The 111,874-nt window shown below is 57.9% G+C and carries 110 protein-coding genes, 1 tRNA gene and 1 pseudogene (2 of these 112 running past the window's edge); 49 read left to right on the forward strand and 63 right to left on the reverse strand.

From position 1 onward, the window contains the following. The 13 genes from ACR0BF_RS08895 to trpS (ACR0BF_RS08955) form a co-directional block, all read right to left on the reverse strand. A protein-coding gene (locus ACR0BF_RS08895) for a sulfite exporter TauE/SafE family protein (RefSeq protein WP_480475128.1) crosses the window boundary here: on the reverse strand, positions 1-730 show its 5' portion. The gene continues 191 nt to the left of window position 1, outside the view; the window shows 730 of its 921 coding nt (coding positions 1-730); the start codon lies at positions 728-730; its stop codon lies beyond the left edge, outside the window. 91 nt (positions 731-821) lie between these two features. Next, positions 822-1,745: a sulfite exporter TauE/SafE family protein gene (locus ACR0BF_RS08900; protein ID WP_480624708.1), complete on the reverse strand. Its 924-nt coding sequence runs from the start codon at positions 1,743-1,745 to the stop codon at positions 822-824. 90 nt (positions 1,746-1,835) lie between these two features. Next, positions 1,836-2,804: an ABC transporter permease gene (locus tag ACR0BF_RS08905; RefSeq protein ID WP_480475132.1), complete on the reverse strand. Its 969-nt coding sequence runs from the start codon at positions 2,802-2,804 to the stop codon at positions 1,836-1,838. Next, entirely contained in the window at positions 2,804-3,898 is a 1,095-nt protein-coding gene (locus ACR0BF_RS08910; protein WP_480475134.1) for an ABC transporter permease, read from the reverse strand. The genes ACR0BF_RS08905 and ACR0BF_RS08910 overlap by 1 nt, the downstream gene beginning before the upstream one ends. Before the next feature lies 1 nt (position 3,899). Then, positions 3,900-5,429: an ABC transporter ATP-binding protein gene (locus tag ACR0BF_RS08915; protein ID WP_480475136.1), complete on the reverse strand. Its 1,530-nt coding sequence runs from the start codon at positions 5,427-5,429 to the stop codon at positions 3,900-3,902. Positions 5,430-5,524: 95 nt separating this feature from the next. Further along, positions 5,525-6,523, reverse strand: coding sequence for a BMP family lipoprotein (locus ACR0BF_RS08920; RefSeq protein WP_480486668.1), 999 nt, complete (start codon positions 6,521-6,523; stop codon positions 5,525-5,527). Between the two features lie 158 nt (positions 6,524-6,681). Further along, positions 6,682-7,095 (reverse strand): GNAT family N-acetyltransferase, encoded by a 414-nt coding sequence (locus ACR0BF_RS08925; RefSeq protein ID WP_480518479.1) that lies wholly within the window; start codon positions 7,093-7,095, stop codon positions 6,682-6,684. Beyond that, a complete protein-coding gene (tsaB, locus tag ACR0BF_RS08930; protein WP_480624709.1) occupies positions 7,092-7,682 on the reverse strand; it encodes a tRNA (adenosine(37)-N6)-threonylcarbamoyltransferase complex dimerization subunit type 1 TsaB in 591 nt (196 codons plus the stop codon). The genes ACR0BF_RS08925 and tsaB overlap by 4 nt, the downstream gene beginning before the upstream one ends. Then, positions 7,672-8,235 carry a NifU family protein gene (locus ACR0BF_RS08935; RefSeq protein ID WP_480475144.1) on the reverse strand — a complete coding sequence of 188 codons (564 nt, stop codon included), beginning with the start codon at positions 8,233-8,235 and terminating at the stop codon, positions 7,672-7,674. Before ACR0BF_RS08935 ends, tsaB begins: the two co-directional genes overlap by 11 nt. Positions 8,236-8,304: 69 nt before the next feature. Next, complete coding sequence (locus ACR0BF_RS08940) at positions 8,305-8,898, reverse strand: DsbA family protein (protein WP_480624710.1); 594 nt, start codon at positions 8,896-8,898, stop codon at positions 8,305-8,307. Between the two features lie 9 nt (positions 8,899-8,907). After that, positions 8,908-9,363, reverse strand: a complete 456-nt coding sequence (locus ACR0BF_RS08945; protein ID WP_267366250.1) for a universal stress protein — start codon at positions 9,361-9,363, stop codon at positions 8,908-8,910. Between the two features lie 76 nt (positions 9,364-9,439). After that, on the reverse strand, positions 9,440-10,303 hold the full coding sequence (locus tag ACR0BF_RS08950; protein WP_480624711.1) for a branched-chain amino acid aminotransferase: 864 nt from the start codon (positions 10,301-10,303) through the stop codon (positions 9,440-9,442). Between the two features lie 59 nt (positions 10,304-10,362). Beyond that, a complete protein-coding gene (gene trpS / locus ACR0BF_RS08955; RefSeq protein ID WP_480518485.1) occupies positions 10,363-11,391 on the reverse strand; it encodes a tryptophan--tRNA ligase in 1,029 nt (342 codons plus the stop codon). A gap of 86 nt (positions 11,392-11,477) precedes the next feature. On the opposite strand from trpS (ACR0BF_RS08955), the gene ACR0BF_RS08960 reads away from it, so the two are divergent. Beyond that, positions 11,478-12,164, forward strand: coding sequence for a rhomboid family intramembrane serine protease (locus ACR0BF_RS08960; protein WP_480604774.1), 687 nt, complete (start codon positions 11,478-11,480; stop codon positions 12,162-12,164). Here ACR0BF_RS08960 and murJ read toward each other — a convergent pair whose 3' ends face one another. The 3 genes from murJ to ACR0BF_RS08975 are packed head-to-tail and all read right to left on the reverse strand — an operon-like array spanning position 12,165 to position 17,654. Continuing rightward, positions 12,165-13,706 carry a murein biosynthesis integral membrane protein MurJ gene (murJ, locus tag ACR0BF_RS08965; protein WP_480624712.1) on the reverse strand — a complete coding sequence of 514 codons (1,542 nt, stop codon included), beginning with the start codon at positions 13,704-13,706 and terminating at the stop codon, positions 12,165-12,167. Next, on the reverse strand, positions 13,703-16,522 hold the full coding sequence (locus ACR0BF_RS08970; protein WP_480622904.1) for a [protein-PII] uridylyltransferase: 2,820 nt from the start codon (positions 16,520-16,522) through the stop codon (positions 13,703-13,705). Before ACR0BF_RS08970 ends, murJ begins: the two co-directional genes overlap by 4 nt. Next, entirely contained in the window at positions 16,482-17,654 is a 1,173-nt protein-coding gene (locus tag ACR0BF_RS08975) for a penicillin-binding protein activator (protein ID WP_480475158.1), read from the reverse strand. Before ACR0BF_RS08975 ends, ACR0BF_RS08970 begins: the two co-directional genes overlap by 41 nt. An 88-nt stretch (positions 17,655-17,742) precedes the next feature. On the opposite strand from ACR0BF_RS08975, the gene rsmI reads away from it, so the two are divergent. The 3 genes from rsmI (at position 17,743) to gshB (ending at position 19,967) form a co-directional block, all read left to right on the forward strand. Continuing rightward, positions 17,743-18,600, forward strand: a complete 858-nt coding sequence (rsmI, locus tag ACR0BF_RS08980) for a 16S rRNA (cytidine(1402)-2'-O)-methyltransferase (protein ID WP_480624713.1) — start codon at positions 17,743-17,745, stop codon at positions 18,598-18,600. Position 18,601: 1 nt separating this feature from the next. Further along, positions 18,602-18,973 (forward strand): YraN family protein, encoded by a 372-nt coding sequence (locus ACR0BF_RS08985; protein WP_480494278.1) that lies wholly within the window; start codon positions 18,602-18,604, stop codon positions 18,971-18,973. 61 nt (positions 18,974-19,034) lie between these two features. Continuing rightward, complete coding sequence (gene gshB, locus ACR0BF_RS08990) at positions 19,035-19,967, forward strand: glutathione synthase (protein ID WP_480624714.1); 933 nt, start codon at positions 19,035-19,037, stop codon at positions 19,965-19,967. Here gshB and ACR0BF_RS08995 read toward each other — a convergent pair. The 4 genes from ACR0BF_RS08995 to cobU are packed head-to-tail and all read right to left on the reverse strand — an operon-like array spanning position 19,964 to position 23,564. Then, positions 19,964-21,478 (reverse strand): YifB family Mg chelatase-like AAA ATPase, encoded by a 1,515-nt coding sequence (locus tag ACR0BF_RS08995; RefSeq protein ID WP_480494275.1) that lies wholly within the window; start codon positions 21,476-21,478, stop codon positions 19,964-19,966. The two genes, gshB and ACR0BF_RS08995, sit on opposite strands and share 4 nt — an antisense overlap. Positions 21,479-21,524: 46 nt before the next feature. Next, entirely contained in the window at positions 21,525-22,409 is an 885-nt protein-coding gene (locus tag ACR0BF_RS09000) for a glutathione S-transferase (RefSeq protein ID WP_480624715.1), read from the reverse strand. 58 nt (positions 22,410-22,467) lie between these two features. Continuing rightward, the gene (locus ACR0BF_RS09005; protein ID WP_480475170.1) at positions 22,468-23,046 is read right to left on the reverse strand and encodes a histidine phosphatase family protein; all 579 of its coding nucleotides are present in this window, start codon (positions 23,044-23,046) and stop codon (positions 22,468-22,470) included. Continuing rightward, positions 23,043-23,564, reverse strand: a complete 522-nt coding sequence (gene cobU / locus ACR0BF_RS09010; RefSeq protein ID WP_480624716.1) for a bifunctional adenosylcobinamide kinase/adenosylcobinamide-phosphate guanylyltransferase — start codon at positions 23,562-23,564, stop codon at positions 23,043-23,045. Before cobU ends, ACR0BF_RS09005 begins: the two co-directional genes overlap by 4 nt. 100 nt (positions 23,565-23,664) lie before the next feature. On the opposite strand from cobU, the gene ACR0BF_RS09015 reads away from it, so the two are divergent. The 6 genes from ACR0BF_RS09015 (at position 23,665) to ACR0BF_RS09040 (ending at position 30,235) form a co-directional block, all read left to right on the forward strand. Beyond that, positions 23,665-24,543 carry an RNA polymerase factor sigma-32 gene (locus ACR0BF_RS09015; protein WP_480624717.1) on the forward strand — a complete coding sequence of 293 codons (879 nt, stop codon included), beginning with the start codon at positions 23,665-23,667 and terminating at the stop codon, positions 24,541-24,543. After that, positions 24,540-25,364, forward strand: a complete 825-nt coding sequence (locus ACR0BF_RS09020; RefSeq protein ID WP_480624718.1) for a ChaN family lipoprotein — start codon at positions 24,540-24,542, stop codon at positions 25,362-25,364. Before ACR0BF_RS09015 ends, ACR0BF_RS09020 begins: the two co-directional genes overlap by 4 nt. Before the next feature lie 63 nt (positions 25,365-25,427). Further along, positions 25,428-26,624: a bifunctional phosphopantothenoylcysteine decarboxylase/phosphopantothenate--cysteine ligase CoaBC gene (gene coaBC / locus ACR0BF_RS09025; RefSeq protein WP_480624719.1), complete on the forward strand. Its 1,197-nt coding sequence runs from the start codon at positions 25,428-25,430 to the stop codon at positions 26,622-26,624. Positions 26,625-26,639: 15 nt separating this feature from the next. Continuing rightward, positions 26,640-27,095 carry a dUTP diphosphatase gene (dut, locus tag ACR0BF_RS09030; RefSeq protein WP_480624720.1) on the forward strand — a complete coding sequence of 152 codons (456 nt, stop codon included), beginning with the start codon at positions 26,640-26,642 and terminating at the stop codon, positions 27,093-27,095. Beyond that, on the forward strand, positions 27,095-28,144 hold the full coding sequence (locus ACR0BF_RS09035) for a HesA/MoeB/ThiF family protein (protein WP_480624721.1): 1,050 nt from the start codon (positions 27,095-27,097) through the stop codon (positions 28,142-28,144). Before dut ends, ACR0BF_RS09035 begins: the two co-directional genes overlap by 1 nt. A gap of 75 nt (positions 28,145-28,219) precedes the next feature. Then, positions 28,220-30,235: a M3 family metallopeptidase gene (locus ACR0BF_RS09040; RefSeq protein ID WP_480624722.1), complete on the forward strand. Its 2,016-nt coding sequence runs from the start codon at positions 28,220-28,222 to the stop codon at positions 30,233-30,235. A gap of 2 nt (positions 30,236-30,237) precedes the next feature. Here ACR0BF_RS09040 and ACR0BF_RS09045 read toward each other — a convergent pair whose 3' ends face one another. From ACR0BF_RS09045 to ACR0BF_RS09070, 6 genes are read right to left on the reverse strand one after another with little or no spacing between them, the layout of a single operon-like run. Next, positions 30,238-31,170 carry a 2-hydroxyacid dehydrogenase gene (locus tag ACR0BF_RS09045; protein ID WP_480624723.1) on the reverse strand — a complete coding sequence of 311 codons (933 nt, stop codon included), beginning with the start codon at positions 31,168-31,170 and terminating at the stop codon, positions 30,238-30,240. A gap of 15 nt (positions 31,171-31,185) precedes the next feature. Further along, on the reverse strand, positions 31,186-32,325 hold the full coding sequence (gene rodA / locus ACR0BF_RS09050) for a rod shape-determining protein RodA (protein ID WP_480475188.1): 1,140 nt from the start codon (positions 32,323-32,325) through the stop codon (positions 31,186-31,188). Next, positions 32,322-34,271, reverse strand: coding sequence for a penicillin-binding protein 2 (mrdA, locus tag ACR0BF_RS09055; RefSeq protein WP_480624724.1), 1,950 nt, complete (start codon positions 34,269-34,271; stop codon positions 32,322-32,324). The genes rodA and mrdA overlap by 4 nt, the downstream gene beginning before the upstream one ends. Further along, positions 34,268-34,804 carry a rod shape-determining protein MreD gene (locus ACR0BF_RS09060; protein ID WP_480624725.1) on the reverse strand — a complete coding sequence of 179 codons (537 nt, stop codon included), beginning with the start codon at positions 34,802-34,804 and terminating at the stop codon, positions 34,268-34,270. The genes mrdA and ACR0BF_RS09060 overlap by 4 nt, the downstream gene beginning before the upstream one ends. Next, positions 34,797-35,699 (reverse strand): rod shape-determining protein MreC, encoded by a 903-nt coding sequence (gene mreC, locus ACR0BF_RS09065; protein WP_480475194.1) that lies wholly within the window; start codon positions 35,697-35,699, stop codon positions 34,797-34,799. Before mreC ends, ACR0BF_RS09060 begins: the two co-directional genes overlap by 8 nt. A 58-nt stretch (positions 35,700-35,757) precedes the next feature. Continuing rightward, positions 35,758-36,804 (reverse strand): rod shape-determining protein, encoded by a 1,047-nt coding sequence (locus ACR0BF_RS09070; protein WP_480475196.1) that lies wholly within the window; start codon positions 36,802-36,804, stop codon positions 35,758-35,760. A gap of 155 nt (positions 36,805-36,959) precedes the next feature. On the opposite strand from ACR0BF_RS09070, the gene ACR0BF_RS09075 reads away from it, so the two are divergent. Then, positions 36,960-37,748, forward strand: coding sequence for a 23S rRNA (adenine(2030)-N(6))-methyltransferase RlmJ (locus ACR0BF_RS09075; RefSeq protein WP_480624726.1), 789 nt, complete (start codon positions 36,960-36,962; stop codon positions 37,746-37,748). A gap of 118 nt (positions 37,749-37,866) precedes the next feature. Continuing rightward, entirely contained in the window at positions 37,867-39,606 is a 1,740-nt protein-coding gene (locus ACR0BF_RS09080) for an adenylate/guanylate cyclase domain-containing protein (RefSeq protein ID WP_480624727.1), read from the forward strand. A gap of 48 nt (positions 39,607-39,654) precedes the next feature. Here ACR0BF_RS09080 and ACR0BF_RS09085 read toward each other — a convergent pair whose 3' ends face one another. Continuing rightward, complete coding sequence (locus ACR0BF_RS09085) at positions 39,655-41,223, reverse strand: 2-isopropylmalate synthase (protein ID WP_480475202.1); 1,569 nt, start codon at positions 41,221-41,223, stop codon at positions 39,655-39,657. Between the two features lie 289 nt (positions 41,224-41,512). Between ACR0BF_RS09085 and ACR0BF_RS09090 the strand changes: the two genes are divergently transcribed. Beyond that, a complete protein-coding gene (locus ACR0BF_RS09090) occupies positions 41,513-42,178 on the forward strand; it encodes an SDR family NAD(P)-dependent oxidoreductase (RefSeq protein WP_480624728.1) in 666 nt (221 codons plus the stop codon). 4 nt (positions 42,179-42,182) lie between these two features. On the opposite strand, the gene ACR0BF_RS09095 is transcribed toward ACR0BF_RS09090, so the two are convergent. Further along, positions 42,183-43,664, reverse strand: coding sequence for an MORN repeat-containing protein (locus ACR0BF_RS09095; RefSeq protein ID WP_480624729.1), 1,482 nt, complete (start codon positions 43,662-43,664; stop codon positions 42,183-42,185). A 153-nt stretch (positions 43,665-43,817) separates the two neighbouring features. On the opposite strand from ACR0BF_RS09095, the gene ACR0BF_RS09100 reads away from it, so the two are divergent. The 3 genes from ACR0BF_RS09100 (at position 43,818) to ACR0BF_RS09110 (ending at position 47,478) form a co-directional block, all read left to right on the forward strand. Continuing rightward, positions 43,818-45,476: an NAD+ synthase gene (locus ACR0BF_RS09100; RefSeq protein WP_480604801.1), complete on the forward strand. Its 1,659-nt coding sequence runs from the start codon at positions 43,818-43,820 to the stop codon at positions 45,474-45,476. Positions 45,477-45,784: 308 nt separating this feature from the next. After that, positions 45,785-46,009, forward strand: a complete 225-nt coding sequence (locus ACR0BF_RS09105) for a hypothetical protein (protein WP_480604802.1) — start codon at positions 45,785-45,787, stop codon at positions 46,007-46,009. Positions 46,010-46,146: 137 nt separating this feature from the next. Further along, the gene (locus ACR0BF_RS09110) at positions 46,147-47,478 is read left to right on the forward strand and encodes an NAD(P)/FAD-dependent oxidoreductase (protein WP_480604804.1); all 1,332 of its coding nucleotides are present in this window, start codon (positions 46,147-46,149) and stop codon (positions 47,476-47,478) included. A 4-nt stretch (positions 47,479-47,482) separates the two neighbouring features. On the opposite strand, the gene ACR0BF_RS09115 is transcribed toward ACR0BF_RS09110, so the two are convergent. Continuing rightward, positions 47,483-48,415 (reverse strand): MBL fold metallo-hydrolase, encoded by a 933-nt coding sequence (locus ACR0BF_RS09115; protein ID WP_480624730.1) that lies wholly within the window; start codon positions 48,413-48,415, stop codon positions 47,483-47,485. A 116-nt stretch (positions 48,416-48,531) separates the two neighbouring features. Between ACR0BF_RS09115 and ACR0BF_RS09120 the strand changes: the two genes are divergently transcribed. Both ACR0BF_RS09120 and gltX read left to right on the forward strand, forming a co-directional pair. Next, positions 48,532-48,966: a DUF1801 domain-containing protein gene (locus ACR0BF_RS09120; RefSeq protein ID WP_480554178.1), complete on the forward strand. Its 435-nt coding sequence runs from the start codon at positions 48,532-48,534 to the stop codon at positions 48,964-48,966. A gap of 75 nt (positions 48,967-49,041) precedes the next feature. Then, positions 49,042-50,367 carry a glutamate--tRNA ligase gene (gene gltX / locus ACR0BF_RS09125; protein WP_480622886.1) on the forward strand — a complete coding sequence of 442 codons (1,326 nt, stop codon included), beginning with the start codon at positions 49,042-49,044 and terminating at the stop codon, positions 50,365-50,367. Between the two features lie 52 nt (positions 50,368-50,419). Here gltX and ACR0BF_RS09130 read toward each other — a convergent pair whose 3' ends face one another. Then, on the reverse strand, positions 50,420-50,989 hold the full coding sequence (locus ACR0BF_RS09130; RefSeq protein WP_480624731.1) for a gamma-glutamylcyclotransferase family protein: 570 nt from the start codon (positions 50,987-50,989) through the stop codon (positions 50,420-50,422). 93 nt (positions 50,990-51,082) lie between these two features. Between ACR0BF_RS09130 and ACR0BF_RS09135 the strand changes: the two genes are divergently transcribed. Beyond that, positions 51,083-51,529 carry an RrF2 family transcriptional regulator gene (locus ACR0BF_RS09135; RefSeq protein ID WP_267366061.1) on the forward strand — a complete coding sequence of 149 codons (447 nt, stop codon included), beginning with the start codon at positions 51,083-51,085 and terminating at the stop codon, positions 51,527-51,529. Positions 51,530-51,531: 2 nt separating this feature from the next. On the opposite strand, the gene ACR0BF_RS09140 is transcribed toward ACR0BF_RS09135, so the two are convergent. Continuing rightward, positions 51,532-54,060, reverse strand: coding sequence for an ABC transporter permease (locus ACR0BF_RS09140; protein ID WP_480604809.1), 2,529 nt, complete (start codon positions 54,058-54,060; stop codon positions 51,532-51,534). After that, positions 54,057-54,752: an ABC transporter ATP-binding protein gene (locus ACR0BF_RS09145; protein ID WP_480554174.1), complete on the reverse strand. Its 696-nt coding sequence runs from the start codon at positions 54,750-54,752 to the stop codon at positions 54,057-54,059. Before ACR0BF_RS09145 ends, ACR0BF_RS09140 begins: the two co-directional genes overlap by 4 nt. 65 nt (positions 54,753-54,817) lie before the next feature. Here ACR0BF_RS09145 and ACR0BF_RS09150 point away from each other — a divergent pair, with 65 nt between their 5' ends. Next, on the forward strand, positions 54,818-55,444 hold the full coding sequence (locus ACR0BF_RS09150) for an arylesterase (protein WP_480604886.1): 627 nt from the start codon (positions 54,818-54,820) through the stop codon (positions 55,442-55,444). Positions 55,445-55,462: 18 nt separating this feature from the next. Here the strand turns inward: ACR0BF_RS09150 and ACR0BF_RS09155 are convergent, their stop codons facing one another. Together ACR0BF_RS09155 and ACR0BF_RS09160 are read right to left on the reverse strand one after the other, a co-directional pair. Beyond that, positions 55,463-56,017, reverse strand: a complete 555-nt coding sequence (locus ACR0BF_RS09155) for a L,D-transpeptidase (protein WP_209506382.1) — start codon at positions 56,015-56,017, stop codon at positions 55,463-55,465. A 169-nt stretch (positions 56,018-56,186) separates the two neighbouring features. After that, positions 56,187-56,393: a cold-shock protein gene (locus tag ACR0BF_RS09160; protein ID WP_209506380.1), complete on the reverse strand. Its 207-nt coding sequence runs from the start codon at positions 56,391-56,393 to the stop codon at positions 56,187-56,189. A gap of 533 nt (positions 56,394-56,926) precedes the next feature. Between ACR0BF_RS09160 and ACR0BF_RS09165 the strand changes: the two genes are divergently transcribed. Together ACR0BF_RS09165 and ACR0BF_RS09170 are read left to right on the forward strand one after the other, a co-directional pair. Further along, positions 56,927-57,364 (forward strand): hypothetical protein, encoded by a 438-nt coding sequence (locus ACR0BF_RS09165; protein WP_480624732.1) that lies wholly within the window; start codon positions 56,927-56,929, stop codon positions 57,362-57,364. A 134-nt stretch (positions 57,365-57,498) separates the two neighbouring features. Further along, complete coding sequence (locus ACR0BF_RS09170) at positions 57,499-57,690, forward strand: transposase (RefSeq protein ID WP_480604814.1); 192 nt, start codon at positions 57,499-57,501, stop codon at positions 57,688-57,690. Between the two features lie 1,196 nt (positions 57,691-58,886). Here the strand turns inward: ACR0BF_RS09170 and ettA are convergent. Next, complete coding sequence (gene ettA, locus ACR0BF_RS09175; RefSeq protein ID WP_480518551.1) at positions 58,887-60,554, reverse strand: energy-dependent translational throttle protein EttA; 1,668 nt, start codon at positions 60,552-60,554, stop codon at positions 58,887-58,889. A gap of 137 nt (positions 60,555-60,691) precedes the next feature. Here ettA and ACR0BF_RS09180 point away from each other — a divergent pair, with 137 nt between their 5' ends. The 3 genes from ACR0BF_RS09180 to dacB all read left to right on the forward strand — a co-directional run bounded on the left by ACR0BF_RS09180 (position 60,692) and on the right by dacB (position 63,360). Further along, the gene (locus ACR0BF_RS09180) at positions 60,692-61,162 is read left to right on the forward strand and encodes an MOSC domain-containing protein (RefSeq protein ID WP_480624733.1); all 471 of its coding nucleotides are present in this window, start codon (positions 60,692-60,694) and stop codon (positions 61,160-61,162) included. Positions 61,163-61,194: 32 nt separating this feature from the next. Then, positions 61,195-61,815 carry a nicotinate-nucleotide adenylyltransferase gene (locus tag ACR0BF_RS09185; RefSeq protein WP_480624734.1) on the forward strand — a complete coding sequence of 207 codons (621 nt, stop codon included), beginning with the start codon at positions 61,195-61,197 and terminating at the stop codon, positions 61,813-61,815. 66 nt (positions 61,816-61,881) lie between these two features. Next, entirely contained in the window at positions 61,882-63,360 is a 1,479-nt protein-coding gene (dacB, locus tag ACR0BF_RS09190) for a D-alanyl-D-alanine carboxypeptidase/D-alanyl-D-alanine endopeptidase (protein ID WP_480624735.1), read from the forward strand. A 26-nt stretch (positions 63,361-63,386) separates the two neighbouring features. On the opposite strand, the gene ACR0BF_RS09195 is transcribed toward dacB, so the two are convergent. The 3 genes from ACR0BF_RS09195 to ACR0BF_RS09205 all read right to left on the reverse strand — a co-directional run bounded on the left by ACR0BF_RS09195 (position 63,387) and on the right by ACR0BF_RS09205 (position 65,019). Then, entirely contained in the window at positions 63,387-63,809 is a 423-nt protein-coding gene (locus ACR0BF_RS09195) for a tellurite resistance TerB family protein (RefSeq protein ID WP_480518559.1), read from the reverse strand. 101 nt (positions 63,810-63,910) lie between these two features. Beyond that, entirely contained in the window at positions 63,911-64,285 is a 375-nt protein-coding gene (locus ACR0BF_RS09200) for an EamA family transporter (protein ID WP_480624736.1), read from the reverse strand. After that, the gene (locus ACR0BF_RS09205; RefSeq protein ID WP_480624737.1) at positions 64,282-65,019 is read right to left on the reverse strand and encodes a class I SAM-dependent methyltransferase; all 738 of its coding nucleotides are present in this window, start codon (positions 65,017-65,019) and stop codon (positions 64,282-64,284) included. The genes ACR0BF_RS09200 and ACR0BF_RS09205 overlap by 4 nt, the downstream gene beginning before the upstream one ends. A 390-nt stretch (positions 65,020-65,409) precedes the next feature. On the opposite strand from ACR0BF_RS09205, the gene ACR0BF_RS09210 reads away from it, so the two are divergent. The 6 genes from ACR0BF_RS09210 (at position 65,410) to ACR0BF_RS09235 (ending at position 71,361) form a co-directional block, all read left to right on the forward strand. Then, complete coding sequence (locus ACR0BF_RS09210) at positions 65,410-66,984, forward strand: lysine--tRNA ligase (protein WP_480624738.1); 1,575 nt, start codon at positions 65,410-65,412, stop codon at positions 66,982-66,984. A gap of 48 nt (positions 66,985-67,032) precedes the next feature. Further along, positions 67,033-67,434, forward strand: a complete 402-nt coding sequence (locus ACR0BF_RS09215; protein WP_480495505.1) for a DUF4864 domain-containing protein — start codon at positions 67,033-67,035, stop codon at positions 67,432-67,434. 138 nt (positions 67,435-67,572) lie between these two features. Next, positions 67,573-69,861, forward strand: a complete 2,289-nt coding sequence (locus ACR0BF_RS09220; protein WP_480624739.1) for a glycosyl hydrolase family 28-related protein — start codon at positions 67,573-67,575, stop codon at positions 69,859-69,861. A gap of 140 nt (positions 69,862-70,001) precedes the next feature. Further along, complete coding sequence (locus tag ACR0BF_RS09225) at positions 70,002-70,328, forward strand: antibiotic biosynthesis monooxygenase family protein (protein WP_480475254.1); 327 nt, start codon at positions 70,002-70,004, stop codon at positions 70,326-70,328. Positions 70,329-70,392: 64 nt separating this feature from the next. Then, positions 70,393-70,800, forward strand: coding sequence for a universal stress protein (locus tag ACR0BF_RS09230; RefSeq protein WP_480475256.1), 408 nt, complete (start codon positions 70,393-70,395; stop codon positions 70,798-70,800). A gap of 132 nt (positions 70,801-70,932) precedes the next feature. Next, the gene (locus tag ACR0BF_RS09235; RefSeq protein WP_480518567.1) at positions 70,933-71,361 is read left to right on the forward strand and encodes an excalibur calcium-binding domain-containing protein; all 429 of its coding nucleotides are present in this window, start codon (positions 70,933-70,935) and stop codon (positions 71,359-71,361) included. Between the two features lie 15 nt (positions 71,362-71,376). On the opposite strand, the gene ACR0BF_RS09240 is transcribed toward ACR0BF_RS09235, so the two are convergent. Together ACR0BF_RS09240 and ACR0BF_RS09245 are read right to left on the reverse strand one after the other, a co-directional pair. After that, the gene (locus ACR0BF_RS09240; protein ID WP_480604832.1) at positions 71,377-72,084 is read right to left on the reverse strand and encodes an ORF6N domain-containing protein; all 708 of its coding nucleotides are present in this window, start codon (positions 72,082-72,084) and stop codon (positions 71,377-71,379) included. Positions 72,085-72,194: 110 nt separating this feature from the next. Then, entirely contained in the window at positions 72,195-72,986 is a 792-nt protein-coding gene (locus tag ACR0BF_RS09245) for a formate/nitrite transporter family protein (protein WP_480624740.1), read from the reverse strand. A gap of 256 nt (positions 72,987-73,242) precedes the next feature. On the opposite strand from ACR0BF_RS09245, the gene ACR0BF_RS09250 reads away from it, so the two are divergent. Then, positions 73,243-73,533, forward strand: coding sequence for an antibiotic biosynthesis monooxygenase family protein (locus tag ACR0BF_RS09250; RefSeq protein ID WP_209507883.1), 291 nt, complete (start codon positions 73,243-73,245; stop codon positions 73,531-73,533). A gap of 176 nt (positions 73,534-73,709) precedes the next feature. Here ACR0BF_RS09250 and ACR0BF_RS09255 read toward each other — a convergent pair whose 3' ends face one another. Beyond that, entirely contained in the window at positions 73,710-74,360 is a 651-nt protein-coding gene (locus tag ACR0BF_RS09255) for a hypothetical protein (protein ID WP_480624741.1), read from the reverse strand. A 79-nt stretch (positions 74,361-74,439) separates the two neighbouring features. Continuing rightward, the gene (gene uvrB / locus ACR0BF_RS09260; RefSeq protein ID WP_480624742.1) at positions 74,440-76,626 is read right to left on the reverse strand and encodes an excinuclease ABC subunit UvrB; all 2,187 of its coding nucleotides are present in this window, start codon (positions 76,624-76,626) and stop codon (positions 74,440-74,442) included. A gap of 269 nt (positions 76,627-76,895) precedes the next feature. Here uvrB and ACR0BF_RS09265 point away from each other — a divergent pair, with 269 nt between their 5' ends. The 5 genes from ACR0BF_RS09265 to ACR0BF_RS09285 all read left to right on the forward strand — a co-directional run bounded on the left by ACR0BF_RS09265 (position 76,896) and on the right by ACR0BF_RS09285 (position 80,524). Beyond that, on the forward strand, positions 76,896-77,207 hold the full coding sequence (locus ACR0BF_RS09265; protein ID WP_480624743.1) for an ETC complex I subunit: 312 nt from the start codon (positions 76,896-76,898) through the stop codon (positions 77,205-77,207). Then, a complete protein-coding gene (locus ACR0BF_RS09270) occupies positions 77,208-77,684 on the forward strand; it encodes a GNAT family N-acetyltransferase (protein WP_480624744.1) in 477 nt (158 codons plus the stop codon). It abuts the gene before it with no gap. 21 nt (positions 77,685-77,705) lie between these two features. Continuing rightward, positions 77,706-77,782: transfer RNA gene (locus ACR0BF_RS09275), tRNA-Arg, on the forward strand. A 107-nt stretch (positions 77,783-77,889) separates the two neighbouring features. Further along, entirely contained in the window at positions 77,890-78,696 is an 807-nt protein-coding gene (locus ACR0BF_RS09280) for a hypothetical protein (RefSeq protein ID WP_480624745.1), read from the forward strand. Beyond that, on the forward strand, positions 78,671-80,524 hold the full coding sequence (locus tag ACR0BF_RS09285) for a 7-cyano-7-deazaguanine synthase (RefSeq protein WP_480624746.1): 1,854 nt from the start codon (positions 78,671-78,673) through the stop codon (positions 80,522-80,524). The genes ACR0BF_RS09280 and ACR0BF_RS09285 overlap by 26 nt, the downstream gene beginning before the upstream one ends. A 3-nt stretch (positions 80,525-80,527) precedes the next feature. Here the strand turns inward: ACR0BF_RS09285 and ACR0BF_RS09290 are convergent, their stop codons facing one another. The 5 genes from ACR0BF_RS09290 to ACR0BF_RS09310 all read right to left on the reverse strand — a co-directional run bounded on the left by ACR0BF_RS09290 (position 80,528) and on the right by ACR0BF_RS09310 (position 84,507). Continuing rightward, positions 80,528-81,586 (reverse strand): tyrosine-type recombinase/integrase, encoded by a 1,059-nt coding sequence (locus tag ACR0BF_RS09290; protein ID WP_480624747.1) that lies wholly within the window; start codon positions 81,584-81,586, stop codon positions 80,528-80,530. Continuing rightward, the gene (locus ACR0BF_RS09295; protein ID WP_058272706.1) at positions 81,564-82,070 is read right to left on the reverse strand and encodes a helix-turn-helix domain-containing protein; all 507 of its coding nucleotides are present in this window, start codon (positions 82,068-82,070) and stop codon (positions 81,564-81,566) included. Before ACR0BF_RS09295 ends, ACR0BF_RS09290 begins: the two co-directional genes overlap by 23 nt. After that, on the reverse strand, positions 82,070-82,273 hold the full coding sequence (locus tag ACR0BF_RS09300; protein WP_480624748.1) for a helix-turn-helix transcriptional regulator: 204 nt from the start codon (positions 82,271-82,273) through the stop codon (positions 82,070-82,072). The genes ACR0BF_RS09295 and ACR0BF_RS09300 overlap by 1 nt, the downstream gene beginning before the upstream one ends. A gap of 493 nt (positions 82,274-82,766) precedes the next feature. Then, positions 82,767-83,768: a tryptophan--tRNA ligase gene (gene trpS / locus ACR0BF_RS09305; RefSeq protein ID WP_480624749.1), complete on the reverse strand. Its 1,002-nt coding sequence runs from the start codon at positions 83,766-83,768 to the stop codon at positions 82,767-82,769. A 475-nt stretch (positions 83,769-84,243) separates the two neighbouring features. Then, positions 84,244-84,507, reverse strand: coding sequence for a DUF4242 domain-containing protein (locus tag ACR0BF_RS09310; RefSeq protein ID WP_209504391.1), 264 nt, complete (start codon positions 84,505-84,507; stop codon positions 84,244-84,246). A 163-nt stretch (positions 84,508-84,670) separates the two neighbouring features. On the opposite strand from ACR0BF_RS09310, the gene ACR0BF_RS09315 reads away from it, so the two are divergent. Further along, positions 84,671-85,549: a LysR family transcriptional regulator gene (locus ACR0BF_RS09315; RefSeq protein ID WP_480624750.1), complete on the forward strand. Its 879-nt coding sequence runs from the start codon at positions 84,671-84,673 to the stop codon at positions 85,547-85,549. 164 nt (positions 85,550-85,713) lie between these two features. Here the strand turns inward: ACR0BF_RS09315 and ACR0BF_RS09320 are convergent, their stop codons facing one another. The 10 genes from ACR0BF_RS09320 to ACR0BF_RS09365 form a co-directional block, all read right to left on the reverse strand. Then, positions 85,714-86,868 carry a Gfo/Idh/MocA family protein gene (locus tag ACR0BF_RS09320; RefSeq protein WP_209504393.1) on the reverse strand — a complete coding sequence of 385 codons (1,155 nt, stop codon included), beginning with the start codon at positions 86,866-86,868 and terminating at the stop codon, positions 85,714-85,716. Beyond that, positions 86,868-87,923 (reverse strand): sugar phosphate isomerase/epimerase family protein, encoded by a 1,056-nt coding sequence (locus tag ACR0BF_RS09325; RefSeq protein ID WP_209504394.1) that lies wholly within the window; start codon positions 87,921-87,923, stop codon positions 86,868-86,870. The genes ACR0BF_RS09320 and ACR0BF_RS09325 overlap by 1 nt, the downstream gene beginning before the upstream one ends. A 27-nt stretch (positions 87,924-87,950) precedes the next feature. Beyond that, on the reverse strand, positions 87,951-89,009 hold the full coding sequence (locus ACR0BF_RS09330; protein WP_209504395.1) for a LacI family DNA-binding transcriptional regulator: 1,059 nt from the start codon (positions 89,007-89,009) through the stop codon (positions 87,951-87,953). 7 nt (positions 89,010-89,016) lie between these two features. Continuing rightward, entirely contained in the window at positions 89,017-90,639 is a 1,623-nt protein-coding gene (locus tag ACR0BF_RS09335) for a dihydroxyacetone kinase subunit DhaK (protein WP_209504396.1), read from the reverse strand. An 11-nt stretch (positions 90,640-90,650) separates the two neighbouring features. After that, on the reverse strand, positions 90,651-91,643 hold the full coding sequence (locus tag ACR0BF_RS09340) for an ABC transporter ATP-binding protein (RefSeq protein WP_480624751.1): 993 nt from the start codon (positions 91,641-91,643) through the stop codon (positions 90,651-90,653). After that, complete coding sequence (locus ACR0BF_RS09345) at positions 91,636-92,733, reverse strand: ABC transporter ATP-binding protein (RefSeq protein ID WP_209597607.1); 1,098 nt, start codon at positions 92,731-92,733, stop codon at positions 91,636-91,638. Before ACR0BF_RS09345 ends, ACR0BF_RS09340 begins: the two co-directional genes overlap by 8 nt. A 2-nt stretch (positions 92,734-92,735) precedes the next feature. Then, complete coding sequence (locus ACR0BF_RS09350; protein ID WP_209504399.1) at positions 92,736-92,924, reverse strand: hypothetical protein; 189 nt, start codon at positions 92,922-92,924, stop codon at positions 92,736-92,738. Next, a complete protein-coding gene (locus ACR0BF_RS09355; protein ID WP_010442361.1) occupies positions 92,921-93,859 on the reverse strand; it encodes a carbohydrate ABC transporter permease in 939 nt (312 codons plus the stop codon). The genes ACR0BF_RS09350 and ACR0BF_RS09355 overlap by 4 nt, the downstream gene beginning before the upstream one ends. Continuing rightward, positions 93,856-94,803 (reverse strand): carbohydrate ABC transporter permease, encoded by a 948-nt coding sequence (locus ACR0BF_RS09360; RefSeq protein ID WP_480624752.1) that lies wholly within the window; start codon positions 94,801-94,803, stop codon positions 93,856-93,858. The genes ACR0BF_RS09355 and ACR0BF_RS09360 overlap by 4 nt, the downstream gene beginning before the upstream one ends. Before the next feature lie 79 nt (positions 94,804-94,882). Continuing rightward, the gene (locus ACR0BF_RS09365) at positions 94,883-96,202 is read right to left on the reverse strand and encodes an ABC transporter substrate-binding protein (RefSeq protein ID WP_480624753.1); all 1,320 of its coding nucleotides are present in this window, start codon (positions 96,200-96,202) and stop codon (positions 94,883-94,885) included. Between the two features lie 219 nt (positions 96,203-96,421). Between ACR0BF_RS09365 and ACR0BF_RS09370 the strand changes: the two are divergent. After that, a pseudogene (locus ACR0BF_RS09370) lies at positions 96,422-97,357 on the forward strand (IS5 family transposase). A gap of 129 nt (positions 97,358-97,486) precedes the next feature. Here the strand turns inward: ACR0BF_RS09370 and urtE are convergent. The 5 genes from urtE to urtA are packed head-to-tail and all read right to left on the reverse strand — an operon-like array spanning position 97,487 to position 103,449. After that, positions 97,487-98,182, reverse strand: a complete 696-nt coding sequence (urtE, locus tag ACR0BF_RS09375) for an urea ABC transporter ATP-binding subunit UrtE (protein ID WP_209504401.1) — start codon at positions 98,180-98,182, stop codon at positions 97,487-97,489. 3 nt (positions 98,183-98,185) lie between these two features. Further along, a complete protein-coding gene (gene urtD, locus ACR0BF_RS09380) occupies positions 98,186-98,926 on the reverse strand; it encodes an urea ABC transporter ATP-binding protein UrtD (RefSeq protein WP_209504402.1) in 741 nt (246 codons plus the stop codon). Then, positions 98,923-100,152 (reverse strand): urea ABC transporter permease subunit UrtC, encoded by a 1,230-nt coding sequence (gene urtC, locus ACR0BF_RS09385; RefSeq protein ID WP_209504403.1) that lies wholly within the window; start codon positions 100,150-100,152, stop codon positions 98,923-98,925. Before urtC ends, urtD begins: the two co-directional genes overlap by 4 nt. A 3-nt stretch (positions 100,153-100,155) precedes the next feature. Next, entirely contained in the window at positions 100,156-102,108 is a 1,953-nt protein-coding gene (gene urtB, locus ACR0BF_RS09390) for an urea ABC transporter permease subunit UrtB (RefSeq protein WP_480623722.1), read from the reverse strand. A gap of 60 nt (positions 102,109-102,168) precedes the next feature. After that, entirely contained in the window at positions 102,169-103,449 is a 1,281-nt protein-coding gene (urtA, locus tag ACR0BF_RS09395; protein ID WP_480624754.1) for an urea ABC transporter substrate-binding protein, read from the reverse strand. Between the two features lie 293 nt (positions 103,450-103,742). On the opposite strand from urtA, the gene ACR0BF_RS09400 reads away from it, so the two are divergent. From ACR0BF_RS09400 to ACR0BF_RS09440, 9 genes are all read left to right on the forward strand, one after another. Next, positions 103,743-104,666, forward strand: a complete 924-nt coding sequence (locus ACR0BF_RS09400; protein ID WP_480520396.1) for an urease accessory protein UreD — start codon at positions 103,743-103,745, stop codon at positions 104,664-104,666. A gap of 1 nt (position 104,667) precedes the next feature. Continuing rightward, positions 104,668-104,970, forward strand: a complete 303-nt coding sequence (locus tag ACR0BF_RS09405) for an urease subunit gamma (protein WP_209504406.1) — start codon at positions 104,668-104,670, stop codon at positions 104,968-104,970. A gap of 16 nt (positions 104,971-104,986) precedes the next feature. Continuing rightward, a complete protein-coding gene (locus ACR0BF_RS09410; RefSeq protein WP_209504407.1) occupies positions 104,987-105,148 on the forward strand; it encodes a peptidase M23 in 162 nt (53 codons plus the stop codon). Next, positions 105,145-105,450 (forward strand): urease subunit beta, encoded by a 306-nt coding sequence (locus ACR0BF_RS09415; RefSeq protein ID WP_209597619.1) that lies wholly within the window; start codon positions 105,145-105,147, stop codon positions 105,448-105,450. The genes ACR0BF_RS09410 and ACR0BF_RS09415 overlap by 4 nt, the downstream gene beginning before the upstream one ends. Next, entirely contained in the window at positions 105,450-107,159 is a 1,710-nt protein-coding gene (gene ureC / locus ACR0BF_RS09420; protein ID WP_209504409.1) for an urease subunit alpha, read from the forward strand. Before ACR0BF_RS09415 ends, ureC begins: the two co-directional genes overlap by 1 nt. 18 nt (positions 107,160-107,177) lie before the next feature. Further along, positions 107,178-107,630 carry an urease accessory protein UreE gene (gene ureE / locus ACR0BF_RS09425; protein ID WP_209504410.1) on the forward strand — a complete coding sequence of 151 codons (453 nt, stop codon included), beginning with the start codon at positions 107,178-107,180 and terminating at the stop codon, positions 107,628-107,630. Beyond that, positions 107,614-108,267 carry an urease accessory protein UreF gene (locus ACR0BF_RS09430; RefSeq protein ID WP_209504916.1) on the forward strand — a complete coding sequence of 218 codons (654 nt, stop codon included), beginning with the start codon at positions 107,614-107,616 and terminating at the stop codon, positions 108,265-108,267. The genes ureE and ACR0BF_RS09430 overlap by 17 nt, the downstream gene beginning before the upstream one ends. After that, entirely contained in the window at positions 108,264-108,914 is a 651-nt protein-coding gene (gene ureG / locus ACR0BF_RS09435) for an urease accessory protein UreG (protein WP_480520392.1), read from the forward strand. The genes ACR0BF_RS09430 and ureG overlap by 4 nt, the downstream gene beginning before the upstream one ends. Before the next feature lie 655 nt (positions 108,915-109,569). Then, complete coding sequence (locus ACR0BF_RS09440; RefSeq protein ID WP_480520390.1) at positions 109,570-110,151, forward strand: TMEM175 family protein; 582 nt, start codon at positions 109,570-109,572, stop codon at positions 110,149-110,151. 144 nt (positions 110,152-110,295) lie between these two features. Here ACR0BF_RS09440 and ACR0BF_RS09445 read toward each other — a convergent pair whose 3' ends face one another. Continuing rightward, entirely contained in the window at positions 110,296-111,621 is a 1,326-nt protein-coding gene (locus tag ACR0BF_RS09445; protein WP_480520388.1) for a metal-dependent hydrolase family protein, read from the reverse strand. Positions 111,622-111,871: 250 nt separating this feature from the next. Between ACR0BF_RS09445 and ACR0BF_RS09450 the strand changes: the two genes are divergently transcribed. Beyond that, on the forward strand, positions 111,872-111,874 hold the start of the coding sequence (locus ACR0BF_RS09450; protein ID WP_480520385.1) for a carbohydrate porin. Its footprint extends 1,212 nt past the window's final position; the window shows 3 of its 1,215 coding nt (coding positions 1-3); the start codon lies at positions 111,872-111,874; the stop codon falls past the right edge of the window.

The following is a 111,874-nucleotide window of genomic DNA, read 5'->3' on the forward strand; positions in this document are numbered from 1 at the left end:
GGACAATGTCCACTGTATAGTTGGTGGTCGCGTGCAGCATCGTGGTAAATGCGGTTACGAAGATGATCTGAAACAACGATGTGCCGACAACGACTTTCGTGGGCATTCCCAGCAGGTAAATCATCGCCGGGACCATGATGAAGCCGCCACCGACCCCCATAATCGCGGACAAGACCCCGACGCTTAGACCAACTACAACCGGTGGAATGACCGAGATATAAAGACCTGATGTGCGAAAGCGCATCTTGAAGGGCATCGAATGAACCCAGCCACGTTGGCGGCGCTTGGCTGGCGCTGCCCCGCCTTTCTTGGCTTTGCGCAGCGCCCTCAAGCTTTCGATGAACATCAGGCTACCAATGATACCAAGGAAGACCACGTAACAAAGGGTTACCAGAAGGTCGACCTGGCCTAGGCTTTTTAGATAGTTAAAGACAACAACGCCCAATGCAGCCCCGACTAGACCGCCTGTCAACAAAACCGTACCCATCTTGAGGTCAACGGTCTTTCGTCGAAAATGGGCCAGCACCCCGGAAAAGGACGATGCAACAATCTGATTGGCCTCTGTCGCAACCGCAACAGCCGGTGGTATGCCAATGAAAAACAGCAGCGGCGTCATGAGGAACCCGCCGCCGACCCCGAACATCCCCGACAGAATTCCAACCATTCCACCCAGACCAAGGAGTAGAAATGCATTTACCGAGACTTCGGCTATGGGCAGGTAAATATGCATGATACCGTCACTTTGCGCTGGGTCTTGGCTTGCCTTCTATCAAACTCGAATTCAAGAGCGGTTATTGTCGCGTGGTACGGAGAAAACAACATCATACCCCTCCAGGCTCTGCCAGAGAAAAGATCTCCAACGGCGGCAATAGAAGGTCAAATCCGATCTTTCCGGCAACGCCCATGACCAGCAACGCCAACAGAATGCGCAGCTGTTCGGCTTTCAGACGTGCACCGATCTGCGTCCCCAATTGCGCGCCCAGAACGCCGCCAAGCAACAAGAACAGGGCAAGCACTATGTCGACGCTGAAATTTGTCGACGCATGTATCATGGTTGTGAAACCGGCGACGAAAATGATCTGGAACTGGGATGTCCCGATAACCACTTTGGTCGGAATGCCAAGAACATAGATCATCGCGGGTACCATGATGAACCCGCCGCCGACACCCATGATCGCCGACAGGATGCCAACACCAAACCCGACCAGTGCAGGTGGTATGACCGAGATGTAAAGGCTTGATGCCCGAAACCGCATCTTGAAGGGCAGTGCGTGAACCCATGTACGCTGGCGTCGCTTGGGGGCAGGTTGATACCCGGACTTTCTGGCTTTTCGGATGGCGGCAAGGCTTTCAATGAACATCAGGGTTCCGATGGCCCCCAGAAACACGACATAGCAAATCTGTACAGCCAGATCGACCTGTCCGAGATGCTTGAGAAAATTGAAAACCACCATACCCAGGGCCGCGCCAAACAACCCTCCGGTCAGCAGAACGCTTCCCATTTTCAGGTCCACGGTCTTGCGCCTGAGATGCGCCAACAATCCCGAAATGGAAGAAGCGACAACCTGATTGGCTGATGTCGCAACGGCAACCGCCGGGGGAATGCCGATAAAAAACAGCAGCGGAGTGATCAAAAATCCTCCGCCGACCCCGAACATACCAGATAAAACACCGACGACCCCACCGATCCCCAACAGCAGGAATGGGCTGACAGAAACTTCGGCTATGGGAAGGTATACGTGCATACCCTCTTAGAACGGTTGCAGCATGCAAAATCAACTCTGCATGCCGCCTTGCAGCGAACAGGACCGAAACTCCATTCGGAACTGGCCTTATCAGCGCTCTTTGATGTAGGGCTCTCCGCCTGCCCGTGGTGGCACGGCCTTGCCGACAAAACCGGCCAGAATAACAACTGTCAGGATATAGGGCAGGGCGTCCATCACCTGGACCGGAATCACTACGCCACCAAGATCGATGTTTTGGAACCGAAGTGCTACCGCCTGAAGCAGGCCAAACAGCAAACAGGCCCACATGGCGTGCCACGGGCGCCATTTGGCAAAGATCAAGGCGGCCAGCGCAATAAAGCCACGACCAGCAGTCATTTCCTTGACGAACCCCGCCTGCAAAGCCGTCGCCAGATAAGCGCCTGCGATACCACAAAGTACGCCACAGATCGCGACGGCTGCGAAGCGCAGGCCAACCACGGATACGCCTGCCGTGTCGACGGCTGCCGGGTTTTCACCCACAGCCCGCAGGCGCAGGCCGAACCGTGTGCGGAAAAGCACCCACCACGTTGCTGGAACCATCAGGAATGCCACATAAACAAGGATCGAATGGCCCGAGAGCAGTTCGGAATAGATCGGGCCGACAATCGGAACCCCTCCAAGCGCATCGGCAAATGGAAAATTGATAGGCTCGAACCGGCCGCCACCAAAGAGCGAGGGCGTACGACCGCCCTGTTGGAACCAGCTTTGGGCGACAAGCACTGTCAGGCCCGAGGCGAGAAAGTTTATTGCAACACCCGAAATCAGCTGGTTGCCCCGGAAGGTTATCGATGCCAACCCGTGCAGCCCTGACAGCGCCAATGAGGATCCGATGCCAGCCAGCAAGCCCAGCCAGACTGAACCCGTAACCGCCGCGACAGCCGCAGAAAAGAACGCGGCCACCAGCATTTTGCCTTCCAGCCCGATGTCGAAGATGCCAGCCCGTTCCGAATACAGACCGGCCAAACAGGCCAGCAAAAGAGGCGTGGATAGGCGGATGGTCGAATCCAGAACCTGGATGAGGGTTACAAAGAAGTCCATTACTCTGCCCTCTTCCGCATACCAAGGAACAGTTTCTCAAGCGGCATCCGTACCATGTTGTCCAGCGCACCGGTGAACAGGATCACCAGCGCCTGAATGACCACGATCAGCTCGCGCGGGATCGATGCCCACAGTGCCAGCTCGGCCCCGCCCTGATACAGGAACCCGAACAAAAGCGCGGCCAGCAATACGCCGAAAGGATGTGAGCGCCCCATAAGGGCCACGGCAATCCCGATGAACCCAGCGCCTTCGGTCGAGTTCAGGACAAGGCGCTCCGCCTCGCCCATGACGTTATTGATGGCCATCAAACCTGCCAGCGCACCCGAGATCAGCATCGCAACAATAGTAATGCGAACCGGTGAGATACCGGCATAGACCGCGCCGGTTTCAGAGTGGCCATAAGCTCGGATTTCATAGCCCAGCCGGGTCCGCCAGATCAGCGCCCAGACGACGACACAGGCCAGCAACGCGATGAAGAATGTAATGTTTACCGGAGCCCCCCGGAACACCACGTTTTCTGCGGTCGAGAACATTGACTGGAAAGTTGGCAGATGGACGGTTTCGGGGAATCGCGCGGTTGCCGGGTCCTGCGACCCTTGCGGGCGCATGATGTTGACCAACATGTAGTTCAGAAAGGCAGCGGCAATGAAATTGAACATGATCGTGGTAATCACGATATGGCTGCCGCGCTTGGCCTGAAGGTAGGCTGGGATAGCGGCCCAAAACGCACCGAACAGCATTGATGCCGCGCAGGCCGCAAGCAATGCAATGCTCCAATGCGGCCAGTCGACGTAAAGGCAAACCATGGCCACCCCAAGACCGCCCAACATCGCCTGACCTTCGCCACCAATGTTGAACAAGCGGGCGTGGAATGCGACGGCGACCGCAAGGCCGGTAAACATGAAGTTTGTCGCGTAATAGAGCGTATAGCCCCAGCCATAGGTTGACCCCAACGCGCCTGTAACCATCAGCTTAACAGCTTCGACGGGGTTTTCTCCGATGGCGAGGATGACTAGCGCAGACAGGAAAGCGGCCAGCAACAGACTGATCAGCGGGATCAGAACGACATCGGCCCATTTAGGCATTTTTTCCATCCTACGCGGCCTCTCCTGCAACACCGGCCATCAGCAGGCCAAGTTCTTTTTCATCTGTTTCGCTGGGCAGGCGTTCGCCCATGATATGCCCGTCGAACATCACTGCGATCCGGTCGGACAGCGAGAAGATCTCTTCCAACTCAACCGAAACCAGCAGGATCGCCTTGCCTTGGTCGCGCAGGGCAACGATCTGCTTGTGAATGAACTCGATCGCACCAATATCAACGCCACGTGTCGGCTGGCCGACCAGCAGCAGGTCAGGGTTTCGCTCGATTTCGCGGGCAACGACGATTTTCTGCTGGTTCCCGCCCGAAAAGCTCTTGGCGGCAAGCCAAGGATCCGGTGGCCGAACATCGAATTTCTCGATCTTGGCTTCGGTATCAGCGCGCAGCGCGGAATTGTCCATGAACAGGCCTCGCTGATAAGCGGGGTCCCGGTGATAGCCAAAGGCCACGTTCTCCCACGCGTGGAAATCCATAATCAGGCCTTCGCGCTGACGGTCTTCGGGCACATGCGCGATGCGCTGTGCACGACGCGCCTGACCGTCTGATCCGGCACCGCTTAGTGCCAGCGGTTCGCCATTCAGCTTGATCGAGCCTTGTCCCGGACGCATCCCGCCCAGAACCTCCAGCAGTTCCGACTGCCCATTGCCCGCCACACCGGCAATGCCGACGATCTCACCGGCACGCACGGTCAGGTCGATGCCTTTGACCCGTTCAACACCGGCGGAATCGAAAACGCTCAGCTTTTCGATCTCAAGAATGGGTTTGCCCGGCGTCGCAGGCACCTTGTCGACTTGCAGCAAAACCTTACGGCCTACCATCAGTTCGGCCAGTTCTTCAGGGCTGGTGTCCGAAGTTTTCACCGTAGCCGTCATCTGCCCACGGCGCATGACCGAAACGGTATCGGTGTTTTCCATGATTTCGCGCAGCTTGTGGGTGATCACGATGATCGTTTTCCCTTCGGCCCGCAGACGATCCAGAATACGGAACAGTTGGTCAGCCTCTGCCGGGGTCAGAACGCCAGTCGGTTCATCCAGAATCAGAATCTCGGCCTTGCGATACAATGCCTTCAAAATTTCGACACGCTGCTGCATCCCCACACCGATCTCATCAATGCGTTTGTCGGGGTCAACGAACAGTTCGTATTCTTCTTCCAGTTCTTTCAGTTCTTTGCGGGCCTTGGCCAGAGACGGAGCCAGAAGGCCGCCATCTTCGGCACCCAGAACGATGTTTTCCAGAACAGTGAAATTCTCCACCAGCTTGAAGTGCTGAAACACCATCCCGATGCCCGAGGCGATAGCCGCCTGGCTGTCAGGGATTTCGGTCTTTGTCCCGTTGATCCAAATTTCACCTTTGTCGGCTTTGTAAAAGCCGTAGAGGATGCTCATCAGCGTGGATTTGCCCGCACCGTTTTCACCGATGATCCCATGGATCGTACCGGGGGCGACGCTGATTGAGATGTCTTTGTTGGCCTGAACCGGCCCAAAGGATTTGGAAATCCCTTTGAGCTCAATGGCGGGGACGGTCATGTCTTACCCTCAACTGCCGAAAAGCCCATCCGGCAGGTGGCACGGATGGCAGTGTGGATGGCGGGGCGGAAGGGTTCCTTCCGCCCCGCGCGATATCAGAACTGCAGTGCGGGGCAGCTGTCGTTCTCGTAATAGCTGACAACGGTGATATCGCCGTTGATGATGGCTTTGCGGGCTTCTTCCACCGCATCGTTCATTTGGACCGAAACAAGCTCTTTGTTGTTATCGTCCATGGCGACGCCTACACCTTCTTCGGCCAGTCCCATGGTGAACACGCCGGTTTCTACGGCGTCACCTGCTTTCATCGCGTCATACACCGCGACGTCCACACGTTTCAGCATCGACGTCAGGACCTTGCCCGGATGCAGGTGGTTCTGGTTGCTGTCCACGCCGATCGACAGGATGCCTTCGTCGGCTGCCGTTTGCAGAACGCCAACACCTGTACCGCCAGCCGCGGCATAGATCACGTCAGCACCCTGGCTGATCTGTGCTTTTGTAAGTTCCGAACCTTTTACCGGGTCGTTCCATGCCGCAGGGGTGGTGCCGGTCATGTTGGCGACAACATTGATGTCCGGGTTCACGGCTTTGGCGCCTTGTGCGTATCCGCAACCAAAGTGGCGGATCAGCGGAATGTCCATACCGCCGATAAAGCCAACGGTTCCCGATTTCGATGCCATCGCTGCCATCATGCCAACCAGGTACGATCCTTCATGCTCGGCAAAGCCGATCTGGCGGATGTTGGGGATGTCCAGCCAGTTCACGTCGACAGCCACGAATTTGGTTTCGGGATAATCGCCTGCAACGGCCGACAACGGATCGGCCATACCAAAGCCCATGGTGATGATCGGATTGGCACCTGATTCTGCGAAACGGCGCAGAGCCTGTTCGCGCTGTGCTTCCGACTGGATCTCGATCTCGCGGTACTCGCCGCCGGTCTCATCGGCCCAACGCTGCGCGCCATTATACGCGGCTTCGTTGAAAGATTTGTCGAACTTGCCGCCCAGGTCAAAGATCAGCGCCGGTTCGGCGAAAGTTGCACCTGCGGTCAGAGCGACAGCAGCGGCAGCACCCATCAAGGATTTCATCAGGGTCATTTAAGTCTCCCATTTTTTTTGTTGGCACGAGGTAAGATTAGCCCCGTTTACCCACTTTTAGCGAGCATAAGTGTTGTGATGGCGGGAATTAAGGACGTTTGCAACCGTGATGGTCAATTGATTTCTGACCAAATGGTCTAAAAAATCTTTGGTTGCCGTTAGGGCAGTCGGCGTTCCATCACGAGAGCATCGATATTTGGGCCTGTTTTTCTGGAATAATAACCCTTGCGCTGACCGCACTGGCGATACCCGCATCGCCAGTACAAAGCGATTGCTGCAACATTGTCGGCAGCGACGTCCAGAAAAGCGCGGTTTGCCTGCAAAGTGACTGCCCGGTCGTGCCAGTCGTGCATCGCCTGTGACCCGAGCCCTTGTCTTTGAAACGCGGGGTGAGTCGCAATCGTCAGCAACTCTGCCTCACCCGCGATCACCTGAAACAGGACAAAGCAACGGTCATCCCCGACGTAATCAGTGAACCGGTTCTCCAAAAGGCTGGCGAACTCATCGGCAGTCCATGGGCGTGACTGGGTGAACGCCGCTGCATGTGTCGCTGCCATCTCGTAAGGCGTCATTGGTCCAGCAACACAGGCGGCACATCTCGGGACGGGGCCGCGTCCGCAGGTCTGACATATAGCGGGGCTGGAGGCGCACTGACGCTGTGCCATCGTCCTGCGGCAAGTCTGGCAACGGCTTGTACCTGCAATGCGGGGTCGGGGCAGACATACAAAGGCCCATGCTGTTCGGCCTCGCCCAAAGGCAACAGGCAAGGGCCGGTTCCGGGAAGTTGTACATACACCTGTTCGCGCGGCGCAGGGATGGCTGGACGTTGGCTCTCTTCTGCCAGTTCAATCAGAGCATCGAATCCAGAAACACCCACCGCGGGGACGCCAAGGCCCAAGGCAAGGCCCCGGGCGGCAGAGACCGAGATGCGTATACCCGTGAAATTGCCGGGCCCAATCCCAACACCGATGGCGTCCAGATCGGCCCATACGCAACCGGCTTCGGTCAGTAATTCTTGCAACAAGGGCATCAACCGTTCGGCCTGGCCGCGTGCCATGTCTTCGACACGGGATACTGCGATCACACCGCCACGCAACAAAGCGGCCGCGCAATGCGCGGCCGATGTATCAAATGCCAGGATCGTCGGGTCAGACGGCAACTGGTCGAACCTCGGTCACTTCAGGGATGTAGTGGCGCAGCAGATTTTCGATACCCATCTTCAGTGTCAGGGTCGATGACGGGCACCCCGCGCAGGCACCTTGCATGTGCAGATAGACCACGCCGCGATCAAAGCCATGAAAGGTAATGTCGCCACCATCCTGTGCCACGGCCGGGCGCACGCGGCTGTCCAGCAGATCTTTGATCTGATTGACGATTTCCGCATCTTCTCCGGTATGTTCGGCATGACCCGAGGCCGCTGCCGCGTCGGCACCCATGACGGGTTGGCCGGATTGATAATGCTCCATCACTGCGCCAAGAATTGCAGGTTTGATGTGATCCCACTGAACTTCGTCGGATTTGGTCACAGTGACAAAGTCGTTTCCAAAAAACACACCGGTCACACCGTTTACCGCAAAGATTCGTTTGGCCAGTGGGGACTTATCACCAGCCTCGGCTGTCGGGAAATCCGCGGTTCCAGCCTCAAGCACCGTTTGGCCGGGCAGAAATTTCAATGTGGCCGGGTTTGGGGTGGATTCGGTCTGGATGAACATGAGGCAGCTCCGTCTGAGGTGTTTCTGATATGCGCTCAGGGGTCGGAGAAGTCAATATTTGGAACGATTCTAAATCGTGAGCGAGTAACGAATCGCCTCATCCAGCCGGTCATCTCCCCAAAACAGCTCTGCCCCCGCCACAAAACTCGGTGCGCCGAACAGGCCAAGTGCTTTTGCGCGCGCGGATTGCTCGAACAGCGCAGCTTTGATGCTCGCATCTTTTCGGCGATTCATCACTGCCGCAGGCAGATCTGCCATCTTCAGGCAATCCTCAAGCACGTCTTCGTCGGAGATGTCCCGTCCGTCCCCGAATTCAGCGCTGAAGACAGCCTTTGCGAAGGCAACCCGTTCCTCACCATGCGCAAGGGCCAAAGTCAGGCGCGCTGCGGTGAGGGAGTTTTGCGGGAACGGGTCAGGCCGAACTAACGGCAGCCCGCGTGCGCTGCAAAGACGTTCCATGTCACGCCACATATAGCGCCCTTTGGCCGGATACAGGTTGAACGGCGATGTGCGCCATCCCTGATCCGCGAAAATCGGCCCCAATAGAAAAGGTTGCCAGTCGACCGAGACACCTGTGCCCCGTGCGGCCTGTTCGATTCGCATCGCGCTGAGATAGGAATAGGTCGAGGCGAAGTCGAACCAGAACTGCAACGTCTTCGCCACGTTCGATCCTCAGGTGATTTCTTCCAGCTTTTCCTTGCTCAGATCACCGGGAACAATCGTGATCGGGATCGGCAGGCTGCCAGAGTTCTTTGTGAGCTGGGTCACTAGCGGGCCGGGGCCTTTCTTGTCAGTTCCCGCCCCAAGAACGAGAACGCCGATCTCAGGGTCAGACTGAACGTGTTCGATGATCTGCGGCACCGGATCGCCTTCGCGAATGGCCAGTTCAGGTTCTACATTCTGTTTGTCGCGCATCCATTTGGCGAAGACTTCGAAATGGGCATGGATACGTTCCCGGGCTTCTTCGCGCATGGTTTCGGCAACACCGATCCAGTGATTGAACTCGTCCGGCGGAATAACCGACAAGATCGTCACGCCGCCACCTGTATGCGCCGCACGCATCGCGGCGAACCGCATTGCGTTCAGGCATTCACGGCTGTCATCCAGAACAACTAAGAACTTACGCATGGGTGTCCTCTTCAATTTTAAGAGATCATGCCCGAGCGTTTGCGTGCTGGCAACTCGGACACGTTCATGTCGATTACTAGCGTTCGCTTGCAGCCCAGTCCCAGTAAAGTGCGCGGGCACGGCGGGCAATTGGACCAACCTGAAACTGTGTGTCTTCCAGCGCAGTCACCGGTGTGATCTTGCTCATATTGCCGGACATGAAAACCTCGTCCGCCTGGTGAAAATCCTCGAAAGCCAAGACCGTTTCATGAACTGTAACACCATCCTCGCGCAGATTCTTGATATGTCGCGCCCGCGTGATCCCTGCCAAAAATGTGCCGTTGGGGATCGGGGTAAAGACCTCGCCATCCTTGACCATGAAGATGTTGGCTGTTGCCGTTTCGGCCACATTGCCCATCGCGTCAGCGACCAGTGCGTTCGAGAACCCTTTGGAGCGCGCCTCTTGCAACATGCGCGCATTGTTGGGGTAAAGGCACCCGGCCTTGGCGTTGACCACTGCTGATTCCAGTACCGGGCGACGGAACCGCGTGGTCGACAGCGTGGCTGAAGCCGTTTCCGGTGCCATCGGGATTTCTTCCAGACAGATGGCAAACCCTGTGCTGTTTTCCTGCGGAACGATTGCCGTGCTGTCGCCATCAATGCCCCAATACATCGGGCGGATATAAACAGCTGTGTCAGGGCTGTAGGCTTGCAACCCTTCATGCACCAATTCGACCATCTGTTCGGCTGTCATGGTTGGTGTCAGCATCAGGGCTTCAGCGGACCGGTTCACCCGGGCGCAATGGGCGTGCAGATCAGGGGCCAACCCGTCGAAATAGCGGGCACCATCGAATACGGATGATCCAAGCCAGGCCCCATGATCCGCTGCGCGCATGATAGGAGTATCCCCGTCATGCCACTGGCCCTGAAAGTAGGTCCGGATGTTTTTGCCGGTTGCCATGACGCCCTCCTGTGGTTCAGGCAGACCCTAGGTGGGCGTCAGGCGAAGGTCCAGTGCATTCAGCGTGATGCCGATCCGACCATACCGACGATTTCATAGGTCTTTTGCAGGATCGGAGCAGCGATCTGGCGGGCGCGTTCGGCCCCGTGAGCCAGAATCCGGTCAATCTCGGCCTGTTCTCCCATAAGGCGCGACATCTCAGTCGAGATTGGGGCCAGCTTGGCGACCGCCAGATCAGCCAGCATCGGTTTGAAATCACCGAACTGCTTGCCGCCAACTTCGGCCAGAACCTGCTCGATGCTTTGTTCGCTGAGTGCTGCGTAGATATTGACCAGATTACGCGCTTCGGGGCGGCCCTCCAGACCTTCGACATCCGACGGCAAAGCGTCAGGGTCGGTCTTGGCCTTGCGGATTTTCTTTGCGATCGCATCTGCATCGTCGGTCAGGTTGATCCGACTCATGTCCGAGGGATCGGACTTTGACATCTTCTTGGACCCATCCCGCAAGCTCATGACCCTTGTCGCTGACCCTTCGATCACCGGTTCGGTGATGGGAAAGAAATCGACGCCAAAATCGTTGTTGAATTTTATGGCGATGTCGCGGGTCAACTCCAGATGCTGTTTCTGGTCTTCGCCAACTGGCACATGGGTTGCGTGATAGATCAGAATATCGGCTGCCATCAGAGCAGGGTAGGCAAACAGGCCAAGCGAAGCGTTCTGCTGGTTTTTGCCAGCCTTGTCCTTCCACTGGGTCATGCGCTGCATCCATCCCATGCGCGCGACACAGTTGAATATCCAGGCCAGTTGCGCGTGTTCCGGCACCTGACTTTGGTTGAACAAGATTGATTTTTCCGGGTTTAGACCGGAAGCGATGTAACCGGCACAAAGCTCCCGCGTTGCATGCTGCAACTCGGTTGGGTCTTGCCAGACGGTGATCGCGTGCAGATCGACCATGCAATAGATAGTCTCAAACTCCTCGCTCTGCATTCTCACCCAGTTCCGAAGCGCCCCGAGATAGTTGCCGAGGTGTAGATTGCCCGAAGGCTGCGCACCAGAAAACACGCGCGGCGTGAATTGGGACTCAGTCATCAAAGGGAACTCCTGTCTGGAAAAATCAGCCCCCGTCGCTTACCCATGAGGCAAAGGGACGTCAACAGCCGCGAAAGGCCAGCCCAATGAGCAGTGAACATTACACACCGCCTGTGAACCCCCTGCCACCTGCCGTGGTGGCGCTGGTTCTGTTCATCATCGGGATAGAAATTGCCTTCACGCTGGGATCACGCGGGCTGGTTGGAGGACCAGCAGCGGTGGGCTGGCGGCTGGATGCGATCCAGCATTATGCGTTCTCGGCGGATATTTTCGACTGGATGGTACTGAACGGGCGCTGGCCATTCGAACATGTCATCCGCTTCGTGACCTACCCCTTCGTGTCCGCAAATTTCACGCAGGCGATTTTCGTCTGTGTTTTCGTGCTGGCGATGGGCAAAATGGTTGGCGAAGTGTTCGGCGGTTTCTCGATGCTGCTGATTTTTATCGTATCAGGCATTGGCGGCGCGCTTGCCTACGCTGTGTTACTGGACCCACGCTATCCGCTGATTGGAGGGTTCCCGCCGGTGTATGGCCTGATCGGCGCATTCACGTGGCTGTTGTGGCGCAAACTGTCACTTGTAGGTGCAAACCAAGCACGGGCATTTCAATTGATTGCAGTCCTTATGGGCATACAGTTTCTTTTCGGCCTGATCTTTGGTGGCAACTGGGAATGGGTTGCCGATCTGGGTGGGTTTGCCACCGGTTTTGGCTTGTCTTTTCTTGTTGCACCGGGCGCGTGGTCCCGGATCGTCGGACGCATTCGCCGGGATTGATCAGGACCGGCGCAGAGTGTGTTTGAACTCCGACAGTTTGAAGGCGCCGAAGATATGACCCAGAAGGAAATATGAGACGGCAGCGACCATGATCAGGATCAGCAGTGCCAGATAACGCCAGCCGGGAACTTCCAACGCCCACCCGAACAGGTAGAGCGCGGCGTATAAGATCGCGCCCATCCCAAGCGAAGCGGCCACAATCCTGCTCGCGCACTTTTTGAACCGGTCATCGAAGCGTGCCTCTTCACCCATACGTCGTGAGCCCAAGGCCAGTAGCACAACCATCGCCCACCCGGCAGTCGATGCAGCAATTGCCGGTGCGATCCAGCCCACCAGTGGAAACAGACCAAACGCCAGAGCTGCGTTCACGATCATCGCAACAACCGCGTAGTGAAACGGGGAACGTGTATCCTCGCGCGCAAAAAACAGCGGTTGCAGCAATTTTTGCAACATGAAAGCCGGAAGCCCTACCCCGTAGATGGCAACCGCAAGGGCCGTGGCGGCCGTATCCTCGGGGCCGAACTGGCCGCGTTCGAACAGCACGGATACGAGGGGGGTTGGCATAACCACGAGGGCGACAGTCGAAGGCAGCGTCAGCAGCAGTGTGAACTCACCGGCCCGGGAAAAGGCATTGCGTGCGCCCTCTTTGTCATCCGCGCGCAAGCGGCGGGACAGGTCCGGCAACAAGACTATGCCGACAGCAATGCCTACCACACCCAAAGGCAACTGGTAGAGCCTGTCTGCGGCAAAAAGCCAGCTGACGGCATTTGCGGTTTTCGATGCAACCAATTGCCCGACAACCAAATTGACCTGCGTGACCCCCATCGCCAGCGCGGCCGGGACTGCGATACGTACCATCCGTCGCATTTCAGGCGTCAGGCGCGGCATGCTGGGGCGGATGCGGATGTCGGCGCGTTCGGTAGCAACCCAGACCAGCGCCAGTTGCGCGACACCGGCCACCGGAATGACCGGGATCAACCACCGGATCACTTCGCCGCCGGACATGGCTCCGGCGATCAGGGCGGTGCAGGCGAAAATGTTCAGCAGAACAGGTGCAGCTGCCGCTGCCGCAAACCGCCCGGTTGCATTCAGAACACCAGAAAACAAGGCAGCCAGAGACATGAACAGGATGTATGGAAACACAACATATCCATAATCCACCGCCAGATCGAACCGTTCATCGCCGTAAAACCCTTCGGCGGTCAGCCACACCAGACCGGGCATGAAAACCATGGCCAGCCCGACCAGCGCCAGAACAGCCACGGCCAGAAGATTGAACGCGTCCTGCGCAAAACCCTGAGGGTCTTCGTCGGCTTCCAGTCGTTTGGAGAACATCGGCACAAAGGCCGCGTTAAATGCCCCCTCGGCGAAAAAGCGGCGGAACATGTTGGGCAGGCGAAAGGCAGCAACAAAGGCATCCATCACTGGGCCCGGTCCGATATAGGCCGTCAGCAGTATTTCCCGTAGAAACCCCAGAATTCGGCTGGCGAGCGTCCAGAAGCCGACCGTGAACAGGCCAGAGAACAACCGTATTTGCTTCATGAGGCCGCACGCTCGGCGCCTTCGGTGATTGCCGTGCGCAGCTTGGCCTCAAGCCCGCGCTGCTTGCTTTCCGAGTAATACTTCAAGCCAAACATATCCTTGACGTAGAACGTATCGACCACCTGTTCGCCATAGGTCGCGATCACGGCATTGGCGATATACACGTTCGCCGCGGCCAGGGTCCGGGTCAGATCAAACAGCAGGCCTGGGCGGTCGCGTGTGTCCACCTCGATGATTGTGTAGATTTCAGAGCCCTCATTGTCGAACGTGATATGAGTTGGCACGTTGAAAGCGCGTTCGCGTTTCTTGATCTTGTCACGCGACTTCAGTGCTTCCTTGGCGACGACTTCGCCGCGCAGGGTCTTGTGAATCATCTGCGTCAGGCGTGGAAGGCGCGATGCCTCGAACGGGTGCCCTTCGGCGTCCTGAATCCAGAACGCGTCCGTCACGTAGCCGTCTTTGGTGGTATAGCTACGTGCATCCACGACATTCGCGCCGACCAGAGCCAGTGCCCCGGCGATGCGGGCAAAAATACCGGGGTGATCTCCCATGGCGAAACAGGCCCGCGTCGCATCACGGTCTTCATCAGGTTGCAGGCGAATTTCCATCGCGCCGGGATCGCCGCTTTGTTCCAGCGCGTACAGCATCTCGGCAAACTCGATATGCGTCGCAAGGTTCAGGCCCTGCCAATACGGGGCGTAGTGGCGCCCGGTCTCGACCTTGAGGTCAGCCTTGGACCAGTTGTCCAAGGCGCGGCGTAGCGCTGTTTTGGCCTCGGCCCCCCGGTTCGCCCGGTTCAGATCTTCCATACCGGTTTCCAGTGCACGCTTTGTTTCAGCATGCAGGGCGCGCAGCAAGGTGGCCTTCCAGTTGTTCCAGGTGGTCGGGCCAACACCGCGAATGTCACAAACCGTCAGAACCGTCAGCAAATCCAGCCGTTTGGTTGTCTGAACGGCTTTGGCAAAATCGCGCACCGTCCGAGGGTCGGAGATATCGCGTTTTTGCGCCATGTCGGACATCAGCAAGTGATAACGCACCAGCCATTCAACGGTTTCGGAATCCGATTTGTTCAGGCCGAGCCGAGGCGCCACCTTGCGCGCGATCTGTGCCCCAAGGATCGAGTGATCTTCGGGGCGACCTTTCGCAATGTCATGCAGAAGAAGCGCGACGTACAGCACCTTTCGGTTCACCCCGCCTTTCAGAATCGATGACGCCAGAGGCAGGGATTCGACCAGCTCTCCGCGTTCGATCTGGGCAAGATTGACGATGCATTGGATCGTATGCTCGTCCACCGTATAGCTGTGATACATATTGAACTGCATCATCGCCACGATGTGCTCGAACTCGGGTAGGAAAGCGGACAGCACGCCCAGTTCGTTCATACGTCGCAATGCACGTTCCGGGTTGCCGTGTTTCAACATCAGATCCAGGAAAATGCGCTGGGCTTCCTTGTCGCCGCGCATCTCGTCATCGATCAGATGCAGGTTCGCGCTCACCAGCCGCATGGCATCGGGATGGATCAGCATACCTGTCCGCAAACCTTCTTCGAACAGGCGCAGCAGGTTCACTTTGTCGGATAGAAATTTTTCAGGTTCCACCAGATCCAGACGGCCGTGAACCACCTTGTACCCTGCCTTGACCCGTCGACGCCTGCGGAAAATGCGTTCCAGCAACGGCGCACCTTTCATGTGCAGCGATTCGAGTTTGGTCAGGAAGATGCGCGTCAACTCACCCACGCGGGTGGCTTCGCGGAAATACCGCTGCATGAACACTTCGACCGCACGACGCCCGGCGCGGTCCTCGTACCCCATGCGCGCGGCAACCTCGACCTGCATGTCAAAGGTAAGCTGCTCGGTCGCACGACCGGTGACAAGATGCAGGTGCGAACGCACAGCCCAAAGGAATTCTTCGGCCTGAACAAAGGTCTTGAACTCTTCGGGTGTGAACAAGCCCAAAGGCACCAGTTCGGCCACGTCCTGAACGCCATAGACATATTTCGCGATCCAGTAGAGGGATTGCAAATCGCGTAGGCCGCCTTTGCCTTCCTTCACGTTGGGTTCGACCATGTAACGCTCGCCTTGTTTGTGGTGGCGTTCATCACGTTCGTGCAACTTTGCTTCGATGAACTCGCGTTCAGTTCCCTTGAACAGTTCGTCTTTCAGCCTTCGGTCCAACCCGTCCGCCAGCGCCTTGTCACCGGCCAGATAGCGTTGCTCCAACATCGCTGTGCGGATCGTGAAATCCTCGGCGCCTAGCCGCAGACAATCCTTGATCGTGCGTGAGGAATGCCCGACCTTCAGCCGCAAATCCCAAAGGATATAAAGCATCGACTCGATAACGCTCTCGGCCCATGCGGTGATCTTGTAGGGGGTGAGAAACAGCAGATCGACGTCGGAAAACGGCGCCATTTCCCCGCGCCCATAACCGCCAACAGCCAGAACGGCGATCTTTTCACCTTGGGTGGGCGTTGCAAGCGGATGCAGGCCTGTGCTTGAGACCAGCATCGCCGTCCCAACCAGTTGATCCGTCAGGTAAGTGTATGAGCGCGTGAGTGCCCGCGCGTCGAAAGGACGTTCGCCAAATGCCTCTGCAATGACCGCGCGGCCAGACTTTTGAGCCTCGCGCAGAATGCGCACCGTCTCGGACCGCATTTTGGTGTTGTCCGGGCAGGCCTCAAAGGCCTGAGCCAGTGCATCATTGACGGCAGTGCTGTCGAAGATGTCCCCGGCAGGGCAGATCAACGCGCTTTCGGGCACGTTGATCGCGCCAGTCAGATCAGAAACCGGCGCCAGAGAAGCTTTGTGGGGCAGGGTCAATCACAACCACCTGTTTGTTCTGGATCGTGGCAACTGCCAGACCGCGTTCGTTGGTGCCGTCCGGGCGCAGGCGGAAGATGCCGCCAACGCCCTGGAAACCGGCGTTCTGTGTCAGGGCCGAAGCGGTCAGGGCGTCTGATTTGCCCTGGCTGACCAAGGCACCAATTGCGGCGATACCGTCATAGGCCAGACCGCTGATTGGGTGCGGTGCTTCGCCGTAAGTTGCGTTGTAACGCTGACGGTAGGCTTGTGCCTTGGACGGGTCAGGTAATGCAAACCACCCCCCTTGAACCCCCGGAAGCTCCAGAGTTTGAGGAGGGATATCCCAACGTGTCAGGCCAATGTATTGCGTGGTTGCCGGAGAAACACCGGCCTCTGGCAGCAATTGCGAGAACAGCGGCAATGCCCCCGCCGTGGTCGCCGTCAGGAAGATCGAATCCGCGCCTGTCGAATCAACAGTGGCCTTGATCGTGGGAACCGCATTGATGACGCCCTGTTGCGACCGGTCGTATGCGACGGTCCCTGCATTGTTGACCCGGCTGTTCGCTATGGCATTGGCGATTGCGGACTGGCCCAGTTGTCCTGCGGCGTCGTTGCTGTGCACGACCACCGTGTTGACCTTGCCCTGACTGCCCGCATAATTCACCAGCCGGTTGGCCGTATTGTCAAAGGTCGGGCCCAATACAAAGACGTTGCCGCCTGCAATGCTGGCGTTGTTTGAAAACGAAAGAACGTTGACGTTCTTGCTCAGCACCGCCAACCCGGCAGCATTTGCTGCCTGGGCATATACCGGACCAATGATGATTTTTGCCCCGTCCGCAACAGCCTGCTGTGCAACGGCTGTCGCCGTGTTCGGGTTTCCGGCTGTGTCATAAACGCGTAAGTCGATCTGGACATTCGGCAAATCCGACATCGCAAGCCGCGCGGCATTCTCAAGGCTTTGCGCCAGCGCCGCATCACCAGATTGCGCAGATCCTCTGGGAACCAGCAAGGCGACAGGAACCGGCTTTGAGGTATTGATCGAGGGGCCTCCGCCAAGACCACCCGGTTCACAGGCAGCAAGAAACGCTGCGGTCGTCAGGGCAGCGGCGACTTTCGCCAGCTTGCTTACGGGCTTGCAAACGGTAAACATCTAAATGAAAACTCCCTGATCCGACGGCTGCGAATGCTTCTGTTCTGTTGAGCCGCGATAATAAACGTCACGCTGTGAGGGTCCAGCTTTGAATTTCCAAAAGATCAAGTTGGCTGCGGGCCTGTATTTTGTTGGCACTCCGATTGGAACAGCACGCGACATTACGCTCAGAGCCTTGGATGTTTTGGCCTCAGCCGATGTAATTGCGGCAGAAGACACCCGCAGTTTACGTCGCTTGATGGAAATACATGGCATCCCGCTGGAAGGCCGGCGTATCCAGGCCTATCACGACCACAGCGGCGCAGGCGCACGCGGCAAGATTATGGAGGCGCTGGCGCAAGGGCAATCGGTGGCCTACGCGTCCGAAGCGGGAATGCCGCTTATTGCCGATCCGGGCTATGATCTGGGCAAGCAGGCCGCAGAAGCCGGGTATACCGTTACCTGTGCCCCCGGCGCGTCTGCTGTTGTAACGGCCCTGACGTTGGCGGGGCTTCCCACTGACGCCTTCTTTTTTGCAGGCTTCCTTCCTAACGCATCCAAAGCACGCCGCACCCGCATCGAGGCGTTGAAGGACATCCCCGGCACATTGGTGTTCTACGAATCTCCGAAACGCGTTTCCGCCTGTCTGTCGGACCTGGCTGAATGCCTGGGACCTGAACGGCAGGCTGCGCTTTGTCGAGAGCTAACGAAAAAGTTTGAAGAGGTCCGTCGCGGCAGCCTGTCCGAACTGGCAGCGGAGTATCGGGACAAGACCGTCAAAGGCGAAATCGTCCTGTTGGTGGACCGCAGTCATTCGCAAAGTGTTAACGAATCCGACCTAGAAGAAGCTTTGAAACGAGCTTTGGAAAATCACTCGGTTCGGGATGCAGCGGATCTTGTATCGGAAATGTACGACCTGCCGCGCCGACCGATTTACCAGAAAGCTCTGAAATTGGGCAAGGGATGACATGGGGCGGCGTGAACGACAGGGTTCGATCTCATACCACGCTGGACAGGCCGCAGAGTCACAGGTCGCCGCAGATTACGAACGTCGGGGTTTTGCCATAGCGCATCGCCGCTGGCGGGGCGCTGGCGGAGAGATCGACCTGATTGCACGCGACGGCGACGGGCTTGTGTTCATCGAAGTTAAGAAAAGCACCAGCTTTGAAAAGGCCGCTGCCCGGATCAGCCGCAGGCAGATCGAACGAATCTATGCCTCTGCCGCGCAGTTCTTGGAAAACGAGCCGACCGGGCAACTGACAAACGTGCGCTTTGACGCGGCACTTGTGGATGGCTCTGGCGCGGTTCACATCATCGAAAACGCCTTTGGTTTTGGCTAAGCCCCATTGAACCTACAGGCGTGCTGGTCCATGTATCTGGCGGGAAACTGAGGGACATGCCATGAAAATCGCCTTTCAAATGGATCCGATCGGGGCCGCGGATATCAACGCCGACAGTTCGTTCCGTCTGGCGGAAGAGGCGCAGGCGCGCGGGCATTCTTTGTTTTTCTACGGTCCGGATCACTTGGCCTATCAGCAAGGTCGCATCACCGCGCGAGGTCACGACATGACCGTGCAAAGGGTTGCCGGAGATCCTGCGGTTCTGGGTCCCGAACGTGAGGTGGATCTTGCCGATTTCGATGTCGTCTGGCTGCGTCAGGACCCGCCTTTTGACATGCATTACATCACGTCCACGCATTTGCTGGATCGTCTCAAGGGTCAGACGCTGGTCGTCAACGATCCGTTCTGGGTGCGCAATTACCCGGAAAAGCTGCTGGTGCTGGATTTCCCCGACCTGACCCCGCCAACAACGATTGCGCGCGACTTGCAGACGATCAAGGCGTTCAAGGAAAAGCACGGCGATATCATCCTCAAACCGCTTTACGGGAACGGCGGCGCGGGTGTGTTCCGGCTTGATGCCAATGACCGCAACTTGACTTCCTTGCATGAGCTGTTCACCGGATTCTCGCGCGAACCTTTGATCGTGCAGAAATTCCTGCCGGATGTCAGCAATGGCGACAAACGGGTGATCCTGGTGGATGGCGAAGCGGTCGGCGCGATTAACCGTGTACCAGCCGAAGGCGAAACGCGGTCGAACATGCATGTTGGCGGACGTCCGGAAAAGATCGGCTTGTCCGAACGCGATCTTGAGATCTGCGCGGCGATTGGGCCTCTGCTGAAGGAAAAGGGTCAGGTCTTTGTCGGAATTGACGTTATTGGCGACTATCTGACCGAGATTAACGTGACTTCACCGACTGGCATTCAAGAGCTGGAACGGTTTGATGGCGTAAATATTGCGGAAAAGATCTGGCAGGCCATCGAGGCCAGGCTTTAGGCCATAACCCGGGCAGAGATGCGAAAACTCAGTGCCTCGGCCACGTGTGGGCGGCGGATATCGGTCGCGCCGTCCAGATCGGCGATGGTGCGCGCCACCCTCAGGATTCTATGGAAGGCCCGAGCTGACAGGCCGAACCGATCCGCAGCTTTCAACAGCAGTTCTTTTCCTTCGGCATCGGGCGTGGCGATCTCTTCCAGTATTTTGCCTTCTGCGTCAGCGTTTTGTCGTAACTCCGGCGTGTCACGGAACCGGTCTGCCTGTATGGCACGCGCCCTTTCGACACGTGCTGCAACCGTCGACGAACTGTCGCCCGAAGGGGGCAGATCAAGGTCAATAAAGCCCACGGGCGGAACTTCGATCCGAAGATCGAACCTGTCCATCAAAGGGCCCGAGATTCGGTTCAGGTAATCTTCGCCACATCCCGGTGCCCGCGAACAGGCACGGGACGGGTCGGTCAGATAGCCGCATTTGCAAGGGTTGGCGGCGGCCACCAGCATGAAACGACAAGGGTACTTCACATGGGCGTTCGCGCGCGCCACCATGACTTCGCCGGTTTCAATGGGTTGGCGCAGGGTTTCCAGAACCGGCCGTGGAAACTCAGGGAATTCATCCATGAACAACACACCATTGTGGGCCAATGAGATTTCGCCCGGTTTGGCCCCTTTCCCACCACCAACTATGGCCGCCATCGAGGCCGTGTGGTGCGGTTCGCGGAACGGGCGTGTGCGGTTTATTCCGCCTTCATCCAGCAACCCGCATAGCGATTGGATCATCGACGTTTCCAGGGCTTCCACGGCTGTAAGCGGCGGTAGAATTCCGGGAAGCCGCGCCGCCAGCATGGATTTGCCCGATCCCGGCGTGCCGATCATGATCAGATGGTGACGTCCGGCGGCGGCGATTTCCAGGGCGCGTTTGGCGCGCTCCTGCCCTTTCACATCGCGCAGGTCGCGGTTGGACGGTGTCAGGTTCACTTCGCCGGGTTGTGCCGCTGGCAAAGGGGATTGGCCTGAGAAATGGCGCACGACCTCTCCAAGCGATCCGGCACCGATCACCTGAGTGGCATCGACCCAGGCCGCCTCGGCGCTGGAGGCGCGCGGACAAAGCAATGTGCGGTCTTCTGACGCGGCCGTCATCGCGGCGGGCAAAGCACCAACAACGGGCACCAGAGAACCGTCGAGTGACAACTCCCCCAATGCAACGGTGCTTTCCGCGGCATCGGCAGGGATGATGTCGAGCGCGGACAAAAGCGCGACCGCGATGGGCAGGTCGAAATGGCTGCCTTCTTTAGGAAGGTCGGCGGGGGACAGGTTGATGGTGATCCGCTTGGACGGCAGCGCAATGGCCATCGCGTTCAGCGCGCTGCGGACGCGGTCACGCGCCTCGGACACGGCTTTGTCGGGCAGGCCCACGATGGAAAAGGCTGGCAGTCCGGGTGAGACTGCGCATTGCACCTCGACCGGGCGGGCATCAACGCCTTGAAAAGCAACGGTGTGGGCGCGGGCGACCATGGCAGTCCTGTTTTGGTTAACAGGACGTTGCTGCCACGGTTCTGGTTTAAGAGTCGTTAACGGCTGCGCGCATGGCCGCGAATTTGGGCCATGCTTCGGGATCGGCCACGGTTTTGTTCCGGCAGAATGGGTTGCAGAACCCCCAACATTGTCCGTCTAGCTCCAGGAAATCGGTGACAGGCTTGCCGGAATACGGGCAGGCGGCGTTGATTGACGGACCACCTGAAACCGGCTTCGCAGCAGATACACCCCCGACCGGCCAGGGGCTGGACGGTAAATCCTGCGCGTATGGGAAGGTGTCGTACACAACGGTCAATCCCATGGCGCGCCACTGTCTGACTATGGGATCAGAGAGCAATTCCATGCAATAAGCCCGGTTCGCCTCTGACACCGGCAGCCCATATCCTATAATCCGCGCAGCAACGGGTGTGTAGAAGACGTCTGCCAGTGAATAGGCACCAAATAACGGGCCTTGGTCTGCCCCTGACACGCTCCGCGCATGTGCCCAGAGTGTTTCAATCCTCTCCAGGTCTGACAAAGTCGCCTCAGACGGCGTAAAGCCTTGCCACACGTTGCGCAGCTGCATGGCGCATTCTCCACGCAGGGCGCTGAAACCGGCTACCATTTCGGCGCATAGCCAGCGGGCTGTTGCCCTGGCTGCGGCATCCGAAGGCCACAACCCGGCATCGGGGTGGCGTTCGGCCAGGGTTTCGGCCATCGCCAGGCTTTCCCCCACAACCGTTCCATCCGGCATGCGCAGGGCAGGGACAAGGCGGGCAGGGGCCAGCGGTTCCATGTCTTGCGCCATGGTGCCGGAATAGAGGCCGATCATGTGGCTGCGATGGGGCAGGTTGAATTTCTCAAGCATCAACCAGCCGCGCATTGACCAGCTGGAGAAGAGGCGATCGCCGATATAAAGGTCATAAGTCATGCGCGGACGATGCCTCAGCTTTGCGGACCGGTAAATCAGTGATTTGTGTTGGACCTGTTCACGGAAGGTGATTGATCGATCCGACAGTCCACACCCCGCCGTTGACAGCAATATCCGTAACGGAAAGGTTGTCGATCCGATGCGCAAAGGTCCGCTGCCCGTCCAGACCAAGGGCGCGTTGTACTTGCGTTAGGATTACGCCGAAATGCGCGACGATCACCAGATCGCGGCCCGTATGCGCGGACATAAGCGCGTCGATCGCGGAATCGACCCGGTCGCGGACCTCATTCCAGCTTTCACCTTGCGGTGGGCGGACATCACCGGGGTTGTCCCAATAGGCAAAAGCCAGCTCGGGGTCTTCGGCTTCAATATCGGCAAACCCGCGAAGCTCCCACTGACCGAAATGGATTTCCCGCAGGTTCGGGTGATGTGGCAGACGGTGACGCTGGCCCTGAATGGCCGAAGCAGTGTCAATTGCACGCGACAGGTCGGACGAAATCACAAATGCATCGGGTGGCAAATGATCGTGCAGGCGCTTCAGCGCTGCTGTATCGCTCAGATCAGCAGGCAGATCGGACCAGCCAACCATCGTCTTTGCATGCGTAGGCCCATGGCGAACAAGATGCAGTCGCGTCACGGCAGCTGCCCTTTCAGGACCAACGGCAACCCGGCGGTCACTTGCACCACCAGATCAGCCTGTGCCGCAAGTGCGATGTTCAGCCGACCCTGCGCTTCGCGAAAGCGACGGGCAAGCGGGTTATCGGGAACAATGCCGTGCCCGACCTCGTTCGACACGATCACTACCTGCGCTGTACATGCGCGCAGGGCCTTTAGCAGGTCAGTTTGGACTGCCCCCAGATCGGTTTCGGCCAGCAAATGATTGCTGACCCATAGAGTGGCGCAATCTACCAGACACACCTGATCCGAGGATAGGCTGGACAGCACCGGCCTCAGATCAAGAGGCTCTTCAATCGTGGTCCAACCGCCGCCCCGCTGTACCAGATGGCGATCAACCTTCTGCCGCATCTCGTCATCAAACACTTGTGATGTCGCTAGGTAAACTCGATTTTTCCCAGTGGAAACAACGAGGTTCTCGGCAAATGCCGACTTGCCCGAAGCAGCTCCACCCAGAATTAAGGTTAAATCTGACGTCACAGTACTTACCTAAAGATGATCCAATTAGTGCTGTTTTGCGTATCGATCATAGGTCGGCATGGCAAGCCCGGCCAACGCCTGCAAAACAGGGGAGAGGTTTATGGCACTGGACAACGCGACAGATTTTTCGATGTCCCGGCAAGCGATGAAGGCCGAGTTGCTGGATGCGGAAACGGAACTGAAGCTGGCCTATGCCTGGCGTGACCAGCGTGACGAACAGGCACTGCACCGCCTGATCACAGCGTATATGCGGCTGGCAATTTCGATGGCGGCCAAGTTCAAACGCTATGGCGCGCCGATGAATGACCTTATCCAAGAGGCCGGTCTGGGATTGATGAAGGCCGCAGACAAGTTCGACCCTGATCGCGGCGTGCGGTTCTCGACTTATGCGGTGTGGTGGATCAAGGCGAGCATTCAGGACTATGTGATGCGGAACTGGTCCATGGTGCGAACGGGGTCCACCTCGGCGCAGAAATCGCTGTTTTTCAACATGCGTCGGGTTCAGGCCCGCCTTGAACGCGATGCCGCAACCGAAGGTCTTGAATTGGATCGCCACCAGCTGCATCAGATGATTGCCACGGAAATCGGGGTTCCTCTGCGCGACGTTGAACTGATGGAAGGTCGGCTGTCAGGGTCAGATTTTTCTCTGAACGCGGTGCAATCCGCCGACGAAGACGGGCGTGAATGGATCGATGCGCTGGAGGATGAACGTGAACAGGCCGCCGAAGCAGTTGAACACACCCACGATACCAAACAATTGCGCCAGTGGTTGCTGATCGCGATGAACGCACTGAATGACCGCGAGCGGTTCATTGTGCGCGAACGCAAACTGCGCGAGCCTGCGCGGACACTGGAAAGTCTCGGCGTCGAGTTGGGTCTGTCCAAGGAACGCGTGCGACAGCTTGAGGCAGCGGCGTTCGCAAAAATGCGCAAGAACCTTGAAGCCCAGTCGAGCGAGGTGCAACACTTCATCGCATGAAACAGCTTGCGATTCTTGCCTGTGTTCTGGGCCTTACGGTTACAGCAGCGCGACCTGGACTGGCGGAAAATCTTATTTCTGATGATGTGGCTCTCGCGATGCGGGATGCGGATGTGGTCATTCTGGGAGAGGTTCACGACAATCCCCGCCACCACCTTATTCAAGCTGAAGCGATTATGAAAATCTCACCCTCGGCTGTTGTCTGGGAGATGGTTACCGAAGAAGGCGCGCAACGGCTGGCGCAAAAAGCGGTGTCCAACCCTGAAGAGTTGAGCCGCATTCTGCAATGGGCAGAAAGCGGTTGGCCACCTCTTAGGCTGTATTATCCGGTGTTCAAGGCCTCAGGCGCGCCGGTTTACGGGGCCATGGTGCCGCGTGCTGCCGCGCGGGCCGCGATGGAACGCGGAGCAGCCACCGCGTTGGGTGCAGATGCGGCGCGTTATGGTTTGACTGTACCGCTGACGCCTGAGGAGCAGGAGGCGCGCGAGGCGGATCAACTGGCCGCGCATTGCGATGCTCTCCCGCCAGAGATGTTACCCCAGATGGTTGCGATCCAGCGACTGCGCGATGCTGTGCTGGCTCGCGCCGTGATACGCGCGATGGAAGAAACGGGCGGCCCGGTTGCCGTGATCACTGGGAACGGACATGCGCGCAAAGACCGAGGTATCCCGACATATCTTGAACGGCTTCAACCCGGATGGAAGGTGGTCTCGGTCGGACAGTCTGAGGACGATATCATCGAAGGCGACTTTGATCTCGTAATCGATAGCCCCACAGTTGAGCGTGAAGACCCCTGTGTGGCGTTTCAGGTTCAGAATTAATCGCTGGAACAACCTGCTGGCCTTGCCTAATGTCGGGGCCGACCGGGACAGGAAGGGCTGAACATGCTGTCATCCAAACGCATTCTGCTGATCATCGGCGGCGGCATTGCGGCCTACAAATCGCTGGACCTGATCCGCAGGCTGCGTGAGCGTGGCGCAGCCGTGACGCCTGTGCTGACGCGTGCGGCAGAGGAATTTGTAACACCTCTGTCCGTGTCTGCTCTTGCCTCAGAAAAGGTCTATGGCGATCTGTTCGATCTGACCGCCGAGGCCGAGATGGGCCATATCCAGCTGTCACGCTCTGCCGATCTGATTGTTGTGGCCCCCGCAACCGCGGACCTGATGGGCAAGATGGCCGGGGGGTTGGCAAATGATCTGGCATCGACCCTTCTGATGGCGACGGACACGCCTGTTCTGTGTGCGCCCGCGATGAATGTACGCATGTGGGAACACCCGGCGACTCGACGCAACCTGAAGCAGCTTCAAGCGGATGGCGTGCGCTTTGTTGGCCCAAACGAAGGTGATATGGCCTGCGGTGAATATGGCCCCGGACGCATGTCGGAACCGCTGGAAATCGTCGCGGCGGTTGAGGCGCGGCTTGCGGCAGGACCCTTGGTAGGAAAGCGCGTGCTGGTAACATCGGGCCCGACGCATGAGCCGATTGATCCGGTTCGGTATATCGCGAACCGCTCTTCCGGGGCGCAGGGATCGGCCGTGGCACAGGCGCTTGCGGATTTGGGGGCCGAGGTGATCTTTGTCACGGGCCCCGCAGACGTACCGCCACCGGCGGGTGTGCAGGTCGTGCCGGTCGAGACCGCGCAACAGATGTCGGACGCGGTTGATGCGGCGCTGCCCGTCGACGCGGGCGTGTTTGCGGCGGCGGTGGCAGATTGGCGCGTGGCCAGTGCGTCAGACAAGAAACTGAAGAAAAGCCGCGACGGTCTGCCGGTTCTGGAATTTGTCGAGAACCCCGACATTCTCAGACGCGTCTCGCGGATGGAAAATGGGCGCCCACCTTTGGTTGTCGGCTTTGCAGCCGAGACCGATGACGTGATCGAACATGCCACCGCCAAGCGACTGCGCAAAGGCTGTGACTGGATTGTTGCCAACGATGTCAGCCCTGCCACCGGGATCATGGGCGGGTCCGAGAATGCAGTTATCCTGATCTCGGACAGCGGAGCCGAAGAATGGCCGCGTATGGGCAAGGCCGAGGTTGCGCGGCGGTTGGCAAGCAGGATCGCAGACGCGTTGGCGGGCTGAAGGAAAGGCAAAACCATGGTTGCAATTCGAGTGATCCGCGAAGACGGGGCAGACCCCGCCGTGGCGCTTCCGTCCTACGAAACTGCGGGTGCTGCTGGCGCGGACGTGCGTGCCAATTTGCCCGAGGGGGCTTCGATTATGCTGGAGCCCGGACAGCGGGCGCTTGTGCCGACCGGTCTGCGCATTGAAATCCCGCAAGGATACGAGGTTCAGGTCCGTCCCCGCTCGGGCCTTGCACTGAAACACGGGATCACGCTGCTCAATACGCCGGGCACTATTGACAGTGACTATCGCGGACCTATGGGGGTGATCGTGATGAATGCCGGTCAGGAACCGTTCGAGATTGCTCATGGCGATCGTATCGCGCAGCTGGTAGTTGCCCCTGTTGTGCAGGTGGCATTCGAACTGGCTGAGGCATTGGGTGAAACAGATCGCGGGGCTGGTGGTTTCGGCTCGACCGGGCGCGGCTGATGCTGCTGGTTCTTGTTCTGGCAGCTGGGCTATGGGGCGTCGGCTATATCGCGGGCGCGTCAAAAACCGCGCGTGTGGTGTCGGTGAGTGTGTTGTTGGTCGGGGTGATCCTGTCTCATCTGATCTTTCCGGATGGGCATCCCCTGCGCGAAGCAACCGGTGGGTCCGCGGCACTGTGGCTGATCCTTGCAGGTTTCGCGGCCATCGTTTTGCTATATGGCCGTGTGCTGAAGGCCCTTCGCAACCGTGCAGTAAAGGCCTCCAAACCGGAATCTACCTTGCCCTCTGACCGTTTCACTGAAACCGAGCTGAACCGGTATGCCCGCCACATCGTGCTGCGCGAATTGGGCGGGCCGGGTCAGAAAAAGTTGAAACAAGCCCGTGTTCTGGTGATCGGTGCGGGAGGTTTGGGCGCCCCGGCGCTGCAATACCTGGCGGCCGCAGGTGTGGGTAAAATCGGGGTCATTGACGACGACATAGTCGAGAATGCGAACCTTCAGCGGCAGGTGATCCACCGCGATGCAGATATCGATATGCCCAAGGTCTTTTCCGCCCAGCAAGCGATGGAGGCGCAGAACCCGAATGTGGTGGTTCTGCCCTTTCATCGCAGATTGAGCGATGATATCGCGGCAGATCTTTTTGCCGACTTCGATCTGATCCTTGACGGTACGGATAATTTTGAGACCCGCTATCTGGCCAACCGGACTGCCGCCGCGCTGGGCAAGCCTCTGATTTCGGGGGCCTTGTCGCAGTGGGAAGGGCAGCTCAGCGTGTTTGACCCAGCCAATGGCAGCCCGTGCTATCAGTGTATCTTTCCCGAAGCCCCGGCACCGGGTCTGGCCCCGTCCTGCTCCGAGGCCGGTGTGATTGGCCCGTTGCCGGGCGTCGTCGGATCGATGATGGCGGTTGAGGTGATAAAGGTGATCACGGGCGCTGGAATTGCGCTGCGGGGTGAGATGCTGATCTACGACGCCCTATACGGCGAAAGCCGCAGGATCACTCTGACCCGCCGTGCCGATTGCCCCATCTGCGGTACCGCAAGCAATTAACCTTTCTTAACGTGGGCTGGGGGTTCTGGAACACCCGGCCATGGCGAACTAGCTATAGGGTCAAAGGAGATCCGCATGACCAACCCGATCCTGTCCAACTGGACCACCCCATTCGAAATAGCCCCTTTCGCCGATATTTCGGATGATGATTTTGCCCCGGCTCTGGATCAGGCGATGACCGTGCATAACGCCCAGATCGACGCGATTGCAGCAAATGCAGAGACCCCTACTTTCGCCAACACGGTCGAAGCCCTCGAGGCTGCGGGCGAGCAGCTGGACAAGGTTCTGTCGGTCTTCTTCACCGTTGCAGGAGCAGACAGCAACCCCAAGCGGGAGGAGTTGCAGCGCGCGTTTTCCCCCAAGTTGTCGGCGCATTTCTCGGGGATTTCCTCGAACAAGGCGCTGTTTGAACGCGTTGCCGACCTTTGGGCACGGCGCGATGACCTGAAACTGACTGAGGAACAGGCACGCGTTCTGATGCTGACCCATCGAGGTTTTGTTCGTGCAGGTGCGGCGTTGGACGGGGAGGAAGACACTCGTATGCAAGAAATCAAGTCGCGCCTCGCCTCGTTGGGGACATCCTTTACCCAGAACCTTCTGGCGGATGAGCGGGATTGGTTCATGGACCTGACCGAACAAGATCTGCAGGGCCTGCCGGATTTCGTTGTGAATGCGGCGCGCGCTGCTGGTGCGGAAAAGGGTGCGGGGGGGCCGGTTGTTACTCTGTCCCGGTCGCTGATCGTGCCGTTTCTTCAGTTTTCACCTCGTCGGGACCTGCGCGAAAAAGCATATCGCGCCTGGGCTGCCCGCGGGGCGAATGGCGGCGAGACCGACAATCGCGAGATCGCGGCTGAGATTCTGGGCTTGCGTGAGGAACGCGCCAAGCTTTTGGGCTATGACAGTTTCGCCGATTACAAGCTGGAAACCGAGATGGCGCGCACGCCGGACCGGGTGCGTGAGCTGTTGATGCAGGTGTGGGAACCTGCCAGGGCCCGCGCCGATGCGGACGCAGAAATCCTGACCCGGATGATGCAGGACGACGGCGTCAATGGCCCGCTGGAAGCATGGGACTGGCGCTATTATGCTGAAAAGCGGCGTAAGGCGGAACATGATCTGGATGAGGCGGAACTGAAACCCTACCTACAACTTGACCGAATGATCGAGGCATCGTTTGCTTGCGCAAATCGCCTGTTCGGGCTGGAATTCAAGCCTTTGAACGTGCCGCTTTATCACCCTGATTGCCGCGCGTGGGAGGTTACACGCAACGGTCGGCACGTCGCCGTGTTCATCGGTGACTACTTTGCACGGGGGTCAAAGCGATCAGGTGCCTGGTGCAGCGCGATGCGGGCACAGGCCAGATTCCCGAATGAACAGGCACCGATTGTCATCAATGTCTGCAACTTCGCCAAGGGTGATCCGGCACTGCTGTCTTATGACGATGCACGCACCCTGTTCCACGAGTTTGGCCACGCCTTGCACCAGATGCTGTCCAATGTGACCTACGAAAGCATCTCGGGTACCTCGGTTGCGCGCGATTTTGTCGAACTGCCCAGCCAGCTTTATGAACACTGGCTGGAAGTGCCCGAAGTTCTGGCCGAGTTTGCCACCCATGCCGAAACGGGCGAGCCGATGCCGCAAGAGATGCTTGAAAAAGTGCTGAATGCTGCCAATTTCGACCAGGGGTTCCAGACGGTGGAATATGTCGCCTCGGCCCTTGTTGATCTGGCCTTCCACGATGGCGACGCCCCAGCAGACCCGATGGCAAAACAGGCCGAGGTTCTAGCCGGGTTGGGGATGCCGCAAGCCATTGGAATGCGCCATGCCACGCCCCACTTTGCGCATGTATTCGCAGGCGATGGCTATAGCTCGGGCTATTACAGTTATATGTGGTCCGAGGTGATGGATGCTGACGCCTTTGCCGCCTTCGAAGAAGCAGGTGGCGCCTTCGATCCCGAAAGGGCCAAAGCGCTGGAAGATAATATCTTGTCCACCGGCGGTTCGCGCGAGGCGGAGGACCTGTATCTTGCGTTCCGGGGGCGATTGCCGGGCGTGGATGCCCTGTTAAAAGGCCGCGGTTTGATTGCGGCGTGACGTCAGTAGCCCAGCGTGCGGTCGACCAGGTGCACAAAGGGCTCACCGGCTTCGCCACGCCGGATGTTTTCGCAAATGACCTGTGCGGCAGTGACAGGGCGTGTCTCGGACGCTATGTGAGGGGTCACGGTGACATTCGGATGCGCCCAATAGGGGTGGTCGGCGGGCAAGGGCTCGACACGAAACACATCCAGCGTTGCGTGGCCCACCTGACCCGAGTTCAGGGCATTCAACAGCGCATTATCATCAATCAGCGGCCCCCGTCCCGGGTTGATGATCCGCGCACCTTTGGGCAGCAGGGCCAGCGTTTCCGCATTCAGCGCATTTTCAGTGGCAGTAGTATCGGGCAGCAACAGTACTACAATTTCTGCGTGAGAAAGCGCCTGGCGCAACCCTTCGGCACCATGCAGGCATGTTACACCGGGAATGTCCCTGGCTGTACGGCTCCAGCCTGAGACCCGAAACTCAAGCGCTGTCAGCGCGCGGGCCACGGCTTCGCCCAATGCTCCAAGCCCCAGAATACAAACGTTGCGCTCTTGCGCCAGCGGTGGGACGTCTGGGGTCCAGACACCGTCCTGTACCATGATGTGCCGGTCCATCCCCAGATGGTAGCGCAGCACGTGGCCAACCACCCACTCGATCATACCCTGCGTCAGACCGTGATCCACCATCCGCGCCAGCGGAACGGTCAGTGTTTCGTTACCCACGATTTTTTCGACCCCGGCCCAAAGGCTCAGCACCGCTTTCAGGCGCGTGAAAGGTCTGAAATCCTGTACCCCTCCGTTTGGGGCGTAAACAACGTAGTCGACCTGATCCGGTTCGAACTCGGTTCCAAGCTGAACGTCCAGACCCGCCTCATCAAGATATTGTGTCAGCAGCGGCTCATACACCGGCCATAGGGCAGGGCGCGCGGAAAACAGGACGTTCACAGACATCAGAGACCTTTCAGATCAACGGGGGCGGTGAATATGGGCGCTTTGGACGATGCCAAAGGCTGCCATTAGAACCAGCATGGCCGAGCCACCATAGCTGACCATCGGCAATGGTACACCCACGACAGGAGCCATGCCCATCACCATCGACATGTTGACGGCAAAAAACAGGAAGAAGTTCAGCGCGATACCCAGCGTGACCAGAGATGAAAACCGGTCCTTGGTTGCCAGTGCCGTGACCATGCAGAAAACCAGAATCAAGGCATAAAGGGTCAACAGGGTCGTTCCCCCGACAAATCCGAACTCTTCGGCCAACGTCGTGAAAATGAAATCGGTGTGCTTTTCGGGCAGGAAGTTCAGGCGGGACTGCGTGCCCTGCATGAACCCACGCCCGTTCCAGCCCCCGGAACCCAAGGCAATCTTGGATTGGGTTATGTGGTAACCGGCCCCCAGGGGATCGGTGGACGGGTCCAGAAAGGTGTCGATGCGCCGAAACTGATAGTCCTTCAGCAATTGCCAGTCGGTCCCACGGCTGTTGAAAACAGTGGCGATCAGACCCACGACAGCAGCAATAACGGCGGCAAAATAGGCCCAGTGAACCCCTGCCAGAAACATCAACCCACCTCCTGCGGCCAGAAGCAGGATAGATGTGCCGAGATCGGGCTGTTTCAGAACCAGCAATGTAGGCAGGATGATCAGGACAACCGGGATAAGAACCCAAAGCGGGCGGGATGTTTTATGCGAGGGAAGCCAGTCGTAATAGGCCGCAAGCAACATGACCAGCGTGACTTTCATGACCTCCGAGGGTTGCAGGCGCATGAACCCAAGGTCGATCCAGCGCTGCGCACCCATTCCGATGGTGCCGAACAGTTCAACAAATACCAGCAAAGCCACCGAGCCGAGATAGGCCAGCACCGACATGTTGCGCCAGAACCAGATCGGAACCAGTGCGATGATGAACATCACTGCCAGACCAAGCCCGAAACGTTCCATCTGCGGCTCGGCCCAGGGCGTCCACGAACCGCCCGCAACGGAATACAACATCAGAAAGCCCGCGCTGGCGGTGCTGATCAACAGCAACGTCAGCGGCCAGTTCATATACAGGAATTTGCGAAACCCCGACGGCGTGGATTTGACGGCATATTCAAGATAGCTCATGCACGGTCCTTTCCATCCGGTCGCGCCTTGGGGCGTTTTTCACCCTCCAGCCGTTTTTGCTGTTCTTTGATGTGTTCGCGGTCGGCGACGGGGTAGGCTTCAAGCGGCGGAGTGCCGTCATAAAGAGCTTGCAGCATGATGTCGCGTGCAATCGGGGCTGCGGCCGTGGACCCGCCGCCGCCATGCTCAACAACCACGGCTACGGCGTATTTCGGGTAATCAAACGGTGCAAAGCAAACGAACAGTGCGTGGTCGCGGCGTTCCCACGGCAGGTCCTCGTTGCGGATCACGCCTGCCGCCCGTTCGGCCTTGGTGATGTTTCGAACCTGGCTGGTTCCGGTTTTCCCTGCCATCCGGAACTCATCCGCGATGATGCGGCTTCGATATGCCGTGCCCCGCCTGTCATTCGAGACCGAGAACATGGCCTTGCGGACCTGTTCCAGATTGTAGGAATTGAGGCCCAGTGGCTCTCCAGCGCCCGAGGGTTGTTCAACACCGTCGATCGAGCGCACCAGGCGCGGCGTGACTGCACGACCGGTGGCGATGCGGGCGGTCATCACAGCCAGTTGCAGCGGCGAAGCCAGCATGAAGCCCTGACCGATGGACGCGTTTGCCGTATCGCCCACAAGCCACTCCTGACCATACGTGCGCTGCTTCCATTCCTGATTGGGGGCCAGCCCATCTGCCACTGCAGACATCGGGATATCATGCTTGACCCCCAGTCCCAAAGTGCGGGCCATGTCAGAGATCTTGTCGATGCCAACCCGCAGAGCCACGTCATAGTAATAGACATCGCAGCTGCGTTTCAGCGAGAGGTTGAGGTCGACCGTCCCGTGCCCACCACGTTTCCAGCAATGGAAGCGACGACTGCCGACCTTCAGGTGCCCGGGGCAGTACACGGTGTTGCCGGGGGAGACTACGCCAGCTTCCAACGCGGCCAGCGCGGTGACCATCTTGAAGGTCGATCCCGGAGGATATGTGCCTTGCACGGACTTATTCGCCAGCGGACGATACTTGTCTTCTGTCAGTGCCCGGTAATCGGCGACCGAAATGCCGCGAACAAACAGGTTCGGATCAAAACTGGGTGCCGAGGCAACCGCGCGCAGGTCGCCGGTTTCGCAGTCTATGACAACTGCGGCCGCACTTTCGCCCGCCAGTCGCGCCTGTGCATATTGTTGCAGTTCAGCGTCGATGGACAGTTGCAGATCTGCCCCGGGTTGTCCTTCCTGCCGGTCAAGCTCGCGCATGACACGCCCCGTCGCGTTGACCTCGACCCGCTTTGCACCGGCTTTGCCGCGCAGTTCGATTTCCTGCTTTGCCTCAAGGCCGACCTTTCCAATCTGGAATCTTGGGATGCGCAATACCGGCTCAGGGTCTTCGATTTTGCTGAGGTCATAGTCGCTGACCGGGCCGACATAGCCGACGATATGGGCGAAATCCTCGTATCGTGGGTATTGCCGCGTCAGGCCGACCTCGGGCGTTACGCCCGGCAGCGCCGGAGCATTGACCGCAACCTTCGAGATATCCTCCCACGTAACCTGATCCGCCAGCGTCACCGGCAGAAACGGGGCCGAGCGGCGCATTTCAGTCCTGGCGCGCTCGATCTCATCTTCGTTCAGAGGGATCAGTTCCGACAGTTTGGCGATGACTTTTTCCACGTCATCGGCATCCTCACGCACAATGACGATGCGATAGGAAGGTGAGTTCTGGCCGATGATCTGACCGTTCCGGTCATAGATACGCCCACGGGTCGGTGGGATAAGCCGGATGTTGATGCGGTTTTCTTCGGCCAACAGGCGATATTCGTCGGCCTGTTCTACCTGCATGAACCGCATTCGTGCCGCCAGACTGCCTATGAACACCGCCTGTAGACCACCCAGCAACAGCGCTCTGCGTGGCAGTCGCTTATAGGCAAGGCCCTGGGATTTGGGTTTGCGCTGTTTCATGCCCGGCTTCCCACAGCGCTGACATCAGCAGCGGATATGCGGCGGACTCCCAACGCGCTTTGGCTAAGCAACACGACCAACGGGTAGACAGCGACCGTCAGCACAAGCTGAACCACGACCGGCCCCATTGCAGCCTGCTGCACGGACATCACCGATAGTACTAACCTGTTCATCAAGATGACCGCCGTGATCACAATGCCGACAGACATCCACTCCCCGGCAAATCCCGCATCCCTCATACCCAAAGCCGCTGACCGCAGATAGGCCGACCCGACTACGGTCAGCGCTGCCAATAGACCCGGTGGACGTTGCAGCAGAAAGTCGGCCATCAGCATGACAAGCGCGACCAAAACAGTCGGGACGTAATCGGGCTGCCGCAACACCCAGGCAAAAGTCAGGGCAATCAGGACGTCGGGAAAAGGCCAACGATCGGGTTGAGCGTCCAATGGCAACAGGTGCAGAAACAGCACAGCAAAAGCCAGCAAGGCATAAAGGCTGCGCATGGCCCAGATTTGCGAAGTCGGTCTATCCATCGCTGACCTCATCCGGGGTCAATGCCACCTCTGGGCGGGTGGGGCCTACGATACTGCCCGGATCCTGAATGGGCGGAGCCGAGTGAAACCGCAGAACCCTGAGAAACTCGAGCCTTTCGAAATCTGCCGACAGTCGGACCCGCAGGCGCCCCCCGGGGTCTGCCGCGATTTGACCGATCAGCAGGCCCGCAGGAAACACGCCGCCATCACCCGAAGTGATCACCCGGTCGCCGGGGCGAACCAACTCGCGGTTCTCAAGAAACTCCACCGCGGGCGCGGGGTTGTTGTCGCCTTTGATTAGAGCGGTCTGCCCAGAAGGTTGAATGGTTGCGGGAATGGCGCTGGTCGCGTCCGTCACAAGGATCACGCGTGCCGTGTCAGGGCCAACACCTGATATCCGTCCCACCAGGCCAATGCCGTCCATCGTGGCCCATCCATCTACGATCCCGTCACGCTCTCCGACATTCAGCAGAACGGATTGCCGGAATGGCGACCCGCTGTCTGCCATGACAACGCCGGTGATGTAGGTCAGACGAGGGTCAAGGCGGACATTGTTCAGATCTAGAAGTCGCGCGTTTTCCTGTTCAAGCTGCAAAGCAGCCTCTTTCCAGGCGCGCATTAGGCGCAGTTCGCTACGCAGTTCCCTGTTTTGCTCGGTCAGGCGCTGATAGCTTTGGAAGTCACGCACCAGATTGACGGCGGCAGTCACCGGGACCATGGCCCATTCCATCGATGGTACAACCGTATCCACGATTCGCGCGCGGAACCGTTCTACACGCGGGCTGTCGATCCGCCACAAAAGGAAGATACCAAGCAGGCACAGCACAACGATCCCCAGCAACAAGCGTCGCAGGGGGGGCGTGTACTCATCGCGCTGTGATCGGTCTTTTGCCACAGGTTACCTTCCCGTGCTGCTCGCGCCGATATAACCCTATCTTCCGAGGGTGCGCGCCTTAGCTTTCGTAGTCAATCGCGTGGCGCAGCTGTTTTTCATATTCCAGTGCCTTGCCGGTGCCCAAAGCCACACAATTCAGGCTTTCGTCCGCAATGGATACCGCCAGGCCTGTCTGTTCGCGCAGGGCCAGGTCCAGATCGCCCAGCAGCGCGCCGCCACCGGTTAGCATCACACCACGGTCGACAATGTCAGCTGCCAGATCGGGGGGCGTTGTCTCAAGTGCGGTCATAACCGCCTCGCAGATCTGTTGCACGGGCTCTGACAACGCTTCGGCTATCTGGGCCTGGCTGATCTCGATTTCCTTGGGCACGCCGTTCAACAGGTCACGCCCCCGGATATGCATCGACTGACCGCGCCCGTCGTCGGGCATGCGGGCGGTGCCGATGGTTGTCTTGATGCGCTCAGCCGTGGATTCACCCACCAGAAGGTTCTGTTGGCGACGCAGGTAGGAAATGATGGCCTCGTCCATCCGGTCACCACCAACACGGACCGAACGGGCATAGACAATGTCGCCCAACGACAGAACCGCAACCTCGGTGGTGCCCCCGCCAATATCGACAACCATGTTGCCGGTCGGGTCGGTGATCGGCATGCCGGCCCCGATCGCGGCCGCAATCGGTTCGGCAATCAGGCCCGCGCGACGGGCACCTGCTGACAGGACCGACTGACGAATTGCGCGCTTTTCGACCGGGGTTGCGCCATGGGGAACGCAGACAATGATCTTGGGTTTCGAGAAAGTCGAGCGCTTGTGCACCTTGCGGATGAAGTGCTTGATCATTTCTTCGGCAGTATCAAAATCGGCGATCACACCTTCGCGCATCGGACGGATGGCCTCGATCGAACCGGGTGTCCGACCCAGCATCAGCTTTGCATCTTCGCCAACGGCCAGAACTTTCTTCACACCGTCCTTGACGTGATAGGCCACAACCGAAGGTTCAGACAGGATGACACCGCGCCCCTTGACGTAAACCAGCGTGTTTGCTGTTCCAAGGTCGATAGCCATGTCCGCTGTGAACAGGCCGCCCAGATTGCCAAAGATCCCCATGTTTTCCCTGATCCTGTAATGTCGGTTTTCTACTGCCCGCGACTCGACGGTTCCGGGACGGATGACTTATAGGGTGCCATCACGCCCGGTAAAAGGGCTGATTCCGCGACAATCAGCACCTTTCCGCCTTATTGAATGGGACTTTAGAAGGCAAAATGCTCTCTTATCAACACATTTACCACGCCGGGAATCTGGCGGATGTCCAAAAGCACGCATTACTGGCGTGGGTGCTGGATTATCTGACACGCAAAGACAAGCCGCTCAGCTATATCGAGACGCATTCCGGGCGTGGGTTGTACCGGTTGGATGCAGACGAATCCGTTCGGACAGGAGAGGCAGCGGCAGGGATCGGTCGCGCACAGCGGGAAGGGTGGTTCGGGCCCGACCACCCGATGGCGCAGGTCCTGAAGCAAGTACAAACCCGGTACGGCGACATGGCCTATCCTGGATCACCTATGATTGCCGCGACTATGTTGCGGGAACAGGACAGTTTGCACCTCGCGGAACTGCACCCACAGGAATTTGCGGCCCTGTCGTTGGCGATGTCGCCGTTTGGGGCGAAGGTCTATCAGCAGGATGGGTTCGATCTGGCACATTCTTTGCTGCCTCCGACTCCGCGTCGGGGCATGATGCTGATTGACCCCAGTTACGAGGTGAAAACCGATTACGACCGCATGCCCGGCATAATCGCCAAGCTGCACCGCAAGTGGAATGTGGGCGTGATTGCCCTTTGGTACCCGATCCTGACAGATGAGAGGCACGTCAGGATGGTCGCCGCTTTGAAGGCTCAGAATATGCCGAAATCTGTGCGTCATGAGGTCCGCTTTCCCGCCGCGCGCGAAGGGCATCGGATGGTGGGGTCCGGGATGTTCTTTGTGAATGCGCCATTCGGGTTTGCCGAAGAAACGCAAAAACTGGATGCGCTGTTTTCCGGTCTCGGCTGACACCAGACGACATGTTGAAGGCGCACGCCACCTCGCCGATACACGCCCTGCATGTACCGATTAAAATTCTTGTTCGGTCAGGGCATGCGGCACTAGACTTGGCGCTGGGGGGATCGCAATGAATCGCAGACTCGCAGCAGTTCTGGCAGCAGACATGGTGGGTTACAGCCGCCTGATGGAAGCGGATGAACAAGGCACCTTGGCCCGTTTGCGCACTCATAGGATCGAATTAATCGACCCGTCGATCGAAAAAAACCGAGGCACTGTTATCAAGACAACCGGCGATGGGATGTTGGTCGAGTTCACCAGCGCCTGCGATGCCGTGGCTTGTGCCGTCGAAGTCCAGAACCGGATGTTTCGCAGAAATGCAGATGTGCCTAAGGATCAGCGCATCCAATTTCGGATCGGTATCAATCTGGATGAAATCATCTTTGAAGACGGGGATATTTTCGGCAGTGGGGTCAATGTGGCCGCGCGCCTGGAACAGTCTGCCTCTCCTGGTGACGTGTTGATTTCCGGCGCGGTGCACAACCAGGTGACCAGTCGGCTGGATCTTCGCTTTCAGGATCTGGGGGAGATTTCGCTCAAGAATATTTCCCAGCCGGTTCATGCCTTCCGCGTTGAACTGGACGCGCCTGCTGCGGCGGCTGGTGAAAATTCCAAAGAGGACGGCTCAACCAGAGTCGTCAAACCGACAATTGCGGTTCTGCCGTTCGAGAACATGAGCGGCGATCCCGAACAGGAGTTCTTCGTCGACGGTTTGACTGAAGACCTGTTAACCGAACTCAGCCGTCGGCACGAGTTGTTCGTGATTTCGCGCAATTCCAGTTTCGTCTACAAGGGGCAGGCCGTGAACCTTCGCCAAGTCGGCGAGACTCTGGGCGCGCAATACATCGTCGAAGGCAGTGTGCGCAAAGCCGGAAATCGCCTGCGCGTCACGGTACAGTTGATCGACAGTCAGAACGACGCCCATATCTGGGCCGAGAAATACGACCGTGACCTGGATGATATTTTTACCATCCAGGACGAGGTCACTTCGGCAGTTGTGGCGACACTGCCGGGCCGCATCGAAGCGTCGCAACAGGAAGACTTAAAGCGAAAGACCCCTTCAAATTTCGCGGCCTATGAGTGCGTTCTGGCCGCAAAGGTTCTGCACCACCGCAGCACACGTGAGGACAATGCCGAAGCGATGAAACTGATCGAGCGGGCCATCGAACTGGACCCGGAATATGCTCATGCCCATGCCTGGCGCGGTTGCATTCGCGGTCAGGCCTGGGGGTACGGCTGGGCCGAGGACGGCGAGGCGATGAAGATGCTGGCGCTGGATTCGGCCAAGAAGGCGGCATCACTGGACGATAACGATGCCGACGTACACAGGTTGATGGCGGCGGTGGAAATTTTGCAAAATGACCTTGGGCGCGCCCGCTACCATCAGGAACGCGCGCTGTCTTTGAATCCAAATTACGATTTGGTCGTGGTGCAGATGGGAGAGTTGCTGACCTGGTCCGGTCGGCCCGAGGAAGGTGCCGAGTGGATCGAAAAAGCGATGCGGCTGAACCCCCATCATCCGGCCCGGTTCTGGAGCCATTTGGGCAAAGCCCATTTCGGCGCAAAGCAATATGAAGCTGCGATCGAGGACTTTTCGCGCTTACCGGCATTGGATGTGGTTCAGCACGCCTATGTTGCGGCGTGTCACAGTTGGCTGGGCAACGAGGCCGACGCCCGCCAACATGTCAAGGAAATCCATGTGTCACAGCCGGATTTGACTGTTCAGGACCTTGTCGCGAACCTTCATTACGGACGCGAAGAGGATTTGCAGCACCTTATCCAGGGGCTGGCTAAGGCCGGATTGTCCTGAGGCACAAAACGGCCCGGAAGTTCGGGCCGTTTTCTGGAGCTTCGTCGATCAGGTCAGGTCTTTATAGCTGATCTCGCGCGCATCTGCGCCCGGTCCAGCCTTTTCACGGCGCACGATCAGGCGGTTGAGAGCGTGGATATAGGCCTTTGCTGACGCCACGACGGTATCGGTGTTTGCCGACTGGCCTGTTGCGATCATGCCATCCTCTTCCAGGCGCACGGAAACCGTTGCCTGCGCGTCCGTGCCCTCGGTTACGGCATGAACCTGATAAAGCTGAAGACGCGCCGTGTTGGGATAAATCGCACGAATCGCCTTAAAGGTTGCATCCACCGGGCCGTCGCCATGTTCGGTGGCGATTTTGTCCACGCCTTCAACTTCCAGCTCGACCGTCGATTCCGCCTTACCGCCCGTGCCGCAAGTCACCTTCATCGAAACCAGTTGCAGGTGGTCGTCAGCCTCGTCCAGCGTCATCAGCGCAATGAGATCGTCGTCGAACACCTCTTTCTTGCGATCCGCCAGATCCTTGAACCGGACGAAGATATCCTTGAGTTGGTTGTCACCAACCTCAAACCCAAGCGTTTCGAGCTTGTCGCGCAAGGCAGCGCGACCCGAATGTTTACCAAGCGGCAGGGATGTTCCCGACAGACCAATGTCCTCAGGACGCATGATTTCAAAGTTTTCGCGGTTTTTCAGCATCCCGTCCTGATGGATGCCACTTTCATGGGCAAAAGCGTTCTTGCCAACAATTGCCTTGTTGAACTGCACCGGAAAACCCGAGACCGTCGCAACCCGACGCGAGATGTGCATGATCTTGGTGGTGTCGATGCCAGTGTGCCACGGCATGATATCGTTGCGCGTGCGCAGCGCCATGACCACTTCTTCCAGCGCCGTGTTGCCTGCGCGTTCGCCCAGACCGTTGATGGTGCATTCAATCTGGCGCGCACCGCCTGCGACAGCGGCCAGCGAGTTCGCGGTCGCCATGCCAAGGTCGTTGTGGCAATGGGTGGCAAAGATCACGTCATCCGCCCCCGGCACCGTTTCGATCAGCCGCTTGATCAGGTCCGCGCTTTCCACCGGAGCGGTATAGCCCACCGTATCCGGGATGTTGATCGTGGTTGCCCCGGCCTTGATCGCTATCTCGATCACACGACACAGGTAATCCCATTCGGTTCGGGTCGCGTCCATCGGAGACCACTGCACGTTTTCGCACAGGTTGCGCGCATGGCTGACCGTTTCGTGGATCTTGTCGGCCATTTCGTCCATCGTCAGATTCGGGATGGCACGGTGCAGCGGTGAAGTGCCGATGAACGTGTGAATGCGGTTCTTCTCGGCGTGTTTTACCGCCTCCCAGCAGCGGTCGATATCGGCAAAATTCGCGCGGGCCAGACCGCAGATGCGGCTGTTTTTCGACCGTTGTGCAATTTCGGTCACAGCCTTGAAATCGCCTTCCGACGCGATGGGAAAACCGGCCTCGATAATATCGACGCCCATGTCGTCCAGCAGCTCGGCGATCTCGAGTTTTTCGTCATGGGTCATGGTGGCGCCGGGGCTCTGCTCGCCGTCGCGCAAAGTGGTGTCGAAGATCAAGACGCGGTCTTGGTCGGTCACGTTGGTCATGGGGTTCTCTTTCTTCTTCTGTCCTAAAGCCTATGGCGCGCTGGCGTCCTCCTCTGAGCGGGCGCGCCGGATGGCACGCTCAGAGGCGGATTAGGATCAGTAGGCCACGCAGCGACGCACCGCGAAGGGCGGTGTCGACACAAGGGATATCTGCGCGGTTGATCATGGGATTGAGGTTATACAGAGCCCGCCGGGAATGGAAAGAACCAATTTGCAATACGCGAACTTCTGGCAACTGCCCTTTTTCGACAGCCTTGATTGTTCGCACAGCGCCGCTAGCTGGTCACGGATGGAAACTGCATTGATAATTGGTGCTTCTGGCGGGATTGGCGCAGCTGTTACCGGACGGCTGGTTGAGCAGGGCGTTTCGGTCACGCGTTTGTCCCGGTCGGAGGACGGCTTTGACCTGACTGATCGGGACAGGGTGATGCTGATGCTTGAAAGCCTGCCAGACCAGTTTGATCTGATTCTGGTGGCTTCGGGCGCGTTAGAGATAGACGGCGCTGTGCCGGAAAAGACCATTCGGGCGATTTCAGCCAAAGCCATGATGGATCAGTTTGCGTTGAATGCCGTTGGTCCGGCATTGGTGCTAAGCCGCGCGTATCAGCTGTTGCCGCGACATAGACGATCTGTATTCGCGGTGCTTTCGGCGCGGGTGGGATCAATCGGGGATAATCGGACAGGTGGTTGGATCAGCTACCGTGTGGCTAAGGCAGCGGTTAATCAGGTCGTCCATACCGCCGCAATTGAATTGGCCCGAACACATAAACAAGCAATTTGCGTCGCCCTTCACCCCGGCACGGTAAAAACAGAGTTCACGAACAAATACCTGGGTCGTCATCCTGCCGTCGAACCTGAAGCAGCCGCCGACAACCTGTTGAACGTGATACGCGGGTTAACGCTGGCTGATACCGGTGGGTTCTATGATTGGGCCGGTAAGCCGGTCCCGTGGTGAGCCTTCACCCGTCCGAGCTTCCGGTTGCCTCAGTATTTGCATCCGGGCTGGGTTGCGGGGCAGGGGTGTCAGCGTCACTCTGCTGGTCCGAGGTCTGGTCCGGCAACACGCCGTTTTCCCAGACACCGCTTTCCTCCTGGCCGTTGGCATAGCGCATCGTCCCACTGCCCTGCCGTTTGTTGTCAACAAAGCTGCCCTCATACACGTCGCCGTTCGAGTAGGTGGCGGTACCCACGCCGTTGATTTTTCCGTCCGACCAGTCGCCCGAATATTTGAACCCGGCGGGGGTTACGATTTCGCCTTTGCCATGCCGTTTTCCGTTCAGGAAATCACCGATGTAGACCGTGCCATCGGAATAGGTCGCCTTGCCTTTGCCCTGACGCACACCTTCAACCCAGTCGCCGTCATATACCGAGCCATCTGCGCGCGTAACCACACCTTTGCCGTGGCTTTGCGCGTTTTTGAATTGGCCTTTGTAGATCATACCATTGGTATACGTGGCCGTGCCTTGACCCTCGATAACACCCGCGATCCATTCGCCTTCATAGGTCGATCCGTCCGGATAGGTGATGCTGCCGTTTCCTTCGGCCAGATCGGCAACGAAATCGCCGACATAGACAGAGCCATCCGGATAGGTCACTTCGCCTAGGCCTTCAATCTGCCCGGCGTTCCAGTCGCCGGTATACACAAAGCCGTCTGTTCCGGTGAACGTTCCTTTGCCGTGGCGACGGTCGTCGACAAAATCGCCTTCGTACACATCCCCCTGCGCGTGGGTCACTTTGCCCTTACCGTAGCGGCGCCCTTCTTGAAGTTCGCCTTCGTATATATCGCCATTGGAATAAGTCAGGCTGCCCGTCCCGGTGATCTGGTCGCCGGACCAATCCCCTGAATACACCATTCCGTCGGGCATCGTATGCGTGCCGGTTCCATCGCGCAAACCTGCGTTGACGTCGCCGTCGTAAACGCTGCCATCCGTATAGGTGATCCTGGCCTTGCCCTGCCGCTCACCGTCGACCCAGTCGCCATCATAGATATATCCGTCGGGAAAACTCAGCACGCCTTTGCCATGTCGCTGAGCGTTCCTGAACTCACCCTCATAGCGCGTGCCGTTCGCGAATTCAGCGATGCCGGTGCCGTTGATTGACCCTTTGGACCAATCGCCCTCGTAGCTGCTGCCATTGGCATAGATGATCTTGCCGCGCCCTTCGGGCCGACCCTTGGCGAACATGCCTTCGTAGACTGACCCGTCGGGGTAGCGTGTCGTACCCTGACCCTGAATTTCGCCTTCTACCCACTGCCCCGTGTATTCAAACCCATTCGGCAGCCGATACGTTCCTGTCCCGTGCCGCAACCCGTTCTCGTAAGTGCCTTCATAGACACCGCCAACTTCATCATCCTTGACGATGACAGTCCCGTCCTGCGCGAAAGCAGTGGCAGCTGCCAGGCTCATCCCCGCTGCCAAAATTGAGTTTCGGATCACGTTCATTTCTGGTCCTGTCTGCCCGGTCGTCGCTGGTGATATCTCTTGCGCAAAACTAAGGTACCGTTGCAGGCAGAGCAACGGCTTTTGCCGCATTGGTCTTTTACTCGCGCGGTGATCTGCTAAATGGCAATAGGACTTACGAGGCAAGAGGGCAGCATGGCCGACCGTTTCCGCATCACTCTGGCGCAACTGAACCCGACCGTTGGCGATATCGAAGGCAACGCAGCAAAGGCCTTTGCGACATGGGAACAAGGCAAGGCAGCGGGCGCGGATCTGGTGGCTTTCCCCGAGATGTTCATCACCGGCTACAACACGCAGGATCTGGTTCTCAAACCGGTATTCCACCGCGCAGCCATGTCTGCGGTTGAAGCGCTGGCTGCAAAATGCGCCGAAGGTCCTGCAATTGCCATAGGTGGTCCCTGGGTCGATGATGGAAAGCTGTACAACGCCTACCTGATCCTGAAGGGTGGCCGGATCACCAGCAAGGTTCTGAAGCACCACCTGCCGAACGAGACGGTGTTCGACGAAGTGCGCCTTTACGATGCGGGACCTCTGGGTGGGCCGTATTCGGTAGGGAATTTCCGGATTGGCAGCCCGATCTGCGAAGACAGCTGGCACCCGGACGTGGCAGAAACGCTGGAGGAAACCGGGGCCGAGTTTTTGTTGGTCCCCAACGGGTCGCCCTATTTCCGGGATAAATACGATGTGCGGTTGAACCATATGGTCGCGCGCGTGGTCGAAACGGGACTGCCACTGATTTACCTGAATATGGTTGGCGGGCAGGATGATCAGGTCTTTGACGGTGCCAGTTTTGGCCTAAACCCGGGCGGGGAATTGGCGTTCCGGATGCCTATTTTCGACGAGCTACTCTCTCAAGTCGACCTTGAGCGCGGCGAAGACGGCTGGCGGATCGCATCAGGTGAAATCGTGCCCCAACCGGATGAGTGGGAGCAGGATTACCGCGCGATGGTGCAGTCTCTTCGCGACTACATGGGGAAAACCGGTTTCAAAAAGGCGCTGCTGGGCTTGTCCGGCGGGGTTGATTCCGCGCTGGTCGCGACCATTGCAGTCGATGCCATCGGGGCCGAAAATGTCCGCTGCGTGATGCTCCCGTCGGAGTACACCAGTCAGGCCTCGCTTGACGATGCCGAGGCGGTCGCCAAAGCGCTGGGCGTCCATTATGACTACGTGCCGATCTCGGACAGCCGCGCAGCCGTCACCAGTACTTTGGCCCCGTTGTTTGCAGGGCTGGATGAAGGGTTGACCGAAGAAAACATTCAATCCCGCCTGCGCGGGTTGCTGTTGATGGCGATCTCGAACAAGTTCGGCGAAATGTTGTTGACCACCGGCAACAAATCCGAGGTCGCCGTGGGCTATGCCACGATCTATGGCGACATGAACGGCGGCTATAATCCGATCAAGGATCTGTACAAGACCCGTGTGTTTGAAACCTGCCGCTGGCGCAATGCCAATCACCGCAACTGGATGATGGGCCCTGCAGGCGAAGTGATCCGTCCCTCTGTCATCGACAAACCGCCCAGTGCGGAACTGCGCGAAGATCAGAAAGACAGCGACAGCCTGCCGGATTACCCGGTGCTGGACGGAATACTTGAGATCCTGGTCGATCAGGACGGATCGATCGCGGACTGCGTCGCCGCCGGGTACAACGAAGCAGATGCTCAGCGGGTCGAGCATCTGGTTTATATCAGCGAGTATAAACGGTTCCAGTCCGCCCCCGGTACGCGCCTGAGCAACCGCGCGTTCTGGCTGGACCGGCGGTATCCAATTGTGAATCGCTGGCGCGATCGCCCCTGATTGCCGCAATTCGCGCGTTGCATTGGAAACAGTAAAGTTTCCCTCCTTTTGATTGTTTTCCGATTTCTCGTTTTGGGCCTGCCAGAGGAACAAAATCCGGCCTTTGACTTGTTGCAGTGACAACTTTCTGCCACATTTCAGCTTGAAAATTGCCCTATGTGGGGCTGGTGCGACGCAATTCTCAAAGTCGCAAGCCGATTTTGATGAAGTGTGACGCATCCGGGGTTGGATGTCTGAGTAAATGGTTTGGTTTTGACATGTATAGTGAATATCAGAGATCGCATCATGCTCTTTTGAAACGGCGGACGATGGAATCTCCGCCGCAGGAGTTGGATGAGGAAAAGCTGGAAGCGGCGATTGTCGGTGTCCTGAATGAACAGCGGCTGTCCGACGAACAGGCAGCGGCGTCGCTTCGGGCTGAGTTTCCAAGCTTGTTGCCGCAGAAGGACGTAACCGCCCAGACCGTGCAAAAAGACACCGGGTTGACCGCGAAGCTGCGTCAGAAATGGGCGGAACTGTCCGGCGCAGCGTGATGTGCTGAGGATTTTCGATGCCGTTGGCGTCTGGGCCACAGGCGTCATAAATAGTGCCAACATTGCGACAATTCGTGTTGCCAAACTTCTAGACCTTGGTCCCCATACGGGTTCAGGCGACAGAGTAATGCGTATTTATGACGGCACCAAAACCGAACCCCGTAGAATCCAATCTTGCCCTTCCCAAATCTGTTGATGTCGTCGTTGTTGGCGGCGGCATAATCGGCGTTTCAACAGCGCTGGAACTGGCAGAACGCGGAGCTTCCGTCCTTTTGTGCGAAAAGGGACAGATTGCGGCTGAACAAAGCTCGCGCAATTGGGGGTGGGTGCGTTTGGGTATGCGAGACCCCCGCGAAATTCCCCTGATGCAAGAGGCGTTGCGGATATGGCCGACCCTTGATGCCCGCCTGGATGGCAATACCGGATATACGCAATCCGGCATTCTTTTTGGCGCGTCCGGCAAGCGGGGCGAAGTCAATCTGAAGCGTTGGATGCGCCATGTAGAAGGATTACAGACCGGGGCAAAAATGGTGTCGGGACGCGAGTTGGCAGAGTTGTTGCACGGGCATGAAACCGGCCTGACATCTGCCCTGTACATGCCGCAGGACGGGCGCGCCGAGCCGCAATGGGCTGCCCCGGCCATAGCCGAAGCCGCACGGCGTCTGGGTGCTGTAATCATGACAGGCTGCGCCGTGCGAAGTGTAGACATTCAGGATGGGCGTATTGCTGGTGTATTCACCGAGCGCGGCAAGGTCGCCTGCGGGCGCGTGGTTCTGGCGGGGGGCGCGTGGTCGCGTTTGTTTGCGGGAAATGCAGGTATCAACCTGCCGCAGCTTAAGGTTCTGAATACGGTTCTGCGGACTTCTCCGGTGAAAGATGGGCCCGAAACTGCGTTATGGTCGGATGATGTTGCGATCCGAAAGCGCGCTGATGGGGGGCACACCATCGCGTCCGGACATCAGAACACGGTCGATATCGTACCGGACAGTTTCCGGCTGGGGTTGCAGTTTCGCTTTGCCTTTGCGCAGGAATGGAAATCCCTGCGCTTTCGCTGGTCAAATCAGTGGGCTATCGAGGCCCGTCAAAACAGAAGATGGTTGCCGACCGACATAACCCCGTTCGAGCTGTGCCGGGTTTTGGATCCTGAACCTTCGCAGAAGTTTTTGCGACAAGCCTGGGCCAGTGCACGAAAAGGATTTCCTGCTTTGCTGGACAGTGAAATCGTCCAAAGTTGGGCGGGTATGATTGATGTCACCCCCGACGCCATTCCCGTAATCTCGGGCGTGGATGACGTACCGGGTATGTATATCGCCACGGGCTTTTCCGGCCACGGCTTTGGCATCGGGCCCGGCGCCGGCCGCCTGACAGCGGACCTTGTCACTGATTCAACCCCTTGTGTGGATCCGACCGCGTTCCGTCTGTCTCGGTTCACTGACGGCTCAAAAGTGCGACCGGATCCAGGTTACTAGGGGCTTAGCCCATCATCTGATAGCTGACTGGAACAAAGCGGAAGCCCTCGCCCCGTGTCTCGACAAAGCCCGCGGCAGGGAAGGGCATGTGATAGCCGACCATCGGCACCTTGTCGGCTGCCAGCATGCCAAGAACGTTTCGGCGCGCGGCGGTTGCGGCGGCCTTGTCCATGTCAAACCGAACCTCCCATTCCGGATGGGCAAAGGACCACACGTAATGGTTGGCCAAGTCCGCTGTCAGCAGAAGGCGCTGTCCGTTGCTCTCCAGATGATAAACCGTATGACCCGGGGTATGGCCGTGGGCCGCAACCGCAGTTATGCCTGACGCCACTTGCTCTCCATCACCGACAAAGCTCATCTTCTCGGCCATCGGTGTGACTTTTGCGGCCACAAGATCACCGACATTGTTTCCGGCCTCCTGCGCGGACCAGAAATCGTATTCCGTTGCCGAAGTCACATAGCGTGCGTTGGCAAAGGTCGGTGCGCCATCCGTTGTCATGCCGCCAATATGGTCGGGATGCATGTGGGTCAGTACGACAACGTCGATCTGATCCGGGCTGACACCTGCATCGGCCAAAGCGACCTGAATGCCGCCCTGCCCAAGACCGGTGTCGAACAATACCAGTTCCGATCCGGTGTTGACCAGTGAGGGGGTAAAGAAGAACTGGGCGGTATCGGCGGGAATAAAGTTCTCGGCCGAAACCTTTGCGAAGTCTTCATCTGACGCTCCGCCGCCAAAGATATCCTGGGCGCCATCGCGGGGCAGGCTGCCATCCAGCAAGGTCGTGACGGTAAAGTCGCCGACATGGAATGACTTGGCGATGGTCGAGTTGGCCTTGGCGTCAGAGGCTGCGGCCAAAACCGGCGCTGCTGCCGTGGCAAACGGTAAGGCGGCAGCAGTTCCCAAGGCGGCGCGGCGAGTAAGTTTGATCGTCATTATCGTTCTCCCTGTCAGAACACCTTTAGAAAAACTAGAACGGTGTGAGATTCTGACCAGATGTTACGACATCCACGCAGGGTGCATGGATGAACAATACGTGTTAATTTTTGTTCATGTCGCGATCGCAGAACAAAACCGTTCCAACGGATCAAAGTGTAGAAGACTTCCTTAATTCGGTCCAATCAGAACGTCGGGCCGAAGAGACGCGCGCTCTGGACGACCTGTTTCGGGCTACCACCGGATTTGATCCGGTCATGTGGGGCCCGTCGATGATAGGGTATGGCCGTTATCACTATCGCTACGCCTCGGGCCGAGAGGGCGATTTTCTGGCAACCGGATTTTCTCCGCGCAAGTCGGCGCTGGTGATTTATATCATGCCGGGTTACGCGGATTTTGGCGGCATTCTGGCCCGGTTGGGTAAGCACAAGTTGGGCAAGTCCTGCCTGTATGTGAACAAGCTGGCGGATATCGACATGCAGGTTCTGTCGGAACTCATTCGCGCCGGGTTGGACGACCTTGGCAGGATATGGCCCGTGGAACCGCGTTGAATCACCTGATGGATCAAGCGGCGGCTGGACAAAAACGCGCCCATGTGACAAGAGCCGCGCCAACAGGAGACACCCATGACAACCACCCGTTTCGCCCCGTCGCCCACCGGTTACATCCATGTGGGCAACCTGCGCACCGCCCTGATGAACTATCTGATCGCCCGCAAGGCGGGCGGTACGTTCATCCTGCGCATCGATGACACCGACCCCGAGCGCTCGAAAGAGGAATATGTCGATGCCATCAAACAGGATCTTGAGTGGCTGGGTTTGCACTGGGATCGCGTCGAGCGTCAATCCGAGCGTTTGGATCGCTACGCCGAAGCGGCTGACAAGTTGCGCGCGATGGGGCGGTTCTATGAAGCGTTTGAGACGCCCACCGAGCTGGACCTGAAGCGCAAGAAACAGCTGAACATGGGCAAGCCGCCGGTTTATGACCGTGCCGCGCTGAACCTGTCGGATGCCGAGAAGGATGCGCTGCGCGCTGAACGTGGCAACGGTGTCTGGCGTTTCAAGCTGGATCACGAACGGATCGAGTGGACCGATGGAATTCTGGGCGACATCTCGATCGATGCGGCCTCGGTCTCTGATCCGGTTCTGATCCGTGGTGATGGGCAGGTTCTTTATACGATTGCGTCGGTGGTGGATGACACTGAAATGGGCGTGACTGATGTCGTGCGCGGCTCGGATCACGTGACCAACACTGCGACCCAGATTCAGATCATCAAGGCACTGGGCGGGGATTGCCCGCGCTTTGCGCATCACTCGCTGCTGACCGGCCCGCAGGGCGAAGCTCTGTCGAAACGCCTCGGTACGCTGGCCCTGCGCGATCTGCGTGAACAGGGCGTGCAGCCGATGGCACTGCTGAGCCTGATGGCGCGACTGGGTTCGTCCGATCCGGTCGAGCTGCGCTCGGATATGGCCGAGTTGATCGACGGCTTTGACGTGAGCCGGTTTGGTGCCGCGCCGACCAAGTTCGACGTGCAGGACCTGTTCCCGCTGACCGCCAAATACCTGCAATCGCTGCCGCTGGCGAATGTGGCCGATGCTGTCGCGGATGCCGGGGTGCCTGCCGAACTGGCCGAACCGTTCTGGGCCATGGCGCGGGAAAACATCACCACTTTGGCCGACCTCAAAGGGTGGTGGGACCTGTGCCGTGACGGCGCCGAACCGTTGGTTGCCGATGAAGATCGCGAATTCATCGCTAAGGCCATGTCGCTGCTGCCCGAAGGCCCGTTCGATGGTGAAACTTGGGGAGCTTGGACCAACGCCGTGAAAGAGGCAACAGGCCGCAAGGGAAAAGGCCTGTTCATGCCGCTGCGCAAGGCGTTGACAGGTGCAGAACGTGGCCCGGAAATGGCGGCGTTGCTGCCGTTGCTGCAGGTGATCCGCGCGCGCGGCTAACGCGGTAGTACACGACATTTAAGGGCCACGCCGTCGGCGTGGCCTTTTGTCGTCAAACCGGTTGTTCAATCCGAACCGACAAACTGGTCAGGCGGTCATCGACAAAATCACGCTCGACAGGTTTGAGTTGTTGATGTCGCGGGTAACGTGGCTCGGCCCGGTCATTCAGGATCGGGGCATCCCATCCGCTGGTTGTTGCAAAGAACCGGTCTGCCCCGTCTTCTCCAAACGCCCGCAAGTAACCCTGAACAACAACATCGATGTAGCTGAGTAGCAGGGGGTGGTGATTGCTGGGCTCGTTGTGCCGATCTTGCGGGACGGCGTAGACCGCAATTTCAACTTCATGTGTCAGTGGATGTGAAATCGACCGGGATACCGGAATTCGGTCATAGGCCCATTCCCGTTCATCCAGCGCAGCCCAGTCGTTCTTGGGGACATGCGCGATCATGCCTTCGATCTTAGACTCGGGGTCCGGGACAGCTGTCAGGAACGCGACCGGGCGCAGATCAGTGTGTCGCCATGCGCGTTTCCACCCCTTCAGTATTGCTGGGCGGGGGTCGGGAAAATCATGTGTGGCGAGGTTCACAAGGCTTCCATAACCAAAGAAATAGGGGTCGGCCATGTGAGAGGTGTCCTTTGGGTCGATTGATGTATGTCAAACCGCTTTTTTCCGCGACATGCAATAAGGCTTCATCTTTTATTCAGGGAGGCCTTCATGCGGATTACCAAACGGACGAATATCGCTGTGCGCCTGTTGATGTATTGCGCCGCACACCCGGACCGGCTGGTCACCAAAGCCGAGATCGCCGAAGTCTGCAACATCTCGGAAAACCATCTGGCTCAGGTGATCAACCAGTTAAGCCAGTTGAATTACCTGAGCACTCAGCGCGGCCGCAACGGCGGTATGTCGTTGGCGCGTCCGGCAAGCCAAATCCGGATCGGCGCGGTGTTCAGGCACGTCGAAGGGGCCTTGCCCATCGCCGAGTGTTTTGCGGATGCGGACAACACCTGTCCTTTGACCGATGCCTGTAGGCTGCGGTTGGCATTGCAGGATGCGGCGGAAGTTTTCTATGCATCTCTGGACGAAGTGTCGTTGGATGCGCTGGTTTGTGACAACGACCCGTTGCTGAAGCTGTTGCAGCCCGTGGCCTGCGTACGCTGACCTTAGTCGCTGGCCCGCAAAATGCGGGCTGGCCGGGCAGAGAGAGGGCGCAGCGCGAATGCGAAACCTGCGCAGAGCGTGACGCCGACACCGGCCAGAACGATGCCAAAGGCCGAAGACCAGATCACGGTAAAACCTGTGTCGAAGATGTAGGTGGCCACAGCCCATCCGCCCAGGATGCCAACCAGCAAGGCGACGCAGCCCGCTGCGGCGCCCAGCAGGACCGAGCGTAGTCCAAAACTGCGCAGGATGCGGCCACGGTCAGCCCCCAGCGTCTTGAGGATTGCCGCCTCGTATCTGCGGGCGGGTTCGCCGGCGGCTGCCGCCCCGATCAGCACCAGGAATCCTGTCAACAAAGACACGCCCGCGCCATACGAGGTTGCGGCGGCGATCCCTGCCAAAAGGCCCGAAACACGGTCAATTGCGTCGCGCACTCGGATGGCCGTGATGTTCGGGAACTGGCCTGCAAGATCTCGCAGAATGGCGGCCTCGGCCTGTTCTTCTGCATATACCGTCGCAATAAAGCTGTGTGGCGCACCCGCCAGTGCCGACGGGTTCATCGACATGACAAAACCCATACCCGCTGTGGAAAAATCCACCTCTCGGGTTGAGGTCAGCTCTGCGGTGATATCCCGCCCCAGGATGTTGACAGTTACCTGATCGCCCAGTTTCAGACCCATCTCTTCGGCTTCTTCGGCTGCAAAGCTGATCTGTGGTGCGCCAGAATAATCCTCTGCCCACCACTCCCCCGCTGTCACCCGTGCATTTGCCGGGGGGCGGGCTGAATAGGTGACGCCGCGATCTCCCTCCAGAACCCAATGATCTCCGGCCACCTCGCGCGCAGGGCGACCGTTTATCTGGGTGATGATGCCCCGCAGCATTGGTGCGCTTTCAATGCGGCTGACAGCAGGATCGGTTTGCAGCCGTTCGGTAAAACCGGGCATCTGGTCTTTTTGAATATCGACAAAGAAGTATGAGGGCGCGACATCCGGCAGATTGCCGGAGATCGCGTTGCGCAGCGTGCCGTCAATCTGCCCAACCGCCGCCAGCACTGACAAACCCAGACCAAGTGACAAAACCACTGACCCCGCACCCTCACGCGGATCAGAGATGGCGGACAAAGCCCATCGCAGGGCAGGGCGGCCCCGCGCCAAAGGTGTCCCAGCCCGTGCCAGTTTGCGAATGGCATGGGCTGCGAGCGCCAGCAGGATCAGTGCGCCCGCAAGTCCGCCGCTGGTCCACAGGGTTAGGCGCGTTGAGCCGCTGAACCAGGACGCAATCGCGATCAGGGACGCCAATCCAATCCCGCTTGCCACGACGTAAATTGCGCGTGGGATGGGACGAGCCGCACTCAGCGCATCGCGAAACAGGGTTGCGGCGCGCACATCTTCGGTTCTGGCCAGCGGCCAGAGCGTGAAAAGAAATGCTGTCAGCAGGCCATAAAGCGCAGCCTCTATCAGCGGTTGCGGATACAGAGAAAACACTGCTGGAACGGGCAACTGGTATTCCAGCAGCGGTGCCAGCAAAAGCGGTGCCATCCCGCCCAGTACCAGCCCAATTACAATGCCAGTCAGGGACAGCACCCCGATCTGAATCATGTAAGTTTGAAAAATGGTGGAGCGATCCGCCCCCAATGTCCGCAATGTCGCAATGGTTTCCGTTTTCTGACTCAGATAGGCTCGCACGGCGGCGGACACACCGATGCCACCGACGGCAAGCCCCGACAATCCGACAAGGACCAGAAAGGCACTCAGGCGGTTGACGAATTCCGATATGCCCGGCGCGCCGTTGCGCGCATCGCTCCAGCGCATCCCCGAGCCTTCAAGCGCCGCGCTGGCTCTTGCGGACACCTCCGACAGGTTCGCGTCTTGGGGCAAGGTCAGCCGGTACCTGGTCGAAAAAAGCGTTCCGGGCTCCAGCAGGCCAGATGCCTGCAACGCTTCGGTACGCACCATTGTACGTGGCCCCAAGGCAAAACCAGCCGCGGCGCTGTCGGGTTCATTCCGAAGTGCGGCCATCAGAATGAACTCTTGCGTGCCAAGCGCGAAGTGATCACCGACCGACAAACCAAGCCGGTCTATCAGAACGGGTTCCATAATGGCACCGGGTAATCCGGACCTGCCATTCAGGGCGTCGTCCAGCGTGATGCCCGGCTCCAGTTTGACCGATCCGATGAGCGGGTAAGCCTTATCGACGGATTTGACCTGGGTCAGCGCACGTTCCGGCCCGGCGTCGCGGGGCACAACCGCCATCGAGCGGAAATCGACAATTTCTGACACCTGTTCGGATGACTGCTGCATCCAGAGGCGCTCGGCCTCAGTAGCAAAACGATAGGTGAACTCAAGCTCGGCATCGCCGCCCAGCAGGGATGCGCCTTCACGGGTCAGCCCGGTCTGAATCGCCTGACTCACCGATCCGACGGCTGCGATGGCTGCGACGCCCAAGGCCAGACAGGCCAGAAAGATGCGAAAGCCGCGCAGGCCCCCGCGCAGTTCTCGACGGGCCAGCCGCGCGGCCAGCCGAAGGCTCATTCTGCGGCCTCCTGCCGGGTCATTTCGGCAATCCTGCCGTCGCGCAGCCTGATCACCCGGTCACATCGTTCAGCCAGTGAACGGCTGTGCGTTACAAGAACCAGCGTCGCATCATATTTGCGCCGAAGCCCGAACAGCAAATCAACAATCGCGGCACCGTTTGTCTCGTCCAGATTCCCGGTTGGTTCGTCCGCCAGCAAGATCTTGGGGCGTGGTGCCGATGCACGCGCCAGGGCAACTCGTTGCTGCTCGCCGCCCGACAACTGCGCCGGGTAATGATCGCGACGATGGGATAACCCCACGGCATTCAGTTCAGTCTCGGCCCGGTCGAACGCATCTTTGTGCCCCGCCAGTTCCAGCGGTGTCGCCACGTTCTCCAACGCGGTCATCGTTGGGATCAGGTGGAAATTCTGAAACACGACGCCCATGTTGTCGCGCCGAAACCGCGCCAGGGCGTCCTCGTCCATGCTTGTCAAATTCTGATCCAAGGCCAAGATTTGACCACTTGTTGCCTGTTCCAACCCACCCATCAGCATCAACAGCGACGATTTTCCCGACCCCGATGGCCCGATCAGCCCCAGCGTTTCCCCCCTGTTCACGGTCAACGTGATGTCATGCAAAATATCGACCCGCCCGGCATTGCCATCCAGCGATAAAGCGGCATTCTGAAGAGCGAGAACAGCAGGCGTCATGGGTCTTCCCGATAAAGGAGCGGTTTTTGGGATATGGAGTGATCACCGTATTGCGCAAGGTTTTGATGGCAAGTCCATTTGTGTTCTGCGGTTTTGCGGCCACAGCCGATCAGGTGGTGATCGCAGCCCTTGGGGACTCGCTGACGCAAGGCTACGGGCTGGTGGAGGAGAACGGGTTTGTTCCCCAGCTTGACCGTTGGTTGCAGGCGAAGGGCGAAGATGTTCGCGTTATCAACGCAGGCGTTTCGGGCGATACAACGGCGGGTGGCGCTGCGCGGGTAGAATGGACCCTGACACCCGATGTGGACGGACTGATCGTTGCCTTAGGCGGGAATGACGTGTTGCGCGGGATCGATCCTGCAGTTTCGCAAGCCAATCTGCGCAAGATACTTCAGGTTGCACGCGATACAAAGGTTCCTGTCTTGTTGATCGGAATGCAGGCGCCGGGCAACTACGGCGCTGAATACAAGCAGGCGTTCGATGGCATTTACCCTGCACTGGCGCAGGAGTTTGAAGTTCTGTTTTTCAGCAGTTTCTTTGAAGGGCTTGCAGCGGAGGGTGACCCCGCAGCCGTATCGCAATTCATGCAATCGGACGGCATTCATCCAAATGCGGCCGGGGTGGCGAAGATCGTCGAAGCGCTGGGCCCCTCTGTGTTGCAACTTGTGACGCAGGCGGGCGGGGAAGGTTAGCCATTCCCGCGATAGCGATCAGACGACCGTGACAACCGTTCCGATAGGGACCCGGTTATACAGATCGATGACATGTTCATTCAGCATCCGAATACACCCGTTTGACACCGCCCTGCCTATGGTTTGTGGCTGGGTCGTGCCATGGATTCGGAAATAGGTATCGACACCGTTCTGGAACAAATACATCGCACGCGCGCCGAGGGGGTTATCCCCACCTCCCGGCTGGACATAGTCATTGTCCTTGAATTTTGCATAGGCCACCGGATCGCGCTGGATCATCTCTTGGGTCGGGCGCCAGGTCGGCCATTCCTTTTTCACATCGATAGTAGCGGTGCCGGTGAATTCCAGACCTGCCTTGCCGACACCGCAGCCATAGCGGATCGCTTTGCGTGGTTCGGTGACATAGTAAAGATAGAATGAACGGGGGGCGACCAGCAGCTGCCCGGGCAGGAACTGCTTTTTGATGCGCACGAATTGCGGTGTCGGATCATACTCGACCGCTTTCTTGGCGCTGGCGATGCCCGGCAGCAGCGTGGCTGCTGTTCCGGCCAGAAAAACTCGGCGTGTAAACATCGAAACCCTCATCAATTGACCAAAGAAACCCAAGAACCAGTTTCATCATGATATGTTATTTGGTCAATTCTGGGGCAAGCATCACGCATCCGTGATGTGATCAATCGGCCACCTGAAACGGCAGCGGTTGAACAAAAGGGTGAGGAATTTCCCTCACCCTTTCAAGAGCTTATGCAAGCTGGATGTTGTCGGCGCTCTCGCGGCCGTCACGACCCGAACGCAGTTCGTACGTGACTTTCTGGTTGTCGGCCAGACCGGTCAGGCCCGAGCGTTCGACGGACGAGATGTGGACGAAGATGTCCTTGCCGCCATCTTCTGGCGCAATAAAGCCGTAACCTTTAGTGGTGTTGAACCATTTTACGGTGCCTGCTGGCATATCCGTGTCTCCTGTTTGGTGCTGCCCACGGAGTTGCGGCAGCCTGGCGTCGTATGTCTGTATCGATAGACTGAGCGCCGTAGAAGGAGACAGTAGGTCGAAATAGAAAAACGTTAGCACCCTGCATATGGCATTGAGGTAAGCCTGTGGCAAGAGTGGTTTGTACGGATTGTACTAGTGCCAGAGGGCAGATAGCTTGATTTGTACAAGAATCCGCTGATGGGTTTCAGGCTGATTTTGGCGATGTTTGACAGCATTCTGGGTGCTCTGGTCACCCTGTCTGTTGACGCGCGCGACAGCAGTGAGAAACCCGGACTCACACCTTCCCGGTCGGCCATGCGGAGCGGTCGCCACGTGCCACGCCTGCGCGGGAGGGTGACACTTTTTCGTCGCAGGCACGTGTTCAGGACCAGTGTCATTCTGACCGGTTCAGCGTGGGTTCCCCTCACAACTGGCTGTTTTTATTCATAAATCGCTATGTTTGAAAAATTTGCGATCTGGTGCTATACTGCGTGGCAGCTGTGGGGGCGGATATGAAAGCTGTCTATACGATTACCTTGTTGTGCTGGGCCGGAGCCGCGCAGGCCCTGACTGTTCCATATGAAACAGAGGGTTTTATGCCGGGCGCGCGTGAAGGCGGGCTCAAACTCTACAACATGTTCGAATTTGAACACGAGCTGAAGGCTCCGGTCTTCGCGAAAGAGAACCCGCGCCGTAATGAAAGACGTCGTCGTCTTGTCGAGCTTGGTGGACCCAAGCATTTGCCCGAGATACTGACTGAACGGACGGAGGTCGTGGAGGAATCAGGGCCCGAGTTCTGTGAGCTGTGGTGCAATGAGCCCGGGACCGAAGAAACGCCGGTGGACGTGAACGTCTCGGCCGTTCCGCTTCCGGCCAGTTGGCTGCTGCTGCTTGGGGCGCTGACGGGGTTGCTCGGCGTCGGACGGCTGCGCGGCAACCGGTTCGGATAAGCGCCGCGCCTGCAATCATCCTTGAATGCTGTGATATGGGACTCTGGAGGTTGGTGGAGCATGCGACCTGCGGCAGTTGCCTGCAAAGGCGCGTGTTAAACACTTGGTAGTCATACCTGCGCCACCTTGCGCGCATGAGTGATTATCGCCGCGCCCGCATTCCCGGAGCCAGATATTTCATTACGGTGTCGCTGGCCGACCGGTCATCGGACCTGTTGATCCGCGAGGTCGCACATCTGCGCGCGGCTTTTGCCGAAGCGCAGTGGGAGCGTCCGTTTTGGTGTGATGCGTTTGTGGTGTTGCCGGATCATGCGCACGCGGTGTGAACCTTGCCGCCGGGCGATGCGGATTATTCCACGCGGTGGGGTGCGATCAAGGCGCGGTTCACCATAGGCGTGAACAGGGCAAACCGTAGGCCGGGCTTCAGCCCGGCACCGATACCGACAGTTCTGCCCGTTGTGAAATCCGGCAGATTTGCCGGGCTGAAGCCCGGCCTACGGGCAAGGGGTGATGGGTGCGAGCACCCATCCTACGCTTGATCCAAAGTGCGTTCTGGTTTGACTCTGAGAAACCCTTCCAAAGGCTTGCCTTCCAGTTGCCTGACCAACTTCCGTTTTCTGACACTCCTCAATCTAGTTCCAGTTTGTCTCGGCACGCTGTTTTCATTGACCACCCACCGTCGAATGGTTCACCTTCGAAACGAATTGCGGTACCCGCCCAGTCTATGTTGATTCCACCGAACTCAGCTTTGGCGCAATGGTTTGCTGTTAGTATATTCGCGAGCAAGTGAACCACTGGCTCTGGAAGCTCTTCTACCCCAATGGTTAATGAGAAAATTTGTTTAGACGGAGGCGAGCCGAAGATTGCACCAAAGCGCTTCCCGAGTACGTCACCCCATTACAAATTCGGATCGTCCCCGTCGAACTCGCTGTTATTAATAGTCAGGGATTCGAACACCGCAGTCGCGTCGACTTGCCCGTCGGGAAGTGCTGGAACGAGAATTGTTTCGGCCTGTCCCGACGATCCAAGAATGGCTGAGATGAACACTGTCGCAATTATCTTTGAGAACAAAGAAAAACTCCTGATTTTGCGTTTCTTTCGCCTGTGGGTGTTTCGAGTCGTGTCGGGCTGAAGCCCGGCCTACCAGTTGGCGTGAAGGGAGCGAGCACTCAACTTACGCTTGCTAAGCTTGTTTGGATTTGTCGGTTCCCAGTAAAGTTTGGTCTCCCCAATAGGTAACCTTGGCTACTGAGCCTACTTCCAATTCGAACCAGCAGTCGGTGTATTCCGCGCCAGGAACGCTGAACGCACATCCATGCAACTGCAGCAATTCTCCATTTGTTTTGACAATTTCCACGATCCAATCTTCGGTTCGGCTGTCATCCGCGAAAAGCAGCTTGTTGGGCGAGAGAGGTCGAAGTGTCAACGAATAGTCGTATTCGCCTATGACGAAATCAATCGTTCTCTCGCCGTCCAGAAAGGGGACGTCTTCAGGTGTTCTTTCCCAAGTTATTGACAAAGTTTACCGCGCAAACTTCTTATGCTTCAACCGCTTAGGCTCCAGCGCATCAGGCCCCAACCGCCGCTTCTTATCCTCTTCGTAATCCTCGAAGTTGCCCTCGAACCATTCCACATGGGCATCGCCCTCGAACGCCAGAATATGCGTGCAAATCCGGTCGAGGAAGAAGCGGTCGTGTGAGATGACGACGGCGCAGCCAGCGAAATCGACCAGCGCGTCCTCCAGCGCACGCAGGGTTTCGACGTCGAGGTCGTTTGTGGGTTCGTCAAGCAGCAGGACGTTGCCGCCCTCTTTCAGCAGGCGGGCCATGTGGACGCGGTTGCGCTCACCGCCGGATAGCAGCGAGACCTTTTTCTGCTGGTCGCCGCCCTTGAAGTTGAAGGACGAGCAATAGGCGCGGGAATTGACCTGCGCGTCACCCAGCTGAATGATCTCGGCACCGCCGGTGATCGCCTCCCACACGGTGTCGTTGTCTTTCAGGTCGTCGCGGGACTGGTCGACATAAGACAGCTCGACCGTGTCGCCCAGCGTGATGGTGCCGCTGTCGGGCTGTTCCTGACCGGTGAGCATCTTGAAGAGCGTCGATTTACCGGCACCGTTGGGGCCGATGACGCCGACGATGCCGCCGGGGGGCAGGGCGAAATCCAGCCCTTCGATCAGTTGCTTGTCGCCCATGTGCTTCGACAGGCCCTCGACCTCGATCACCTTGCCGCCAAGGCGCTGGCCGTTGGGGATGACGATTTGGGCGCGGGTCAGCTTTTCGCGCTCGGACTGTTCGGCCAGCTCGTTATAGGCGTTAATCCGGGCCTTGGATTTGGCCTGACGGGCCTTCTGACCCTGACGCATCCATTCCAGTTCGCGTTGCAGGGTCTTCTGCTTGGACTTGTCCTCGCGGGCTTCCTGCTCCAGCCTTTTGGCTTTTTGTTCCAGCCATGCGGAGTAGTTGCCCTCGTAAGGGATGCCGCGGCCACGATCGAGTTCGAGGATCCAGCCGGTGATGTCATCGAGGAAATAACGGTCGTGGGTGACGATCAGGATGGTGCCCTTGTAATCGATCAGGTGCTGTTGCAACCAGGCGATGGTCTCGGCGTCGAGGTGGTTGGTCGGTTCGTCGAGCAGCAGCATGTCGGGCGCTTCGAGCAGCAGCTTGCAGAGCGCCACGCGGCGTTTTTCACCGCCCGAAAGGTTGGCAATGTTGGCGTCGTCCGGCGGGCAGCGCAGTGCCTCCATCGACACGTCGATCTGGCTGTCGAGGTCCCAGAGGTTCTCGGCGTCGATCGCGTCCTGCAGGGTGGTCATTTCCTCCATCAACTCGTCCGAGTAATTCTCGGCGATCTCCATGGCAATCTCGTTGAAGCGGTCAACCTTGGCCTTTTTCGCGGCCACGCCCAGCATGACGTTTTCACGGACCGACAGGGATTCATCCAGCTGCGGTTCCTGCGGCAGGTAACCGACCTTGGCACCTTGGGCGGCCCAGGCCTCACCGGTGAAGTCGGTGTCGAGCCCGGCCATGATCTTCATCAGCGTCGATTTACCCGCGCCGTTGACGCCGACAACACCGATTTTCACGCCGGGCAGAAAGCTCAGGTGGATGTTTTCAAAGCACTTCTTGCCACCGGGATAGGTCTTGGAGACACCCTGCATGTGGTAGACATATTGATAGGCGGCCATGTCGCGTCCTCTGGGTCGGGAAATTGGGTTGAAACGCTGGATATCCGAGCGGGGCGGGCGGGGCAAGCTGGTGGTTTTGTGAATTTCGTCCCGTATCTGCATGGGCTAGGTTTGCCGGGCTGTATGAGGGGCATGAAGTGGTGGAACTGGCGGAACTGATATCAGGCTGGGCGCAACCGGGGCGGGTGGAGTGGATTGGCGTCCGGCCCGAGCGGCGGGTTGGGGTGGAGGTGGTGAGGGAGGCGGTGGTCTCGGCCGATGGGCTCGACGGTGACCGGGGCCGTACGGGTAAGCGGGCGGTTTCTTTGATCCAGCGGGAGCATCTGGCGGCCATTGGCTCTTATCTGGGGCAAGGACCGGTTGCCCCCGAAACCCTGCGGCGCAATCTGGTGGTTTCGGGGATCAATCTGGCCGCGCTCAAGGGGCGTGAGGTGCAGGTGGGTGAGGCGGTTTTGCGCTTTACCGTGATCTGTGCACCATGCAGCCGGATGGAAGAGGCGCTGGGCAAGGGCGGCTATTCTGCCGTGCGGGGGCATGGGGGATGGTGCGCCGAAGTTGTCAGGCCGGGGCGGGTTGCGCTGGGCGACGCCGTGCAACCGATTGATTGACAACGCGGCCCGGTTCTGAACATCAGCAGGTTATGGAGCGGTACGACATCCCTTACGCGCGGCCCAGGCAGGTCGTTGGGTTGTTCGGCGGGTCATTCGATCCGCCGCATCAGGGCCATGTGCATGTGACGCGTGAGGCGATGAAGGCCTTTGGGTTGGATCGGGCGTGGTGGCTGGTGTCACCCGGCAATCCGTTGAAAGAGCGGGGGCCTGCGCCGATCGCGCGGCGCATGGCGGCGGCGCGGCGGGTGATGCAGCATCCGAAGGTCGACGTGACGGATATCGAGGCGCTGGTCGGCACGCGGGCAACGGCGGACACTCTGACAGCGCTCAGGCGGCTTTACCCGCAGGTGCGGTTTGTCTGGCTGATGGGCGCGGACAATCTGGCGCAGTTTCATCGCTGGAAAGACTGGCGGCTGATCATGGACACTGTGCCGGTGGGCGTGGTGGCGCGGCCGGGTGAGCGGATCTCGGCCCGGATGTCACCTGCGGCGCGGGTTTATGCGAAGTACCGGATTGACGGGCAGGCGCGGCACCTTTTGGGGCAGGCGCAGGCTCCGGCCTGGTGTTTCGTGAACGTGCCGATGATCGATGTCAGTTCGACCGAACTCCGGACGCGCGGCGAATGGGGCGCAGAAGTGTTGCCGGAATAGCCCCAACGGGCGCATAATCTAACACAGTGGTTGTGTGCTTTTGATCTGTGGGATTTTAATTCGGCTATGGCTGGTCGTTATTCACGTCGTTTGTTTCTGGGGGGATTAGGGGCGTCCCTGATCCCGGCAGCGGGCCTTGCGCAGGCGCCGCTTGTATCGCTTAGGCCGCAGGCGCGCGGGGTCATATTAAGCGGCGCTGAGCGATTGGTGGCCGCAGCAGGCCTGAAGGGCGAGGTTGTGTTTGCGGTTGCGGATGTGGCGACCGGGGCGCAGCTGGAAGTGTTTGGCGAGGGCGCAAGTCTGCCCCCGGCCAGCGTCGGAAAGGCAATGACCGCGCTTTATGCGCTGGATGTTCTGGGGCCGGAACACCGGTTCGAGACTCGGCTGGTGGCGGATGGCCGGATCGAGAAGGGCGTTCTGCACGGCGATTTGATTCTGGTTGGGGGCGGCGACCCGCTGCTGGATACGGATGCGCTGGCCGCGATGGCGGCCAATTTGCGCGAGGCCGGAATTATCGAAGTGCGCGGCGCGTTCAGGGTTTACGACGGGGCGTTGCCTTATGTGTTCAGCATCGATCCCGAGCAGCCGGATCATGTGGGCTATAGCCCGGCCGTCAGCGGCATTTCCCTGAACTTCAATCGCGTCCATTTCGAATGGAAACGCGCAGGGAGTGGCTATGACATAACCATGGATGCCCGCAGCGAGCGTTATGTGCCTGCGGTGGATGTCTCGGCCATGCGGGTCGAGGATCGTAGCCTGCCGATCTATACCTATCAGGCAAGCGCGCGGCAGGATCGCTGGACCGTGGCCAAGGGCGCGCTGGGCAATGGCGGGGCCCGCTGGTTGCCGGTGCGCAAGCCCGCTTTGTACGCGGGCGATGTATTTCGCACCTTGGCGCGGTCGAACGGGATCGTTTTGAAGCGCGTTCAGGTGACACGCCAGAGCGTGCAGGGTGTCGATCTTGTGGTGCATCGCAGCGACAGTTTGGATCGTGTCCTGCGCGGGATGCTGAAATACTCGACCAACCTGACGGCCGAGATGGTCGGGCTGGCCGCGACCAGGGCGCGCGGTGTTAACCCGCACACCCTGGCGGATTCGGCAGCCGAGATGAACCGGTGGGCCGCCAGTCGTTTCGGCGTGACAGGAATCGCCATGGTCGATCATTCGGGTCTGAGCGATGCCTCGCGCATGGTACCGGAGGATTTGGTTGCGGCCCTTGTCGCAACACAGAAGTCGGGGATGTTGCGGCCCTTGATGAAACCTTTTGCACTGACCGACCGGAACGGGCGGCCCGTCAAGAACCACCCGATCAAGGTTGATGCCAAGACAGGGACATTGAACTTTGTATCCGGGTTGGGCGGTTTCCTGACGACTGCGGACGGGGTCGATCTGGCCTTTGCGATATTCACCGCCGACGTGGACCATCGCGCAACGATCCCACGCGCGCAGCGTGAGCGCCCGGACGGTGCACGCAGCTGGAACAGCAGATCGCGAAAATTGCAGCGCGCTTTGCTGGAGCGCTGGGGGTCACTTTATGGAAGCTGAAACCTGAAACCCGCCTGAAGCGGGCGTCAGACGGTATGGCGCGCCCTGGCCCCGCGCTCGATCGCGGCCGCGTGCAGGCGGTCGATGTTCAGCTCGTACCGGATTTCTTCCAGCAGGCGCAGTTCGGATTCGGCCAGCGTTCCGTCAGCGGCAGCGACGTCACAGGCCAGAGCATAGGCCGTTTCGTTCAAGCGTTCGGGCAGGTTGTCCCGGATCAGGCCAAACAGCGCATCCAGCCCGTCTTCCTGTTCGAACAGGTCAAACACGATCTGCGACACGTGGCGCATCCGGTCGATGTCGTACCCGGCGAAGACCGGCAACATGTTCACGGCGACCTCGATCTTGACCAGCTCGGCAGTTCGGATGTTTTCGTCGGAGGCCGAGATCGCAACCATGATCGCCACAAGGCAATCCTGTGGGGACATCGGGTGGGGAACTTGCTCGGTCATTCGGTGCATCCTGCTTGGGGTTCGTCAATGGCGCAGGATAGAAGGGGGGCAAGGCAGGTTCAACATCTTGTTTTGCCCCACTGTGCGGCAGGTTGAACCGGTCAGGTGTTCATTACCGCCATACCGCCGAGCAAAAGGCCCGCCCCGATCCAATAGCGCAGCCCCAGCGTTTCACCGAAGAACAGCCACGAGGCGAGGGGGACCAAGACAAAGCTGAGGGCCATGAACGGATAGGCCTGCGACAGCGGCACATGCCTGAGGACGTAAATCCAGAGTATCGTTGCAGTGCCGTAAATCGCCAGCGCGACGAGCAAGAAAGGGTCGAGCAGGGTATGCAACAGCCCCATCCCACCGGTCGCGGTGCGACCCTCGATCCGCCCGCCAGCGAGTTTGAACAATACCTGTCCGACCGAAATCATGACAGGTGTCAGAAGCAGCCCGGTCCAGACCAGTGCTGTGGGTGCGGTTGCGCTCATGCAGCCTGATCCTTGAGGGGCTTTCCGGTGGATTCCTCGGCCGGTCGATCCTCGCAGTAATAGATGTCACGCCCGATATCCTCGCAGGTGTGAAGGCTGGGGCTAGGATGCACGGCGCGCAGAAAGCTGTGGGTGTAGGGAAAGAAATTGAAATGCGGGTTGAAGCTGTAGCGATATTCCCGTTCGCGCGGGACCACGATGATAACCCGCTTGCGCGCGACCCGGCGCAATTCAGCGATGGCACGGCGGTAATCCAGCAGATGTTCGATCACATGGGTGCAGATGACCGTGTCGAAACTGTTATCCTCAAAAGGCAGGTCTTCGATCCGGGCGGCAACATATCTGATGTTTTCGATGGCTTCAGCGTCATCGATAACGAAATCGACACCGGTCATGGCCGTGATGTCCGGGCGCAGGGCGCGGATGCGTTGCAGCAGAGCCCCGGTGCCGCAGCCGACGTCGCAGATGCTGTTGCCAACAATGTCGCTGGCGATCCGGTCAATGCAGGCGTCGGAATTGTCAGTACCATCATGCACGCGCGGGTGTTCCCGGTAGAGCGTTTCGTATTCTTCGTCCGTCAGAAAAGGCGCGTGTTCGCGGAACGCTGCCAGCCGGGTAATGTGTTCCCCCCAGACACGGCGCGCAAGCCAGTGAAAAGCGGCGCTGTCGCGAAGGATCGGCGGGACGATATCCTCGAGCACAAAGCGGATTAGGTTGCTGGTTTCGCGTCGCATCTAGTTTCCTTTGGTCCCGGGGAGGTTTCCCGGCGTCTTTCTATCGTAGCACCGCAGTGCAAACACGTGAAATATCCGGGTCAGGTCAAAGCCTGTCGCCCGTGTCTTTTATGTTTCGCGCGCCAAACCCATCTTATGAGTGTGGCTGGAGTAAGGCTTGCGGATGGAAAAACCGGTACGGGATTGCGGACGCTCCTGGCGTGGATCAGAGGCTGAGGGCGGGCAGTACAGTCATTTAGCGGCAAAACCCCGTGACAAGGCGGTTTTCCACGGGTTCCGGGCAGTTAAAACACGGGTGCTTTATTGACTCATGCTGCACTGGCACAATAGGAGGAGCCGGTCGGGTTGCGTGGTGCAGCCGCGACCGTTTCCCCAATGGAGCACATTGAAATGTCTGAACTGCGCGAAACCGCGATGTCGTCCAAGGCCTGGCCCTTTGAAGAGGCGCGCCGGTTGCTTAAACGCTATCAGAAAGGTGCTCCGGAAAAGGGGTATGTGCTGTTTGAAACCGGATACGGCCCGTCGGGCCTGCCGCATATCGGCACGTTCGGCGAGGTGGCGCGGACCACGATGGTCAAGCGCGCCTTTGAAACGCTGTCGGATATCCCGACCAAGCTGATCTGTTTTTCGGACGATCTGGACGGGATGCGCAAGGTTCCCAGCAACGTGCCGAACCCCGAGGCGCTGGAAGAGCATTTGCAGCGCCCGCTGACCTCGGTTCCTGATCCGTTTGGCGAATTTGACAGCTTTGGCGAACACAACAACGCGATGTTGCGCCGGTTCCTTGATACCTTCGGGTTCGAATACGAGTTCTACTCGGCGCGCGACTTTTATCGCTCGGGCCAGTTCGACGAGATTCTGAAGCGTGCGGTTGAACGCTACGACGACGTGATGGCCATCATGTTGAAAAGCCTGCGGGAAGAACGCCAGCAGACCTATTCGATCTTCCTACCGATCCACCCGGAAACCGGGCGGGTTCTGTATGTGCCGATGAAAAAGGTCTGCGCCGAAACCTATACCGTTACCTTCGATGATGAAGACGGCAAGGAATGGACCGTTCCCGTGACCGGTGGCAACGTGAAGCTGCAATGGAAGCCGGATTTCGGGGCGCGCTGGGCGGCACTGGGCGTTGATTTCGAGATGTACGGCAAGGAACACGCGACCAACGAAAAGATCTATGACGGGATCTGCCGGGCCTTGGGTGGCCGCGCGCCCGAGCATTTCAGCTATGAGCTGTTTCTGGACGAGAACGGACAGAAGATTTCGAAATCGTCGGGCAATGGTGTGTCGATTGACGAATGGCTGACCTATGCGCCGACCGAGTCGCTGGCTTATTTCATGTACCAAAAGCCCAAGACGGCCAAGCGGATGCATTTCGACGTGATCCCGAAAGCCTATGATGAGTATCATCAGCAGCTGCGCGCCTATCCGGGGCAGGACCTGAAGGCACAGTTGAACAACCCGGTCTGGCATATTCACGGCGGCGACGTCCCTGAATCGACCCTGATCGTTCCCTTTGCGATGCTGCTGAATCTGGCATCGGTTTCCGGTGCCGAAGACAAGGAGGCGCTGTGGGGCTTTATTCGCCGCTATGCGCCCGAGGCAACGGCAGAGAGCCATCCCGATCTGGACAAGGCTGCTGGTTTCGCCGTGCGGTACTTCAACGATTTCGTCAAGCCGACGCGCAAGCATCGCGCGCCGACGGATCAGGAGCGCGAGGCGCTGGAAGCTCTGAAAGCGGCGCTTGAGGCGTATGATGGCCCGACCGAGGATGAAGCGTTGCAATCGGTGGTCTATGCCATCGGCCGCGAGCGGTTTGATCCGATGAAAGGATGGTTCTCGGCGCTTTATGAGGTGCTGCTGGGGGCCTCGCAAGGGCCGCGCTTCGGGGGTTTTATCGCGCTTTACGGCGTGCCCGAGACCATCGCGCTGATCGACAAGGCACTGGCCGGAGAGCTGGTCTGATTTGACCTGAACCGGCATGGGGCTATCCTTGGCACAGGAGGTGGCCCCATGCGTCAATTATTGCTTGCATTATCCCTGAGCGCCGGGCTGGCGTCGGGCGCGTTTGCGCAGAGTGCCGAGATCGAGGCCAATATCGCGGCGCAGATACAGGCCTTCCGGGCGGATGACTTTGCGACCGCCTTCACCTTTGCCAGCCCCAGCATCCAGCGTCTGTTTCGAAACCCCGACAATTTCGGCGCGATGGTGCGCAATGGCTATCCCATGGTCTGGCGTCCTGCCGATGTGCGTTTTCTGGAACTGCGCGAGGTTGATGGCGCGCTGTGGCAGAAGGTGATGATTACGGACGGTAACGGGCGGGTGCATCTTCTGGACTATCAGATGATCCCGCTGACGGAAGGCTGGAAGATCAACGGGGTGCAACTGTTGGGTGCCGCTGACCCTGCGGCCTGAGGCAACACCACCGTCACGGTGATATGAGCCGTGATTAATTCCTTTTCGATATCCAGACTGTCGCGTTCGGGGCGGACCTGAACACGGGGTTTGGACGCGTCGCCGGATTTGCGCGACGCGATTGGGAAAGGGTTTTCAATGAACAAGGCAATCACCGACGGCATCGTGTTCATGCCGCCTCAATTCGCGAATGGTCTGACCGTCTGGTCTGCGGGGGACGGAACACCTGGATCGCCCACATATGGCGGGTCCGGCACGGGGGTATTTGTTCCGGCGGATGCGGATTTTGCCGGTTGTCTTGAAATCCTGAAGGTCAACACAACGCAGCAATTGCGTTACATGGGGCAGACGCCGATCCTGCCCGGTTGCTATTTGCAGATCAAAGCCCGGGTCAAGGCGATCAGTGGCCCGTTGCCGTCGGTGCGCATCGCAGCCTGGGCCGGTGGCGCGGGCGATGTGCACGTAGCCGGTGTTGTGGAACAGGGGCCTGCCACCCAGCTGTCGGGCTATGGCACGGTACACGAGATCACTGCGATTGTCGGCACCGGCCAGCGCCCGGGCGTGGACATGCCCTGGGGGCTGGCCGCCCTTTACGGGCATTTCGGCCTGGATATCGAAGGGGCCAACGGCGCGCTGGTGCGCGTCGATGATCTTGAGATCACCGATGTCACCGGGTTCTTTCTGCGCGAGATGATCAGCCTGGTCGATGTGCGCGACTTTGGTGCCGTTGGTGACGGTGTGACGGATGACTCGGTTGCGTTTGAGGCGGCGGATCAGGCCGCCGGTGGCCGCCGGGTCTTTGTTCCGCAAGGCAGCTATCACCTTGCGGAGAACACCAGCATCGATGCGGAAATTGAATTCGAAGGCACCGTCACCATGCCGGATGACAAGATGCTGTTGCTGACCAAGGATTTCCATCTGCCCGCATATATCGAGGCGTTCGGAGATGAGGAGCTGGCCTTCAAGAAGGCGTTTCAGGCTCTGCTGAACAATTCGGATCATGACTCGCTGGATCTGGGCGGGCGCAAGATTTCCGTTTCCGCGCCGATCGACATGGCCGCTGCGGTTCCCAACAAGCAAAGCGGCTTTTCCACGCGGCGCGTGATCCGTAACGGGCAGTTCGATGTCAAAAGCGGTACCGCCTGGGACACAGAAACCTTCACCTCTGTCGCCACCTATGACCCCCTGGACAAGACACGTCTGACCAATGTCGCCAATGTGGCCAATATTCCGGTAGGATCGCTGGTTGAGGGCAGTGGTGTCGGGCGCGAGGTTTATGTGCGCTCGAAAAACATAGGTGCCGGTGAGATAACCCTGAGCGCGCCGATCTATGACGCCGCCGGTACCCAGACCTTTACCTTTCAGTCGTTCAAATACCTGCTGGATTTCAGCGGTTTCGATACGTTGCGGAAATTCGGCATGGAACAGATCGAGTTTCAGTGCAACAGCCGGTGCAGCGGTATTCGTCTGGCGGCCTCGGGCAGTACGTTTTCGTTGAAGGACTGTTTTATCAGTCGCCCCAAGGATCGGGGACTGACCTCGACCGCGACGGGGTGCAAGGGGCTGCTGATCGACAATTGCCAGTTCCTGTCCTCAGAAGAAGCGCTTGACGTGACGGACCGGAATTCCATCGGGCTGAACACCAACTCGAACGACGTGAAGCTGCGTCACAATCGGGCGGTGCGGTTCAAGCATTTTGCCGTTCTGGGCGGCGGCACCAACTTGGTTCTGGGCAACCATTTCTTCCAGGGCGACGGCATCCCGCAGGGGGTCCGTACCGCAGGGCTGATCATGATCGGCACCTACAACACCTCGACCATTGCCGAGAACTATGTCGACAACTGCTTTATCGAATGGACCAATGAACGGGATGCGGCACCCACCTATACCAGCGGGTTTTCGTTCAGTTCGATGAGCATCACGGATAATATCTTTTTCTCGAGCGATGCACCGGCCTGGTTCAGTTATATCATCATCCGTCCCTATGGCGCTGGCCATTACCTGAATGGCGTGACGGTGACCGGCAACAAGTTCCGCGCCACCAGCGGTTCGATCGATCGGGCGGAACGGGTCGATACATCTTTTGCCGATCTGGACAATAACAGGCATTCGAACGTGACCTACGAGAACAATACCTATCACGGGATTGCCAAGAGATCATCGAACCCGCTGCGCGTCCGCAGCCAGCAGAACTCGGTCGCGAATGTCTGGTCTGTTTCGGCAAACGGGGAATTGCCATTTGGCGGCAAGGCGCGCGGCTGCGATGGGGTCACTGCCATCGGGTCGCTGACCGGGGTGTTCAACAACCTTGTCTATTCGGTCCCTCATGTTTTGACCGAACAGGGGGCCAGTGGTGACAGTCTTATTCTGCGCTGGCCGGATCACCTGAAAGGCGAAGTCTCGGTCACGATGCGCATGGAGCGTTGAAACAGCGGCTGGTCGCCCATACCGGGTGGCCAGCCGCCTGACAAACGGGCGCAGAAAAGCGCGGATTGGCGCAGCGGCAAGGAAATAGGCGACGTTTCAATCTGATGTGCTAGGCTTGGGGAAAGAAATGGAGAATCCCGATGCCGAAAATCGCCAAAAACGCCAGTGTTCAGACAGTTATCACCACGTTTGAAATGACGCCCGGCACCTGTCAGGACCTTTTGGAGGCGCTGACCGACGCCTATTCCGAGTTCATCTCGAAGCAGCCCGGCTTTGTTTCTGCCGGGCTTCATGTGAATGATGCGCAAACCCGGATTGCCAACTATTCGCAATGGCAACGCCGCGAGGATTTCCTGGCCATGCTGCGGACCGCCGAGATGCGCGACCGCAACCGCAAGATCAACGAGCTGTGCAAGAGCTTTGAGCCGGTCATGTATGACGTTGCAGAGACATTTGGCTCTACCTGACCTGAATCAAAGCCTGCCGTGCATGTCTGTTTCAAAGTAAGCCTGCAAAACGGAGGCGCATGCTATGTATCACAACATTCTCGTTCCGATCTCTTTCGATGCTGAAAGAGACACGTCCGGGCCGTTGAAACTGGCCCGGGTTCTGGCCACGCCGGACGCGCAGGTCACATTGCTGCATGTGGTTGAGCATATTCCAAATTATGCAATCTCGTACATGCCGTCCGAATATCTGACCGAGGCCCGAAAGGCGATTCAGTCGGAGCTTGATACGCTGGCGTCGCAATTGCCGAATGCCACGGGCGTCGTGATCGAAGGGCATTCCGGCCGGACCATTCTGGACTGGGCCGAGGCGCATCACCCGGACCTGATCATCGTGGCCTCGCACCGGCCGGGGATGCAGGATCTGCTGCTGGGATCCACCGCGTCCCATATTGTGCGCCACGCCCCTTGCGCGGTGCATGTGGTCCGGTGACGGTCGGACATCACTGACAGTAAGCCGCGTTGTGCCTGTGCGGGCGGCGGTTTCGGGCCGGGCCAGATTTTTTGAACCCGGTGGAACTGTGTTGCCTCGGCTTTGCCACATATTGCCCTTATGGGTCTGGGCATGTTGTTCAAGAAACCAACGCAGGAAGCACCTGACCTGAACCCGCGCTCGGCCAAACGACACCAGCGTGCCGAGGCGGCGCGGCGGCAGGCGCTGTCCCCGCTGAGGATACTGGTCATGGTTCTGCTGCTGCCGCTGACGACCGCGCTGATTGCCACGGGCGTCTTTCTGCGCACCTCGGGCTATGAGCGGGACGAGGCGGTGATCCACCTGTTCGCGCTGGCGGGATGTGATGCGACGCAGGCCATGGGGATCGGGCCGTTCCGCGCAGGACAGCCGGGTTATCATGAGCGCAACGATCCGGATGGTGACGGGGTGGCCTGCGGGTATGCCGAGCTGGAGCTGCCACGTGCGACCAGCGTGCAGGCGCAGGACCAGCCGAAGCCGCGCGAACGGTCGGTGGGAAGCGCCAAGTTCGTGCGCCCCTGAATTCGGGGGAAGGGTCTAGCCTTTCATCGCCTGTAGCAGTTCCAACAACCCTTTGCGGTCGTCGTCACTGGCATAATCGCCGGTGGCCAGCCGTTCGGCGATACGCAGACGCAGGCGTTCCTGTTGGGTGCGGACCTCTTCCCCGGCGGTTTCGGCCAGCGTCTTCATGATCACCGCCACGGCCTGTTGGCGTTTGGTAGTGGGGTTGGCGATATAATCGACAAGGCTCTGCTGCCCGGAATCGAGGATGTTTTCGGCCAGTTCGCGCAGTTGGTCGCCATTGGGCAGCAGCGGGGCAGGGGCCTGTTCGGGGGGCAGGATTTCCGGCACGCTGCGCGGGGTCTCGGCCAGGGCGTTCGCGCCATCGACAAAGGCTTCGGTGATCATCCGCGTGATCTTGATCGCGCGCGGGTCCTTGAACAGGGCCGAGGCGATGGCCACGCCGTAATCGGTATAGACCCACGGATTGACCCGCCGCCCGCCGCGGCCTTTGGGTTTTGAAATCACATTCTGTGATTGCAAATCGGCAACCTCGGCATCGGAAAGCTGAAAGCGGTAGCCTTCGAACAGGTTGGTGTTGCGCGAGACGGCCTGATTGAAGGCACTGACGGATTTTCCGTAGAACTGCGCCAGATCCTCGGCCAGCACCACACGGGTGCCGCGTACCCTGTGAATGGCACTTTGGACCTCATGCGCGCTGGGCAGGTTTTTCGGGTTCGTCATGGCAGCCGTTTGGAATCACAATTTGTGATTTCAAACGTGGAGGAGGGTGGGGCGGGGTGCAAGGGTGGAGTGTGGGGATCTCCCTGCCCAAAACCTGACAAACCGCGTGCTCAGCCGGGCGTATTGCGCAGATAGGCAAAGCGATAGGCAAGCGCGACGCCGCCTGCGCCGCCGACAATATTGCCGGTCGTGACCCAGAACAGGTTGCCCATGGCCGCGCCCAAACCGAAATCGGCGCCGGCAAGCGCGCCCTGCGGCAGCAGGTACATATTGGCGACCGAATGTTCGAGCCCCAAGAGGACAAACGCCGCAATGGGCCAGAGTACTGCCATGATCTTGCCCGCCACCGATCTGGCCGCAAAGCTCAGCCAGACGGCAAGGCAGACCAACGCGTTGCACAGAACGCCGCGCGCAAAGGCTTGGGTGGCCGAGAGGTCGGCCTTGCCATTTGCGATTGCTGATGCGGTGGCCCCCATGGGCCCGTCCAGCAAACCGGTTGCAGCGAAGGCCAGAGCCAGCGCGATAGACCCGACCAAATTCCCGAGATACACGAGGCCCCAGTTGCGCAGCAGGGCGCGCGGCGAGATTTTCCGGTCCACCGCCGCGATAGTCATCAGGGCGTTTCCGGTGAACAGCTCGGCCCCGCCGACGACCACAAGGATCAGGCCCAGCGAGAACACGACCCCACCCAGAAACCGGGCCGGTCCAAACCCCGGGTCAACGCCGGTCATGACCATGGTATAGGCGGCCCCGCCGAAGCCGATGAACACGCCCGCGAGTATCGCCAGAGTCAGTGTCTGGCTGACCGTGAGATGTGCCTTGGCAACACCGGCGGTTTCAACCAGCTCGGCGATCTGGGCGGGTTTGTAGGCGTCAATTCCGGTTGGGTTCTGTGTTTGCATGGGACCCACTTTGCCGACGCATTTGCGTTTCGACATTGATTGGGATCAAGCATCCATCGGTGCAAAAACAACCGCACTGGGGGCGAGGCTGCAACCCTGAAGGGACAGCCGCCCGGATGCAGTGCGGTGTATGGTTGAAAATCGGCGCAAATCGCCGGTATCAATGCGAGATTTCGGACGGCCGTGCTAGAGTACGCGCGGCGGGGCCGTTCCGGCCGTGTTACATGGCAATTTTGCCAGACGACGGAGGAAAGTGATGTTTGCACGAATTACCCAATACAAAATGAAGCCCGGTACGCGCGAGGCGGCGACGGCGAAGATGAATGAATTGAAATCCGACATCATGGGTATGCCCGGCATGCACAGTTTTACCAATGTGATGAACGAGGATGGTTCGGGCTATGTGATTTCGGTGGTCGAAAGCGAGGCGACCTCGAACGCGAATGCGCCCAAAGTGGCCGAGCTGTGGGGCCATTTCGCCGAATTCATGGAAGGCCCGCCGACGCCGGTTGGGTACGACGTGATTGCCCATTGGGATAAGGGGTAACGGTTCGGGCGGGGGTTCCCGCCCTTTCTTTTAGTTGGAGAGAACAGCGATTTGGACCTCATGCGGTCTGGCCAGGGTGTTCGGGTTCGTCATGGCAACCGCTTGGAAACACAATTTGTGATTTCAAACGTGGAGGAGTGCGCACTGGGCTGCAAGGGTGGAGTGTGGGATGTGACCTACCTACTCAGGCAAACGCTCATAACTCTTTCCTTAGTATCACCGCCGTAACGGGTGTTGGACGGCAGTGCGATCCAGTCTCTGTGTCGATAACTCCAAAGAAACGGCCAATTCTCGCTGTTACACGCGACGCCATGTGGGGACTGGTAACCGTCAGATCGTTCCCGAATAGACTTAAACAAAGACGAACGTTCTATGATGCGTAACTCGGATGTTTTCGCATATCTTTTCATTTGCCATTGCACTTGCAGGTTTTGCAACGCGACCGGACCTATTACTGTAAGCATTGCGCCAACAATTATAATCGGCACTTTTGCTTTGCCCGGCATGATCAAAGCGGCTGCGGCTACCAAAACCAGCAACATCAACGCCGCAATGATAAAAATGAAAAGTCTCGCGGTTAAAGCGGTTCCTAGAAAAAACAGGACTGCGGCGGGCCAAATAGTGAGTGCCAGCACTGGTGAGCTACCGACGCCCGAATCTACTCCAAGTCCCCAGATGATCATCAAAAGGAGCACGAACCATAGCATTGACAAACTTCTGCCGGGCGACGCTTCGCGCCATCCTGCGAGCACACTTACCCATACCCAAACCATTGGTAGGAGTGAAATGGTTCCGAGCAGCCCAACTGCAATAAGAAGCGTGATCAAAAAACTTTCCTAAACCGATTGTCTAAGAAGATAGATTTCTTGCTTTTAGGCAAATTGCAACCATCAGTTGCGTTTAAACCTACCGCTTCCTCCGCTTCACATTCCCACCCCTTTGCCCCGGCCGACCAGCCGTAGACCGCCCACGCGATTTCACTGCGTCCTCCGAGGCTTTCTCGACCGCCCATTGGCGGGCCATGGGGTCGTCGGCGATGGCCAGATCGACCGCTTCCAGGCGTTTGATTTCATCGCGGATGTTGGCGGCCTCTTCAAATTCCAGGTTCTCGGCGGCTTTGCGCATCTGGTCGCGCAGCCCGTTCAGGTGCGCCTCGAGGTTGGCGCCGTGCATCGGTTTGTCGATGGTGGCGGTGACGCGGTTCATGTCCACGTCGCCCTCATACAGCCCGGCCAGAACATCCTCGACATTCTTTTTCACGGTCGCGGGCGTGATGCCGTGTTCCACGTTATAGGCCATCTGCTTGGCGCGGCGGCGGTCGGTTTCGGCCAGCGCGCGTTCCATCGAACCGGTGATCTTGTCGGCATACATGATCACCCGGCCATCGGCGTTGCGCGCGGCGCGGCCGATGGTCTGAACCAGCGAGGTCTCGGACCGCAGAAAGCCTTCCTTGTCGGCGTCCAGAATGGCGACCAGCCCGCATTCGGGAATGTCGAGCCCTTCACGCAGCAGGTTGATGCCGACCAGCACGTCGAACGCGCCCAGACGCAGGTCGCGCAGAATCTCGATGCGTTCCAGCGTGTCGATATCGGAATGCATGTAGCGCACCTTGATGCCCTGTTCGTGCAGGTATTCGGTCAGATCCTCAGCCATGCGTTTCGTCAGCGTTGTGACCAGCGTGCGATAGCCATCGGCGGCGACCTTGCGCACCTCGTCCAGCAGGTCGTCGACCTGCATCGACACGGGGCGGATTTCGACCTGCGGGTCCAGCAGGCCGGTGGGGCGGATCACCTGTTCGGTGAAGACGCCGCCGGTCTGGTCCAGCTCCCACGCGGCGGGGGTGGCCGAGACGAAGACGGATTGCGGGCGCATGGCATCCCATTCCTCGAACTTCAAAGGCCGGTTGTCCATGCAGGAGGGCAGGCGGAACCCGTGTTCGGCCAGCGTGAACTTGCGCCGGTAGTCGCCCCGGTACATGCCGCCGATCTGCGGCACGCTGACATGGGATTCGTCGGCAAAGACGATGGCGTTGTCGGGGATGAATTCGAACAGGGTCGGGGGCGGCTCGCCCGGTGCGCGGCCGGTCAGATAGCGCGAATAGTTCTCGATCCCGTTGCAGACGCCGGTGGCCTCGAGCATTTCCAGATCGAAATTGGTGCGCTGTTCCAGCCGCTGCGCCTCGAGCAGTTTGCCTTCGCCGACCAGCTGGTCGAGGCGCATCCGCAGTTCTTTTTTGATCCCGATGATGGCCTGCTGCATCGTCGGTTTCGGCGTCACGTAGTGGGAGTTCGCATAGACCCGGATATGGTCCATCGTGTCGGTTTTTTCGCCGGTCAGCGGGTCGAATTCGGTGACCTGTTCCAGTTCCTCGCCGAAGAAGGACAGCTTCCAGGCGCGATCTTCAAGGTGGGCGGGCCAGATTTCCAAGCTGTCGCCCCGCACCCGGAACGAGCCGCGCTGAAACCCCTGATCGTTGCGACGGTATTGCTGGGCCACCAGATCGGCCATCACCTGCCGCTGGTCGTATTCGTGACCGACCTTCAGATCCTGCGTCATCGCCCCGTAGGTTTCGACCGAGCCGATACCGTAGATGCAGCTGACCGAGGCGACGATGATCACGTCATCGCGTTCCAGCAACGCCCGCGTGGCCGAGTGGCGCATCCGGTCGATCTGTTCGTTGATCTGGGATTCTTTTTCTATGTAGGTGTCAGAGCGCGGCACATAGGCTTCGGGTTGGTAATAGTCGTAATAGGACACGAAATATTCCACCGAGTTTTCGGGGAAGAAGCCCTTGAATTCACCGTATAGCTGCGCGGCGAGCGTTTTGTTGGGGGCCAGGATGATGGCGGGGCGCTGGGTTTCCTCGATCACCTTGGCCATGGTGAAGGTCTTGCCCGTTCCGGTCGCGCCCAGCAGCACCTGATCGCGTTCCCCGTCCAGCACGCCGCCCGCCAATTCCTTGATCGCCGTGGGCTGATCGCCCGCCGGATTGAATTCGGTATGCATCACGAATTGCCTGCCGCCTTCCAGTTTCAGGCGGGCGCGCACGTCTTCGGCGGTCAATTGGGTCTTGTCGGAATGGGCGTATGGCATAGGCAGGCTCCGGGCGTCAGGCCCTTACATTTGTTCTTATTTTGTCCAACTGCAAGGGCCGATCCGAATTCATTGCGCGCAATGCGGTCTGAGACTGTGCGGGGGTGAGATGGTGTAATGTTCTTGCGTTTGTTTGGCGCGATCCTATCCCAGCCTGATGACAGTTTCTGGCATGAGTTCGCGGGCGAGGGCCGCGACAATTGCAATCTTGCCCCCGGGCGCGCTCTGACGCATAAACGGGCTCAGCCAAGTGAGTACGGAGAGGCGACATGCGCGCACGGATTTACCAGCCCGCAAGAAATGCGATGACCTCGGGGATGGCCAAGACCCGCAAATGGGTTCTGGAATACGCCCCGGCCTCGGCGCGCGAGGTTGATCCTCTGATGGGCTGGACGTCGTCCAGTGACACGCAGGCTCAGGTGCGCCTGAAGTTCGACACGAGGGAAGAGGCGCTGGATTACGCCATGGCCCACGGTATCGATGCTGAGGTCAGCGAGCCGCACAAGCGCAAACCCAATCTGCGTGCGCGGGGCTATGGCGAGAATTTCGCAACCGACCGGCGTGCCCCCTGGACTCACTGAATGATCGAAATCCGCGAGGCTGACCCGACATCGGACATATTGCGCCCGATTGTCGAGGCGCATTTTGCCCATGGCGAAACTGCGGGACCTGCGGAAAGCAACCACACGATGGACGCCGAAGCATTGGCTGGCCCGGGGGTGCGGTTCTGGGCCATTTTTGACGGACAGCAGCCATTGGGATGCGGTGCACTGAAAGCGCTGCCTGATGGAACCGCCGAAGTGAAATCGGTGCATATTCTGGCGCAGGCAAGAGGGCGCGGGCTGGCGCACGTGCTGATGACGCATCTGGCTGAACAGGCTGGCGCAGAGGGGTGCGAGGCTTTGGTTCTTGAGACCGGGGCAAGCCATCTTCGCGAATATGATGCCGCCCGCAAGCTGTATGAGTCGCTGGGCTATTCCTATTGCGGGCCTATCTTTGGGTATGTTGACGATCCCAACAGCGCATTCATGCGCTTGCCTCTTGAACCCCGCGGGTAAAAACCGCAAGAAGGGCGCAGCGGTCCCTTAGCTCAACTGGATAGAGCAGCTGACTTCTAATCAGCAGGTTGAGGGTTCGAGTCCTTCAGGGATCGCCAATAATTTCAAATGTTTATGCATTAACCTCGTGCGTATCTTGCTTGATAGGTAAGCGTAGGGTAAGCGTAGGTGCCGATTTTTCCCTTTACATTCGCCCGAGGGTTGCATGACTCTGCAGACAGGGGAGGAACTGATGGGACACATCAGGCTTGGCACTTTGCCTCGGTCCAGGAAGTGGCGCGAGGTCGTTGATCTGATCGCAACCGATGCGTCAGTCGAAGAGATCGCCGAGGCCGCAGCGGATGCATCTGAGAGCGATCTCACACGGGCGAGTCGTGACCCCAGGTTTCAGTTTGTAAGTGATCTCCTCGTGAGGCTGCCTTTGCTTGCAAGGGCTCCTGGCTTCGAAGACGCTTTGGCTGACTTGGGCATTGCGACGTCGGAGCTCGGTTCAGTGACCGGCTTGCTGGCCGGTTTGGATCGTGCCATTGATCGCAACAGCTTCGATCTCCGAAGTTCCTCAGATGCAGGAGAATTGGCGAAGGTCGCGCTCTTGGAAAGCCTTTCCGTTCAGCTGCACGACCGGTTGCCATCCCTGTTTGAACCGACACCGCAAGAAATTCGCCAAGCACTCGCGAGCTTCGCCTCGGGTGATGCATTTGCGAGACTCTCGCGGGATTTCTTTGCCCGGCTGACATACCGCTCGCTAGACTATTATCTGAGCCGGGAACTCGCCAATCACACTGGCGAGGATCGACGCTTTTCCACCGATGCACAGCGAGTGACATTTCAAAAAGCCCTCGCCCAGCACACATTTGAAGTGTCTAGAATTGTCGAAGAATATGCAGGCGGCTGGTATGGCAAAACCGTCTGGCAGAAGCAGGCGCTTGATCGCGATGCAATAGACAAGTTCACAGCTTACGCGTTCAAAAAGATGCGCTCGGAGTTTGGGCGCCGTCGCGCCGTTGTCTGAAGTTAAAGTCAGATGGTTGCCGCCGCTGACGAAAAGCGGCGGTGATGAAGTCCTGCGCCTCGACATTGCTGGCCGCGAAGTAGCAATGACGCTGCGGATTGGACAATTGAACCGTCAATTGGTCGAGGCCCTGCAGGATCGTGCACTCGATTTGCTGGAGATTGCCGCGCTTGTCTATTGCGCGGACGCGGCAGTCAGCCGTGGTGGCCCGGCGGATCAGAAGATGGGTGAGAAGTGGCACAGACGGTTCGTAGCCACCATGCCGGTACGCGATCTGGATTTCTGGCAACGTGAGAGCGTAATACAGGCTCTGGAAGAAACGTTGATGTTTCTATCCGGCGACCGCTTTGAATTTTCTTTTTCGACCAAAGACGAACCGGATGCAGAGCGATCGCGCTTCTTCAAATTCGGCCGAAATAGTTCATGGAAGCCCCACCGCGTCCTGATGTTTTCCGGCGGGCTCGATTCCTTTGCGGGTGCTGTGGAAGAAATCGTAGAACAGAAGCATCGGGTTGCTTTGGTCAGTCATGCCTCGTCCACGAAAATAGCGCCGGTCCAGAAACGGCTGATATCAGCGTTGAGCAAACGGTTCGGACCGGAAATGTGCCGTCACATTCCCATGACCGCCCAGTTGAAGAGCCGATCGACCGCGGAAAGAACGCATCGCACACGCTCATTCTTGTTTGCGGTACTTGGGTCGATCACTGCAACGGCCTTTGGGCTGGACCGCGTGTCGTTCCATGAAAACGGGGTCGTGAGCCTCAACCTACCGCCGGTCGGCAACGTCGTTGGAACACGAGCGACGCGAACCACGCATCCAAAGACACTGAAGCTGTTCACCGGTCTTCTGCGGCTTGTTTTTGAAAATGACATGCGGGTCGACAATCCATTCTTTGCTCGGACAAAAGCAGACGTTTTGGAACGTATCTCCCATCTTGGCATGGCAGACCAGATCGTTGAGACGCGCAGTTGCGCTGATGTGCATAATCAAACCCATCAATACTTCCATTGTGGGCGCTGTTCTCAGTGTATCGATCGGCGGTTCGCGATGCTTTCAAAGGGGTTGGAGCGATTTGACCCGGAAGATGCCTATCGCGTGGACCTTGTGTCGGACGCTCGACCGAACGGGACCGACCGGGAGATGGCGTTGTCCTACGTACGCAATGCAGTGTTCTTCGAGAACGCCACACCAGATGCGCTGGCCCGGAGTTTCCCGGTTGTTCTGGACGCGGTCAATCATCTCGACAGTCCACCAGACACAGCCATGTCGATGATCGCAGATTTGCTTAACCGCCACGGCAAGGCGGTCACATCTGTCATGCGCAGAACTCTCGAAAGCAAGTCACCCGGCGAGTTCCCAGAACAGAGTTTGCCAAGACTATATGGCGAGATGCAGAGCGCCTTGTCCTTGCCTTTCGTGCCGGCTCCCTCAGTTGATAAAAACGAGAAAGAGAAACCACCGCTGACCATAGAAATCGACAAAACCTCACGTTTGGTTTTGATCGGCGAACATATTGAGCTTAAGAAAAACGCCACAGCGGATCTGTTGATCGTTTTGGCTGAAGAGTGGCTCCGTGCGGCAGGCAAAGGTCTCGAACCTTTGGAGTATCCCTGCTTGAAGTCTGGCGACCTCGTCGAAAAATTAGGCGTTGAAACCAGCGAAGTCGTTAGGCGGAGAATACTGACCGCGCGAAGAACGATTGCAAAGAGATTCGAGTCCGCTGGTCTGTCAGTTGATAAGCCCCAAGAGTTGATCGAAAATCTCTCTTGGAACGGATACCGGCTTGCTCCCGAGCGCGTGGTCGTTCGGGTCCGTCACCGGAGTTGATCATTAATCAATAACCGCGTCCTCGTCTGGCAACGGTCCACGGCGGCGAAACCGCCCCATCAGTTCGACCTGACGGCCAGGTGAAACAGAACCATAGGAGCTGAACGTCGTCATCACGTCGTCGTGTCCCATATTCTGCGACCAGGCTTTATAGTCCTCTGGTGTCCTGCAGTGAAGTTTTGCCAGCTCTGCGATCGTATCTCGCACGCGGTGCGGCGAAAACGGTGGCAGCCCGGCGTTGACGAAAGATTGCTTGAAGATCCTGGCCGCAGACGACGGGCCGGCCCACGGCTCGCGCGCGATACCTACTGCCTCAAACCGTCTGGACGGGCCAACAGCGACGCGTGTCTTTGGGAACAGAGGATCCGTGTCCGAGAAAAGATGGTCCTGACGAAGCTCCGTGATCCAGTCTCGCAGAATCCTTTCGACATCATCACCGAAGGGAAAGAAACTGGTCGTGAAGGACTTTCCAAACTTTGTATCCACGGAACGGCCGTCAAACTGAACGCATTTATTGGCTAGATCGACATGACGCAGCCGCACGGTGATGGCGGCACCTTCACGTGATCCGGTCAGGAAAAGGAAAGCGATCAGGGCGCGGTCACGGCGCTGGATCACTTTTTCTGCAGGCAAGATGGACAACAGGTGGTTTACTTGCTCAGGGGACGGATGCGGCTTCCACAGGGTGCTTCGACGGGCCTGTTCCGATTTGCGATCCGGCGTGAGATAGGCAATGTCTGCGCGCGAGATCCTGGACTTGTGCCCCGGTTGGTCCGCCATCCAGTCAAAGAACTTCATGACATCGCGCAGCACTCCGTTGATCGTAGCTGCTGACAGTGGCGCGCCCGTTCGTTCATTGCGCAGACCTTGCAGATGGCGTTTGAACGCGCGCGCCCTTTCTGAATGGAACGCCCTGTAATCCTTACCTTTGAGCCATTTATCATAGATGGCAATCGACGCTGCGGCTTTGTCGATCGAAGATTGCGACAGCCCCTTTGCGTCCTTCAGCCAGACAAGGTGTTTACGCTTGATGCGCAGGTTATCCGAGGTGTGTTTTGGCATGGGTCTCTGGCTCCTCTTTCAAGGTCACTTTTGAATGGGGTTCGGTACAGGACACTAATCTTGGGGAGGCTTGTTGAAGTGTGACCTCCAGTTTGGCCTGAATGGCTTCCAGATCTGAACGGCGAATGATCTTGTTCATGACCGCACCACACGTCGGACAGAGGGCGGTTAGGCGGCCGCTGGAAGCTGTTTCCTGAACATAGTCAGCGATCTTGCCGTCGGGTTCGCGCGGACCTCTGCAGCTGAGGCAGTAGCAGTGATGCAATGCCAACTTGCACCGCGCCTTGCGTTGTCTTTGTCCGAGGAAGTCCTTGAGCACATGTCCTTCGATCAACCAGGGCTTGCTGCTGGTATCAGCCGCAAGTCCGTTGTTCCCAATCCAGCGAATGACGGTCTGGCGATGGCAGCCTAAAACGTCCGCCACCTCCCAGACTGTGTAGACAAGGTGCGATTTGACTTTGTGTGAGGGGAAGGACTTTGCCATTACACACCCTCCCCGGAAATCGGTCCGCATGTATTCTGGCAGACCTGCGCCTCCTCAAAGGCTTCGATCACGCCTTCATCGTATAAAACGCGCGCGCCGATCTTCACAAACCTGGGGCCCTTTCCGAGCCAGCGCCACTGCTCCAGCGTCCGCGGCGACATGTGCCACCGCTCCGCCAGCTGATCTTGTGTCAACTTGGGCATATCAACCTCAATTGCTCACTGCGGCACGAGGAAGTTCGGTCCGCTTCTGTTGAACAAAGTGAGAGTTCGGATCTCTAAAATCTGTGGCCGCCGCCAATAAAGGCGTGACACATGCCAGGGCTAAATCATTGATATTATGTGACTTGAATCAGAAAGGTGTGACCCAACCGCAAAATGCGTGACCTTGCCATCCAAATCGCAGGGAGTCAGCGGCTGCAAATGACCCGAAAGCTGACGTTAATCAAAAATGCTTGGAAGACGGCTTCGAGCCCAGAGTGCAAATTGCTGCGGTCGGCCCAAATACGTGCGAAGCGTGCGTCGCTGCCGTTGGTCCTACAATGGACGGCCCATTCCAGTCATTTTCCGAAGATCCACTCCTCTGCACTGCGATCCGTCGAACCTGCCGTTCGCTGCAAACGCAAAAACGAAGGCCCGTCGTACGCATGGTCGCGGGCGAAACAGACCTTCACCCGGCTCGCCCGCCACTGGTCACCTACAACTGGAACAGACCCAGGGCACTCACAACATCGCGCCTTGTCGCCTCGGTGCGCTCTCGCGCCCGTTCCGTGCCCTCTTTGATTACCTCAAGGACGTATCCCCGGTCCTGGGAGAGCTGTGCCCTACGCTCGCGAATTGGGGCGATGAGCTCCTGAAGGATAGCTTCCAGACGCGCCTTGATCTTGCTATCGCCAAGCCCGCCTCTCTGATACTTGGCCTTGAGCTCGGCAAGCCCGTCCTGGTCCGGATCGAAGGCGTCGAGATAGGTAAAGACGACATTGCCCTCGATGCAGCCGGGGTCTTCGACCCGCAAATGGTTCGGATCGGTAAACATCGCCCTGACAGCATTTCGGATCTCCTCGGACGACGCGGACAGCGCAATGGCGTTGCCACCAGATTTCGACATCTTGGTCTTGCCGTCGATACCGGGCAACCGGCCCACCCTGGGGATGATCGCCCGCGCCTCGGGCAACACGGCGTGGCCTGAGGTTGCGTTGATGCGCCGCACGATCTCGTTCGTTTGCTCGATCAACGGGGCCTGATCCTCGCCGACCGGCACGACCGTCGCCTTGAAGGCTGTGATGTCCGCCGCCTGTGCCGCCGGATAACACAGAAATCCGGCGGGAATATCCCGTCCGAACCCGCGCACGCGAATTTCGTCCTTGATCGTCGGGTTCCGTTCGAGCCGCGCGACCGTGACGAAGTTCAGGTAGAGCATCGACAGCTCCGCCAACGCCGGAAGATGCGATTGCAGGCAGATGGTGGTGCGACAGGGATCAATGCCCACGGCCAAATAGTCCAGCGCGACCTCCATCACGCTGCGCCGCACCTTCTCCGGGTCATGGGCGTTGTCGGTTAGGGCTTGAGTATCCGCCAGCAGCAGAAATTGTTCATGACTGCCCTGATTGCGCAGCCGGTTTGCAAGCGAGCCTGCATAGTGCCCGATGTGAAGCGGTCCTGTGGTGCGGTCACCTGTCAGAATGGTTGGTCTGTTCATTTGCGTCTTCTCATGAAACGGGATACGGAGCATCGGGAAGCTCGGAAAACAAAAGGCCGCCCATGCGGCGGCCTCGGAATACGTTTGGTCATCGGGCCACCCTGTCAGGAGGCCAGCCACCAAGTCATTGCGATGATCGAAGTGTTTACCATAGAACACTGGCTATCGTCTGCGAGATTACTCGTCAACCAAATGGTGGAAAGGGCTCGAGGCTGAACTCGGATGCGGTGCAGTACGTTCGCGATCGGGGTCGCTATGCGATGCAAGTACGGCCCTTTGCTGCCCTTGGCCGTCTGGTCTGGATGCTGCGCCGCTGCTCGCCAGACAGGCCATTCACCGCGCGTGCTAAATCTGGAGATGATTGAACTCACGTTCTGTGGACGAACCTGCATTTCTCTGCAAACTGTTCAACCATTGCTGAGGGCCCTAGAGCACGTACTCAGGGCCCAATCACAACTCCAAAGCTCAGAAGTCGTCACGGGGTAAGATCCATTGCCGCCACGACCTTGTCGTAAGGAAGTCCGGCGGTATCATTCAATCGACGAACTTGATCGGCACTTTCACCATCAAACAAGCACATGCAGCGCCCGTCTTCGGGAGCAAATGTTGAACGAACATAGCTGATTTTGTCGCCATCTGCTGTCATTTTCTGTGCTGTTGCTATCGCGGCTTTTTGAGCAGCACCCAAGTCATCCATGGTGATACCCTTGAGGTTTCTTTCGACCATAAAAACAGACATCTCGTTCCCTTTCCGAACAATCAAAACCAGTGCATCTATTACACTATGGAGCGTCGGCTCGGGGAACTATCGATACCTTATGACTTAATAACTCCAGGTTTGGATAAAACGGTGTATCCTGCGTTGTGATTGTCTTTCGCCATCAGTGACGAGGTGCCCCAATATGGAGATGTCTCAGATTAGATATGTCTTATCTGCCGCAAAGCATCTGAATTTCACCAAAGCTGCCGCAGAATGCAATGTAAGCCAACCAGCGCTTTCCAAGGGCGTCAAGTCATTAGAGACCGAACTTGGCGCACAGGTTTTTCATCGGGAAGGCCGGAAAATTTTGGTCAGCGACTTTGGAAAGTCAATGCTGCCGCATCTACAGCACATCGTTGACGAAGCAGAAGCTACACAAGCGCTGGCTCAGAATTTTCGTTTGCTTGAAAAGGTGCCGTTGCGCTTAGGTGTCCTTTCAACAATTGGGCACGTTCGCCTTGCACGGTTTCTGGCTCAATTCGAGAAAAACCACAGCGGCTTGGAGTTGTCAGTCAATGAAGCAAGCGCGTCGGATCTCAAGAAAAAACTTTCTGATGGTGATATCGATGTCGCTTTGATGACGCTGACTGAAGAACTGGATGAAGAGTTTAGGGCTAGACCACTTTACGTCGAAAGATATGTGGTTGTTTTTCCGCCGGAGCACCGCCTTGGACAACTAAACTCAATTTCGCTCCAAGATTTATCTCGAGAAAACTATGTAGATCGTTTGGCTTGCGAGTTGCGCGAGATGGTAATGTCCGTTTGTCAGTCAAAAGGAGTGGAACTTTACGCTCGCTTCCGTTCTGAGCGCGAAGATTGGGTACAAGCAATGGTTGCTGCAGGCATTGGTTTTGCTTTCATGCCTGAGTATTCGGTTACTCTGCCGGGCTTGTTGCAGCGCCCGCTTGTGGAGCCAGAAGTTTCAAGAACTATCGCGGCCTTTACAGTCCCTGGCCGAAAATACTCGCCGGCTCTCGATGCGCTGATGAGGTTTTCGCAGACTTTTGCATGGCCGGGATAAAAAACTTCGGTTTTGGGCCTGCTCTGAAACCCGATTTTCCTGCCGTTTGTAGTTAGAGTTTTTCGCTCGTATTTTCCTTTGGTCGTTCCAAGAGTTTGCGACACTTTCATTAAACGGCAAGTTAACGTGACAACCCCCTTCTGCCCTATGCCCACAACCAGATTCTAAGCTAAGTCGATCCAAGCCGCATTCCTTGAAGAGCTTTGCACGCACGCGGCCACAAATTTAACGCCATTGAGCCCGTCATAGACTGTTGGATAAACAACCGAAGCGTCAGGTGAAATACCATTTCGGAAAGCTTGGATCGCTTCAGCAGCCTCTCCATAGATATTCGCGAACCCCTCAAGATATCCCTCGGGATGTCCCGGAGGAACTCTACTCAACCGGTTGGCTGCATCAGCAGCACTAGCTCCATTTCGTGTGATTAGACGCTTTGGTTCGTTGTATGGCGTGAACCACAGGTAATTGGGATCTTCCTGAGCCCACTCCAACCCGCCTTTTTCGCCATAGACGCGCAAACGAAGTGCGTTTTCGTTGCCGGGAGCCACCTGAGAAGACCACAGCATACCGCGCGCTCCGCCTTTGAAGCGAAGTAAGACGTGGGCGTTGTCATCGACTTTGCGCCCCAGCACAAAGGCCTGCAAGTCTGCCGCAAGGCTTTCCGCTTTTAGCCCGGTCACGAAGCAGGCAAGGTTGTATGCATGAGTTCCGATGTCACCGGTTGATCCACCCGCGCCCGAGCGTTCGGGATCGGTTCGCCATTCCGCCTGTTTGAAATCCTGCTGCTCGGTCAGCCAATCCTGTGGGTATTCAACCTGAACCACGCGGATCTTGCCAATGTCGCCGTTGGCAACCATTTCACGCGCCTGCCGAACCATTGGATAGCCTGTGTAATTGTGGGTCAAAATGAATAGGGCATTCGCACTTTCTGTTGCTTTGACCAGCTTTTTCGCATCGGCAAGGGTCGAGGTGAGAGGCTTGTCACAAATTACATGAATACCGCGTTTCAGGAACTCACGTGCGGCTGCATAATGAACGTGATTTGGCGTGACAATTGAGACTGCCTCGATCCCAGATTTCAGTCGGGCTTCCCTAATCGCCATTTGTTTGAAGTCTTCATAGACCCGTTCGAGCCCCAATGCCTGACCACTTTCAAGAGATTTCTCTGGCGTCGAAGACAAAGCACCGGCAACCAGCTCGAACTTGTCGTCCAATCGCGCGGCGATGCGATGAACACCCCCTATGAAGGCGTCGTTTCCGCCGCCAACCATGCCAAGCCGAATGCGTCCTGAGGTTTCTTCACTGCGTCCTGTGACCATCACTCAATCCCCAGCATTTTACGATTGGCGGCTTCGTCAGCGCCACCGTCGGCGAAATCATCAAAGGCTTTCTCGGTCACACGGATGATGTGATCTGACACAAATTGAGCACCTTCACGCGCTCCATCCTCGGGGTGTTTGAGGCAGCATTCCCATTCGACCACAGCCCAGCCATCAAAGTCATTCGCGGCCATTTTTGAGAAAACTGCACCGAAATCCACCTGACCATCGCCCAGTGAGCGGAACCGCCCGGCCCGATCTACCCAGCTTTGATACCCGGAATAAACACCTTGCCGCCCGGTCGGGTTGAACTCGGCATCTTTGACATGGAACATCCGAATTCGATCTTTGTAGATGTCGATGTTGTCCAGATAGTCGAGGCATTGCAGCACGTAATGCGACGGGTCGTATAGCATGCAGGCCCGTGGGTGATTGCCTGTCCGCTCGAGAAACATCTCGTAGGTCACACCATCGTGGAGGTCCTCTCCGGGGTGAATTTCGTAGCAGACATCGACACCGCATTCATCGGCGTGATTCAGGATGGGCACCCAACGGCGCGCAAGCTCATCAAATGCCGTTTCAATCAAACCGGCAGGGCGCTGCGGCCAAGGATAGACATATGGCCATGCCAACGCGCCTGAGAATGTCGCATGTGCCGAAATGCCTAAATTTTTCGAAGCGGATAGCGCTTTGTTGACCTGGTCTACGGCCCATTCTTGACGGGCTTTAGGGTTTCCTCTGACGCTTTCCGCTGCAAAGCCATCAAACGCACTGTCATAGGCTGGGTGAACGGCAACAAGCTGACCCTGAAGATGCGTTGAAAGCTCGGTGACTTCGACGCCATTTTCTTGGGCCTTGCCTTTGAACTCATCGCAGTAACCGACGCTGGATGCGGCCTGTTCGAGGTCGAACAACCGGCCATCCCAACTGGGAACCTGAACGCCATTGTATCCACAGTCAGCCGCCCATTTAGTGATCGCGCCCCACGAATTGAACGGCGCTTCGTCCCCGGCAAATTGTGCAAGAAACAAAGCTGGACCTTTGATTGTCTTCATTGAATTTCCTCCCCAAAACCTGAGTCTCTATGGCGGTAAATTTTCCTTCAGATAGATGTCGATACGGATACGTTCCTGTGCTTTGTTGAATGGCACTTTGTCTGAAGTTGCACGCAGCAGACGGACGGCTGAACGAACAATGTGCCCAGTGTCTTGCGAGATAAGAGCGTCAAATGTACCGAGCGTAAGCGCCTCACGACTAAGCGGAGTAAGCTCATGAGCTATGATCACCAGATCTTTGCTGAGCTTGTTTTCTGAAAGAAATTGAATCAGTCCTGCATTGCCTGCTGCGGAGGAATAAATTCCAACCAGATCCGGGTAGGTTTCAAAGATCTCGGGCATCATCTTGTAAATCAGATCCGGGTCATCCCGGCCCTCAACAGACGCTACGACTTCGAGGTGTGGAAATTCCTCAGCTACAACTAGATCAAAGCCTTGACGGCGCTCTAGGTGGTCACGTGCCAAACGGGATCCTGTAAGTACCAAAACCTTGCCGTCACGATGCACAAATCGTCCCATCAGCTGAGCTGCGGTTCGCCCTGCCGAAACGTTATCAATTCCTACAAAGTGGTCTCGCTCAGAACTCGGCAAGTCAGACACCAACGCAACCACCGGAACGCCTTTGTCCCTGAGCCTTTTTACAGCATCACGAACAGAAGGCGTTTCGGGCCCAAAAACGGCAACGCCATCAACATCCGAACTGGCGACAGCATCCAAAATATTGACGATATCTTGCGGCTCAAACGGAGCTACCTTTTTTATCGCAATGCGAGTTCGCTCGATAAATTGGTCACGTGACTGTTCTGCGATCTGACTGCTGATTGCCTCCACAAACTCGTTGTCCGTGTCCGGCAGAACAAAGAGGAAGTTGTAAACTCGGTTTCGCGCAAGGTTGGCCGCAGCGGTGTCGCGCACATACCCCAGCTCGTCAATTGCCTTTTGTACTTTCTGTACGGTAACGGCCCGCACACCGGGGCGTCTGTTCAAGACCCGGTCAACAGTCGCCAGACTGACACCGGCGACGCGCGCGAGGTCGTTGACGGTTGGCTTTTTCACCAATTCTAGTTTTTGTTTTTGGTCTTCCACGTGTTCTTCAGCCCTCAATCTCCCGCGCCAAGCCTTCAAACAACAAAGCAACAGCCTCGGCACCGGGATCGTTATGTCCAACTAGGTTTTCTTCGGGAACATAGGCCGCGCGGCCTGCCTTCGCACGACGAATATTCGCGGTGTTGTTCGCGCCTTCGCGGGCAGCCTCGGCCGCATCGGTCAGTCCAGACGGGAGGGCGGCAAGTGCAGGTGCCAGAGCGTCAATCATTGTCCGGTCACCGACCTTGGCACCCCCAACCTGGCTCACGCGATTCAGGCCTTCGACCAGAGACTTCGATACCGAAGCCCCGCTTGCACAGGCATCTCCGGCTGCATTGAAGAAGATTGCGAGTATCACACCGGACGACCCGCCCATTGTCTGGCTTAACTCATTGCCCAACGCCGGAAACAGTTGCGTCAGATCAGCAAGAGGCATGCGGTCAAGGCTACCTTGCAATGCTCTTGCGGCGGTGGCCAGTGTGCTTCCTGTATCGCCATCTCCGGACTTCGCGTCCAGCTCGTTCAGAGACTTCTCTGCGTTGATGAGCAGCTCAGATAAGCGGGTGATCGTTTCCCTCGTGGTGGGATTGTTCGAAGGGATTGGATCGATTGGTGTCAGGCCATCAGGCAACGGGGCTACTTTGATCGGGTCGATGGAATTGACGCCGGGCCATGCGGCCAGATCAACAGGTGCTTCAAGAGCTGACAATTCGTCCTGATCCACAGGCAGAATGGATACCGAAAACCCGTGCATATCCAGCGACGTCATCATCGGTGCCGGGCCAATGATATGGTGGGCAATACCAGTTTCGGACAACGCATGCGTGAGGACAGCCATTTCCAGAGGAGTTGTAGAGCCCAGGTTGTTGACCAACGCTACACAATGCCCGGCACCCACCCTTTGCTTCAGCTTCTCCACCACCGTGGACATGGCCGATACAGCATTTGAAAATTCGACTTGTTGTACACCGGGCTCGCCGTGGATGCCCAAGCCGAGTTCCGCTTTGCCAGGGGCAATCCGGTCTTCTTTTGGAGAGCCCGGAACAGTGCAGGTGTCCAAGCTCATTCCGATGCTGACAACCTTTGCTATGGTACTTCTTGCTGCTTTGGTAACGGTGTCCAGATCGGCACCCCCTTCAGCAAGCGCTCCGGCAATTTTGTGCACCAATAACGTACCTGCCACGCCACGTGGTTGCGGAAGGTCGGGCAAGGCGATGTCATCATCAACTACGACCATCTCTACTTTGCGGCCCAATGCACGGGCGCGTTCAGCCGCCAGTCCAAAATTCAATCGATCACCGGTGTAATTTTTGACGATAAGCAGGCACCCGGCCTCACCCGTGACCGCAAGAATGCCCGCCAGAACTGCCTCGACCGAGGGTGAGGCGAAAACTTCGCCGCAGACCGCGGCTGTCAACATACCGGCGCCAACGAAACCTGCATGGGCGGGCTCGTGACCAGACCCTCCGCCAGAAACCAAGGCGACTTTCGACTTGTCCCAATCCGACCGGTAGACAACCTTGATATGCGGGTATCCGTCCAGCCGTGTAAGCTGCCCGCCTGAGGAAGCCAAAAGGCCATCTATCGCCTCGGTTACCAGGGTTTCTTTTGTGTTGAGGAACTGGGCCATGCTTTTGCTCCTTAATTCACGCGCGCGCCAGACGCGTCAAAATACAACGGGTTATGGGGGCGAATTTTTATAATTTTTCCAGAGGGGTAATCCTGATGAATATCAATCAGGGTGACAACCGGGTGGCCATTCAGGTCCAGGTGCAGCCGTGTTTGGTCGCCCAGATGTTCGGCACGTATGACACGCGCTTCACTGCCCTCGCCTTCAATGATGTTTTCCGGGCGAAGACCAATCTGTGGTCCTTTGTGATCGCCTCCGAACAACTCGGACGGCAGGATGTTGATTCGCGGCAGACCCAACCTGCTGGCAACGTAAACACTGCCCGGGTTTTCGTAGATATCCCGGGGTGTCCCGTATTGAACCAACCGGCCGTTCTCTAAAACGCCGATATGCGTAGCCATTGTCATGGCTTCGACCTGATCGTGGGTCACGTAAAGCAAGGTTGATCCCAGATCGGCCTGAATCCTTTTCAGTTCGACCCGCAAATCCGCCCGAAGCTTGGCGTCCAAAGAGCTGAGCGGCTCGTCCATCAGGAAAATCTGGGGATCGCGCACCAGTGCCCGTCCAATTGAAACGCGCTGCATTTCGCCGCCAGACAGTTCAGTGGCTTTGTTGTCCAGCTTGTGCGGGATCTGCAGGATCTCCGAGACTTCGTTGACCTTCCTGGCGATCTCATCCTCTGGCGTCTTCAGGATCGGTGACCTCAGAGGGAAGGACAGGTTCTCACGCACCGTCATATGGGGGTACAGCGAGTATTGCTGGAAGACCATCGCCACATCACGCTGGGCAGGTGTATCTATCCCAACGTCACGCCCGGCAATGCGCACCGTTCCGGAATCCAGTTTCTCAAGCCCGGATATCAATCTCAGCGTCGTTGTTTTTCCCGCGCCCGTCGGACCCAACAAAACCACAAAGGCACCGTTGGGGATCGTCATTGAGATATCATCCACCGCTTTGATTTCGCCGAATGACTTCGAAATGTTTTCCAGAACGACTTCAGCCATTGCTTAGTACCTCGTCGTTCAGAGCGGACCTCAACGCGCGTCCGGTAGAATTTTCGAAAAGGGTCACTGCGGATGAGCGGAACTTCAAGCCAACCGTCTCGCCGGGGTTAACGGTTTCGCGCGCATCAATGCGGGCTTTCAGCTCTCCGTTCGGGCTTTGCAGCGTCACGATCTGGGTGGTTCCAAGATATTCTGCGGCCAGGACCTTGGCTCGGTAGGCGCTGGCATCCGACAGAAAAACATGCTCAGGGCGAACACCGAAAACCAAGTCACCTTCCGCCCCTTCCAACAGTGTGGGTACGGCTTCGTCGTGACCATTCAGTCGCACCGTTTCCGAGCCAGGCGCGACCTTTCCCTGAAACGGCAGGAAGTTCATCGAAGGAGACCCGATAAAATCTGCAACGAACATCGTAGCTGGTTTGTCGTAGATTTCCTGAGGTGTGCCGAATTGCTCGATCACAGCGTTGTTCATCACCACGATCTTGTCCCCCATTTGCATGGCTTCCAGCTGATCATGTGTGACGTAAACAGTGGTCGCCCCCATGCGATCATGAAGCGCGCGCAGTTCTTCGGCCATGTGCTCACGAAATTCGGCATCCAGGGCACCAAGAGGTTCGTCCATCATGAACGCCTTGGGTTCGCGAACAATCGCGCGTCCAAGCGCCACGCGCTGCCTATCGCCGCCTGACAACCCACCTACCGGGCTATCGAGGATGTCCTTGATCCCCAGAATTCCCGCGACTTCTTCTACTTTGGCTTTGACAGCAGCACGCGGCATGCCCTGCGATATCAGGGGGTAGCTGATATTTTTTCGCACGTTCATGTGCGGATACAGCGCAAACATCTGGAACACGAAGGCAATGTCTCGCTCCGATGGGGGGCGCTGGCTGATCTCCTCGCCGTCCAGGTAGATTTCACCCGACGTCGGAAGTTCCAAGCCTGCGATCATCCGCAGCGTCGTCGTCTTTCCGCAGCCGGATGGCCCTAGCAACATGAAGAACTCACCGTCCTCAATCGTGAACGAGCTTTCGCGGACAGCCGTGAAATCGCCGAACATCTTCTTTACGTTTTTAACTACGATCTGGGCCATTTCTACTCCGGGAAATGGCTGACGATGATGAACATGACGGTTCCGATCAGCGTGACGATGAAAGAATATGTGAAGGCCCAAAGGACAAAGGGCTGCATAAGCATGAAGACACCCAGAGCGATGAGGATGGTCGCGATCATCTCCCATGGGCCCCGGCGAAAACGCATCAATCCGGTAAGAAACTCGCTCATTTGCGCACGGCTCCGAATGTGATCCCACGCAGCAGGTGTTTGCGCATCAGGATGGTGAAAATCATGACAGGGATCAGGAAGATCGTGGCACCTGCCGCCACTGCAGGCCAGTCCAGGCCGCCAATACCGATAATGGTTGGGATGAACGGTGGTGCAGTCTGCGCGTTCGCGGATGTCAGCAGCACGGCAAACGCGTACTCATTCCAGGCGAAGATCAGGCAAAAGATAGCTGTTGAGGCTATGCCGGTCGCGGCTTGCGGCAGCACCACTTTGTAAAACGCCTGAAACCTCGTGTAGCCATCTATGAGCGCGGCTTCTTCGTACTCTCTTGGGATTTCGTCGATGAAGCCTTTTAGCAACCAGACCGCCAAGGAAATATTCACGCCCGTATACAGCAGGATCATCCCCAGATGCGTGTCGCTTAATCCAAGGTTTCTGAACATCAGGAAGATTGGGATGGCGACAGCGACCGGTGGCATCATCCTTGTACTCAGGATAAAGAACAAAAGGTCGTCCTTGAGCGGGACCTTGAACCTGCTGAACGCATAGGCGGCCAGCGTACCAAGGAAGATACTCAAGAACGTCGAGCCAAATCCGATGATAACCGAATTCATAAAGCGCTCGCCAAACTTTGATGGCCCGACAATCACCATGTCGTATTGGCGGACGATCTCATCGGCCCAGTTCTGCGGCGGGTTCGCTTCCAAAAACTCCTGCGTCTGCCGCGTGCGCGTGGTGAAGAGATTTACATACCCTTCAAGCGTTGGGTCAAAGACCACTTTGGGTGGGTAGCTGATCGCATCGGCTGGAGACTTGAAACCTGTCAGTAAAATCCAAACCAGCGGGATCATTGTGATCAGCGCATAAGTGATGACCAGAAAACCGGCGATCCACTTGGAACGGTTCGAAGGTTCGGTTACGGAAAAACTGCTCATCTCTGTTTCACCTTGTTCAAGGCTTTGACGTAGATCGACGCAAGGCCGAACACGGTGACGAAAAGGATGATCGCATAGGCCGAGGCGTAGCCCGTACGCCACTTCTCAAACGCCTCCCGCTTGAGATTGATTGAGGTGAGTTCCGTTACAGAACCGGGCCCTCCGCCGGTTAGCTGAACCACCAGGTCGAACATCTTGAAGTTCTCGATCCCTCGAAACAGCACGGCAAGCATCAGGAACGGCAGGACCATCGGGATGGTGATCGTAAAGAACTGCCGCAGCTTGCTGGCCCTGTCGATCTCAGCCGCCTCGTAGATGTAATCGGGAATGCTGCGCAGCCCGGCCAGACAGATTAGCATCACGAAGGGGGTCCACATCCAGGTGTCGACAATAACGATCGCCCAAGGGGCCAAAGTAACGGATCCCAGCATTTCAAAGCTCGATGGATCTTTGCCTGTGAACCATGACACGATGTAGTTAAACAGCCCGATTTGAGGTTGATACAGGAACTTCCAGAAGTTCCCGACGACTGCAGGAGACAGCATCATCGGCAGCACGATGATCGTGGTCCAAAGATCGTTGCCCTTGAATTTCTTGTTGATCAACCAGGCCAAAGTAAACCCGATCAAGACCTGGAAAAAGATCGTCCAGAACAGGAAGTGCGCCGTCGCCTGCATATTTAGCCAGGTGTCCGAGTCTGTCAGAATACGCTCGTAATTCCTGAGCCCGATATCTTTGACTTCACGCCCGATCCTGTTGGCCTTGTAGTTGGTAAAGCTCAGTTGGATGGTCCAGATCAACGGAAAGATGTTGATCGCCAGCAATAGAAATATCGTTGGGGAGATGAATATCCAGGCGATTGCGCGGTCGGATAAACCTCGGATTTTTCGCGCAACTCGCTCGGGCGTTGCCTGGGCAACACGATCTACGGTCCGGTCAGACATCTCTTTGCCAGTTCTTGTTGGTTTAGGACTCACGGGTGAAGGTGGAGCGGGATTGCGCCCGCTCCTGCCTGTGTCCGGACTACAGCTTTCCTTCGTCTTCGAAGACTTCAGTCCAATCTTCGATCAAAAGATTAAGCGCTTCTTGAGCTGTACCTTGATCAGCAACGACGTAGTCGTGGATGCGTTTCTGCATGGCCAGCAGGAGTTCTGCATAGGCAGGCTCTTGCCAGAAATCCTGAACCCCAGCCATTGCTTCCAGGAAGTCACCGGCAAACGGTTGGCTGTCCACGAAACCAGGATCTTCCAGCACAGAGTTATGCGCCGAGTAGCCGCCTAGCTCCCACCACTTGGCCTGCACTTCAGGCTGTGCGAACCACTTGATGTACTCAAGTGCAGCGTCCTGTTTGTCAGAGTAGCTGACAACAGAGATACCTTGTCCGCCCAGTGTCGAACCTGCCTGATTTTGCGGTGGGTTCACAAAGAAGTCGATCTTGTCACCGCCGGTATTGGGGTCAGCATAGAGACCTGGGAAGAACGCAAACCAGTTCATGGCCATGGCGACCTGACCGGACTTGAAGGCGTCCAAGCTCTCACCCATGTAAGAGTTGGTATATCCCGGAGGCGTCGCCGTTTCGTAGAACTCCTTATAGAATTCCAGCGCCTCTACCGCTTCGGGTGAGTTTACGGCGCCTTCCATGTCATATGAGCCTGGGGTGTTTTCGTATTTAAAGCCCCAAGGATACAGTGCTCCGGTCACACCCATGGTGATCCCTTCCGAGCCGCGTTCGGTAAAGATAGCTGCCCCGTAGACTGTCTTGCCGTCGATCTCACGGCCCTGGAAGAACTGCGCGATCTGCAACAACTCTTTCTGAGACTGAGGTTCACGTAGGTCCTGACCAGTCGCCTCCTTGTATGCAGCTTGGATTTCAGGATTTTCGAACCAGTCCTTGCGATAGAACCAGCCATTCGCATCGCCCATCGCAGGCAGGGCATAGTAATTGGGTGTGCCCTTGGGCCAAGTTGAATAGGCGTAGACAGTGGCCGGCGCGAAATCGTCCATGCTGATGCCTTCAGCATCGAAGAAGTCGTTCAGTTTGACATAGTGGCCATTTTCAGCGCCACCGCCGATCCATTGGCTGTCACCAATAAGCAGATCGCAGAGCTTACCACCGGAATTCAGCTCATTCAGCATCCGGTCCGCAAAATTTGGCCAGGGAACAAATTCGAAGTTCATCGTGTGGCCGGATTCTGCTTCGAATTCTTTTGATAGTTCGACAAGCGCGTTGGCCGGGTCCCATGCAGCCCAACATAGCGTCAGATCTTCAGCATTTGCCTTGGTAGAAAGAGTAGTAGCGGCAAGGACTATTGCGCTGGCCGAGGCCAGTTTTGTGTAAGTCATCCATTCCTCCCTTTTTGCGCCGTCAATCGAGGATGTGCGAATCGCGGCATACTTCCAAGGCTATTTGAGGTACGCACCTCATGTCCAGATTTTTTTGAGGTTCGTACCTCAAACTGTCAGAAGAGGCCGTCAGATATTCTTTTAGCTGTTGATTGGCTTTGTTGCGCAAAGGCTGGGTGAGGGATTCATCTTGTGAATCCAGCGTGGTAGCTGGACTGCATGAGCAGACCTATCCCGCCGAGCTACAAGACCAAGAACTGGCCAGCCTACAATGAAGCCCTCAAGCAACGTGGCTCCCTGGCGATCTGATTTGATCCGGACATGGTTTGGGTACCACCGCCGACCGGTAAGCAAGGCCGGCAGCCGCAGTATAGCGGCGCTGCGATTCAGACATGCCTGACGACGATGAAGGTCCTCTTCGGCATGGCCCTCAGGCAGACCACGGACTTCGTGGAGAGCCTGCTGCGCCTGGTCGGCCTCGACTGGTCGGTGCCGGATTTCAGCACGCTGAGCAGGCGCCAGAAGACCCTGGCGGTTTCCATACCCTATCGCGGCTAGCAAGGTTCCCTGAACCTTCTGATCGACAGCGCCGGCTTCAAGGCGGAGGGCCAAGGCGAATGGCATGCCCGCAAGCATGGCCGCGCGAAACGCCGTCTCTGGCGCAAGATCCACATCGGCGTTGACGAACAGACGCTGGAGATCCGCGCCATCGAAATCACCGGTAACAACATCGGTGATGCGCCCATGCTGCCTGAACTACTCAGCCAGATCCCGGTCGATGTCGAGATCGCCTCGGTCACCGCAGACGGGGCGTATGACACGCGCAAATGCCACGATGCCATCGCAAACCGGGGTGCCCACGCCGTTATCCCGCCGCGCAAGAACGCAAAACCGCGAAAGCCATCGACAGCAGGCGCTATCGCCCGTAACGAGGCGCTGTGCGCCTCGAAATACCTTGGCCGTGCCATCTGGCGAAATTGGAGCGGATACCACCGCCGCAGTCGCGCCGAAACGAAGATGCACTGCGTGAAGCTGTTGGGGCAGAGCCTCATGGCGCGCGACTTCGAGCGTCCAGTCGCCGAACTCCCAATCCGTGCAGCCGTCCTGAACAGCTACACCGCGCTCGGCATACCGGTCACAGAGCCCACAGGATAAGTACGTCCGGGGAAAAGGGAAGTCCGGGCTTCAGGCTCTTCGCGCAACAAAGCCTAGCTGGAGTGCTAAATTGCGCCCCTTAAACCCTGAAGCTTCTCGCCGCTCAATAGGCTGGTTCCTTTATGAATGTCAAACCGTTACGCCTTGCAGAACCTGTTCCCGCGATAGCTCGTCCCGCGTGCCTTGCATCAGGACCGCGCCGCGCCGCAGGACGATGAACTTGTCGGCAAGATCATAGGCGAAATCGAAATACTGCTCGACCAGAATGATGGCCATCTCTCCTTTGGTTCGGAGGTGACGAATTACTTCGCCGATCTGCTGGATGATGTTGGGCTGAATGCCTTCGGTTGGTTCGTCCAGCAGCAAAAGTTGAGGCTTGGCGATCAGCGCCCGGGCGATGGCAAGTTGCTGTTGCTGGCCACCCGACAGATCACCCCCGCGCCGGTTCTGCATTTTCTTCAGCACCGGGAACATATCGAAGATCTCGTCCGGAACGAAATGTTCGCTTGCTGACAGGCAGGCAAAACCGGTTTCCAGATTTTCGCGCACAGTCAGCAACGGGAAAATCTCGCGCCCCTGCGGCACATAGGCCACGCCTTTCCACGCCATGCGATGGGCTGGCAGAGGCGGCAGGGCCTCGTCATTCAGCATCAGATCGCCGCCCGAGCGCGGATGCGTGCCCGAGATCGCCTTGATCAGGCTGGTCTTGCCCACACCATTGGTGCCCATCACGCAAGTCACCTCTCCTCGCGCGGCCTCCAACGAGATACAGTTGAGGATTTGCGAGTGCCCGTAATGCAGGGTCAGATCGGTCAGTTTCAGCATTGTTTAGCGCCCCAGATAAACGTCGATGACATCCTGATTTGATGTGACATGATCCAGCGAACCTTCGGCCAGAACCGAGCCTTCATGCAGAACCGTGACCCGACAATTCAGGCGGCGGACGAACTCCATGTCATGTTCCACAACCACGACGGCGCGGGTCTTGGCGGCCTGTACCAGCAGGTCGGTTGTGTGTTCGCGTTCTTGCGAGGTCATCCCGGCGGCGGGTTCGTCCACTAGCAACAGACGTGGTTCCTGCGCCAGTAGCATCCCGATTTCCAACCATTGCTTTTGTCCGTGGCTTAGTTCGCCGGATTTGCGGAGCAGTTCGCCATACAGGCCAATCTCAGCGGCCAGTTCCTCGACCTTCTCCAGATGATCCGTCGAAGGGCGATAGAACAGCACACCCAGCCAGCCCCGTTTATTCTTCAACGCCATCAGCAGGTTTTCCTGCACGGTCTGGTCCTCGAACACGGTGGGTTTCTGGAACTTACGCCCGATGCCGGCTTGCGCGATCTTGGCCTCGCTCATTCGCAGCAGGGAAACGGATTTCTCACCCCAGGTTACCCGGCCCTCGTCAGGCCGGGTCTTGCCGGTGACAATATCCATGAAGGTCGTTTTACCTGCCCCGTTCGGCCCGATAACCGCGCGAAGCTCGGCCTTGCCAATCTGGAAGGACAGGTTGTTGATGGCGCGGAACCCGTCGAAGGTGACTGAAACGCCGCTGACCTCCAGCAGAGTGCTCATTCCAAGGCCTCCATTTCGCGCAATGCGCTTTCATCGGGTCCAAGCGGGGCACCGTAGCGTTGCGGCGCGCGGTGGTTGGTCCAGAGGTCGAATAGCCCTCCAATACCCTTTGGTGCGAACAGGGTTACCAGCACGAATGAGACGCCCAGCAGCACCTGCCACCAGTCGACCCATTTGATCGTGTAGAACCCAAGTGGGATGTCCGGCGCTTGTCCACCTGTGAACCATGTGCTGAGCAGGCTGACAAACGCCGCGCCGATGACCGCTCCATACAGGCGACCACGCCCGCCGATGGCGACCCAGACGGCAAGATATATCGAGGCAATGGGGGCCATCTCCTCGGGGTTGATGATCCCCGCCTGCGGATAATACAGCGCGCCCGCGATGGCGGCGATGCAGGCGGTCAATGTGAAGACAGCCAGCTTGTAATTCTCGACCGAATAGCCAAGGAACCGCACTCGCGCCTCATTATCGCGGATGCCGCGGATAACCGAGCCGAACTTGCCCGCCACGATCCATGCCGCCAGCATGTAGCCCAGCCCCAGGGCCAGCGCTGAGGCCCAGAGGAACCAGATTGACACCAAGTCCTGCGAGGCCGTGACGCCCGGCAGGTTCTGCAGGCCCGACAGGCCGTTGTTGCCACGCATACCGCTGTCGTTCTGGAACAGGTACAGCGCCAGTGCCAATGTCATGGCTTGGGTCAGGATCGACAGGTAGACACCCGTGACCCGGCTGCGGAACGCCAGCCAACCAAAGATCAGTGCCAGAAGGCCCGGCACCAGCACGACCAGCGCCAGTTGCAGGAACAGGCTGTCCGAAAAGGCCCAGATCAGCGGGAATTCGGACGATCCGACGACGCCGAAGATTTGCGTGCCGATGGCATCCACGACCTCGGCCGATGTTGGCGGAATGTCGGCTTGGGAGAGCGACTCCACCACGATCAGGCGGGTACGTTCATACATCAGCCACATGCCGATCATGTAGCCGCCCAGCCCGAAGAACGCGAAATGGCCGAGGGACAGGATGCCCGTAAATCCCCAGACCAAATCCATGGCCACAGCGATCAGGCAAAGGCACAGGGTCTTGCCCAGCGTTTTGACAAAGCTGGTCGAGATCACGCCAATCCCGAACCCTTCGGACAGGACGGTGACGCCCAACGTGAACAGGGAGAGGATGGCCAGAAAGACCAGTACCGATGGGTTTTTGGCGACAAAGCTGCGTTCCATGGCTCAATCCCCCGCCGCACGACCTTTGAGGGCAATGATGCCCCTTGGCCGGAACTGGATGAAAATGATGATGAAGATGATCATGTATGTTTGCGCGGCGAGGGTGTTCGAGGGGTTCATCCACTCGATCCCCTTTTGCAGGAAGCCGATCATGCCCGCACCTGCCAGCGCGCCCCAGATGTTTCCGACGCCGCCAACAACCACGGTCATGAAGCTTTGCACGATATAGTCGCTGCCCAGATCGGACGTGACCTTTGCGAACAGACCAATCGCAACCCCGGCAATCCCGGCGATGCCCGAGCCCAAGCCGAAGGTCAGCATATTCACCCGCCCCGGATTGATACCCATCGACCCGGCCATGCGTGGGTTCTGTGTCACCGCGCGCATCTCAAGCCCAAGCCGCGTGCGCTTCATAATGTAGAGGAACAGTCCCAAAAAGATCGTCGCCAGCACAAAGATCGCGATGCGGATATAACTGATCGAAACCACATCGTTCAGCACCCACGCCCCATCCAGCCAGCCGGGCGCGGTCAGCGGGCGGGCCTGCGTGCCAAAAATGTTCTTGGCCAGCTGTTGCAGTGCGATTGAGATGCCAAAGGTCGCCAGCAGCGTCTCAAGCGGACGGGCATAGAGCCAGCGGATAACTAGCCGCTCCATCGCGACGCCCATCGCGAAGGTGACGGCAAAGGCCATCGGGATGGCGACGATTATCGACAGCGTGTGGTCGGGGATGAACTGCTGCACCACGTATCCGGTATAGGCGCCCATCATGATGAACTCACCATGAGCCATGTTGATCACACCCATCACGCCGAAGGTGATCGCCAGACCGATGGCTGCCAAGAAATAGATCGACGCCAATGAGATCGCGTCCAGTGTCAGGTCGAGCGTCTGGTTCAGGCCGACCTTCAGCTCGATCTGTTCAAGTGCCTGCACTGCAGCTGCGGTCACTTCGGGCGAGGGTTCCGTGTAGGTATCAATGAACACATGTTCAGCCAGCGCCGTGTTTATGTCGGCCTCGGTTACCAAGGCGGGAACGACCCTTGCCTCTGCCAAGGCTACATATGCCCGAGCGCGCGTTTCATCTGTATTCAGTTGCGCAAGCGGAATGTCACCAACGCGACCCCCGTCAATATTGGCCGCAAGAGCTGTCCGGATATCATCCCGTGACAAGCGTGGGGGCGCCAGATTGCCAGTGACCAGCAAGTCATAGGCCTCATCGCGCGTCAAATCACTCGAACCCGGTTCTAAAACGGCGGCGATATTCACATTAGACGGAAGTTCCGGTGCTGCTTGTCGCGTCGTCGCGATCAGTGGATTTAATGCGCCACGGACGTCCACGCCCAGATCGTCGGACATCTGCTCAATCGCAGCCACGCGCGCCGCGGTATCTTCGTCATATCCAATCGTCAGCAACCGTTCGAGCCGTTGTTTGTGAGCTTTCAGATCAGCATCAGCTTCATCGGCAATCGACGCGCGTAGGGGCTCCAGCAAAGCACGTTCGGGGTCACGTTGGATGGATTGCAAAGCGGCCAGCCGCCGAGCGCGGTCCGGATCTGTTAGCTGGTACTGCACCAGAGCCGTGCCAATCATCGCGCGGATGCCGCTATTGGGCTTCAACTGCTTCAGGTTGGATTTCTCGAAAATACCAACGACCTCGCCAGTATCGAAATCGGTAAGCTCATACGACCGGCCTTCGACCTTTTTGCCTGCAAAGAACAGGCCGTCCGACTTGCGCATCCACACGTCCTTGGCGGCCCATGTCTCAAGCATCACCTGCGCTTGCGGCAACCCGCTGCTGGCAATCGCATCAATCGCGGGCCCGATTGTCTTGCGTGAGCTTTTGGCGATGATCTCCTGATGCTCTTGCAGGATCGGTTGCAGACCGGCCTCTTGCGCGTTGGCGGTCAGGTGGGCGCATAGAATTGCGAGGCCCGCAAGGAAAAGTCGTAACATGTGGTGAAACCCGAGTGTCTTTGGGGGCAAGGCGGGCATCACACCCACCTTGCGTGTCGGTTAGTAGTTCGACAGGGTCTGAACGCAGGTCTCGGTCTCGGTGTTGTACATACCGCAGCCCAGCCCTTTCCAATCCGATACCAGCACCGCCGATTCCGGTAGGAAGTCGGTCCAGGCGTCGCCCGGCACAACGTCGGTTTCGCTGATGATGTCGAACTGGCCGTCTTCCTGAATCTCACCGATCAGAACCGGCTTGGCCAAATGGTGGTTCGGCAGCATGACAGCGGTTCCACCGGTCAGGTTCGGGAATTCCTGCCCGTACATCGCGGCGCGCACGGCATCTACGTCGGTCGAACCGGCCTCGGTTGCGGCGTTAACCCACATGTTGAAACCGATGTAATGTGCCTCCATCGGGTCGTTGGTCACCCGGTCTTCGCCCATGGTAGCTTTCCATGTTTCAACAAATTCAGTGTTGGCGTCGGTATCCGCCGACTGAAAGTAATTCCAAGCAGCCAGATGGCCCACAAGGTTGGTTGTATCCAGGCCCGACAGTTCTTCCTCTCCGACCGAGAACGCAACGACCGGAATGTCATCCGCCGAGACGCCAGCCGCAGCCAGTTCCTTGTAGAAGCCGATGTTGGCGTCGCCATTGATGGTTGAGATCACTCCGACCTTCTTACCATCCGCACCCAGCGCAACCACATCCGCCACGATCTTGGACCAGTCGGAATGGCCAAAGGGCGTGTAGTTGACGAAGATATCACCGTCCGCGATGCCCTTTTGCTTCAGATAGCTTTCGAGGATATTGTTGGTGGTGCGGGGATAGACATAGTCTGTGCCAAGCAGCGCGAATTTCTCAACGCCAAGCTCGTCGAGGAAATAGTCGGTCGCCGGGATCGCTTGTTGGTTCGGCGCGGCACCGGTATAGAAGACGTTTTTCGAGCTTTCTTCACCCTCATACTGCACCGGATAAAACAGAAGGCCGTTCAGTTCCTCAATCACCGGCAGCACCGATTTGCGGCTGACGGACGTCCAATTGCCAAAGATCACATCCACCTCATGCACGGTCAGTAGCTCACGCGCTTTTTCCGCAAACAGCGGCCAGTCGGATGCAGGATCAACCACAACTGCCTCAAGCTGCTTGCCCAGCAGGCCGCCTTTGGCGTTCTGCTGGTCGATCAGCATCAACATCGTGTCTTTCAGCGTGGTTTCCGAAATCGCCATAGTGCCTGACAACGAGTGCAGTACGCCGACTTTGATCGTGTCTTCAGCAGACAGAGCGGCCGTTGCCATGGCGGCAAAGACAACCGATCCGAAGAGCGTGGATTTGAGAGATGTCATGTAATTCTCCTGGCGGGGCGGGCACAGAAGCCTTGCGTTGACACGCTGTCTTCTACTACCTGATCCCCGCAACTGTATGTTGCGTTACGTGTGGCGGTTGTGTCCGAGGTCCAATTCGCGCAGCCGTCACACACCCCCGGCGGTCGTTAGCCCGGCAGGCCCCACATCGATTCTGCATTGCAGCGAAATAGGCAAATCTGGCCCCATAGCATTCTGGCAAAGTGGACTGATATGCCCGATTTTTGATCTACATGCTGCATGCGTGATTAAAAATTGCACTTACGGTACGGGACTTGGTCGAAAATCTGCACCTGTCGATAGAGTTTCGACATCCCAAAGGTGAAAAAGCGCCAAACGTTCATGACGCGAAAGCCGCTGCCATCACTCAATTCACGCCCATATCGTCAGCGTCACATGCGAGACCGCCACGCGCTGAAGGCCGGGTTACGCTGTCGGCCAAACTGTTCCACGGGCGCAGTGTGATTGATCGCTTGCGGCCGGCGGGTTCGTTCAAATGTCTCTTCCCACGCGGACACGGCAGCCAATTGGACGCCGTGCTTTTGAACACGGCTGGTGGTGTTACTGGCGGTGATGATTTCCGGTTTTCAGGCCGCGCAGGCCGGGGCACCGAACTGACAGTGACCACGCAGGCTTGTGAGCGGGCATACAAAGCACAACCCGGTCAGGCCGCACGCATCGTCAACACTTTAACCGCCGGTCCGCAGGCAAGGCTGAACTGGCTTCCGCAAGAGACGATCCTGTACAGTGGCAGCGCATTAAACCGGCGCTTGCGTATTGATTTGGCCGAGGATGCCTCGGCCCTTATGGTTGAACCTTTGATCTTTGGTCGTACCGCGATGGGTGAAACTCTGACGGATATCCGCCTCAGCGATCGGATCGAGATTCGGCGCAACGAAAGGATGGTGTTTCTGGACGCCACCCGGTTCACCGGCGACCTTAGCGCGCATCTGGCCCGTCAGCACATTGCAGATGGCGCGGGCGCGATGGCCTTAGTCGCATTTGCCTCGCCCAGGGCCGAAGGGCATCTGAAGGCAATCCGCCAGATGCTGCCCGATACCGCCGGGGCCAGCCTGTTTCAACCTGACCTGCTGGTCGTCCGACTGCTGGCCAAGAACGGGTATGCCCTGCGCCGAAGTCTGATGCCCGTGCTTCGGCGACTGAACAACGACTCGCTTCCAAGATGCTGGACAATCTGACATGAACCTGACTCCCCGTGAAAAAGACAAACTGCTGGTCGCCATGGCCGCTGAAGTTGCCCGTAAACGACTGGCCCGTGGTGTCAAACTGAACCATCCCGAGGCGATTGCCCTTATCACCAGCGCCGTGGTTGAAGGCGCACGCGACGGGCGGTCGGTCGCCGATATGATGCAAGCCGGGGCCGAGGTGATCACCCGCGCGCAATGCATGGAAGGCGTCCCCGAGATGATTCACGAGGTTCAAGTTGAGGCCACCTTTCCCGACGGCACCAAGCTGGTGACCGTTCACAACCCTATTCGCTAAAAAAAGGAACACTGATATGACCCGCATGCTTTTCCCTGTTCTGATCCTGGCTGGCCCCGCCGCCGCGCATAACGGCACGCATATCCACGCGCATGGCACGGACTATGCCGCTCTGGCCGTGGGCCTCGCGATTGTCGCGTTGGCTGCTGTTGCCTTGATGGTGAAGCTAAACAAATGATCCCCGGCGAGCATTTCCCCGCTGAAGGCGAAATCACGTTCAACCTGGGCGCCGAGCCGTTGACGCTGATGGTCGCCAATACTGGCGACCGCCCGATTCAGGTCGGCTCGCACTATCATTTTGCCGAGACCAACCCGGCGCTGGAATTCGACCGCGCTGCCGCCCATGGCCTGCGTCTGGACATCGCCCCCGGCACCGCCGTGCGGTTCGAACCGGGACAGGAACGCGAGGTTTCGCTGATCCCGATCGGCGGCGCACGCAAGGTCTATGGGTTCAATCAAAAGGTCATGGGGGCGTTGTGATGCCAGCAAAAATCAAACGCTCCGACTATGCCGCCATGTTCGGCCCCACCACCGGCGATAAAATGCGGCTGGCCGATACCGACCTGATCATCGAGGTCGAACGCGATCTGACCATCTATGGCGAAGAGGTCAAGTTCGGCGGCGGGAAAGTGATCCGCGACGGGATGGGGCAGTCTCAGGTCACACGGGACAAGGGGGCGGTGGATACAGTCATCACCAATGCGCTGATCGTGGATCATTCGGGTGTCTACAAGGCGGATGTCGGTCTGAAAGACGGGCGTATCGCCAGGATCGGCAAGGCGGGGAACCCCGACACGCAGCCAGGTGTCGACATTATCATCGGCCCCGGCACCGAAGCCATCGCGGGCGAGGGGCGCATCCTGACCGCAGGCGGGTTCGACAGCCATATCCACTTCATTTGCCCTCAGCAGATCGAAGACGCGCTGCATTCCGGCCTGACCACCATGTTAGGCGGCGGCACGGGTCCGGCCCATGGCACGCTGGCCACCACCTGCACCCCCGGCCCCTGGCATATCGGACGGATGTTGCAGGCGGCGGATGCCTTCCCGATGAACCTCGCCTTTGCGGGCAAGGGCAACGCCTCATTGCCAGCTGCGCTCGAGGAACAGGTCAATGCCGGGGCCTGCGCTCTGAAACTGCATGAGGATTGGGGCACGACCCCTGCCGCCATCGACTGCTGCCTGTCGGTGGCCGATTCGATGGATGTACAGGTGATGATCCACACCGATACTCTGAACGAATCCGGTTTCGTCGAAAACACTGTCGCCGCCATGAAAGGACGCACCATCCACGCCTTCCACACCGAAGGCGCAGGTGGCGGCCATGCCCCTGACATCATCAAGATTTGTGGCGAGAATCACGTTCTTCCCTCCTCGACCAACCCGACGCGACCTTTCACTGTAAACACGGTCGAGGAACATCTGGATATGCTGATGGTCTGCCATCACCTCGACAAGTCCATCCCCGAGGACGTAGCCTTTGCCGAAAGCCGCATCCGGTGCGAGACCATCGCGGCCGAGGATATCCTGCACGACATGGGTGCGTTCTCGATCATCGCGTCTGACAGCCAGGCCATGGGCCGGGTCGGAGAGGTGCTGATCCGCACATGGCAAACCGCCGACAAGATGAAGAAACAGCGAGGGCGTCTGACCGAGGAAACCGGTGAAAACGACAACCTGCGGGTCCGCCGTTACATCGCCAAGTACACCATCAACCCGGCGATTGCCCACGGTCTGAGCCATGAAATCGGCAGCATCGAGGTAGGCAAGCGCGCCGATCTTGTCCTGTGGAACCCGGCCTTTTTCGGCGTGAAACCCGAGATGGTTCTGCTGGGCGGTACAATTGCCTGCGCGCAGATGGGCGACCCAAATGCCTCGATCCCGACACCGCAACCTGTTTACAGCCGTCCGATGTTCGGGGCTTATGGGCGGTCGGTGGAGCACTCGGCGATTACCTTTGTCTCGGCAGCAGCGCAGGCGGACGGGATCGGTGAAACTCTAGGCCTGGCCAAGAAAACAGTCGCCGTGCGGAACACACGCGAGATTGGCAAACGCAATTTGCCGCTAAACGATGCGACGCCCCATGTCGAAGTAGACCCGGAAACCTACGAGGTCCGCGCCGATGGTGAATTGCTGACCTGCCAACCTGCCGAGGTGCTGCCGATGGCGCAGCGATACTTTATGTTCTGAGATACAAGGAGCACCAAGATGACCACCGCGATCAAAACCGCTCGTATCTACCACGACCATGCGCATGCACCCGCTCATGCGCAGGTCTCGCTGGACTATGATGGCCGCTTCCTGCGCCGCAAGATGCTGGCCACGGATGATGGCGAGGCGTTTCTGGTTGATCTCTCCAACACCAAATCGCTGGATCATGGCGGGGTTCTGGTATTGGAAGACGGTCGTGAGATTGAAATCGTCGCGGCCCCCGAAGAGCTGCTGGAGGTAAAGGGTGACCACCTGCTGCGCCTTGCCTGGCATATCGGCAACCGGCACACACCCTGCCAAATCGAATCTGACAGGCTGCTGATCCAGCGCGATCACGTCATTCGCGACATGCTGATGAAACTGGGGGCCGATATTCGCGAAGTCGTCGAACCCTTCACCCCCGAAGGCGGGGCCTATGGCCACGGCAGGACCCATGGTCACGCCCACTAGCTCTGACATCCTGACACTGACCCAATGGTTGTCCCCAGCCTATCCGGTTGGGGGCTTCGCCTATTCCCACGGGCTGGAGGCAGCGATTGAACTGGGCCGGGTCGCCAGCGCAAACCAGACAGGCGACTGGGTCGCCACGATACTGCAACATGGCTCGGGCTGGAATGACGCGCTATTTCTTGTGGCCGCGTATAACGCCGATGACAGGGCCGCGTTGGCCCGAATCGATGCCTCCGCCCGCGCCTTTTGCGCCGGGTCGGAACGGCTGATGGAATCCGACCTTCTGGGTCAGGCTTTCGGATCCGTGACCGGAGATATCTGGGGGCTCGACCTGCGGCGCCTCACCTACCCGGTCGCGGTGGGCCGTGCCGCGCGGATGCAGAATCTGCCGCGCCCGCTGGTGTCGCAGATGTTCCTTCAGGCCTTCATGAGCAATCTTGTGGCCTGCGCAACCCGCCTTGTCCCTTTGGGACAGACCGATGCTCAGCGGCTGATTCGTGATCTGACCCCGCTCTGCACTTCGATTGCGGAAACAGCACAACACACGGGCCTTGATGAACTGGGTTCAACCGCATTCCTGTCCGATATCTTGTCGATGAAACATGAAACTCAATATTCAAGGATATTCCGAACATGAGCAGTATGAACGGCCCCCTGCGCGTTGGTATCGGCGGCCCGGTTGGCGCTGGTAAAACGACCCTGACTGCCGCTTTGGCAGAGGCCCTGGGCGAGGCCTTTTCGATTGGTGTCATCACCAACGACATTTATACGCAAGAGGATGCCGAAGCGTTGATGCGGATGCAGATTCTGCCCCGGGACCGGATTATCGGTGTCGAAACCGGCGGTTGCCCGCATACCGCGATCCGCGAGGATGCCTCGATCAATCTGGCCGCCGTGGCAGAGATGCAGGCCCGTCACCCCGGCTTGGATATAGTTCTGATCGAAAGCGGCGGCGACAATTTGTCGGCCACATTCAGCCCGGAACTGGCGGACCTGACACTCTACGTGATCGACGTTGCAGCGGGTGAGGAAATTCCGCGCAAGGGCGGTCCTGCGATAACGAAATCGGACATTCTGATCATCAACAAAACAGATCTCGCCCCCCATGTCGGCGCGTCGCTCGAAGTGATGGAGCGCGACGCCACGCAAATTCGAAAGGGCCGACCTTTCGTGTTTTCGGCCCTACGCCACCGAACGGGCGTTGACGCGATCGTCAGTTTGTTAGCGCAGATTGGGGGTCTGAAAATTGCAGATGGATGTGTTGCAGAGGCTTCTGGCGGTTGACGTGTGCCTTTGACGGCGGAATGACGACCGAACCATGTAGCTCGTAGTCCGCTCACAATTTCGTTCTTGGGCGCGGCGAACCGGCCCGATCGCCGATACAGTGCTCCACCGCAAGGTGTCGTGCCGACACCCCCCGAGGATGAACGCAATCGTCATCAATGGGTTATCTTCGGCAAGTCTCCGAAAGAGCTCGTTTGTCTCGTTGCTCGAAGGGTCCACCAGTACTTGCAACCAGTCTTCGCCTTGCCTCAGTTTTCCACTTCAAAATTTGTTGGCGTAACCTGACCATGTTGATCAGTTTATGGGATATGGCCAAAGTATAGAACCCGCCTGAGCATTGGACTTTAGACACTAGGCGACGTGTTTGGGCGGCCAAGGAACCTAGTCATTTGAAGCAGCTAAGTCTGAGTACCCGAGTCCTCAGAACGTCCGAACTTGTGGGCGAAATCGGCGCCAATCCCGACCTTCGCCTCACCTTAACGTTGCTGCAGTCGCAGCCTGCTTACCGGCCATTCGCAGCGCGTGCAAAATCTGGAGATGATCGAACTCACACTCTACGGACAAATCCGCGGTACATGAATACAAGAGACGAGGCGCCATCAAGGTTTACCCTGCGAGCCTGACAAAGTAGCGTGTGCTCGGAGGAGTTCGCCCAATGCAAAAGTTCGACGTCGCTCGATTAGCAGCCCTGTCTGACGGTGTATTTGCGATTGCTATAACTCTTCTTGTCCTGGATCTGGATCTTCCGACCGGCACGGAGAAATCTGTTGGAACACTGATCCTTGCGGACCTTCCGAAGCTGTACGGCTGGCTGATCAGTTTCTTGGCCATCGGTGCGCTTTGGCTCCACCACCATTACATCGTCGCGCAGCTCCGGTTGGCCGACATCACGGTCCTGTTGCTCAATCTGGCCTTGCTCCTGTTCATCTCCGTCGCGCCCTGGACCACCTCGCTGATCAGCGCATACGGCGATAGCCCGGTGTCGGTAATATTGTTCTCGGGCACGCTCGGAATGGGATGGTTGTCGATTGCAATGATGGCAATGCATGCGCGCGACCGCAGCCTCCTCGTCCCGGACGCACCCGCACCGGAGCCGGGACTGGCAACAACCTTGCTTTCAATTCGGGGCACATTGATCGCGATCCTGTCCATTGCACTGGCGTTTGTTGACACCACGCTGGCAATACTTGTCTGGGTCTCGCTAATCGTGATGCACCCATTTGTCTATTACCGCTGATCGCGACCCGCAAGCCAACAACTCCCGACTGGGAATTCCGCAACTCATACCGTTGCGCAATGCCAAAGGTGGAACTCAGAATGCGCGCCGATCAGGGATGGACGGCGCGCATGGGCATATGGGCCGAGCATTCGACCGACGGCCTCACTCGAGCGTGTTCTTGTGGATAACCCCGTCCTTCATGATCAAATCGAAGTTCTGGTCCGGGTCCGCCATCAAGCTAAGATCATCCAGTGGGTTGCCGGCAACGATGATCAGGTCGGCTAAGGCACCTTGGGAAATGACGCCCTTCTCCTTGGGGTATGGGTCCCGCGGCCCTGACAGCTTCAGAAGCTGCGCATTGTCATAGGTCACCATCCGAAGCGCCTCAAAGGGCGTGTAGCCGAAATGCGACCCAAGAAGTGCCACCATCTTGTTCTGCTGGATACCGCCACCTGGCGAAAACAGTATATCGGTCCCGAAGGCGACCTTCAGGTCGTGTTTTTTTGCCAATTCATAGGCTTTTGCGGTTCCCTGAACCATTATCTCTTGCTTGGCTTTCACGAACGGGTTTGCCGCGTATTCCGAGTCATCCTCAATTACAAAGGGTTGCAGAGAGAGCCAGATGTCCTTTTCGGCGAGAAGTGCCATGGTTTCATCGTCCAGAAGCTGGCCGTGCTCCACGACCTTGACCCCGGCTTCTACAGCTGTTCTGACGGCGGTGGGCGTGTAGGCGTGAACCGTGACGTAAGTGTTCCATGTGCTGGCCACCTCGACGGCCGCTTTTATCTCTTCCAGCGTGTACTGCTGCACATCGAGAGGGTCGAAACTCGACGAAGTGCCGCCACCTGCCGCCAATTTGATTTGCGTGGCACCCATCCGAAGTGCCTCACGCACGCGCTTGGTAACCTCGGGCACGCCGTCTGCCGTCATCAGGATCGCATTGCGTTCCCAGTAGTCCAGAGGGTCAGCCGGATTGGCAGGGACAGCGTTTTTGCTGCGGAAGTCAAAATGACCGGAGGTCTGGCTGATCGGCGGGCCCGATGGATAAATTCGCGGGCCCACAAGCTCGCCTGAATCCACCAACTTCTTGATTGCGAAGGGATTGCCGCCCATGTCTCTCACAGTGGTAAAACCGCGCATCACGGTGGCCTCAGCCCCAATCGCACCGCGCAGCGCAACCTCCGACACATCGCCCGCTGCAAGGATATCGACAGGAATTTCGGCAAAGCTAACGTGCCAGTGATTGTCGATCATGCCGGGCATCAGGGTTCCACCCTTGCCATCGATCACCGTCGCATCGCCTGGGTCGATCTCGTCGGTCGAGACGCTTTTGATTGTGGTGCCCTCTATTAGAACATTCGCGTTTTCGATCAGGTCGGGGTTCTGTCCATCAAAAACGGAGACGTTGGTTACCAGGACATCGGATGTCGACTGCGCTTGAGCCGTTCCCGCCAACATTATGGAAATTAATAAAAAAAAGCTTCTCACCTTAGATTCTCCTCGCCGCCAACTCGATTAGACTCTATGATAGAGCAACAAGTCGAACAACATTTTGGGGTGTGACAATCTGGGCAGATGTCGGCGTCTGATCGATTTTGCGTTGGCACCTATAGTGGGCGGACATCTTGGCGCTAAAGGCGCTCTGAGTGGTTGCAACCGACGGGGATTGAAAGGTGGATCGGAAATGGCACAACGCACGGCGAGCGCTGCGTCTGCTTTTCAGGGTCGGGGCGCGCGCATG

This window comes from Ruegeria sp. AG7 (genome assembly GCF_056541545.1).

What these genes read in the sequence shown, in the direction of transcription:
- ACR0BF_RS08935 (WP_480475144.1), bottom strand. Translation starts at nt 8,235, where the DNA reads ATGTTCATCCAGACCGAATCCACCCCAAACCCGGCCACATTGAAATTT.
- ureG (WP_480520392.1), top strand. Translation starts at nt 108,264, where the DNA reads ATGAGCAGTATGAACGGCCCCCTGCGCGTTGGTATCGGCGGCCCGGTT.
- ACR0BF_RS09070 (WP_480475196.1), bottom strand. Translation starts at nt 36,804, where the DNA reads ATGGGGATCTTTGGCAATCTGGGCGGCCTGTTCACAGCGGACATGGCT.
- urtD (WP_209504402.1), bottom strand. Translation starts at nt 98,926, where the DNA reads ATGAGCACTCTGCTGGAGGTCAGCGGCGTTTCAGTCACCTTCGACGGG.
- trpS (WP_480518485.1), bottom strand. Translation starts at nt 11,391, where the DNA reads ATGACTGAGTCCCAATTCACGCCGCGCGTGTTTTCTGGTGCGCAGCCT.
- ACR0BF_RS09270 (WP_480624744.1), top strand. Translation starts at nt 77,208, where the DNA reads ATGATCGAAATCCGCGAGGCTGACCCGACATCGGACATATTGCGCCCG.
- ACR0BF_RS08960 (WP_480604774.1), top strand. Translation starts at nt 11,478, where the DNA reads ATGAGCAGTGAACATTACACACCGCCTGTGAACCCCCTGCCACCTGCC.
- ACR0BF_RS09320 (WP_209504393.1), bottom strand. Translation starts at nt 86,868, where the DNA reads ATGGTCACAGGACGCAGTGAAGAAACCTCAGGACGCATTCGGCTTGGC.
- ACR0BF_RS09230 (WP_480475256.1), top strand. Translation starts at nt 70,393, where the DNA reads ATGTATCACAACATTCTCGTTCCGATCTCTTTCGATGCTGAAAGAGAC.
- ACR0BF_RS09295 (WP_058272706.1), bottom strand. Translation starts at nt 82,070, where the DNA reads ATGGCAAAGTCCTTCCCCTCACACAAAGTCAAATCGCACCTTGTCTAC.
- ACR0BF_RS09205 (WP_480624737.1), bottom strand. Translation starts at nt 65,019, where the DNA reads ATGCGACGCGAAACCAGCAACCTAATCCGCTTTGTGCTCGAGGATATC.
- ACR0BF_RS08950 (WP_480624711.1), bottom strand. Translation starts at nt 10,303, where the DNA reads ATGGCAACCGGCAAAAACATCCGGACCTACTTTCAGGGCCAGTGGCAT.
- ACR0BF_RS09220 (WP_480624739.1), top strand. Translation starts at nt 67,573, where the DNA reads ATGAACAAGGCAATCACCGACGGCATCGTGTTCATGCCGCCTCAATTC.
- ACR0BF_RS09040 (WP_480624722.1), top strand. Translation starts at nt 28,220, where the DNA reads ATGACCAACCCGATCCTGTCCAACTGGACCACCCCATTCGAAATAGCC.
- uvrB (WP_480624742.1), bottom strand. Translation starts at nt 76,626, where the DNA reads ATGCCATACGCCCATTCCGACAAGACCCAATTGACCGCCGAAGACGTG.
- ACR0BF_RS09440 (WP_480520390.1), top strand. Translation starts at nt 109,570, where the DNA reads ATGCAAAAGTTCGACGTCGCTCGATTAGCAGCCCTGTCTGACGGTGTA.
- ACR0BF_RS09090 (WP_480624728.1), top strand. Translation starts at nt 41,513, where the DNA reads ATGGAAACTGCATTGATAATTGGTGCTTCTGGCGGGATTGGCGCAGCT.
- ACR0BF_RS09150 (WP_480604886.1), top strand. Translation starts at nt 54,818, where the DNA reads ATGGCAAGTCCATTTGTGTTCTGCGGTTTTGCGGCCACAGCCGATCAG.
- urtE (WP_209504401.1), bottom strand. Translation starts at nt 98,182, where the DNA reads ATGCTGAAACTGACCGATCTGACCCTGCATTACGGGCACTCGCAAATC.
- ACR0BF_RS09365 (WP_480624753.1), bottom strand. Translation starts at nt 96,202, where the DNA reads ATGACTTACACAAAACTGGCCTCGGCCAGCGCAATAGTCCTTGCCGCT.
- dacB (WP_480624735.1), top strand. Translation starts at nt 61,882, where the DNA reads ATGGCTGGTCGTTATTCACGTCGTTTGTTTCTGGGGGGATTAGGGGCG.
- ACR0BF_RS09140 (WP_480604809.1), bottom strand. Translation starts at nt 54,060, where the DNA reads ATGAGCCTTCGGCTGGCCGCGCGGCTGGCCCGTCGAGAACTGCGCGGG.
- ACR0BF_RS09235 (WP_480518567.1), top strand. Translation starts at nt 70,933, where the DNA reads ATGTTGTTCAAGAAACCAACGCAGGAAGCACCTGACCTGAACCCGCGC.
- ACR0BF_RS09340 (WP_480624751.1), bottom strand. Translation starts at nt 91,643, where the DNA reads ATGGCTGAAGTCGTTCTGGAAAACATTTCGAAGTCATTCGGCGAAATC.
- ACR0BF_RS08920 (WP_480486668.1), bottom strand. Translation starts at nt 6,523, where the DNA reads ATGACCCTGATGAAATCCTTGATGGGTGCTGCCGCTGCTGTCGCTCTG.
- ACR0BF_RS08910 (WP_480475134.1), bottom strand. Translation starts at nt 3,898, where the DNA reads ATGGAAAAAATGCCTAAATGGGCCGATGTCGTTCTGATCCCGCTGATC.
- ACR0BF_RS09020 (WP_480624718.1), top strand. Translation starts at nt 24,540, where the DNA reads ATGAAACAGCTTGCGATTCTTGCCTGTGTTCTGGGCCTTACGGTTACA.
- ACR0BF_RS09210 (WP_480624738.1), top strand. Translation starts at nt 65,410, where the DNA reads ATGTCTGAACTGCGCGAAACCGCGATGTCGTCCAAGGCCTGGCCCTTT.
- ACR0BF_RS08915 (WP_480475136.1), bottom strand. Translation starts at nt 5,429, where the DNA reads ATGACCGTCCCCGCCATTGAGCTCAAAGGGATTTCCAAATCCTTTGGG.
- ACR0BF_RS09245 (WP_480624740.1), bottom strand. Translation starts at nt 72,986, where the DNA reads ATGCAAACACAGAACCCAACCGGAATTGACGCCTACAAACCCGCCCAG.
- ACR0BF_RS09115 (WP_480624730.1), bottom strand. Translation starts at nt 48,415, where the DNA reads ATGACGATCAAACTTACTCGCCGCGCCGCCTTGGGAACTGCTGCCGCC.
- ACR0BF_RS09240 (WP_480604832.1), bottom strand. Translation starts at nt 72,084, where the DNA reads ATGACGAACCCGAAAAACCTGCCCAGCGCGCATGAGGTCCAAAGTGCC.
- dut (WP_480624720.1), top strand. Translation starts at nt 26,640, where the DNA reads ATGGTTGCAATTCGAGTGATCCGCGAAGACGGGGCAGACCCCGCCGTG.
- ACR0BF_RS09095 (WP_480624729.1), bottom strand. Translation starts at nt 43,664, where the DNA reads ATGAACGTGATCCGAAACTCAATTTTGGCAGCGGGGATGAGCCTGGCA.
- ACR0BF_RS09325 (WP_209504394.1), bottom strand. Translation starts at nt 87,923, where the DNA reads ATGAAGACAATCAAAGGTCCAGCTTTGTTTCTTGCACAATTTGCCGGG.
- ACR0BF_RS09000 (WP_480624715.1), bottom strand. Translation starts at nt 22,409, where the DNA reads ATGACTTATGACCTTTATATCGGCGATCGCCTCTTCTCCAGCTGGTCA.
- ACR0BF_RS09100 (WP_480604801.1), top strand. Translation starts at nt 43,818, where the DNA reads ATGGCCGACCGTTTCCGCATCACTCTGGCGCAACTGAACCCGACCGTT.
- coaBC (WP_480624719.1), top strand. Translation starts at nt 25,428, where the DNA reads ATGCTGTCATCCAAACGCATTCTGCTGATCATCGGCGGCGGCATTGCG.
- ACR0BF_RS09405 (WP_209504406.1), top strand. Translation starts at nt 104,668, where the DNA reads ATGAACCTGACTCCCCGTGAAAAAGACAAACTGCTGGTCGCCATGGCC.
- ACR0BF_RS09130 (WP_480624731.1), bottom strand. Translation starts at nt 50,989, where the DNA reads ATGGCCGACCCCTATTTCTTTGGTTATGGAAGCCTTGTGAACCTCGCC.
- ACR0BF_RS09170 (WP_480604814.1), top strand. Translation starts at nt 57,499, where the DNA reads ATGAGTGATTATCGCCGCGCCCGCATTCCCGGAGCCAGATATTTCATT.
- ettA (WP_480518551.1), bottom strand. Translation starts at nt 60,554, where the DNA reads ATGGCCGCCTATCAATATGTCTACCACATGCAGGGTGTCTCCAAGACC.
- ACR0BF_RS09015 (WP_480624717.1), top strand. Translation starts at nt 23,665, where the DNA reads ATGGCACTGGACAACGCGACAGATTTTTCGATGTCCCGGCAAGCGATG.
- ACR0BF_RS09135 (WP_267366061.1), top strand. Translation starts at nt 51,083, where the DNA reads ATGCGGATTACCAAACGGACGAATATCGCTGTGCGCCTGTTGATGTAT.
- ACR0BF_RS09250 (WP_209507883.1), top strand. Translation starts at nt 73,243, where the DNA reads ATGTTTGCACGAATTACCCAATACAAAATGAAGCCCGGTACGCGCGAG.
- ACR0BF_RS08945 (WP_267366250.1), bottom strand. Translation starts at nt 9,363, where the DNA reads ATGCGTAAGTTCTTAGTTGTTCTGGATGACAGCCGTGAATGCCTGAAC.
- ACR0BF_RS09080 (WP_480624727.1), top strand. Translation starts at nt 37,867, where the DNA reads ATGAATCGCAGACTCGCAGCAGTTCTGGCAGCAGACATGGTGGGTTAC.
- urtA (WP_480624754.1), bottom strand. Translation starts at nt 103,449, where the DNA reads ATGACATCTCTCAAATCCACGCTCTTCGGATCGGTTGTCTTTGCCGCC.
- ACR0BF_RS09225 (WP_480475254.1), top strand. Translation starts at nt 70,002, where the DNA reads ATGCCGAAAATCGCCAAAAACGCCAGTGTTCAGACAGTTATCACCACG.
- ACR0BF_RS09265 (WP_480624743.1), top strand. Translation starts at nt 76,896, where the DNA reads ATGCGCGCACGGATTTACCAGCCCGCAAGAAATGCGATGACCTCGGGG.
- ACR0BF_RS09345 (WP_209597607.1), bottom strand. Translation starts at nt 92,733, where the DNA reads ATGGCCCAGATCGTAGTTAAAAACGTAAAGAAGATGTTCGGCGATTTC.
- ACR0BF_RS09280 (WP_480624745.1), top strand. Translation starts at nt 77,890, where the DNA reads ATGACTCTGCAGACAGGGGAGGAACTGATGGGACACATCAGGCTTGGC.
- murJ (WP_480624712.1), bottom strand. Translation starts at nt 13,706, where the DNA reads ATGAAGCAAATACGGTTGTTCTCTGGCCTGTTCACGGTCGGCTTCTGG.
- ACR0BF_RS09145 (WP_480554174.1), bottom strand. Translation starts at nt 54,752, where the DNA reads ATGACGCCTGCTGTTCTCGCTCTTCAGAATGCCGCTTTATCGCTGGAT.
- ACR0BF_RS09310 (WP_209504391.1), bottom strand. Translation starts at nt 84,507, where the DNA reads ATGTCTGTTTTTATGGTCGAAAGAAACCTCAAGGGTATCACCATGGAT.
- ACR0BF_RS09075 (WP_480624726.1), top strand. Translation starts at nt 36,960, where the DNA reads ATGCTCTCTTATCAACACATTTACCACGCCGGGAATCTGGCGGATGTC.
- ACR0BF_RS09045 (WP_480624723.1), bottom strand. Translation starts at nt 31,170, where the DNA reads ATGTCTGTGAACGTCCTGTTTTCCGCGCGCCCTGCCCTATGGCCGGTG.
- ACR0BF_RS09215 (WP_480495505.1), top strand. Translation starts at nt 67,033, where the DNA reads ATGCGTCAATTATTGCTTGCATTATCCCTGAGCGCCGGGCTGGCGTCG.
- urtB (WP_480623722.1), bottom strand. Translation starts at nt 102,108, where the DNA reads ATGTTACGACTTTTCCTTGCGGGCCTCGCAATTCTATGCGCCCACCTG.
- ACR0BF_RS08985 (WP_480494278.1), top strand. Translation starts at nt 18,602, where the DNA reads ATGGGGCGGCGTGAACGACAGGGTTCGATCTCATACCACGCTGGACAG.
- urtC (WP_209504403.1), bottom strand. Translation starts at nt 100,152, where the DNA reads ATGGAACGCAGCTTTGTCGCCAAAAACCCATCGGTACTGGTCTTTCTG.
- ACR0BF_RS09195 (WP_480518559.1), bottom strand. Translation starts at nt 63,809, where the DNA reads ATGACCGAGCAAGTTCCCCACCCGATGTCCCCACAGGATTGCCTTGTG.
- ACR0BF_RS09355 (WP_010442361.1), bottom strand. Translation starts at nt 93,859, where the DNA reads ATGAGCAGTTTTTCCGTAACCGAACCTTCGAACCGTTCCAAGTGGATC.
- ACR0BF_RS09335 (WP_209504396.1), bottom strand. Translation starts at nt 90,639, where the DNA reads ATGGCCCAGTTCCTCAACACAAAAGAAACCCTGGTAACCGAGGCGATA.
- ACR0BF_RS09200 (WP_480624736.1), bottom strand. Translation starts at nt 64,285, where the DNA reads ATGAGCGCAACCGCACCCACAGCACTGGTCTGGACCGGGCTGCTTCTG.
- ACR0BF_RS09110 (WP_480604804.1), top strand. Translation starts at nt 46,147, where the DNA reads ATGACGGCACCAAAACCGAACCCCGTAGAATCCAATCTTGCCCTTCCC.
- rodA (WP_480475188.1), bottom strand. Translation starts at nt 32,325, where the DNA reads ATGAGCTATCTTGAATATGCCGTCAAATCCACGCCGTCGGGGTTTCGC.
- ACR0BF_RS09410 (WP_209504407.1), top strand. Translation starts at nt 104,987, where the DNA reads ATGACCCGCATGCTTTTCCCTGTTCTGATCCTGGCTGGCCCCGCCGCC.
- ACR0BF_RS09415 (WP_209597619.1), top strand. Translation starts at nt 105,145, where the DNA reads ATGATCCCCGGCGAGCATTTCCCCGCTGAAGGCGAAATCACGTTCAAC.
- ACR0BF_RS09360 (WP_480624752.1), bottom strand. Translation starts at nt 94,803, where the DNA reads ATGTCTGACCGGACCGTAGATCGTGTTGCCCAGGCAACGCCCGAGCGA.
- ACR0BF_RS09160 (WP_209506380.1), bottom strand. Translation starts at nt 56,393, where the DNA reads ATGCCAGCAGGCACCGTAAAATGGTTCAACACCACTAAAGGTTACGGC.
- trpS (WP_480624749.1), bottom strand. Translation starts at nt 83,768, where the DNA reads ATGAACAGACCAACCATTCTGACAGGTGACCGCACCACAGGACCGCTT.
- ACR0BF_RS09035 (WP_480624721.1), top strand. Translation starts at nt 27,095, where the DNA reads ATGCTGCTGGTTCTTGTTCTGGCAGCTGGGCTATGGGGCGTCGGCTAT.
- ureE (WP_209504410.1), top strand. Translation starts at nt 107,178, where the DNA reads ATGACCACCGCGATCAAAACCGCTCGTATCTACCACGACCATGCGCAT.
- gshB (WP_480624714.1), top strand. Translation starts at nt 19,035, where the DNA reads ATGAAAATCGCCTTTCAAATGGATCCGATCGGGGCCGCGGATATCAAC.
- ACR0BF_RS09290 (WP_480624747.1), bottom strand. Translation starts at nt 81,586, where the DNA reads ATGCCAAAACACACCTCGGATAACCTGCGCATCAAGCGTAAACACCTT.
- ACR0BF_RS08995 (WP_480494275.1), bottom strand. Translation starts at nt 21,478, where the DNA reads ATGGTCGCCCGCGCCCACACCGTTGCTTTTCAAGGCGTTGATGCCCGC.
- ACR0BF_RS08905 (WP_480475132.1), bottom strand. Translation starts at nt 2,804, where the DNA reads ATGGACTTCTTTGTAACCCTCATCCAGGTTCTGGATTCGACCATCCGC.
- ACR0BF_RS09165 (WP_480624732.1), top strand. Translation starts at nt 56,927, where the DNA reads ATGAAAGCTGTCTATACGATTACCTTGTTGTGCTGGGCCGGAGCCGCG.
- ACR0BF_RS08925 (WP_480518479.1), bottom strand. Translation starts at nt 7,095, where the DNA reads ATGACGCCTTACGAGATGGCAGCGACACATGCAGCGGCGTTCACCCAG.
- ACR0BF_RS09430 (WP_209504916.1), top strand. Translation starts at nt 107,614, where the DNA reads ATGGTCACGCCCACTAGCTCTGACATCCTGACACTGACCCAATGGTTG.
- ACR0BF_RS09085 (WP_480475202.1), bottom strand. Translation starts at nt 41,223, where the DNA reads ATGACCAACGTGACCGACCAAGACCGCGTCTTGATCTTCGACACCACT.
- ACR0BF_RS09120 (WP_480554178.1), top strand. Translation starts at nt 48,532, where the DNA reads ATGTCGCGATCGCAGAACAAAACCGTTCCAACGGATCAAAGTGTAGAA.
- mrdA (WP_480624724.1), bottom strand. Translation starts at nt 34,271, where the DNA reads ATGAAACAGCGCAAACCCAAATCCCAGGGCCTTGCCTATAAGCGACTG.
- ureC (WP_209504409.1), top strand. Translation starts at nt 105,450, where the DNA reads ATGCCAGCAAAAATCAAACGCTCCGACTATGCCGCCATGTTCGGCCCC.
- ACR0BF_RS09300 (WP_480624748.1), bottom strand. Translation starts at nt 82,273, where the DNA reads ATGCCCAAGTTGACACAAGATCAGCTGGCGGAGCGGTGGCACATGTCG.
- ACR0BF_RS09155 (WP_209506382.1), bottom strand. Translation starts at nt 56,017, where the DNA reads ATGTTTACACGCCGAGTTTTTCTGGCCGGAACAGCAGCCACGCTGCTG.
- ACR0BF_RS09350 (WP_209504399.1), bottom strand. Translation starts at nt 92,924, where the DNA reads ATGAGCGAGTTTCTTACCGGATTGATGCGTTTTCGCCGGGGCCCATGG.
- ACR0BF_RS09105 (WP_480604802.1), top strand. Translation starts at nt 45,785, where the DNA reads ATGGAATCTCCGCCGCAGGAGTTGGATGAGGAAAAGCTGGAAGCGGCG.
- gltX (WP_480622886.1), top strand. Translation starts at nt 49,042, where the DNA reads ATGACAACCACCCGTTTCGCCCCGTCGCCCACCGGTTACATCCATGTG.
- ACR0BF_RS08975 (WP_480475158.1), bottom strand. Translation starts at nt 17,654, where the DNA reads ATGTTTACCGTTTGCAAGCCCGTAAGCAAGCTGGCGAAAGTCGCCGCT.
- ACR0BF_RS09315 (WP_480624750.1), top strand. Translation starts at nt 84,671, where the DNA reads ATGGAGATGTCTCAGATTAGATATGTCTTATCTGCCGCAAAGCATCTG.
- ACR0BF_RS09185 (WP_480624734.1), top strand. Translation starts at nt 61,195, where the DNA reads ATGGAGCGGTACGACATCCCTTACGCGCGGCCCAGGCAGGTCGTTGGG.
- ACR0BF_RS09060 (WP_480624725.1), bottom strand. Translation starts at nt 34,804, where the DNA reads ATGGATAGACCGACTTCGCAAATCTGGGCCATGCGCAGCCTTTATGCC.
- ACR0BF_RS08900 (WP_480624708.1), bottom strand. Translation starts at nt 1,745, where the DNA reads ATGCACGTATACCTTCCCATAGCCGAAGTTTCTGTCAGCCCATTCCTG.